Genomic DNA, 115343 nt, shown 5'->3' on the forward strand with positions numbered 1-115343 from the left:
CCCGAGGCCCCGCTGGAGGTGATGATCGAAATCGCCGAACGGATCCTGGTGGCGTTCGACCTGCCGTTTTTCATCAATGGCCATGAAGTTTTCTCGTCGTGCAGTATCGGTATTGTCAGTGCCGACAGTCAGTTCCACCACGAGCCCGCCGACTTGCTGCGCGATGCCGATGCGGCGATGTACCGGGTCAAGAGTGCCGGGCGCGACAGCTACGCGGTGTTCAACCAGGAAGTGCGCCGTGAAGTCTCGGACCAGGTCGAGCGAGAAGGGGCCTTGCGCAACGCGCTCAAGCGCACCGACGAGCTGGTGCCGTATTTCCAGCCGATCGTCAGCGTCGAAACCGGCGAGCTGTTGGCCCTCGAAGCGCTGATCCGCTGGCATCAGCCGGGGGGCCGGGTGATCGCGCCGGGCGAGTTCCTGCCGGATGTCGAGGGCTTGCGCCTGATCGGCCGACTGGACCTGTACATGCTCAACAGCATTGCCGCGATCCTCGCGCAGCCCGAACACGCCAATTGGCCCGCGGTGCACGTCAATTGCTCCAGCTACAGCATGACGCGCCCCGACTTCGCCAGTGAGGTGCTGGCACTGTTGGCGCAACATGGGGTCTCGCCGTCGCGTATCTGCCTGGAATTGACCGAAGGGGCGCTGGTCGCCGAGCCGGCGATTGCCCGCCAGACCATGCAGCAACTGGCTGACAACGGCATGTCGGTGGTGCTCGATGACTTCGGTGCAGGGTTTTCATCCCTGAGCTATGTGCATCAATACCGTTTCAGCGGATTGAAAATCGACAAGTCGTTCATCTTCGAACTGACCACCAGTGCCCGCAGTCGCGCGATCGTCCGGGCAATTGTGCGGATGGCCGAATCGCTGGACCTGAGTGTGGTGGCCGAAGGTGTCGAGGATCAAGCCACGCTGGACCTGCTGCGTGAAATGGGGGCAGGGCAGGCCCAGGGTTATCACTTTGCCAGGCCTATGGCGCTCAAAGCGCTGTTGGCGAGCTCACTGCTCGGTCGCCAGGATGGCTGATGTCTCCAGGCAGATCACCACGTGCCTGCTGGCGTTGCTTGCGCTTTGCCTGACGCTTGAAGCGCCGGCCCAGCCCAACGACTGCCCGGCCGGCGAGAAACAAGTGTGCCTGGACGGCTGTATCTGCCTGCCGGACCTGGTGCCTGATGACGTCTACCAGCTCGCGGCTCCCGCCCTGGCCCTGTGGCTGACCCAGGCCCGTGCCGAAGCCGCGAGCGCCGACCTCCAACCCATGCCGGCGCACATCCGCGAGCAACTGCTGCGCTGGTACGACCCTGGCGTCCTCGATACCGCACGCTACAAAATCAGCGACAACGGCCAGCTCACCGCCGCCAATGCCATGCTGCAAAACCCCGACGTCGGTGCCGTGACGCTGATCGATATCATCCTGTTCCGGGACGCTCAGTCCGCCGAACAGGACATCGCACTCTGGGCTCACGAGCTCAAACACGTACAGCAATATCAGGAGTGGGGAGTGCAGGGATTTGCCCAACGCTATACACAGGATTTCAATGCCGTGGAGGCACCGGCCTACGCCATACAGGCTGAGGTCAGGCGGTCGCTGCGCAAAGAGACGGACTGAAGCTGCAATGCCGTCATTCGAGCAGTGACACCAGCCGTGGTTCGATTGACTGCGCACGCACTTCAAGCAACGCCAGCGTGACAGGCAATTTGAAGCGTCGGCGTCCGGCGCTGCCAGGATTGAGGAACAGCCGCTCGGCGCGCCAGTCGATGCAAGGCTTGTGCGAATGACCGGTGATCACCAGGTCGATACGCTCATCCGGACCGATCGCAACATCGGCGATGTCATGCACCAGCAAAGCCGTCCAGCCGTTGAGGTCCAGGCGCAGGCAGTCGGGTAATCCGCGTGCCCAGGGCGCGTCCAGGTCATTGTTGCCACGCACCGCATGGACCGGTGCGATGGCGGCCAGTTGTTCGAGGATCTGCGCGCTGCCGATGTCACCCGCGTGAACGATGCAGTCACATCCCTGCAGAGCGCTGATGGCTTCGGGGCGGAGCAGACCGTGGGTGTCGGAGATGACGCCGACTTTCATCGCGGGTGGGTCGAGTGCCATTGTGACGGACCTGTTGATGAGGTTGGCTTGTGATGGCTGTCTGTTGTGACTACAGATCTTCGAAGAGATCTTTGTAGCGCCTTAGAAGGTCCCCGGATAGGCACCACCGTCCAGCAAGAGGTTCTGCCCGGTGAGATAGCCTGCGTGGCGGCTGCACATGAACGCACACAGCGCACCGAACTCGTCAGCAGTACCGAACCTGCCGGCAGGGATGGCCCCGCGCTTTTTCTCCAGCGCCTGGTCAAGCGCCTGGCCGGCCGCATTGGCAGAGGCCTGAGTCGATTCGCGCAGGCGATCGGTGTCAAACAGCCCCGGCAGCAAGTTGTTGATCGTGACGTTATTGGAAACCAGCTGCGGCTGGCGCGCCAATCCGGCAATGAAACCGGTCAAGCCGCTGCGAGCGCCGTTGGACAGCCCCAATATGCCGATCGGCGCTTTTACCGCGCCCGAGGTAATGTTCACAATGCGACCGAATCCGCGTTCAGCCATATTATCGACAGTGGCCTTGATCAGCTCGATAGGTGTGAGCATGTTGCCGTCAAGGGCGGCCATCCAGTCCTCGCGAGTCCAGTCGCGGAAGTCTCCCGGCGGCGGACCTCCGGCGTTGGTCACCAGAATATCGAGCACCGGACAGGCTTCCAATGCCGCTTCGCGCCCGGCGACGGTGGTGATGTCGCCGACCACGGTTTTAACCGTGACCTTGTTGTTCAGCAGACGCAGTTCAGCGGCTGTGTCTTCCAGTGCCATTGGATTGCGCGCAGTAATCACGACGTTCACGCCTTCCGCTACCAAGGCTTTGGCGCAACCTTTGCCAAGGCCTTTGCTCGCGCCACAGACCAGTGCCCAACGCCCTTCGATTCCAAGTTTCATGCTGACCTCTCTGAATGATTAAGTGATACGACTACCAGGTTCAATCGAGTTGCGGCCCGTCATACCCCTCGACAATGATCAGATCAATGATGGAAATGGGCTGACGAATCTTCGCCGCGTCCTGGTATTCCGGGGAGTTCCAGCAATCGATGGCAGCCTGATAACTGGGGAATTCAATGACCACGTTGCGCGCCCGGCTCTGACCCTCCAACGTTTCGAATCGCCCGGCGCGAATGACAAACCGTGCGCCATACTTTTTGTAAGCCACGGCGTTGGCCGTGGCGTAGCGCTGGTACTCTTGCAGATCACTGACGTCGACCCGGCCAATCCAATAACCCTTGGGCATAAATCCTCCAGTTCAATAGTGTTCGATCAATAGATAACGGTCAGTCGCCGACCGGCCCTTTGAGCAGCACCCAGTAGGCCAGTGCCGCGACCACTGCGACCACCGCGCTGACCATGAAGGCCGTGGCGAAGGAGCCCGAATGCTGAATGCTGAATCCGGTGACGATCGGCGCGATGGACCCGGCGATGTAACCGCCAAAATTCTGGATCGAGCCAAAGGAGGCGACCCGCCGTGTGGAGACAATGGTATTGGCGATCATCCAGGCCGTTGAACTGGCCAGGTTGATGCTGAACAACGCCAGACACAGCAGCACCACACTCAGGGTCAGACCGCTGCCAAACGACAACGGCAGGGTGAACATGGCCGCCAGCAACAGGCCGGAAATGGCCGTCACCTTGCGGCTGCCCAACACGCTCATGCCGCGCTTGACCATGCGGTCGCAAATGCGCCCGGCGGCAATGGTGCCAAAGGCCCCGAACAAGTAAGCCAGCGAGACCACCCAGGCGGTTTTGTACAGGCCCAGGCCATGTTCGCGCTCGAAGTAACCCGGTAACCAGGTGAGGTGCAACCAGAGCATATAGATGACGCCCATGAAACCCAGTACCGCGCCCCAGGTGCTGCGGTACTGGAACAGGCTCAACCAGTCGGCAAGCAGTGCCTTGCGCGGTGCCGGCTCAGCGTTTTTTTCGGCGACCTGGGCAACCTCCGGCGACGGTTGACCGCTGGCGGCCAGCTCGGCCAGGTACTGTTTTTTGCTCTTGTAGAACATCAGCCAGCACGTGGCCAGGACGATGCCGATCAGCCCGGTGATGACGAACATCCCGCGCCAGCCGAAATTGATCATGAACAGTGTCAACAATGGCGGAGCCAGGCACGGCCCGATGCATGTCGAGGACAGCACGATGCCGGTCGGCGTCCCGCGTTTCTCGGCCTCGAACCACTCCGACAAGGCCTTGGCCGCCGACGGGAACATCGGCGCCTCACCCACCCCCAGCAGGATCCGCAGGCCAATGAAGCCGGCAAAACTGTTCACCAGCCCGGATACCGATTGCGCAACGGACCAGGTCAGCAAGGCGGCGCCGAGAGAGATTTTACTGCCCAGTCGATCGATGATGATGCCCAGCGGCAGCTGGGCGAACGCGTAGGCCAAGGAGAACGCTGACAGCAAGATGCCCATCTGCGACGGGCTGATCAGCATGTCTTTCTGGATCGAGGTATTGGCTATCGAGAGCGCGCTGCGATCCAGATAGTTGACGATACCAATCAGCAACAACAAAACCACGGTGATGCTCTGGTACTTCTTCAGGGACGAGGTCCGGGCACGACTACGCTCGAGACCTGCAACTTCGGTTGCGGATTCAGGGATCATATCAACACTCTTTTTATTGTTGTTCAGGTGGGTCGCGCCGACCGGCGCGATGTCCCTCAGGTGTGCCTTACATCGATTGTTCCAGTAGCAGTTGGTAATCGCTCGAACCAGATCTGAGTGATGTAGTTGATAAGCGAAATACATTGCCTCGTTGGTATGACAATAAGCTTTACCCACTATTAACGGGTGCCCGAGAATCTTTGCCGATAGACTCGGAAGCAGTGTGCGCAGTATATGCATGCTAACTAACGGGGCGGTATTGACAACAATCCATACCGATATAACTAATATTCAAGTCCAATAAATAAGGTGTCAGTGGGCTCGAGCGGGTTGCATCGGCCTTGATGCGCAAGCATGGACTCCTGCAATGCAGGAGTCGCAAAGGTGAGTGCCGGGTCAACACCCCGATGGAGCGCTCATCAAGTCCGGGGGCAGGCAGTCCTGGTTGAGCCCCTCCCGCAGGCCCGCGTACTCGAAGTGAGCGATATCGTGATGCCCAGTGGCTAAAACAACGGAATGCTATAGCTCACGATCAATCGATTCTGATCCTGGTTGCGGGACGCTTCGCTGTTCGACTTGCCATTGCGCCAACTGAATCCAACCCCTTTGAGCGCACCGGACTGGAGTACGTAGTCCAGGCTGATATCTCGCTCCCATTCTTTCTGGTTATCACCGGATGTCGTCTTGATGTTATCCCCGCTGAGATACATGACCGACGCTTTCAAACCCGGCAGCCCCAAGGCTGCGAAGTCATACGCATACTGACCGAAGGCCGTGCGCTCGCCCGCGCGGGTGAAGGTCTGGATCAGGCGATCGGTATACAGGTAAAGACTGGCCCCACCGGCGCCTTTGTCCGGCAGATTGCCCTGATTGAGCTGAGTGAAATTACTACCGCTGGAAACGCTTTGGTAACCCGCCGTAATCGCATGGGCGCCCAAGGCGTAAATCAGCGCGGCACTCCAGGTTCGGTTGTCGATCTCGCCATCGCTGTCTTGGGTGTAGCCACTGATTCTGTAGCCCGGGGTGCCCGAGCTGTTTCTACCGGACGAGTCGGTCTTGAAGTAACGCAGGTCGGCTTTCAGGGATTGATTGTCCGAGATCGCCAGTGTGTGGATCAGGCCGAAAAACTGCTGGGTGTAATAGTCTTCCAGGTTGGCGTAGTAATACTGGACGGTCAGGTCCCTGGTGATTTTCCAGTCGCCGCCTGCGAAGTCGAACGCGTTGCTTTCACGGGTACCGCCTGTGGCGGCCAGGCCGGTTTGATCGCTTGAACCCCGCCCCGTGGCGTGTTCAATCCGGCCACCCGTCAGGGTCAGATCCTTGAACTCGCTCGAAGTGATTTGCCCACCCTCGAATGTCTGCGGCAGCAGGCGTCCGTCGTTGGCCACCAGGATCGGCAGCTTCGGCATCAGCGTGCCCAGGCGCAGCTCGGATTTCGAGACCTTGACCTTGCCGGTCAACCCCAACCGGCTCCACTCATCGACGGCGCTGTTGTCGCTGTCCGAAGGAATCATCGAGCTGCCGACATGCCGTCCTTTGCCGCTGTCCAGGGTAACGCCCATCAAACCCAGCGCATCGATGCCAAAACCCACCACGCCATCGGTGTAGCCCGACTTGTAGTCGAGCATGAATCCCTGTGCCCATTCTTCGGTTTTCGAGGGGGCGGCCGAGCCGTCGCGGTTGTCATTGTTGAAGTAGAAATTACGCATGCCCAGCGTGGCCTTGCTGTCACTCAGGAAGTCAGCCTGTGCCTGGGTGCTGAGTGCAATGGCACCCAGAGCCAGGGTTACAACGGTGTTCTTGTTGCTCATATGAAGCGCCCCTTGTTTTTGTAGTTGGAATTGAGAAGGGTGACTCCCGCCATCACAGATGCGCTGTCGGCGGGAGCCTGCTGTTGGAATCAGATACCCAGTACGTTGGCGCCGATGCACGGGTCAATCCCGCGTTCCAGACGACGCTGGTGCAAGATCACAGTGATCTCCATCGAACCGGTGGTGACTTCGAAATCCAGAATGTGGCCGCCATAGGCCTGGAACGTGGCGTCGCCGGCGACTCCGTGCATGTGGATCGAAGGCAGATCGTTCTTCCACGCCACCGAGCCGGTGATGCTGGCCATCTCGACGTTGCTGAAGGTCTTGGCGTCGAAGTCCTTTTTGTCCTTGTTCCAGAAACCGAACTTCACGTTGCCGAAACCGATCCCGCTGATCGAGGCACTGGGGATCTTCTCGGCTATCGCCAGTTTGGTCAGTTCCTTGAACGCGTTGTCACCCGTGCGCAACACCATGAGGTAACCGGTGGGGGTCTTGGTGTAGCGGGGTGTGGCTTCAGTGGCACATTGCATGGGCGCTGGCGTCGCGGTGGGTGTGGTGTCGGCAACGGCCAGTTGAGTGCCTGCGGTATTGATCATCACGGCGGCCGTTACGGCCAGCATCAGTCTGCAAAAGCGTTGTTTCGGGTGACGTTGAGCGTGCATGAGACTTCCTCTGTTTTTATTGTGGGTGCAGCGGTTTTCGGGACGAGCGAATCCGATGCCTGTTGTTCACAGGCACGGAAGTTGTTGCTATTAGTGGGCGTTAGTTGAAACCGGTGACTTACAGCGCTTCGCGGTGGCTGACGCCGTCAACCAGGCGGGCGATGCCCAGCGGGTTGGCGTTTTTCAGGGCATCTGGCAGCAGGTTGTCGGGGCAGTTCTGGTAGCACACGGGGCGCAGGAAGCGATCGATCGCCAGGGTGCCGACCGACGTTCCGCGCGCATCCGACGTCGCCGGGTACGGTCCGCCGTGGACCATCGCGTCGCAGACCTCCACGCCCGTGGGGTAACCGTTGAACAATACGCGCCCGACTTTCTGTTCCAGCAGGGCCAGCACGTCGCTGACACTGCCGGCTTCCGTGTCTTCAATCATCAAGGTGGCGGTCAACTGCCCGCGCAGGCCGTGCAAGGCCTGCATCAACTCGGCGTGGTCGGCGACTTCGACGACGATAGTGGTCGGGCCGAATACTTCTTCCTGGAGCAATTCATCTCCGTTGATCAACAGGCTGACGTCGGCCTTGAACACTTGTGGCTGTGCCTGATTACCCTGTTGATCGGCGCCAGCCAGGTGCGTTAGGCCGGGGTGGGCGCGCAGGTTGTCCAGGCCGTGGCAGTAGCTTTTCAGGGCACCGCTGTTGAGCATGGTGTGTGCGGGTTGTTCGTTCATCAATCCGGCAAAACGCTCAAGGAAAGCGGTGAATTGCGGCGAGCGAATGCCCAGTACCAAACCGGGATTGGTGCAGAACTGACCCGCACCCAGTACCACCGAAGCGCTCAGCTCGGTGGCGATTTTGTCGCCGCGTGCCTTCAACGCTTCGGGCAACAGCAACACCGGGTTGATGCTGCTCATCTCGGCGAACACCGGGATCGGTTGCGGACGTGCTGCTGCCATGTCACACAAGGCCCGACCGCCGCGCAACGAACCGGTGAAGCCGACCGCCTGAATCGCCGGGTGCTTGACCAGTGCTTCACCGACACTGCCGTAAAGCAGGCTGAAGACACCTTCAGGCATGCCGGTTTTTCGCGCGGCGCGAGTGATCGCATCGGCGACGTAATCGGCGGTCGCCATGTGCCCGCTGTGCGCTTTGAACACTACAGGGCAACCGGCGGCAAGGGCGGAGGCGGTATCGCCGCCCGCGGTAGAAAAGGCCAGCGGGAAGTTGCTGGCACCGAACACCGCGACCGGTCCGAGGCCGGTGCGATACTGGCGCAGGTCCGGGCGCGGCAGCGGTTGCCGGTCCGGCAGCGCACGGTCGATGCGCGCGCCGTAGAAATCGCCGCGCCGCAACATCGTGGCGAACAGGCGCATCTGGCCGCTGGTGCGGGCCCGCTCACCCTGGATGCGCGCGGCGGGCAGGGCGGTTTCCTGGCACACGAGGCTGATGAACACTTCATCGAGCGCCTCCAGTTCTGTGGCAATGGCGTCAAGAAAACCGGCGCGACGTGCAGCAGAAAGGTTGCGCAAGGTCGGGTAAGCCGTGGCGGCGGCTTGCGCGGCCGCGTTCACTTCGTCCGGTGTCGCTTGATGAAAGCGGTACGGCAGCGCTTCCCCGGTGCTGGCGTCGTAGCTATGCAGGGTGGTCGTACCGTTTGCCGAACGTGTGCCGGCGATGTAGTTGTGGCCTGAAACTTCAAACATGTTGGACTCCTGATGAGCGGTGCAAACGGGTTCAAGTGAGCCGGTAGATGCGTCGGGCGTTGTCATGAAACAGGGCCAGCCGTTCAGCGAGGGGGCGGTCGCGAACAATGGCTTTGAACCCGTCGAGGACTTCGCTGAGGCTGTTCACCACACCGTCGACCGGGTAATTGCTGGCGAACGCGCAACGGCTGACATCGACAATCGAAATCGCTTCGTTCACCACCATCCGGTTCGCTTCGACTGGCCATGCCTTGCCGGGGATGCAGATGCCGGAAATCTTCAAGGCAACGTTCGGCTCCCGCGCCAGCAGCGCCAGGTTGGTACGCCACCCGGCCAAACCTGCTTCGGACCGATCAGCCGGCAGTGCGGTGTGATTGACCACGATGGTCACGTCTGGAAAGTCCCGGGCCAGCTCGGCCGCTTCTGGCAGGTGCCACCACGGCGCCTGCAACTCGAAGTGCAGGCCGTTTTTCGCCAGTTGTGCGTAGCCCTCACGCCAGCGCGGGTCACGCATGGAGCCTGGTTCTGCAAAATCTGCACGCCAGGTCTCGCGGCTGGTCACCGTCGGTTTGTGGCGGATGCCGCGTACCAGCGGGTGATTTGCGTACAGGCGCAACAGGTCGAAGGCGTCTTCACGGTCCAGCCAGGCCTGTGCAACCATCGCCGCCACACTGGATTCGCTGTGCGCCAGTGATTCGACAAACGTCACTTCGTCCGCAGGGGTTGCCGGGTCCCATTCACCTTCTATGACAACGGTCTGCACTACGCGATGCTTGCCGGCGAGTCGGCGATAGTCGGCCGGCAGAAAGTTGCGGCAAATGGACGAGTAATCGCCATAGCGGAACGGTCGCAACGGGCGATCGTTCAGCCACGGGTAGTAATGGGCTTCGATGTCGAAATAGTGTTGATGCGCGTCGACGATGGGCAGGTCCGAGTCGTCGCCACTGGCCAGAAAGCGCGCCCGCCAGTCGATGGTGGATAGCTCATCCATGCAGATGCTCCAGGCGATAAAAGCGTTGAGCGTTGCCGGCGAACACCGCTTCCTGCACTGCTCGGCCCAACGGTGCAAGCATGTCGGCCACGCCATTGGCAATCGTGTCGTAGGAAGCGCGCAGCCCGGCCACCGGAAAATTGCTGGCGAACATGCAGCGTTCGGGGCCGAAAATCTCCAGCGCGGTCAGTACCACCACCCGGTTGTCGGCGTAGTTCCAGGGCGAATCCTTCAGGCCGAACTCCGACAACTTGATGTGCACGTTGGGCTGCAAGGCAAGTGCTTCCAGGCCTTTGCGCCAGCGTCCCATGCCTTGCGGGCTGCGATCCCAGGCGAAGCCGGTGTGATTGAGCGCAATGCGGATTTGCGGAAACATCGCCGCCACCTCGGCCGCCTCGACCAGGTGCCACGGCGGCACGCGCAAGTCCCACGACAGGTCGTGATCAGCCAGTCGCGCAAATCCTTCCAGCCATTTCGGGTCCTGCATGGTGCCCTTGGCCCCGGCAATCGACACGTCCGGCGACGCCGAGGTCAGCGGTTTCGAACGTATGCCTTTGACCAGTGGCCGCGCAGCCTGGGCGGCGAGAATCTCGGCGCTGTCTTCGCGATCGAACCAGGTGTGGGCGACGATGGCGCTCGGGAAGCCATAACGGGCGTTCACCTGTTCCAGCCACCGGGTTTCGGCGACTTGCTCATCGCGTGCGCGCTCGGCTTCGACATGTACGGTGCCGACCAACCGTTGCTTTTCGGTCAGGGCCAGAAAGGTGTCCGGCAGGAAGTCACGGCACAGGCTGTGATAGTCGCCCAGAAAAAAATCCTCGTGATAGTCGTCCTGCAGCCACGGATAACGACCGTTGCCCAGGTCCCACAAGTGATGGTGGGCATCGACTATCGGCAGCGCGTCTTCGGCGGCAAGGTTGGGCAAGCCGTTGCGTTCGTGCAGCGTGATCATGACGTCGTCCCTTGTTCAGCGTGCCGCAGTCAATGGGGAAGGGCCGAGCACGCTATCTTCGACATCGCCCGCAGCGGCTGCTTCGGCTTTGGCCAGGACGCGGCTGCGCAGTTTGGCGACGTTCACCACTACGCGGGTGTGCGCCGCCGTAGCCACCAGCTCAACGTCATCGCGCACTTCAACGTTGAAGGTGACACTGCGACCTTCGATGCGCGTCACCGTGGCAACGATGCTCACCGACATCCCCAGCAGCGTGGCGCCGACGTGACGAATATCGACCGCGGCCCCCACAGTGTTCTCGCCTTCATCGAGGAAGGTCAGCAGGTAATCAAGGCAGGTCTGCTCGATGTCATCGACCAGGCGCGGCGTGGCGTAGATGCGCAAGTCTTCGCCGAGAAACGAGATGGTGCGCTCCTTGTCGACGGTCAGACGGCGTTCGGTGGCGCAGCCTGCATGCATTGTGGAGAAATTCATGGAAAACCTCTTGGTCAAGTCAAAGGGCAATTCAGGCAGCAGGCAGGAAGCCGATGGAAACCCACGGCACGGCAATCAGCACCGCCAGTGCCACCACCAGCGCACCGAGGTACGGCCAGACCCTGCGCATGGCACCGCTGGGGTCGACCTTGGCAATGGCGCACGCGGCGTAGAACCCCACGCCAAATGGCGGGGCGAACAAGCCCAGGCCCATGGCGAAGATCGCGACCATGGCGTAGTGCACGTCGTTGATGCCCATGGCTTTGGCGATCGGGAACAGCAGCGGTCCAAACAGGACGATGGCCGGGATGCCTTCCAAAAAGCTGCCAAGCAGGATGAACGCCACCGCGGAGATAATCAGAAAGCCCAGTGCGCCGCCCGGCACCGTCGACATCACTTGCGCCAGCTGGTGGGAGAAGCCTGACTGGGTCAGTGCCCATGCCATGGCGGTGGCGCTGCCGATGATGATCAGAATCGCGCCGGACAACGACGCGGTGCTGACCAGGATCGGATACAAGCGGCGCCAATCGAAGCAGCGATAGCACAGCAGACCGACGATGAAGGTGTACGCCACGCCAATGGCGGCGACTTCGGTCGCGGTAGCGACACCTTCAACCACGGCGGTGCGGATCACGAAGGGCAGGGCCAGGGCCGGCAACGCGACCAGCAGCGAGTGGCCGATTTCCTTGCCCGTGGCGCGTTGACCGGTAGAAGCGTCTTTCTTGCGGTTTTTCCACCAGACCACCGCCGCCATGGCAATTGCGCCCACGACCGCCGGCATGAAGCCGCCAGTGAACAGTGCGGAAATCGACACACCGGTTACCGAACCGATGGTGATCAGCACCAGGCTTGGCGGAATGGTTTCCGACATCGCCCCGCAGGCGTTGAGCATTGCCACCAGTTCGTTTTCGTCTTCACCGCGTTTCTTCATTTCCGGAAACAGCGCCGGGGCGATGGCGGCCATATCGGCAGCCTTGGACCCGGAAATGCCGGAGATCAGGTAGATGGCACCGATCAGCACATACGACAGACCGCCGCGCACATGACCGATCAACGAGCACAGGAAGCGAATCATCGCCCGGGCCATGCCCATGGCTTCGATCAGCGCACCCAGGAACACGAACAGCGGGATGGCCAGCAGGATCAGGCTTGCCATGCCTTCGTCCATCCGCCCGACCACCAGGGTCAGCGGTGTGCTGGTCATGGTCGACAGGTACGCCACCGTTGCCAGGCCGAACGCGACCATGATCGGCACGCCGATGACGATCATCGCCATCACGCCGATCATGAAGAAGATCACCAGGTTCCAGTTACCTATCAGCAGCATCGTGCCTTGCGCCACCCACAACAGCGCGGCGAGAGAGGCAAGCATCGCCACTGACACCGAGAAGTCGATCAGCCGGGCGCTGGTCAACAGTCGCGCGACGCAGGTCATCAGCATCAGGCTCAGGCCGACCGCGATGGCTGACACGCGAAAGGCGTTGGGGATTTCCAGGGCCGCGGTGGTGATGATCCACTCGTCGCTGACGTACTCCCAGGCCGGAGTGAACAGCAGTCCGATGAACGTGATGACGATGACTGCGCCCAGGGTGTCGACGAATGCGCGTTTTTCCACCGGCAAGCGCCCGATGAACGAGGTCAGGCGCATGTGCTCGCCGCGACGCATCGCCACCACCGAACCGAGCATCGCCAGCCACAGGAACAGCAGCGACGCCAGTTCATCCCCCCAGACGATCGGCTGGTTGAGTACATAGCGCGAAAACACGTTGCAGAACAGCAACGTGACTTCGATCACCACCAGCAGCGCCGCACTGCCTTCAGTCAGCCAGCGCAGGCCGGTGTCCAGCGCGCGTCCCAGGCGAAACGTGGCGTGGTGTGGGCCGAGTCCTTCAGCGAGTGCGACATCCGTCATTGGAATTTGATTTTTCATGACTGTGTCTCCGGCTTAGGACAGTTGACCCGCGTACTGCTCGAGCAAGCTCCAGGCTTCAGGGCCGTACTTTTCCTTCCACTGGGTGTAGAAGCCTTTGGATTGCAGGTCAGCCCTGAACAAAGCACGGTCGACTTTGTTGAAGGTTATGCCGTGGGCGGTCAGGGATGGCTCCAGGCTGGAGTTGAGATCGATCACCTGTTGGCGCTGGACCAGAGCGGCGGCGTTGATCTGCCGCGAAACGATTTCCTGCACATCGGCGGGAAGCTTGGGAAAGGTCTTGCCCGACGCCACGATCCAGAAACCTCCCCAGATGTGGTCGGTCATCGAGCAGTATTTCTGCACCTCATAGAAACGCGCGGACTCGACCACCACCAGCGGGTTTTCCTGGCCATCGACGACCTTGGTCTGCAACGCAGAGTACGTTTCGTTGATGCTGATGCCGGTCGGCGAGGCGCCCAGGGCACTGAACATCGACGTCCACAGCGGGCTGACCAGGACGCGCAGCTTGAAGCCGGCGAGGTCTTGCGGGGTATTGATCGGCCGCGTCGAACTGGTGATCTGGCGGAAGCCGTTGTTCCAGACTTTTTCCATCGGGATCAGGCCGACTTTCTCGGTCTTGGCGCGTACGTGCTCGCCCAGCTTGCCGTCCAGCGCGGCCCAGACACTGTTGTAGTCCTTGAAAGCGAACGGCATGCTTTCGATCGACATGGCCGGCACCAGTGTCGAAAGAATCGCGCCGGGCAACGGAATGAAATCGATCGCCCCGGCACGCACCTGGGACAGCATGTCGGTGTCGCCGCCCATGGCGCCGTTGGCGTAGACCTGCAAGTCCACTGCGCCATTGGTTTCGACCTTGATGGCTTCTGAGGCGGCTTTCATTTGCTTGTTCAGCGGGTGGGTGTCGGGCAGGCTGCTGGTGTAGCGCAACACAATGGGCTTGGTCGCGGCGAAGGCGCCGGAAGGCAGCAGATTGGCGGCGACAGCACCACCCACGGTGACGCCGGCAGACACCAGGAAGGATCGGCGGCTAACGGACTCGGTCAAGATACGGCTCATGATGTTCACCTATTGTTTTTGTTGTAGTTGTTCTAAAAAACAGCGGATCCCTGTAGGAGCGAGCTTGGTCCGGGCGGCGTTCCGACGATGGACGTTAACGATGACGCGCTTTGCCTGGGTAAACGCGGCGCTCTCCAGTCCATCGCGAGCGAGCTCGCTCCTACAAAGGTTCAGGACGCCAGTGCCACCACGGCCTGGCTGCGGATCAGTTCGTCGATTTCGTTTTCCGCGTAACCGCTTTCCTTCAGCACTTCGCGGGTGTGTTCGCCGAGCAGTGGCGCAGGGCGGCTGGTCGCAGGTGCGGCGTTGTCCATGTCGGAGAAGTGAATCGGCAGGCCCATGCCGCGCACTCGGCCTTCAGTGGGGTGTTCAGTCTCGACGACCATGCCGCGCGCCTTGGTTTGCGGGTGGGCCAGGGCGGCGGCGATGTCGAGGACAGGTCCGGCAGGCAGTCCGAGGCTGTCGAACAACACCATCCATTGATCGGTGGTGCGCGCCACCAGCACTTCGTTGAGAATTTCCACCAACGCCAGGCGGTGCTCCATGCGCAACGCGTTACTGGCAAAACGCGGATCGGCCTTGAGTTGCGGGACGGCCAGCGCCTCGACCAGTCGCTCGTAGTTGGCCTGGTTGGCGGCGCCGATATTGATCCAGCCATCGGCGGTGCGGAACACCTGATACGGCGCACTGGTGGAGTTGGCTGAGCCCATTTTCGGCAGGATGGTGCCATCGGCGAAATACGCCGCTGCCGGCCAGTACATCTGTTGCAGGCCGGCTTCGAACAGCGAAGTATCGACCATCTGCCCCAGGCCGGTTTTCTGTTTGGCGGCGTAGGCGGCGCAGATACCGAGGGCGGCGAGGATGCCCGAGTTGATATCGGCTACTGGCGAACCGGCCTTGACTGGCTCGCGTCCGGCTTCACCGGTCATGCTCATCATGCCGCTCATGCCCTGGGCGATCAGGTCGAATCCGCCTTTCTCGCCGAACGGTCCGCTGCGACCGTAGCCGGAGATCGCGCAATAGATCAGGCCCGGATTGAGGATTTTCAGGGTTTCATAGCCCAGGCCGAATTTTTCCATGGTGCCGGCGCGGTAGTTTTCCGTGACCACGTCGGCGTCCATCAGAAGGCGCCGCAACACGTCACGGCCGCCGTCGGTTTTCAGGTTAAGGCCGATCCCGCGTTTGTTGCGGTTGACCACCATGAACGAGGCGGATTCACCGCTGGCCATGATCGGCGAAAAGCGGCGCGAGTCATCGCCATCCGGGACTTTCTCGACTTTCACCACGTCCGCGCCCATGTCGGCCAGCATCATGCCGCACACCGGTCCGGACATGATGTGAGCCAGTTCTACAACGCGCATGCCTGTCAGCGGTCCCATGTTATTTACCCTCGAAGTGTGGTTTGGCTTTCGCGATGAAAGCGTTCAGGCCGATCTGAAAGTCCTGGGTGTCGTAGCAGCAATAACTGCTGTCGATCTGCTCGTCGGTGGGTGCGACGCCGGCTTCCAGTTGTCGTGCAGCCTGGCGGTGCCAGCGAGCGACAAGCGGCGCACCGTTGGTGATGCGCTTAGCCGTTGCAAGGGTCTCCGACTCGACGTCGACATCGGCCACGACACGGGTCACGAGTTTTTTCACGTAGGCGTCGTTGGCGTCGAGAATGCGGCCCTCCAGGAGAATTTCCAGGGTGGTCGAGCGCCCGGCCAGCGCCACCAGACCGGCCATTTCGTCATAGGACATGACCAGCCCGAGCTTGCCGACCGGCGCGCCGAAGCGGCTGGAGGTGCCGCAGATGCGCAGGTCACAGAGCGCGGCGATTTCCAGGCCGCCGCCGACGCACACGCCATGGATCATCGCGATCACCGGGTGCGGACAGTCGGCGATCGCACGCATCGCCGCCGAAGTGACTTCGGCATACACCCGGGCTTGTGCCTGGTTGGCACGCACGCTTGGAAACTCGCCGACATCGGCGCCGGCGGCAAAGGCCTGTTCGCCAGCTCCGCGCAGCACCACGCAGCGCACGCTGGAGTCGGCGGACAGTTCGGTCATGACGTCGCCCAGGTCCTGCCACATGGACAGGGTCAGGGCATTCATTTTCCCCGGGTGGCTAAGCGTGACGATGGCAATGGCGTCTTGTCGTTCGATAAGGACGGTGGGCTTCATGATTGTTCCGCGGGCGTCGGCCGGGCCGAATACGCGGATGCCTCCTGATTTATTGTTGTTGGATAGCGTCTGCTTACAGCGATTGTTCGAGCATCGACAGGTAGTCCGCAGAGGACGCTTCGCGGGGGTTGGTCTTGTGGCTGTGATCGTGCAGCGCGCCTTCGACGATGCCGGCGAACAGGCTCTCGTCCACGCCGATCTCGCTCAGCCGGGTCGGCAGGCCCAGGCGCCGGGTCATGTCTTCGATGGCCGCGCCGATATTGGCGCCGGCGTCAAGGCCCATGGCATGGCGCAATCGTTCGAGTTTTCGCTCGTCACGCACGGTCGGGGCATCGGCGTTGAAGTGCACGACCGCAGGCAGGAAGATCGCGTTCAAGGTGCCGTGGTGCAGCTTCGGATTGATCCCGCCCAATGCGTGGGACAGGCTGTGCACACAGCCCAGGCCTTTTTGAAAGGCGAGGGCGCCCTGCATGGAGGCGCTCATCATGTTCATCCGCGCTTCGCGATCGCCGGGCTCGGCCGTTGCGCGCTCGATGTGTTCCCAGGCGCGCCACAGGCCATCGAGGGCGATGCCGTCGGCGGCGGGGTTGAAGGCCGGCGCCATGAAGGTTTCGATGCAATGTGCGATGGCGTCCATGCCGGTGGCGGCGGTGAGCATTGCCGGCAGGCCCAGGGTCAATTCCGGATCGCAGATCGCCACGCGGGGCACGACATACGGCGAGATCACGCCGACCTTGCGCCCGTCATCGAGGATCAGAATGGCGCCGCGACCCACTTCGCTACCGGTGCCGGCCGTGGTCGGAATCGCAATCAACGGCGCGGTGGCCGGGGTGATGCGGTTCAGTCCGCCTTCGATCACCGCAAAGCTTTGCAAAGGACCGTCGTGAGTGGCGCAGACCGCCACGCCCTTGGCCAGATCGATGGAGGAGCCACCGCCAACGGCGATGATGCCGTTGCATTCACCGAGGTGGTATTGCGCCACGGCTTCCCGCACGGCGTGTTCGTTCGGGTTGGGTGGGGTGGCGTCGAAAATCGTCGGAGCACGCTCAGCGCCGAGGGCTTTGATGACTTTGTCGACGATGCCGGCATTGCGTACGCCGAGGTCGGTAACGATCAGCGGCCGGGTGATGCCGGCGTGCTCGGCTTCGGCGGCCAGGTGCTGCAGGCTGTCGTAGCCGAACTGGATCTTGGTGACGTAATTGATCAGGGACATGATTCACCGCAAGTTATACAGGATTGTTATTGTTGCAACCGGTCTACGGCAGGCGGACTTTCGCTCTCTGGCCAAACCCATTGCATTGCCTGGCTGTGGGGTGGACTATAGGTCCGTCGTAGCAAGCCTCGATACTGACAACTTTCGATACCTCTATAACTTTAAGTTAACCCTGATGACGCCCTCACTGAACTCGATCATGTCCCGCCTGCACATCAAGCAGCTGCGTTTACTGATAGCCCTTGATGAGCACGGCTCCTTGCTGGGCGCGGCCAAACAGGTTGCGCTGACACAACCTGGTGCCAGCAAAGCGCTGCAGGAAATTGAAACCACCTTTGGCACTTCGCTATTCACTCGCACTAACCGCGGGCTTGAACCCACTGACGCCGGACGCTCTGTCATTCGCTACGCCCGGTTGATCCAGACCGATCTCGCGCACCTGCGCGAAGAGATCATCGGCATCAAGAGCGGCGAGGGCGGGCGCGTGTCGGTCGGCACTATCATGGGCGCCGTGCCGCTGTTGACCACGGCGATCAGCCGGGTGATTGCCGATCACCCGAAGTTGTCCATCGAGATCGTCGAAGACACCAGCGCCGCGCTGCTCAGCCAGGTTGACGCGGGGCGCCTGGATCTGGCGATCTGTCGTACTACCATCAGCACCACACCCTATCTGTATGAGAGCTCGACGTTCGTGGAGGAAACCCTGGCGGTGATCGCCAGCACCCAGCATCCGTTTGCCTATGCCCGGGAGTTATCGCTCAAGGACCTGGTGGATTACCGCTGGGTGGTCTATCGCGCCAACATGCCGATGCGTTTGCTGTTGGAACGAGAGTTTCACGAGGCCGACCTGCGTTTTCCGGTGCACCTGCTGGAGACGACATCGGCGTTCGCCACCTTGTCGCTGCTTCAGGAAAACCCGACCCTCGTCGCGCTGGTCTCGACCGACGTGGCGAAGTTCTGCTCCGCCTACGGTTTCACCACCACGCTGCCGCTACCCATCACCTCGCGCAGCGAACCGTATGAGTTGGTTTCGCGCAAAAACGTGCCGGACTCGCCCGCTGCCAGACTGCTACGCGAGGCGTTGTTGAACCTGGTGTGAGCCCAAGGCTACGTTTGTGATATTGACTGGCTTTGGAACCGCGCATTCGTGCAATTCAGGCAAAGCTCATAGAAAGGGTTGAGCCATTCGACTCCCTAACTCCGATTATGAAGCTGGATGGCATTGGCACCAGGTCTCCATGGCTGCCGCATTACGTGCCCAACTTTATGCCAATGATGGAAAGCGAGGCACGTCGACTATGACCTCAAGGCTGGAAGCGCACCGCTAGATCTAGCTGTGTCTCGGACGCTCAGACCACCTAGCAATTAGCTAGATAGCCTGAGCCGAGGGCAGGCCCGGGTTGGGTTACAGACCGGCCTCAGCCTGCTTGTTATTGCGATTTTGGAACAGGCGAGCGATATCTTGGGTGGATGGCGGGGCAGCCACCGTCATCAGTTTCAGCTTGGATTTAATGGGGGCACCCATGACGATATGATTGACGAACATTCGACGCTCATCGCAGGGCTCGTCACCTTTCGCCCATGCGTGTTGGAAGGCAGTTTGCACGATGTAGCTATAGCCAACTTTGCATGATGCTCTGTAGCTGCGCTCCTGCTCCTTCCAAAAATCCTTTTTCTGGAGACTGCGGACGTCCGAGGGTGTCCAACCTTCCTGGGTTGTCCGCTCAGCCCAGTATTCGCTGACGCAGTTTTGGATGTTGCCTTCGCTGGCCTGCATGGCCGACTGGAATGCTGACTGCCAGTCGGCATATGCCGGTGTAGGGCATGTCAGGTCTTCAGTATGTTTGGCCAGGCCTTCTTGGTAGTTTCGCGCCAGCAACGCATCCAGGGCGGCGCTGGGGGCCCTGGCTTGCTTGGTGGCCTCAGCCTGCAATTGGGATAGCGTGGTCTTTGCCAGGTCGACGGGCTGCAGCTCTAAGGACTTCAGTTTTTGTGCAATGGAGCTAGCTTCGTCTTCTTCGAAGACTTTCAAAGTGTAGGTACTTCCCGAGCGGTTCAGGATCTGGACGATGCTACTCGGCATTGCCAGGTCGCCCAGAAGACTCTGCAGCTTCAGCCCATAGTGCTGAGTTTGAAGCATGGAGAGGGTGGATTCAGCCGTTTTGGCCTCGGCAACTGCTTTCCCGGCTCGGCGCGTTGCATCTCGCGCGGACTTCTCTGCGTCGACTACCTTCTGGTTAAGCGTTGCAATTTGGCCTTCGATGGCAGATCGCTGATCAACCAGTTCTTTGTTTCTAGCTTCCCCCGCTGCCAAGGATTCGGTCTGCTTATCCATCTGCTGTTGAAGCTTACGTTGCTCGATCTGCAGGCGGGCGAGATCCTCTGAGACAACCTCCTTCTGGAAGACTGGCCGGACGGTATAAACGTATCCAAAAACTACTACCACCAGCATGAATACCTGGGAGACGTTGGCGATAACCCCTGAGTACGATAGCGTTTTCTCTAGCCGCGTTGAGCTGCCCGTTGGCTTTAGAGGCTGCGTCACGTTGGCGTTGGAGCGCTGTTTACCGAGAAATCGTACGTATCGATTACGAGCTGCCACTGGGTTTCCTAATAGGTGAACATGATTTGGGATAGGCGCGCGCACGCGGCGGAATGGTACGAAATTTCGAGGCCTTGAGCTGATTTTTTCGGCATGACACATGCGATGCCAATTCGCGCTCCATACCGCCTGGGCAGTCCGGCGGATCTGACGACCTGAATTGCCTAACGCTGAGGGCGACGGACTCTTGGTCAGGCAATGGTTCTGGCGTCGATGCAGCTCTAGTTTTTGGTGGGCTGCATCGGGCACCGGACTGGATCACCATGGGTTGATCGTTACTCCGTGGTTTCGCTTTCCCATTTCGGTAGGGAAACGAAGTGAATCGTTTTCTCCCCGTCCAACTCGATGTTTGCGCCGGCCCGGCGTGAAAACCAGAATGCCGATTGCGTCCGGACAGTCCTGGCAGCAGACTGCTGGGAATCCGCACTAATGCTTGGAGCATCTTCCTTGATCACCAGTGGGAACCAGAGCTGCGGCGGAAGCGGAAGCCGACTATGACGGCACGCCATCACCAAGACAGGCCAATGTCCTAGGCGAACAGCGGAAAGGCGCGTGTAGTCCCCATCCCCGGAACATTCCCTCTCCAGTATTCTTCTGGCTGCCATGCCGTCAGCAGTGATGGGTATGTCACACAGCGCAAGCCCATGCGAGGGATCACTGAGATACAAGAGAGCCTCGGTGTCAGGCCCGGGCATCCAGAGCTGCTGATTGCAATGTTTCATCTCGCTTCGTACGAATCGAGAGAATCGTTCTCTAGACCCCGTTTCGCCACCCAAAGTGGCCCAGAGCATCATGACCGGAATGAGAGCGCTGCCCTTCGTCTGCTGCGCCCGATACTCTTCAGTTCTGGCCTGAGGATGCCGTATCAGCTCCTGATAGCTGCCGTGGATGGTCGGGTACTGATGATGCCTGGTGAAATTGAAGTGGTAATAGGTCAGAAGCTCATCACAGTAATCCTGCGCATAGCTGCGCCACTCCCTCATCATCGACAGGAACATCAAGGCGCAAGTGATCTCGATGACTTGCTCGTCGGCTACAGGGGAAAACAGTGCACGATTGTTTTGGATGAGTTCGGCGATGTGGCGAGCGAGCTTGGAGGCATCCTCCGGTACCTCGGAGGCGTTAAGGACTCGTGGCTCATTACCGTCAAGGTGGGGCCAGAGAATCCACAGCCCCCTCAGGGCGATACGCCCCAGGGTCTCAAAAAGTTTGAGGTTGATGTCCACAGCACTATGGGAGTTTACGGAGCTAGCTAGTGCATCTCGCTTTGCTGTGAGCGGCAGCATTTTATCTCCCATCAGCTCTGCCCAGATCTTAGTGTGCAGATCCAGCAGCTCGCCGAAGGTCAGCCCAATATGCTTGTGTCCGATCGATGCCGCTTCGATGTCACCCTTGACCAGCTCCCATGCACGCAGAATGACCAGCTCACTGGCTCGGTAGGGGGCTTCAAGGTTCTCCTGCGCGCGTGCCCATACGAACAGCACTGAGAGACAGATGTACATTTGTCGTAGTGTCGCGAGCCGGTGCACAGCGTCGAGGTTGTCGGCCTTCACGAGCCCTTCGATGAGTGCGGTGAAATGCTGAACTGAAACGTCGGGCTCGTCGAGCATTGCAATGGACTTCTGGAACCGCGACTGCAGAGTCTTGCTCACATGCTGGTGCTGTAGCAATCCATCAGCGAGCAAGCCCGCCATGTAGTCACCATTCCACTCCTCAAAGGAAATCCGATCATTACTAAGCCTACTGATCAAGCCTGTTAGATTGTCTCTCACAGCCTCTTTCACACTGCCCCCAAAGCACAGGCAGATGACGATCTTCAATGACTCGTACTGAGTGGCAATCCGCTTGGGAATGTATACGTCGATGATATCGTTAATAGAGGTTCGTACACCTTGGGGCACTGCATCCCACTCGGCTCGCGTCAGGTCTCCCTGCTTGATTGTGAACAGGTAGAGCTTTTGCTCGTCGTTCACCATGGGGCTTACGGCGGCGACGTCGACGCCGAACTGGCGTGGCCCCGTCGATGGACGGGAGATCACGTTGTAGCCCAGTTCGCTCAACAAATCGGGTAGAACGACATCCAGCTCATTGCGCTCGCGGAGCGAGGCAAGGTACTCACGGAAGACGAGTTTCATTGCGAGCGCTTCTCGTGCAAGAAGTTGAGGATCTGGAGTTCAAGCGTGGAGGGCTCAAGCACCGAATGCCGAGGGAGCTGAAACGTATGTTTAATAGTCGCGAGTGACTGCTCCATGCGGCGCATTGGCCCCGTTTCGTTGCCATCCATGTGCTGTGGAGGTGGGAACTCGGGCACCCAACTGGCCATCCCTACGCCGTATAGCAGCACTTTTTCGCTGACCAGACTCGCTAAGATTGAAGACTTGCGAGCCTCCACCATCTCATTTTGCATTTGCTCATTGCGTCGATGATGCTCCAACTGACGCTCACGCTCCGAGGGCTGCAGCTCGCGGATGTGAGTATCTCCAAGGCCTTCCAGGTACTTACGCAGTTCCTGCAATGCTTGCTGGACTGCCTTCGAAGCCGGATCCGTGGGACTTGCTGCTATCTCGTCCAGGTAATCTGATCGAAGACCGGAGTAGTTGATCAGAACTGGGTCGAACAGCAGGCTCTCCAGCGCGCCTAAGGTCGCACCCGTGGCGTTACGCATCATGCTCACTAACAGGGAGGCAATAAAAAGGGGCTTTGAGAAAAAGGTGCCAAGCGCTTTGCGTGCGATGAGAAGGTAATCGCTTTCCGGTACGTCCAGCGCCTGACTGAAATCGAAAGTGAAAACCCGGCCTTCACTAGCTGCAAACAAGCCGCGCCTGAGCGCTAGAGATAAGCTCAGTGACTCAGACTGAAGCCAGCTCACCACCCACTTGTCCAGGACAGCAGCGTCTCCGTTCTCAAGCTCATGCAGAACGGAAGAGAAATGAGTAAATGGTACAGCGGGCTCACCGAGGATAAGTTTCTCAACCACATCCCGAGCCTCTGATACCTCACCTCTCGTGATAAGCCCGGCCAACACGATGTCCAGCAACTTGACGAACTCATCCTCTGGCTGGCCTGACGCCAGAAGAGCAAGGAGATCACGACGAACTTGGGCGCTATAAGCATTTGATGTGCCCATCAACGCAAAGGCGATCGCTTTCTTGGCCGCTAAAGTGACGGGGGAGGTGGAACTCTCGATCAGCCTGTACGTCGATCGTTCCAGTTCGACCGGAGCATCCTTTTGCCAGGCAAGTCCCAGGGCGAGGAGCGCTTCTTGTACCGAAGGGTCGGTCTCACGCTCGATCACGGCGAGGATGGTTTCGACAAGGTCAGCAGTCGTGGCCCGTACTTCAGCAGGCAAATTACAGAGGGCTCTAGCTACCTGGGAGCGCTGAAGGGCGTCACCGTTTTGGAGAAACTCGATAGCCTGGGCCAAGTAAAAATCTGCATCTACCTGCAGTCCGGCACTGATGCATGCCTGTATGCAATGAAATCGTTGAGAAAGCAGGGCACCCGACTTGATGAGTTGAAGTAGCTCGATGAGGCGCTCTGGTGAAGCTTGGCACCACTTCAATATCTCGGTGTACGGGGAGTGGCTGAGTATGGGGTCATCGTGAGGAATGGCCCCAGCCATCAGTTCAAGCAAATCCACGCAACTGGTTGCAATGTAGCCCAATGCCGGCAGGAGAACCTCCATACCCAGATGCATTTCGTTGCTCGAAAAGCGAGACGACTCAGGTAGAGGGAGGAGGGGGCGGAGATCAAGATGCTCTGATTGATGAGCATCGATCAAGGCTTGGGAAAAGAGCGCGCTATCGTGCCGCCAGCTGTCCTCAAAAATCAGATCAAGCAGTCTCCCTTCTGTAGCGGCCAGTACGATTTCATCTTGCGATGGGGTGGTCATCTCAGCTCCTTCCAAGCAATCCATTGCTCAGGCATTGCCGAGCTCGATAATGCACCAGATGTTACGACCTCTGCAGCAAACAGGCGAGTATTCAGGATCGACATCGTCGTCGAGGGGCCAACGATAAGAGTCTGGCCATCAGTGTGATGAAGATAAGGCTTCGTCGTCGGGGAGAGCAGGGTAGGCAATCCCGGTGCTATCATCGGCATCCGCAGGTATCAATCATGCTGTCGAACCTACTCCCTGCTTACTCAAACAGCTCCAACACGACGGGAACTCCACCCGTGACAGCTTTCTGTGCTTTCCAAGGTAGATTTATGGCTATTGAATTAAGTGAAGAAGAAATGCGTAAGGCACTCTTCGGAGCCAGTGTGGATCCATTGACGCCTAAGGTAACAGCACCAGTAGTTGATATAACAACGACCTCACTAGCTCCAAGCCCACCCACGCGTCCGAAGAAAACTACTGGTTACCATACGTCCAAGCTACGTGTGACCTTACATGTATCTAAGGTGTACGACGGTGAAGTCGAAGTCTTTGTTCACGACTCGAGCAGCCTGAGCAAGCTGGTAGCCGAGCAGGAGGCCAAGGCCGCCGCAAAGAATAAAAAATACAAGTACCTGGAGTTGATCTCTGTTGAGTCGACTTCAAAGTAACTCTCCAATCCGAAGGATTCTTAAGGATTGGAGGGGCCGCGGCGCCCGTAAATGCTTTTGTCGCGGTTTAGGACAGCTGCCTGCGAAGGGTGGTGAAGCAAAGACTTTGCGAGAATCGGGCCCTGATCTAGCCGTAACCGACGAATAACACATACTAAAATGCTATAACAAAAAACCCTACAATAACTAAACCCCAGCAACTAAGCAAGAAATCCCGACAATATATCCATATTGTTTTATAGTCTGAAAGTGAAAAATAAAACTACACATATTGTCAGATTGGCAATTAATTAAAAATAAAGAGCTAGAACTAACAGCCATCTTGCCGTTCATCCTATTGATTTTACTCTATTAGCCTTCCCCCTTAAAACATTTAATACAAATTGACAGCGCGCCGACTGAAACAAATCAACGGATGGGCGAAATCGACCCTGTTGCGCGTTGGAAAGGTAATTTACCTTTTTTGCACTTCTACTAGGCTCATAAAGTAAAGATTCTCGCCTTGACTCTTCGGGACAAAATCCTAGGCTAGTGATCTGGAGCGAAATATTTCAATTCGAACACTAGAGGAAAGTCAAATGAGTAATAAAAACAAAGTTACTTTTATAGGCGGTGGCATACACCTACATAAAATCCCGTACAAGCTCAATCAGCTCCCGTACAAGCCGACTATCACACTCGCGATCGATAAATTAACTCAAAGTACTATCAGCTTCACCATTCTGGAAACACCGACCGCACAAAACATTCAGATTCATACTTGTCCACTGAAAACCATGTTTATCAACTACATTCGGAATGCATTGGCACGCCAACTTACTGGCAACCCAGACTACTTCCGCGCTGACAGTTCGCCCCAGTTCACTAATGCCAGCTATGTTAAAGCTATGAAAGAGTTTGCTTTGCAACCAAAGCTAGCCGGGTCTAATAAAGTAGTTGGAACGATTCAAATCGATCACACAGTAGCAGACATATTTGTGAGCCTGTCACAGCCCCTCCACCGATATGCCCCACCATTGCCTAAAAATCCTCCGTTTGGTGAACTGTGGCGTCAGCGCGGCCACCGTTTCCCGCAGAGTCAGTAAATTTAGTATTGAAGGTGCTCATGTGCTCAGCATTCCAAGCAGTAAGGCTGAGCACGTTAAACTTACCCCAGGGGGTAATCGCCATGAATAAGTTTCTGATCCGTGCTCAAGTAGAGACAGCGGTGCTGAACTTCCCGTTGACTCACGAAATCACGCGGCTAGAATCTATCTAACATGGAGGAGTTAAGTCTTACTTCAAAACAAACACCTATCAAAATAGAATATTGCGCCTGACCGCTGAACCACAAATGTCGATGAGGCTTTGGTGCTATATTGATCGCTTTTTCGCCCACTCATACGAATGAAGCCCACCTCAAGAAGCGTGCTCATTCGCTTGACAATGGTTGATTTCAGCACCTTACGGCCGAGCAATACAGTGTGAACTTCGATGGCCACGGGCGTACTGAACTCATCGCCGAGGAACAGGAGCGGCAGACTTGAGTAGAGCGACTTGCTGACTAACCGCCCAAGAGCTTTTTCAATTAATTCTTTATGGTCAAATAGCAACGCTGTGCTTCGCGTTAATACGAGATCAATGGGTAAAAATCGTTGATTTGGTTTCAGCTCAGGCACATCAGCTACCACACCAAGGTAAAAGGTTGAAGACGACCAGCAGCGCGAATCTCGATGGGCATCTCCGACAGTACCTAATTGCTCAACGTGACTAAGTGGAAACCCTATCTGATCCGAATTAACCAAGCGATCGACCACACCCTTTAAAGTATTACGCTCATGGTTGAAATCGATAGGAGATCCCGGCAGTGCAAAATTAATATGGCCCTGTTGGCTGTCTGATTCACGCAAGAGTACTTCGATTACTCGCTTCAACCTGCAATAACGGAAGACAACGATATCTACCGTGTGTCGATAGTTAGGCTCACCGGTAGAGCATTTTTCTGCGTCGATCATGAGTAGAGACCTAGAGACTGGAGTGAATACTTCTTTATCGTAGCGTAGATGCCTCGGAGTCTAAAATCCAACTAAGTGAAGTCATAATTTAATCCCCAGGCAAGCAAGATAGGTGGAGAGCGATATTTTTCCAGTAATTTAACAATGCTCACGTCCTGAAAATGGGTCTTTTAGTCGAGAATGGTCGCTAGTTTTTTTTCCACTCACTCTCCGATCTTCGTATGAGGTCGTAGTTCGGAAGTTACTAAGTGTTTGATTGAAAAACGATTCCGGTTAATTTCGATGATTTCCACTCTAATATCAATTGCCACAACAGTGTGAGGATGGAGGCAGTCGTGTACTGATAGGCCATTTAACATAATATACATTATGCGTACTCATGGATATTCACTGCGAGCCTCTCTGCCAGGGTTTTAAAGCCATAGCAGCTCTCGGAAGTAATCTCTCTTCATTTCGAGAACTAAATTCCGTTCATAGCCGTTTAGCCGCCTGGAAAAGAATTTACCTCTACCTGCATATCTCACATTCTATCTGATGAGTTTACGGCCGGTACGGTCACCCGATCGCCTGCTCTGATGATCCATAAGTGCGCATTTTTGGTCTCCATTGGTCCTACTGGCCTCCGTTTAAAGAGCTCGCTTACCGAACCGGTGTGAGTCCTGGCGGGGTTCGGCGCGCCTGATTTTGCTTTGTGAGCAGCGAATCCACGGATGTCGTTCTTGATTGATGTAATCGTGCACCAGACCCGAGTTCACCGATTCGCTTAGTAATGGAAATGTTTTGGGGCTAGCCAGTTCATTGATGCCATCGCTGAAACCGCAGATCCGCCCCCAAGCACGTCGCTGTGTGAAATCTGCAATGTTCAGCGTGGAGTTGGTGCGCAGATTTCAAGGGCTGCCACACGTGGAAAATGCAAACGTCCATTGATTTGCTTGCAGACGCTGACGGTTTGGCGATGCACACGCTACGTTTGAAGGCCGTTGAACTCTCCGGCCACCAGATCCCCACGAAACTCGCAAAAACCTGGTTGGATGAAAAGCTCAGTGAAATGCTCGTCCGTTACCGTTGTTAACCAAAATTTTGACTTGTTAACCACCGTAGTTAACAACTCAAAAAACAGGTTTACAGCGTAATACTGAACCGAAATGTTAGCCTTGGTTTGCCTGGCACGCCCGGGATTTCAAAGCGCCGTAATGCTGTTCGAACTCTGGGGTTTGCCGGTTGGAATGTTTACCCTTACTATCACTCGCACTGCTCTGTCAGCCGCAACCTCCAATTTTTTGGCACCCTGCTAGATTAGTTTGGACCACGTCAGAGGGGCCTGACGCCACGTGTCTGGCGAGAGATGTGAATTCTTGAAGATGATCTACCGCCAATATTGGCTAGCTCAACTAAACGGCTATTTAGTTGAGTTAATTCCAAGTGTTCTATGAGCATGAGGGTCAGATTTCACGTGCGCCCTCCTTTTCCATTATTAATGACATCCCATCGCCCCGGGTGTTCCAGACACTCTCCAAGTTTGCCGTGTAGCGCTTTTCAAACTCTTTCGGTGACAGCTGATTGTTGAAACTATGACGTCGTTTTCGGTTGTAAAACTTCTCTCGTATCCAGCATTGCCAGCGCTTTGTAAATAGCAAAATGCCTCTACATGATGCATCCCTAAGTGCCTGATTACGCGCCCCCCAGCCTGGAAACTCGTAAAAAAGCTCCTACGCTCTAAGAGTCCAATAGTGGGCTTGGTACCAATGGAATGTTAACCGCGTAGGTAGAGGGCCTCACTATGCAACGGTCAGGGCATCCACGTTTCGGCTCCCATTTGCGTCCACAACGCCAAGCGCTTGCGCTGGAGCCAAGGATTCTTTTCGACGGTGCGGCCGCTTCGGCGGCGGCCGATCAGCAGCATACGGACCCGACCGCCACACCGGCACCGATTGACGCCCCTGCTCCTCACGCGACCCCGACCGAAGGCCGCGCCGCCACCGAGCAGGCGCCATCGGCGGCGCGCAGCCTGCTGGTGCTCGACAGTCGTATCGAAAACCGCGACCAACTGCTCGCGCAGTTGCCGGGCAACGTCACGGCCATTGTGGTCAACGCCGGTGAGGACGGCCTGGCGGCGATTTCCGCGGCGCTGGCGCAATTGGGCAAAGTCGATTCGATCCAGGTCATGTCCCACGGCGCCGCCGGGCAATTCACACTGGGCAACCGTACCATCACTTCCGATAACGTCGACCAACTCGGGCAGACCCTCGGACAGTGGCGCAACAACCTGACTCAGGGCGCGGATATCCAGCTCTATGGTTGCGACATCGGCGCGGGTGCGGCCGGCAAAACCCTGGTCACCGAACTGGCGCGCTGGACCGGCGCCGATGTGGCCGCTTCCAGCAACGACACCGGCAGCACCCGGGCCGGCGGTGACTGGACGCTGGAAACCAGGGTCGGCGATATCGACAAGAGCATTGCAATCAGCAGCGCCGCGATGGCCAGTTTCGACGGCTTGCTGGCCGATGCCGCACCAACCGCCACCCTGCCCGCCGGCGGCAGCGATGTTTTGCTGGGTGACAATTTCTCGTTCACCGTGAACTTCAGCAACACCTCCACCCAGACCGGGTTTGCCCCGTTCATCAACCTGGCGCTACCGACCACCGGCCGGGACGGTAATGACGGCGTGAACTTCATCTCCGCCAGTTACCTGGGGCAAAACCTGGTCAGCCACCAGGTGACGTTCGATGCGTCGGGCAACGCCACCCACCCTTTGGCGAAAGACGCCAACGGCAATTTCCTTGTCATCAACGCGTCGACCTATGGCATGCGCGCCGGCGACACACTGGTGGTCATTGAACTGCCCTTTGCCAGCGTCACCAATGGCCAACCCGTCATCCCGGTACAGATCAACGCCAGCCTGAGCAACCTGGCCGACACCAGTTTTTCCAATGGCACCCCGGACCTGACCATTCGCACCAGTGGCGGCTTCCAGTTCGGTAACGACGCCCTGGACAACCCGACCAACGATCCAAGCCTGATTCAGGCCGGTACAGCCGCATTTGTGGTGCATCCAACCGTCATCACCCTCGATGAAACCCTGAGCACTCCGGAGGGTGAAACCGCCACCGGCCCGAACTACGGTCGCACGCTGACCGTATCGGTGACTCCGGCCCCTGGCCAGGCGCTGACCAACGTCGTGGTGACCCAACCGCTGCCGGACAATGTTCAAGTCACTGCTATTACCCCCGGCCCCGGTGGCCGCGTGACGTCCATCACCCTGCACGATGGCACGGTGGTCACCGACGCGGCACAAATCGCCGTGCTGATTGCCGCCGACGACGTGTATATCAATTCGTTTTCCGTGACCTATGACAGCCTTACGGCCAGGACCGACACCGTGGTCGCGTTCTACGTGCCGGAAGTCGATGCCAATGGCCTGCCGATCATCAACCCGGTAACCGGCGACGCGGTGACCATCACCCTCGGCGCCCCCGCCGCTTCGGGCCAATGGGTTCCGCTGGATCCCCGGGACGTCACCGCGCCGAACACCTCCATCGACTTCAGCGGCACAGGTGTCCCCACGGAGTTCATCGCCAAATCGATCACGCTGCTCAAGACTGTCACCGTGCAGAACGATGTCGGCCATACCGGCATCACTCCCGGCGATACCTTGCAGTACACCCTGAACCTGGCCGTTTCCGACTACTTTGCGTTCGGCAAGGATATTTTCAACGATGGGCAGCTGATCATTCGCGACCAGCTCAGTGACGGCCAGGCATTGACCGGCACTGCGACCCTGACCGTTACCATCAACGGTGTTACGCAGGCCATTACCCTGGTGACCACCGTCGTCAACAACGCCGACGGCAGTACATCGATGGCGTTCGACATTGCCCAGTCGTTGCGTGATGCATTTGTTCTGCGGGGTTGGCTCAACGGCGACCTGGCGTTCGACAATCAGCTTCAAGGCGCAATGCTGGCGGTGCTCAGCTATTCGGCCATTGTCGGCCAGACCTACAAGCCGCCTTCAGGCAATCCGCAGCCCGAAATCAATGAAGGCGACGAACTGGGTAACAGTGCGGTGGTCGATGGCACCCTGTTGCAGGATCCCCTCAACCTCACCGGCCAGAGCGAAACCGATAACTCCACCACTACCAGCGTGATCCCGACCAGCGTGGTCGATATCAGCCTGGTCGAGGTCAATAACGGCACCCCGCCCGCCAACGGTGAACTGCGCCCCGGCGATGAAGTGACGTTCCAGCTCAGTTACGACCTGGTCACCGGTGATTACGAACAGTTCAAGCTCACGGCCTATCTGCCGTTGCCATTGTTCAACGTGAGCGGCGTGACCTGGGCCACGGGCAGCGATGTCGGCCAATGGCAGATCGGTCCGGGCAACACCAATGCCGGCGGCGTGGTCAGCGTCACCAGCGCCGCCGGCAACTCGGTGGTCTTCGATTTCGGCAGCTTCGCCACGGCCAGCACCACCGGCAGTCGCATTGTCATACGCTTTACCGTACGGGTCGGCGACCAGCCCTTTGCCGACCAGCGTGCGCTGGACGTGTTGGCGCAATCAAGCCAGCAAACCACCCTCACCGACCGTACGCTGATTTCCTCCGACGTCGCGGTGATTGTTTCCGTGGCCGAGCCGGTGCTGAGTATCAAGCACGGCGTGGTTTCCGGTACCAACGGCACCGTCAGCAACACTACCGGCAGCTGGAACCCGCCAGGCAGTACCGGTGTGCCATTCAATGGCAGTGTCACCGACCTGGCGGCGGTCGACGGCAATATCATCAATATCGATGGCGGCGACCGGTTGCGCCTGGTCACTGCCATTGAAAACAGCGGTGGTGGCGGTGCCTTCGATGTCAGCACCAGCATTACCCTGCCGACCGGTCTAAGCTTCGTCGGCGGCAGCCTGGGGGCGGCGAACCTGCAGATTTACCGGGGGGACGGCACCGCCCTGGTGCAGGGTGTCGATTACAGCGTGACGGGCAACCAGATCACCTTCCTGGATGCCGGCGGGCAAGCCACGCTCCTTGCCGGGCGCAGTGGTACCGCCGCCGACACCAGCGGCGCCAATCTGGTGGTGATCAGCTATGACGTGGTGGTCAGCAATACCATCGAGGCCAGCCGTACCCTGCAATCCACCGCGACCCTGAGCAATTACGCCAGCGTCAATGGCGGCACCGACTTCACCCCGACTGACCTCACCGACCTCGCCAACCAGCAAGTCGCCGCGCCGGTCATTCGTAAAGTGTTCGCCGACGGCACGCTGGACAATGGCGATTCCAGTGCCAGCCACACCAGTGGCAGCGATCTGGTCATCGGCGAAAGCATGCGCTACGACATCGTGATCACCCTGCCCGAGGGCAGCACGCAAAACCTGCGCATCGACGACCTGATCCCACCGGGCATGCGCCTGGACACCACATTCAATGGCGGCCTGGGTTACCAGATCATTACCACCCGCACCGGCAGTGGCGCCCTGGGTGCAGACTTCGCGGGCAGTGTGCTGGTCAGTGGCTTCGGCGGACAGGGCGGCACGCTGGGTGGCGATGGCGTGGATGCGCGCTGGACCTTCAGCGTGTCCAGCGTGTCGGCCGACAACCAGACTGGCAACAACACCTTCGTGATACGCCTGCAACTGGTGGCCAACAACGTCATCGCCAACCAGGCGAACATTTCCCGGCAAAACAACGCGCTATTGACCTACAGCGACCCGGATACGGACACGGCCAACGGCAATGTCGCGGTGGATCGCACGGTCAACGTCAGCGGCGGCCTACCCACCGTGACCGTGCGCGAGCCGACCTTGCAGGTGAACCAGGTGATTACTTCCACCTCCGGGCTTGGTGGCTACGATCAAGGCGATACCGTCACGTTCAGCATCACCCTCAGCAACGGTAGCGGTACCAACGACTTCAGTGCCTTCGACATCACTTTCCTCGATAACCTGCCAACCCAGCTCGACAACGTGACGCTGACCGGCGTCTTGTATCAAAACGGCGCCACCAACAATGGCGGCACAGGTTTCGAGATCGTCGGTGGCCAGTTACGCACCGCCAACGGCGCCAACATCGATATCGCCAAGGGCGGCAGCATCGTTCTGCAACTGAGCGGTGTGGTCAATGCCACAGCGGCTGCGCAGTCGAATATCACCAATATTGCGACAGTGCAATGGACCAGCCTGGATGGTACGCAAGGCGGTGAACGCACCGGAGTCGACGGTCTGATCAATGGCGGTACGCTCAACGACTACCGCAACAACTCCATTTTGCTGATACCCGTCGCCCAAGCGATCCAGATATCCCGGGTGGGCGGCCTGCCCGACACTTCCGCACCGTCCCCGACCACTGCTCCGGTGGAACAGGTGACCGTCGGCGAAGTCATCCGCTACCGGGTGGTGGTGCTGGTGCCCGAGGGCAATAACCCCAACTATCAGGTTCAGATCACCCTGGCCAACGGTCTGCAATTCATTTCACCCGACGCGCTGGTGAATGCATTGCGCATCGCGTTCATTTCCAATGGCGGGCTGTTCAGTGACGCCAACCTGATCGTCGGCGGCACGCTCGACGTAAACGGCAACGAGAACAGTCCCGAAGCCCTGCCGATCACCCCTGATCTCACGGGGCTGGCGCCGCAAGGCATTTTCGACCCGAGCCGCGTAACGGTCGTGACCAACGCCGACGGCAGCCAGGTCGTGACCTTCAACCTCGGCAATGTGGTCAACGGCAACGGCAATGACAACGATCTGGAAGGCATTTCCATCGAATTCAACGTGCGGGTGACCAACGTCGCTAGCAATATCAGCGGCGCACAACTGGCGATCTCGGCCCATGAATTCGTCAACGGTGCGGGCCGTGCCAACAGCGACACCATTTTCGAGCGCATCGTCGAACCGGGCTTCAGCGGCCTGGACAAACAGATCGTCACGTTCGACCCCAACCCGAGCGGCACCATCGGCAGCGCCACGGTGCAACTGAGTTTCACCCAGAACGGCGGCCTGCCAGCATTTGATACGCAAGTCAGCGACAGCTTTGCCGGTGGCAGCAACTACACCTTGCTCAGCGTCACCATCAATGGCACCCGTTTCGGCCCCGGCAACCTTCCGGCTGGCGTGAGCTTCAGCACCACCGGCGGTTTGAATGTGAATTTCGATCAACTGGACGTCGGTGCACAGGTTCAGGTGCTCTATCAGGTCACCCTGCCCAATGCCTCGATAGTCGCCAGCAGCAACGCCACCCTGACCTGGAGCAGCCTGCCGGAAGATTTCATCAGTTGGGGCGGCAACTTTGTCGGCATCGACGGCACGGTGAACGGAGAACGCACTGGCAGTACCGTTGGCCCGAACCAGTACATCCTGCGTGACAATGCCGGGCTCGGCGTCATAACCGGCACCCTGTGGAACGACACCGCATCGCCGACCGCCAGCGCCACGCCCGACGGCGCCGGCCTGGCCGGACAGACCGTGACCCTGACCTGGGCCGGTGTCGACGGTTTGCTCGACACCACCGCTGACAACCTGGTCTTCACCACCGTCACCGACGCCAACGGCCAGTTCCACTTTGGCGTGCTGCCGCTGGGCGTGTTTCGCATCGACGTACCGGCCGGGCTGATCAGCTATCCGCAGCCGCTCGGAGATTTGCGCGTGCGGGTCGACACCGATGCCGGAACGCTCGGGCAAATCACCATCAGTCTGGGCGATGCCGCCACACAAGCGGCTAATGCCGGTTACGTCGAACAGAACGACGCGCCGGTCAACACCCTGCCCGGCACCCAGAACGGCCTGGAGGATGTACCGCTGGGCATCGGCGGTATCAGCGTCGCCGACATCGACGCAAACCGCGACCCGAATGTCGCCGACCGCAACCTCAGTGTGACCTTGAGTGTACTCAATGGCACCTTGTCCCTCGGTGCAACCGTGCCCGGCGTAACGGTAATCGGGGCCAATACGGCCACCCTGACCCTGACCGGCACCCTCGCCAACCTCAACACGGCACTGGCCAGCCTGCGCTATCTGGGCAACCTGAATTTCAATGGCACCGATACCCTGACCGTGGTCAGCAATGATCAGGGCAACTATGGCGACGCCAACGGCGATGGCTTGCCCGGCACCGCAGGCGATGCCCTGAGCGATATCGACTCACTGCAAATCATCCTCGCCCCGGTCAACGATCCACCGGTGGCGGTCAATGACTCCGCCATCGCCGTGGAAGCGGGTGGCACCAACAACGCAGCTATCGGGGTCAACCCGCGGGGCAATCTGCTGGTCAACGATACCGATGTCGATATCGCCACCAATGCTGACCGGTTGCATGTGCTGTCGGTCGGTCCGGGCGGTGGCAATCAGACACCGATTCTCGGGGTGGCGGTGATTACCGGCCAATTCGGACAATTGATCGTCGGCAGCAATGGCGCCTACCAATACATCGTCGATAACAACAATGCCGCCGTACAGGCCCTGCGCCTGTCGGGCCAGACCCTGACCGATCGCTTCGATTACGTTGCCGCCGACCTGGCCCGCGCCACCTCGTTGGCCACATTGACCGTGACCATCCAGGGCGCCAACGACACGCCGGTGGGCGTGGATGACAATGGCGTTGCCATCGAAGCCGGCGGCGTGCTAAACGGCACCCCCGGCAGCGACGCGGTCGGCAACGTGTTGACCAATGACACCGATGTAGACAGCGCCGCCAATGGCGAAACCAGGACCGTGACGGGCATCCGTCCGATTCCGGAACTGACGGCTGCTCCTTTCACGCCGGTTACCGCAGCCACCAGCGTTGTCGGCCTGTACGGCACCCTGACCATCAACCCCGATGGCAGCTATCGCTACGTGGTCGATAACAACAACATCAGGGTCCAGCGCCTGAGCGCCGGTGAACAACTGGTTGATTTCTTCAGCTACCGGCTCACCGATACCGGGGGGCTCGACGATGTGGCGCAATTGCGCATCGTAGTGCAAGGCGCCAATGACAACCCGGTCGCCAGCGATGACCAGGCAGAGGCACAAGCGGCTTCCACCAACAACAATGCCAGCGAAAGCAATCCCAGTGGCAACGTTGTCCAGTTCCCGAGCCGCCCCGGGCTTGTCGACAATGGTATCGATCGCGACGTCGACGCAGTGGATCAGCCCAGCAGCCAGTTGTTGGTCAATAGGGTTATCAATAAAAGCGAGCTCGCCTACAACCCGGCCATCGATGTGCTGAGTGCTGTCGCCACCGGCACGACCTCGGCCGACGGCACGCTGGTGGTGGGCCTGTTTGGCACCTTGCGCATCGGCGCCGATGGGTCGTATTTCTACGATGTCGACAGTACCAACGCCAGCGTCCAGGCCCTCGCCGCGGGGCAGACCCTGACCGAGTTCTTCACCTACCGGATCACCGATACCCATGGGCTGACCGACACTGCACAACTGGTCATCACCGTACACGGCGTCAATGATCCACCCGTGTCGCAAAGCGTGATTGCCATTGCCACCGAACAGGGCGGCGTGAACAACGGCACCCCGGGGCGCGATCCTTCCGGCGATGCCACATTCAATGACTTCGACCCCGATGGCGACCCGTTGACAGTGATCTTGATCAAGGCCGGTGCAGAAGGTAGCGCGGGCACGCCAGTCGCCGTCAATGCGGGCGGTACGACAGTTGTTGGCCTGTACGGGACATTGACGATTTTCCCCAATGGCAGCTACAGCTACGCGCTCGACAATAACAATGCGGATGTCCAGGCGCTACGTCGTGGCAGCGATCTGTTGCTGGAGCGCTTTACCTATACCGTCAGCGACAACGTCGGCCCGGCGCCGGAAATCGACTCGGCGGAAATCATCGTGTTGATCCGTGGCCAGAATGACAACCCGGTCGCCACCGATGACACGTCCATCGCCATTGAAGCCGGTGGCACGAACAACAATCAGCCCGGCCTGGACCCCATTGGCAATGTGCTGGTCAACGATACCGATGTCGACGGTGGCGAGGTACCCGGCGACCTGCCCGCCCATGACTATGGCGAGACCCGCGCCGTGTCCTCGGTGCGCACCGGCAGCGAAACCGCGACAGGTACAGCCGGCGCACTGGGCAGCGAACTGCGCGGTACCTATGGCTGGCTGACCCTCAATGCCGATGGCAGCTACAGCTACCGGCTCGACAACAACATGGCCGAAGTCCAGGCGTTGCGGCTCGGTGACAGCCTGGTCGATGCCTTCAGCTACACGGTGATCGATGCCAGTGGTGCCGAAGATCGCGCAACGTTGACCATCGACATCCGGGGCCGCGATGACACGCCGACTCCACGCAACGACTTCGCCATCGCCTTCGAGGCCGGCGGATTGAACAATGGCACCGCGGGGTCCAACCCTTTCGGTAACGTGCTGGCCAATGACACCGACGTCGATGGCAATGGTGAAACACTCACTGTCACCGGGTTCAATGAAGGCGCGTCGGTCGGTGTGCTCGGCACCGGCCTGGTCGGTACGTTCGGCACCCTGACGCTGAACGCCGACGGCACCTTCTCCTACGTGCTGGACAACGATAACCCGAGGGTCCAGGCCCTGCGCACGCGTTTAGACCTGCTGACAGAAACCTTCACCTATCAAGTCCGCGATCTCTTTGGTGCCACCAACACGGCCACGCTGACCATCATCATCAGCGGTGCCAACGACAATCCGCGGGCGGCGGACGACAGCACGGTGGCCGTCGAGGCCGGCGGCACCGCCAATGGCGCTCCGGGGCTGAACCCTACCGGCAACGTGCTGGCCAATGACCGCGATGTCGACGCCAACGACAGCAAGACCGTCACCGATGTCCGCGGTGGCGGCAAAGCCGCTGCGGGTACGTTCACCGCGGTTGGCGCCACACAAACCCTCGATGGCCTGTACGGCACCCTGACCATCAACGCCGATGGCACCTACAGTTATGTGATCAACAACAACCTGGCAGCGGTCCAGGCACTGAAGGTGGGTGATTCGCTGGTCGAAACCTTCACCTACCGGATGCGCGACACCGCCGGCGCCACCGATGTCGCCCAACTGAACATCCGTATCGACGGTGCCTGGGATGCCCCCGTGGCAATCAACGATGTGGCTGTCGCCGTCGCTGATGACGGCAATGGCAACAGCGTCAATCCGACCCGCAACGTGTTGCCCAACGACAGCGATGTCGATCAGGGCGACAGCCTGCACATCACCGGTATCCGCTTTGGCACCGAGGCCGCGGGCGGCACCCTGGACGCGGTCGATCCAGGCACCGACAACACCAACGGCACCCTGATCAACGGGCTCTACGGGCAATTGATCATCGGTGCCGACGGCAATTACACCTACGTCGTCGACTCCAACAACCCCACGGTACTGGCACTGGGACCGCTGCAGTTTCTCCATGAGCGTTTCACCTATCAGGTCACCGACCTTGGCGGGCAAAACGATCTGGCGGAAATTCACATCATCATTCGCGGGCGCAACTCGGCACCGGTGGCCAACGGCGATGCAGCAACAGCTGTCGAAGCCGGTGGCCTCAACAACAGCCAGAGTGGCATCGACCCTTCGGGCAATGTGATCAGCAACGACACCGACGCGGAAAGCGACGCCCTCAATGTGTCGCAGATCCGTACCGGCGGGCTTGCCGATACCGGCACCGCGGGCACCGTGGGTACTGTGCTGCGCGGCCTGTATGGCAATCTGCTGATCAATGCCGACGGCAGCTACACCTACACCGTCGATAACAGCCTCGCGGTGGTCCAGGCCTTGCGTCAAAGCGGCCAGACCTTGACGGACGTCTTCAGCTACACCCTGTCCGACGTCTTCGGTGCCAGCAGCCAGGGCGAATTGCGCATCACCGTCGATGGCCGCAATGACACCCCGATTGCCCGTGACGACAACTCTATCGCCGTCGAAGCGGGCGGCGTGGCCAACGGCACACCGGGCAGCAACGCCACGGGCAACGTGCTGGCCAACGACAGCGATGTCGATGGCGTGGCCAATGGCGAAAGCAAGCAGGTGCTGAGCGTCACTGGCGAAAACGGCCAGTCCGCCAGCGCAGGGCAAGTGCTGACCGGGCGATACGGGCAACTGATCCTCAACGCGGACGGCAGCTACACCTACCTGATCGACAACAGCAATCCACAGGTGCAGGCCCTGCGCACGGCGGGTGAAACCCTCAGCGAGACGTTCACCTACCGCATGACCGATACCGCCGGGGCCACCTCGGATGCACGACTGACCGTGGTTATCCAGGGTGCCAACGACAATCCGGTGGCGCAAAACGACAGCGCCGTCGCCAGCGACCAGACGCCCGCACCGCAAGTTACAGGCAATGTGCTGCCCAACGACAGTGACGTGGACGGCAATGATCACCTGCAAGTGGTCGCGATACGCACCGGGGCCGAAACCGGCACGGGTACGACCGGGATCATCGGTCAACCGATCCGCGGTCTCTACGGCACACTGGTACTCAACGCCGATGGCAGCTACACCTACACCATCGACCAGAGCAATCCACAGGTTCTGGCGGCTGCGGGTCTGGGCCAGGTGCTTCGCGACGTCTTTACCTACACCATCAGCGACCTCAGCGGAGCCATCGACCAGGCCGAACTGGTGATCACGCTGGACATCGCCACACCGTTCATTCCGGCCCCGACGGGCGACTTCTTCGACCGTGACCCCAACCGGCAGAACGGCAGCCTGCGCATTCCCGATCCGTTACCGGCGATCTTTGTGACGCCGGTGGTCGAACGTGCCGCCCGGGCGAATGAACTGTCGACCTGGAACGCCGATGGCAGCAACTTGCGTATCAGCTCCAGTGGCGAGTTCGCCAGCGATTCGCTGGGCAGTGGCCTGGGGTTGGTACCGGGACAATTCGTTGCCCAGGCCGTACGCGACAGCCGGACAGACAGCGAGCTGGAAATGGCCTGGGTTCTTGGCCGACATGGCCGCATCGGCCTGAGTGCCGATGGCCTGTTGCCTGATCCATCGTTGTTTACCGTCGATCCTGCGGGCCTGACCCACGGTCCGGCCCAAGGCGATAAAGCCCAGGAGTCACGCCCGGCACGAGGATTCAGCGCACAGGTACGTCATGCAGCCCAACGCCTGCACCCGGCCAACCGGGGCAATTGATGTGACCGAACATAAAAAATTCAAAGAGCACAAAGGATTGAATATGCCGAAACATTCGACGAGGTTTATCAGTTCCGCCCTCGCTAGCGCACTGCTGCTCAGTGCCTGTTCGTCACTGGAGCCCAAGCCCTCCACCGACGAAGAGAACCGTCAGCGCATCCTCGCCGATCAGTCGCGCATGTATTCCGGACAGGAGCCGGTCACCGCGCCCATTACCTTTTATGAAGCAGCCGCCCGGGCGTTGAAGTACAACCTCGACTACCGCCTCAAGCTCATGGAAAGCGCCCTGGCGTCGGACCTGCGCGATGTTTCCAGCCATGAGATGTTGCCGCGCCTGGTGGCATCGGCCGGTTATGCCGGGCGAAACAACGATTCCGGCGGCACCTCCATCGGCATCGAAGACCGCCAGGTCAGCTTGCGGGCATCGACTTCCGAAGAGCGCTATCGCGAACTCTACGGCCTGGGCCTGAGCTGGAGCCTGCTGGATTTCGGCGTGGCCTATTACCGCACCCAGCAGAAATCCGATCAGATCCTCATGGCCGAGGAGCGTCGGCGCAAAGTCGCGCAGAACGTCTTGCAGGATGTGCGCAATGCCTACTGGCGTGCCCTCGGCGCGCAACGGCTGATGCCCGAAGTGGACAAGCTGCTGATGCGCACCCACACCGCGCTGACCTCCGCGCGCGAAGCCGAACAGCGTGGCCTGTTGCCGCGCCAGGAAATCCTCGCCTACCAACGCGCCCTGCTTGACTCCATCTACCTGCTGACCGTGCGCCGTCAGGACCTGGAATTCGCCCAGGCCGAGCTCGCGGCATTGATGTCGCTGCCGCCGGGGTCGAAAATGATCCTGGCTGACATGCCCGACCCACCGCTGCCGGAAGTGCGCCAAAGCATGGCGCAACTGGAGCAGTTGTCCCTGGAACACCGTCCGGAAATCATGGAGGAGTGGTATCGCAAACGGGTCAACCAGAAAGACCTGGACATTGCCAAGGCGCAATTGTGGCCGAACGTCACCGTGGATTACGGCTACCGGTACGACTCCAACAAATTCCTCTTCAACAACGACTGGAACGCCACCGGGCTGCAAGTCTCGATGAACCTGCTGCGCCTGCTGCAATTGCCATCGCTCAATGCAGCGCAAAAATCCCAGAGCGAAACCGATGACGCCCGCCGGGTGGCACTGTCCATGGCGATCCTGACCCAGGTGCGGGTCGGCACCCTGCGCTATCAACTGGCGCGCCAGGAGGTGGAATTCACCGAAGACAGCCTGCGGGTCGACCGCAGCCTGCTCGATTATGCCCAAGCGGCGAAAACCGGCGCCCTGGGCTCCGAACTCGAGGTGATCCGCTCCGAAGGTCGCTACCTGCTCTCGCGCTATCAGCGTGAAGCGGCGTTCTCCAGTGCCCAGGCGGCGTGGGGGCGCTTGTACAACTCCGTGGGGCTGGATGTCCTGCCGGAGGAAATCTCCAAACACGACATCAAGACCCTGGCCCGGGAAATCCAGCGCACATTGAACGAACAGGAACAGCAACGTCTGCTCATTACCCAGCAAGGAGCGCCGTATGCGCAAAACCGCCCTTGAGTCCTCCATAGGGACCCTGTTGTTGGCCTGTCTGGTCCTGCCCGTGAACGCCGATGACTCAGTGTCGGCCCCTGCCCTGGATAGCGCCAGTGCCATTCGCGTATTGCTGGCCGCTGAACTGGAAACCACCCTGTCGAGCCAGATGAGTGGCACCCTGGGCGAGATGAAAAGCGGTTTCGGCGAGCATGTCGCCAAAGCCGAGGTGCTCGCCCGCTTCAATTGCAACGAAGCCGAGGCCCGCAGCAAAGTGGCCGCCGCCGAGCTGGCCATGGCCAGGCAGAACCTGGAGGCGAAAAAACAGCTGCGCCAACTCAATGCCGTGGGCGACATCGAGGTCGCCATGGCCAACACCGAAGTGCAAAAAGCCGACGGCGCCCGAGCCATGGGCGTGGCCCAGAGCGGTTACTGCCAGGTACTGGCGCCGTTTTCCGGGCGTATCGCCAAGGTCTACGTCAAGCCGTTCCAGACCGTTACCGCGGGTACGCCACTGTTCGATCTGGTCAGTGACGGCGCCTTGAAAGTCCGGCTCAACGTACCTTCCAATCTGCTCAAGACCCTCAAGCCCGGCCTGCCGCTGCAAGTGAGCATCCATGAAACCGGCAAGGCCTACCCGGCCCATGTCAGCGCCATCAACTCGCGGGTCGATGCGGTGGCCCAGACAGTCGAGCTCGAAGCCCGGCTCGACCAGAAATACCCTGACCTGATGGCCGGCATGAGCGGCACGGCGCAGTTCAACCAGGACACTGCCCAGCAAAGCGATGTACTGCAAAACAGTGCCCAGCCATGACAATGAACGAGCCGCTGCCCCACCCTCATCTGCTGCTGGAACTTGACGCCCTGCGGGACAAGGCCATGGCCGCCGATTCGCTGAACGCCCTGGCGTTCAGCATGGCCAATGATCTGTACCCGCTGCTGCCGTTTCATCAGGCGCTGGTCTTTGCCCAACAGGAATCGTCGCTGGAACTGCTGAATGTTTCCGGGCTGTCACGCCCCAGCGAAGATTCGCCGTACCTCGTCTGGCTGCGCCGGGCCAGCCGCTGGATCGCCACTCAAGTGCCCGACAGCGAGCCGGTGTGGCTGACAGCGGACACCACCTCCCCACCGCCGGATATCGTCGAAGGCTGGAACGAATGGTGGCCTTGCGGCCTCTGGTGCATTGCGTTGAAGGATCGCGACGGACAACGCCTGGGCCTGCTGACGTTATTGCTCGAACAAGAGCCGCCAGCCATGTTGTGGCAACACCTCAAGGGGCTGGTCAACACTTGGGGCTACTGCTGGGCAGCACTGGCCCGGCATCGGCGCTTGAGCCGCTGGCGCCCCAATCGCAAGCAACTGCTGCTGGGCCTGGTCGTGTTCGGTGCCTTGTTGTTGCTGCCGGTACGGCAAACCGCACTGGCCCCGACGGAAATCGTCTCGCGCCAGGCGCAAATCATCAGTTCGCCCATCGACGGCGTGATCGAACAGATCCAGGTGCGTCCCAACCAACCGGTAGAGACCGGGACGCCGCTATTTTCCCTGGACGAAACCACCTTGCGCAGTCGCGCCGAAGTATTGGGCAAGGAAGTCGCCGTGGCCGATGCCGAGCTGCAGGCTGCCAGCCAGCGGGCGTTCGACAACCCGCAAAGCAAAAGCGAGCTGACCCTGCTCCAGGGCCGGGCCCAGCAACGCCGGGCCGAACTGGCGGCAGTGCAGGCCCAACTCAAGCGCACCAGGGTCCTTTCACCGCGCGCCGGCGTGGCAGTGTTCAGCGACCCTAATGACTGGCTGGGCAAACCGGTGGTCATCGGCGAACGGATCATGCAAGTGGCCGACCCTTCCCAACCGGCCATGCAGATCCAGCTGGCGGTGGCCGATGCCATCGCCCTGGAGCCCGGAGCTGAAGTCACGCTGTTTCTCACGGCGTACCCGCTGACCCCGCTCAAGGGCAGGATCCTCGAAACCAGTTATCAGGCCCGCCCCAGCGATGAAGGTGTGGTCGCCTATCGTCTGCTGGCAAGCATCGAAGGCGCGCCGGAGCATGCGCGCCTCGGCCTGCACGGTACCGCCAAACTGTACGGCGGCCGGGTGATGCTGGGTTACTACTTGCTGCGCCGGCCGCTGGCGACGCTGCGGGCGTGGAGTGGCTGGTAATGCTGGATCCTGCTGACTTGCCTCTGCCGCCATTGCGCGAAGACCTGCGCCTGAGCGAAGCCGCCAACGGCAGCAACGGCGAACCGGCCTGGGTGATCCAGGACACAGTGATCAACCGTTTTTACCGCATCGGTTGGCTGGAGTTCGAATGCCTGCTGCGCTGGGGTCAGTCGCCCCGGCAGATCAGCGAGCAGATTGCCGAAGGCACCGCGCTCAAACCGGATGTCGAACAGATCCTCGACTTCCACCAGTTCCTCGAGCAGCACCAACTGCTGCGGGCCGGTCCGGCTGCGCTTGAACGGCTCAAGGCCAGGGACGAGGCAGGCAGTTGGCTGAGCTGGCGCTGGTGGCTGCACCATTACCTGTTCTTCCGTATTCCGCTGCTGCGTCCGCAACAGCCGTTGCAACACCTGGCCCGCGCACTGGGCTGGCTGTTTCACCCGGTCACGGGCCTGCTGGTCTTTGCCCTGAGCCTGTGGGGGGTGATTCTGGTCCTGCAGCAATGGGATGTCTTTACCCACGCCGTGGTCGAATCATTTTCCACCGAAGGCCTGTTCAGTTTCGCTTTGGCGCTGATCGTCGCCAAAACCCTGCATGAACTGGGGCATGCATTGGTGGCGACGCGCCTGGGATTGCGGGTCGGCCACATGGGCATCGCTTTCGTGGTGTTGTGGCCGATGCTCTACACCGATACGGGCGAAAGCTGGAAACTCAGTCGCTCGCGCCAGCGCCTGGCGATTGCCTCGGCCGGCATCGTCACCGAATTGTCCCTGGCCGGGTTGTCGACCCTGGGCTGGGCACTGTGTGATCCGGGCCCGTTGCGCAATGCCCTGCTGTACCTGGCGACCACCAGCTGGCTGCTGTCACTGGCACTCAATGCCAGCCCGTTCATGCGTTTTGACGGCTACTTCATCCTCTCCGACCTGCTGGACTTTCCCAACCTGCATGAACGCGCCTCGGCCCTGGCGCGGGTCACCTTGCGGCGTAATCTGCTGGGCTTGCGGGAAGACTGGCCGGAATCGTTTCCGCCCACGCAACGCCGGCTACTGGTGACGTTCGCGATCATCACCTGGCTGTATCGGCTGATACTGTTTCTGGGGATTGCCCTGGCGGTCTACCTGTTCTTCTTCAAATTGCTGGGGATCATCCTGTTCATGGTCGAATTGTCCTGGTTTATCGCCATGCCGGTGGTGCGCGAATTGAATCATTGGTGGCAACACCGTGCCGGCATTCCAAGCCGACGCAAGTTGATGTTCTACGGCGTGCTGGCGCTGATTGTCGTCGGGCTGGCAATTCCCTGGCGCAGCCAGGTCGACGCGGTGGGCGTGGCCCGTGCCGAACATCAGTTGCGCGTCTATGCGCCCTACCCCGCACGCCTGCAATCCATACACGCCGATGGCCCTGTCAACGCTGGCGAAACCCTGATCGTGCTCGACGAGCCGGACATAGCCTCGCGCCTGCAAAGCAGCGAAGCCAACGCCCGCAGTTATGAAGCACGTCTGTCAGGGTTGCTGGCCGACCCCGGCGGATTGCAAGAGGACGCCGTCACCCGGCAACGCCTTAACGTGCAATTCGAAGAAGCCCGGGCCGCGCGCTCGGAGATCGCCCGGCTCAACCTGCAAACACCTTTCGCCGGACTCTGGCTGGACGTCAATCCGGACTGGAAATCCGGCCAGTGGGTGGGCCGCCAGGAACCCCTGGGCATGCTGATCGACCCGCGCAGCTGGCAGGTGGACGCCTATGTCGCCCAGGATCAGGTGCATCGCTTGGTCACTGGTGACCGCGTGCGCTTTTACCCGGACGGCCAGACCACCCCGCTCGGTGGCCACGTACTGGTGATCGGCAGCACCCGCGCCAGTCAACTGTCGCACCGCATGCTGTCTTCACGCTTCGGTGGCCCGGTGCCGACCACGTCAGCGGAACATGCGCTGATCCCGAGCGCGGCGTTGTTCCAGGTGCTGATTCAACTCGACGAACCCTTGCCGAGCCTGCGCGAGACCCGGGGGCATCTGAAAATCGAAGGTGAACGTCGCAGTTTGCTGGCTGATGGTGCGACGCACTTGATGGCGGTAATGATGAGGGAAAGTGGTTTCTGAGAAAACACTTCACCCCGCCACGACAAACACAATGATCGGCCCGCACACCGCCAGCAACACGTTGGAAATGGCGTAGCACACGGTAAAGCCGATCACCGGGGTGTTGCTGCCGGACTGCTCGATGATCTTGTTCATTGACGCGGCTTCGGTTTGCGCACCGGCCAGTGCACCGAACAGGATCATCGGGTGCAGGCGCAGTACGTAGCGCCCGAAGTACAGCGCCACCAGCGGCGGCACGATGGTGACCACGGCGCCGGACAGCAGCAACGCCAGGCCTTGTTCCTTCATCGCGGCAAAGGCTGCGGGACCTGCCAGCAGGCCGACCACCGCACCGAACGCGGTCAGGCCGAACTCGGAGAACGCCCATTGCGCGGCCGGTGGCAACGCGCCGATTTCCGGGTGGCGCGAGTTGTACCAGCCAATGACCAGTGCCGCGACCAACACCCCGCCACCTATTCCCAGCTCCACAGGGATCATCCCGACATGGGTCGACAACAACCCCAGCAGTGAGCCCAGCACCATGCCAAGGGTGTGCATGGCAATATCGCTCTTGTAATTGTGTTCGCGAATTCGCCCTAACCGCTTGGCCACCGCTTCGACACTGGCGGTGCGGCCGGTCAGGGTAATCACATCGCCTCGACGCAACACCGTATCGGGCAGCAAGGGCAACTCGTAGCCCTGACGGGTGATGGTGTTGATGAAGCAGCCCAGACGCCTCGCGCTTTCCAGCCGGCTCTTCGCCTGATGGATTGTCTTGCCCGCAAACTCTGGCGAGGTCAGGATGATGTCCGCCTCGCGGGTCGGGAAAGACAAGGATTCGGCATGGTCGATTTCCGGCCCGATCCACTGGGTGAGCGTACCCACCGCTTCGCGCAAGGCGTAGACCCCGACGATATCCCCGGCCATCAGCGTGAACACCTCGTCACGCTCGATGATCTTTGCGGCCCGCACCACTCGCTCGACGGTCAGCGACTCGTGCTGTTTCTCCACATCGGCGATCCGCTGCCCATTCGCCGAACTGTTGGCTGCCACCTGGTGCGCTCGCACGACAATGCGGGTGTACGGTACGGTGATCGCGTCTTCTTCCTTGGCGATGCCCAACTCCAGCTCAAGCTCACGCGCCGAGGCCTTGAGATCCACGCCCAGCAGCTTGGGCGCAATACTGCCGACGAAGACGATCAAGCCGATGGTGCCGAACAGGTAGGTGATCGCGTACGCAATCGCCATGTGGCTGTTGAGCTGGGCCCTGGCCGCGGTGTCGATCGTCAGTTGATTAAGGGCACTGGTGGCGGTGCCCATGATCGCCGTATCGGTCAGTGCACCGGCCCCGAGGCCTGCGGTGAAGCCGGCGTCGAAATCGAACAGCGCGTTCATCGCCAAAATCGCCGCCAGTGCCGTCCCGCACAGCACCACGCTCAACACCACCAGTTTCAGTGTGCCGCGATTGAGACTGCCGAAAAACTCCGGCCCGCTCTTGAAGCCGACGGCGTAGATGAACATCACGAAGAACACCGATTTCAATCCGGTCGGCACCTCCAGCCCGATCTGGCCGATCAGCAACCCCATCAGCAGCGCACCGGCCACCGAACCCAGGTGGAAACTGCCGATGTGGATGCGGCCGATGAAGACCCCCAGGGCAATGGCCAGGAACACCGCGATTTCCGGGTCAGTGCGCAGGGCGTGGAGAATGAACTCAAGCATGGTGCGGCCCCCCTATCAGGTAAACAATCACGGTTCCTTCGGCTCTTGTGCCGGGGCCGGGTACCACTTGTCCCTGGGTACCCATTTCTCTTGCTGCGGATCACCCAGGTAGTGCGGCGACATGATCTGTACGCCGTACTCGTTGAACACATCCTGGATGTTGGCGTGCAACATGCTCAGCAACACCGCTCGCGGCCGGGGCTGACTGGGAATGGCCTGGGCCACCAGCCGGTATTCCGGGTAGAAGTCCGACAAGGCCGTCTGAAACACCTGGGCCGGTGGCACTTCGAGAATCCCCGGCGTGCGTCTTGCGGCCTCCAGCAACATCGCTTCCACCTGCCGCCACGGCGTGTCGTAGCCGATGGTCACGACAGTGTCGACCACGTAACCAGGGCCTTGCACTACCCGTGAGTAGTTCTTGGTGACGGTGCCGGTGATCATCGAGTTGGGCAGGGTCAGCACCTCGCCCAGGCCGGTGCGGATGCTGGTGGTAAACATGCCCAGTTCGGTCACCGTGCCTTCGTAGTCGCCAATGCGCACGAATTCGCCGGGGCGCAGGGTTCGGGTGTAGGTCAGGATCAACCCTGCCGCCGCCTGTCCCACCACGCTGGTGGCACCGAGGGAAATCATCAGGCCGATCAATACCGACAAGCCTTTGAACGCATCGGTGCCGGCACCCGGCAGGTACGGATAGGCCATGGCCAGGGCAAACAGCCAGATCGCCAGCGACGTCAGGCGTTGGGTCGGTTGCAGGGTTTCATGGTTCAGCCAGCTGAGGGTTCCGGGTGCCGCCATGCGCCGCAGGATCCGCCGCATGAACGCGGTGGCGCCGCGGGCGATGAAGAAGATCGCCAGCGCCACGCCCAGCCCGGGAATGGCACCGATAATCCCTTGCAGCAGATAGCCACCGAGTTCCCACAGATAGTTGTTGAGGCTTTCGCCCCAGGGACGGGTATAGGGAAACCGTGACAGGACAAAGCCCAGCCATTCGTAGGTCAGCAGCAACACGACGATCCAGCGCACCAGCTCCAGCAGGCGGCTGACCAACGGATACAGATAATTGGCATCGACCAGTGGAACCCTTCCGACTTTCAGGGCCTGGGTGTGCCGATGCATCAGTTCGGGCAGTTTCTTCAGCGCTCTGCGTCGCACAAGCGACATGCCGAACAGCAGGCCGATGTAGACGCCGGTGGCCACCACCGCGGCGCCTGCGGAACGCAGGATCAAGCGCAGGCTGCGGGCTTCGCGGGTTTCGGCCACGACCTGGCGCAGCTTGCCAGCCGCGGCTTCGGCGGCCTGCTGGATCGAGTCGTATTCGGTCTCGTCGAAGTCCTTGGGCGACACGATAAAAGCCCGTCGGTTACCCAGCAGCACCATGTAGCTTTTCGAGATCGGGTCGAGGGTGACATTGAGGTCGTCCTCTTCATCCAGCGCCTCACCGATGACCGCTTTCGCCCGTTTAACCCGGTTGGCCGGTGCTTCGCCGAGGATGCTCGCGCGAAACACCATGATGCTGCGGTTGGCCACTTTCAATTCAGCGGGAGCATCGACCACTTTCGGCGCGTCCTCGGCCCACAGTTGCACCGACCAGAACATCCCGAAAACAGTAAACATTACCGCGAGCAGCCTGCTCCGCATGTGTCGGATCCTTACTTCACAAGATTCGAATCGAGGGTACGTCTCGCAGCGTAGTTCAGCGATGAATGGTTGTCAGATTTGCGAGTCGGGATCTTGCTGAACAGGTCAGCTTACGGAAAGCGCAAGAGCAAACGACAAATTGCATTTTGCAACCAACACCCGATTGGGGAGAAAAAGCCCAGGCAAGTGTGCCGAGCGTTGCCGGCCAAAGGGGGGAACATATTACGGACTCCAACTCTATTAACGTTCCCATTGAGCCCGATGACGGCAGACCTGTTCTAAACGGCAGAGAGTACAGCCGGATCTCCCGAACGCCAGACGTTGTCCACCGTGACGCTCTGGATGAGCCAGTCCCCATCCGCCTTCACCAGTTTTACGTCGTAGCGGTTTTTCATCAGGTAGTGCCGTGAGTGATCATTTTGCGGCACGTGTTGCGCTTCCACGAGCGCATCCAGCTGCGCCAGATCCCCATCGATACTGACGCGGGGATTACTGACCGAATGTGTCGTGTCGATTCGGGCAAGCGAACCGGACAACGCCGCTACGATGGTTTCTCGACCCGTCAGCACAGGGTATTCAAACCCGGCTTTTGCGGCGGCAGGCCTGAAGTCGGAAATCGCATCCTCGGTGAACACCGATGCAAGAACTGCGTTGTCGCGCAAGTCGATGCCGGCGGCGAATCGGTAAAGCGTTTCCACCACCGCGAGCTGGTCTGTGGTGTCTTGGGAGTATGTGGTCGACATGATTGACGCCTTGAGTGAAGTGAATCCGCAGGAAAGAAGCAGGCTCAAGCGCAACAGGTGGCTGGCCCGCTTGCGCTTCATAAATCGGTGATCGTTGTCCCGTCGACGGTCTCGGCAAATCCGCTTCCGAAGACCCGGCCTGGCGTTTCAAACCCCGGCCGTCGATCGCCGTCCAGCACTCGCCGCGCGGCTTCAACCGCCACCAACGGTGTGTAGGAATAGCCGTTGACGGTTTCAATCACCGAGCGCGCCACGCTGCCATCGGCATCTGTAACCTCTACCACCGCTCGGGCACGATGCGCTTCGCGTTGTTCAACGCTTGGACCATCAGGTAATAGCGATAGATCGCCCCCAGGGAACGCATCGCCGCTGACGTGCACGAACATCGCAATGTCGGGAATGCCGGTGGAGTGCCAGCCAGTCACCAGATCACCGAACGACAATGGTGCGCACAGCACCGGGCCGTCGCCGAAATCGAAGTGACGCGGTTGCGCATCCGGGGTTGCAACGAGTTGACCATTGAGACGCGCCAGCAGGCCGGCATCCATGATTTCGCTGACACTCAGCGCCGATCCCCGTGACATTGAGCCAGCAACCTGCAGTGCGATCCTCAGTGAATGCGGTTGCTGCACACGTCGAGCGACCTGCATTGCCAGGCAATCGGTGGGCACAACGTCCCAACCGACACCGGGCAATAACATCACGCCCGCCCTGGCGGCCTGAGCACCCAGTTGTTCCGCCTGCCGATAGACATTGATCTCCGCCGTGATGTCCAGGTAGTCGACCCCGGCCTCGATACAGGCCTGCATCAAGGCCTGCGCCGTCTGTGCAAACGGCCCGGCGAAATTCAGCAACACCGCGATGCCCTCCAGGGACTTCTCAGCGTGGGCACCCGGGCTGAACACGCGATAAGGAACATCCAGCTGCGTGGCAAGCGCTTGCAGTTTTTCGACATTGCGACCGGCAACGACAAGGTCCATCCCCTGCCCCTTGGCATGCTCGGCCGCCATGCGACCGGTGTATCCCGTCGCGCCGTAAATCATCAATGTGCTCATGAGCTGTGCTGCCAGTTCTTGTACACAAATTCGAGACTGTAGCCGTCCGGGTCGAAGACGTTGGCGGCGTAATAATTCGGGTCGTAGTGCAGACGTGCGCCCGGGGCGCCGTTATCGACAGCACCTCTTCGCAGGGCGGCCGCATAGGCTGCGTCGACTTCGGCCTTGCTGCTCGCCACAAAGCCGACATGCACCGCCCGCCCCTCCACCACGCCTTCGCGCAACCAGAAAAACATACGTCCATTGGCACCGAATCCCTTCAGATCCGGATGCCCTGGCGGTCCACCCTTGCCGTCGTAATCAAGCCTTGCGGTGATACCCAGCGGGGTCAGTGTCGCAGTGTAGAAATCAACGGAACGATCGATGTCACTGACCGACAGAAAAATATGATCAAGCATTGGCAAGCCTCGCGCTCGGATACAGATTCAAATGAAATAGCCGCCCGCGACTTCGACGGTCAGATTGACGATGCTGGCGCCGATGCCCCGGCTACCGCCGGTAATAACGATAACGCTCATGCGCTGCTCCAATGTCACAGGGGTGAGTCACCACAGTAGCCCTGTGTATCGTGGCGAGCGCAGCCGATCCTGCTGGAGACCTGCCTGTTTCTGCTTTTTGCTTGCGTGCCCGCATCTGCGTGAGTTCAGATGAACGCCATGAAAACTCAACTGACAGAACTTCGTGCCTTGGCCTGCCGTGCCGAAAACCGCCGCACGGATACGGGTATTCCGCGCGTCGCCATGGTTCAGGGTGAAATCCCCGAACATCTGCTGGCCGCCGTCTACGAACCGATGATCAACCTGATTCTGCAAGGCAGTAAATGCATGACCATCGCCGACCGGACGCTTCGATATGACCCGGCGACGTACTTCGTCATGTCCATCGACCTGCCAGCGGTCGGTCAGGTGCACCCCACTGCAGGTGGCGAGCCGTATCTGGCGGTCAGCCTGACCCTTGATCCGGTTGTCTTGACCACGCTACTGGCCGACTTGCCCAAACCGCTCGGAGAACATGAACAGGAAGCAGGTTTTTCCGTGGCCGCCGTCACGCCCGAGCTGATGGACGCCTGGGTGCGCCTGCTGCGCCTGATGGGCAAGCCCGAGGAAATCGCCGCCCTTGCGCCGGTCTACGAGCGAGAGATTCTGTACCGCGTCCTGCAAGGCCCCCATGGCTGGATGCTGCGCGATATCGCGGCACCCGACAGCGCCATGGCGCGGGTCAACCTGGCCATTGCGCACATTCGACAGGACTTTGCCGACCCCATCCGGGTCGATGCATTGGCACAGTTGGCGTCGATGAGCGTGTCGGCCTTCCACCGACACTTCAAGGCCGTCACGGCGCTCAGTCCATTGCAGTATCAAAAGCGGGTCCGCCTGCTACAGGCCCGGACCTTAATGGTCGCCCATGCCAAAAGCGTCACTGGTGCGGCGTTTGAAGTGGGTTATGAAAGCGCAACTCAATTCAGCCGTGACTACGCACGCGTGTTTGGCTTGCCCCCTTCGAAAGATGTGGCGCGGATGCTTGGGGAGATCCGAAGCAGTGGTGGTTGGGGTTGAGTCTGTTTGCGGCTTTTCATTGGCGTGCATTCCAGACACTATCTCGCAATGCCCGCTTTGGTTGAAAACCGCTGCAATTGACCCATTGCTGCCTTTCGCAAAGGGCAGAATTCGGCCATAAATGGACGCTCCCCCCCTTCCCGAAAACCTCAACTACACTGCTGCAAGCCCAATTTAGAGCTTCCATGCACGTCTGCCGCCTAAAAAATCCTGGCTTGTGCCTTTATATCTGGCTGCAACCTTCGCGGTCTACTGAATGTCTTGCTTGCCCTTCAGGAGTTTCCAATGAGAGCCGTAGATGGATTGATGACTCGAATGACCACTCGCCTGCTGCCTTGCCTACTGGCGACGGCGATCGCCACTTGTGTCATGGCCACCGCGCAGGCGGCAACCGAACCGCTGGGTGGTCAACCGCCAGCGGGGTCGGCCCCCTCGGTCAAAGACTTCGACTACCAGATCAAATACCAGCGTGCGTTCGAAGCCATCCTTTGGAACATGCCGGCAATCGCCATCTACTCATTCCGCCGTGCCGCCGAGAAGGACCTCGGCTACAAGGACAACGACATCATTGCCTATTCGGCAACGGCCACCCCTCAACTCGAAGCAATTACCGCAAACAGCACCACACCCTACATCGCCGCCTACACCGACCTGCGCAAAGGCCCTGTGGTCCTGGAAATCCCCACGGCAAGTGCTGAGGGAAGTCTTTACGGCCAGGTGGTGGATGCCTGGCAGCTGACTATCGCCGACGTCGGCCCGGCCGGGCTCGACAAAGGCAAAGGCGGCAAGTACCTGTTCACTGCACCGGACTACAAGGGGGCAATTCCCAAGGGCTACATCCACGTCAGCTCGCCGAACTACCGCATCGCCCTGGCCTTCCGCTCGGTGCCGCCAGCGGGCAAGACCGCCAAGGATGCCTACGCTTACGCCAAGCGACTGCGCATGTACTACCTGTCCGAAGCCAAGTCACCACCCCAACAGAAGTTCATCGACCCCGCGCATGAACGCTACCCGACGCTGCCGTTCTACGACGAACGCCACTTCGAGGACATGCACGCGATCATGAGCGTTGAGCCGGTACGCGAACACGACAAAGTCATGATGGGCATGTTGTCGTCGCTGGGCATCGTCAAAGGCAAACCTTTCGCACCGGACGAAACCGCGAAACGGGCCATGCACCAGGCGGCGATCGATGCCTGGTTCTACCTCCAGCAATGGTTCGACACCGAGATGTCCAAGCGTGTGTACTGGCCAGATCGGCACTACGTTTCGCTGTTGCAGGCAGACGCCAACCGCAAGTTCAATTTCATCTACGACGATCGCATCGACCTGCTCGAGCGCGCGGCGGAATACTTCTGGTGCACCTACATGCCCAAGGTGCTCAGCGACTCGCCAGCCACTTCCTACCAGATGGCGATGGCCGACAAGGACGGAAAACCACTGGAGGCCGGCCAGCTCTACAAGCTCGATGTGCCCAAGGACATGCCGGTCAAGCAGTTCTGGGCACTGACGGTCTATGACCGCGCCACCTTCTCGTTCATCTACAGCGACAGCAACCGCACCACGCTGTCGTCGTTCGATGTCGAGAAGATGAAGAAGAACCCCGATGGCGGCGTGACGATCTATGTCGGCCCGACGGCTCCGGCAGGCGAGGAAGCCAACTGGATTCCCACCTCGAGCAAGCGCCCCTTGCCGGCCATGCGTTTCTACGGCCCCACCGAAGCGTTCAACAACAAGACCTTCAAGCTGCCCGACTTCGAACGGGTCAACCCCTGAGTACTGTCTGCCACCTTCGATAACCAAACGACAGGGCTGGCCCGCCAGTCCAAAGGAGTCTCGATGAAACCGATGTTGCTTGGAGCAGCCCTGCTTTCCCTGGCCGTGCCGGCCTTTGCGCAAATCCCGGACAAGCTGGCCGAAGATGCCTATATCTACGGCTATTCCATTGATGAAGCCTACAAGTTCTTCTATGAGACGGCGGTCAAGACCCACACCCCGCTCAACCGCTTCCAGAACATCCGCCACCTGGCCGACGACACCTACGTCGATCACCCCACTATCAACAACGACACCCTGCACTTGCAGGGTTGGCTGGATGTGGCCGCAGAACCTGTGATCATCAGCGTCCCGGATATGGACAAGGGCCGATACTGGATCCTGCACACCATGGACATGGGCCACTACACGACGTCCATGATCGGCTCGCGCACTCGTGAAACCAAAGGCGGCCACTTCATGTTTGCCTCACAGGACTGGAAGGGCGAAGTACCGGGTAGCGTCACCGAGGTGATCCGTGTCGACTCCAACCTGGTGAAATTGATGGGCCGGATCATGGCCACGGACCCCGAGGACCAGAAAGCCGCGCTCAACTACATGGACGACTGGAACGTCAGAACGCTCTCCGCCTACCTCGGCGAGCCCGGCCCCAAAGCCAAGGAACGTACCTACCTGGACCCGGCGAAAACCAACTGGCTGCAACGGGTCGATTTCGTCCTGTGCGACGGCAGCATGGGCAAGGCAGACAAGAAATGGCTGGATCAATACAAAGCGGTCGGGCTGGAACCCTGCAAGAAAGATTTCACCAAGGAGCAACTGGCTGCCGCCAAGAAAGGTGAAGCACTGGGCCTCAAGCACATCAAGGACCTGGCGCCCAACCTGTTGACGTCCGCCAAGTCCCTGGGCACCCGCGAGCAATTGGGTGACGGGCAGCGTGACTTGTTTGCCGTAGGCACCTATGTGGGGCAATGGGGCCTGCCACCGGACGAAAGTGTCTATCTCAAGGAAGGCACCGCCAGTGATGGGAAAAACATCAACGGTGCCAATGGCAAGTCATACCGCATCACCTTCAAGGCTCCGGATGTCAGCCAGTTCTGGTCCTTCACGGTGTACGCGTCGGACAACCGCTTCATGGCCCACAACGCGATCAACCGCCACAGCCGTGGTGACCGAACGCTGAAGCCCGATGCCGATGGCAACTACACCATCGAATTGAGCGCCAAGGGTGACGAGAGCAACCCCAACTACCTGCCCATTCCGGAAAAGGATGCGTACATCGTGATGCGTCTGTATGGCCCGAGCAAGGCGGTGCAGGAAGGCAGCTACAAGTTCCCGCCCATTGAAGTGACCTCACACTGACGTTTCAGGCTTTTGCCCTCCCATTTGGGAGGGCACTTTAACCCACTTATTCCGCTTCAGAATTGCATGTCTGCTATGGGTCGATTGGTCATGGTTGGCGGATATCGGCCAGAAGTCAGTGACGAGAACGCATCTTGAAGGAATGCTCATCGACTACGCTTACGCCCATTCATCAGAACGATCATGCAATGGCTCGGATAGAGAGGAGAGACGGCGATGCTGACGACTGTGCTGAAGAAGACGCTCGCATTGATGGCGCTGTTAATGAGCATGCCTTTCGCCATTGCCCGTGACGATTTGATTGCCATCGATGTTCTCATCCAGCCAGACGCGAAAATGGTCGAAGAGGCAGGAAAATGGAATGGCATGATGCGCGAACAAATCCACGACGGTTTCGAACTGGATGCGGAGCACGCCCCGCACATCACCTTGCTCCAGTTGTACATTGCGCAAGCCGACCTGTCGAAGGTCATGGCGGCGGTTAACAACGTGAAGTCAACGTTCGATCTCGCTAGTCTCGAATTGACGGCAACCGGGTTGTATCACATTCCGAATGGCAAGATAGGTCTGGCTGGTATCGTTATCAAACCAACCGAACGATTGCACGCATTACAACAGGCAATGCTCGATGCCGCAGGCCGGTATGCGGTCAAAGGCGGTGATGCGTCCGCCTTCGTTCCCGACAAGTCCGGTGCCACCTTTCCTCCTGCCCTGTTCGAGTACGTCGACACGTTCATCCCCAGTCAGACCGGTGACAAATACAACCCGCACGTGACGATCGGCGTTGCGCCGCTCGATTGGCTCAAGGCACTGGAGGCAAAGCCATTCGAGACGTTCAACTTTGGTGCCAGGAACATCGCGATCTATCAGCTCGGCAATTACGGAACGGCCTCAAAACGTCTGGATAGTGGTCAATGAATTGTCGTCGCCGAACGGCCGCTTCACGCCCTGAGGAAGTCAGTCAACCTGAATCAATGCTCTTTGACTTTCCTGATGCGAAGCACAATCAACGCGAGAATGCCGATTGCAAGCGGCGTCATTGCCAGCATGGCCTCTCGCGGGGCTACCGCAACACCAAGCAGGTGCAGCCCCGAGTAGCCAAGTTTGAGCAGGTTAAGCAGGTAGTAGGTAATAGCAATAATCGACAGCCCCTCCACTGCGCGCTGGATCTTGATCTGTGCATCGGCGCGAGCATTCAGGCTTTTCAGGATTTCCGAGTTCTGCTCCTCCATTTCTACCTGAACCCGTGCTTGTAACAAATCGCCCAGGTTGGCCACGCTTTCGGCCAGGTGCTCCAGGCGCTGTTCGGTGGCGGTGCAGTACCTGACGGTAGGTTTGAAGCGGCGCTCGATAAATACGCCCAGGCGTTGGCAATCACCTACATGACTTTCTCGCAGCTCCCCCAAACGTTCGAACACCAATTGCGCATAGGCTTGCGTGGCACTGAAGCGGTGCCGGGTTTTCGCAGAGCTGCTGACCACTTGGGCAGAAAGGTTGGAAATATCCGCAAGCAGGGCTTTCGCATTACTGCCGTCGGGGTCGGCGTTCCGCTCGGAAAGGGCGACCAAGGTCTTGTCAAAAACATCGAGCTGAGCGCTCAGGTCTTTGGCCATGGTCAACGATAACGAGGCCATCATCCTATAGGTCTCGATTTCCAGCAGGCGGCGTATCATCCGGCCCTGGCGGTAGGCATTCAGGCGCCGGTTGACGAACAATATGTGGTTGTTGCCCTCCTCGCTGAGACGAAAATCGCTCCAGACCATTGCATCGCCACCACCCACGCAAGAACCGCTAGGATCCTTGAAGCCGTAACGGGTCAGATCCAGGTTGTTTTCACCACGCACGACAATCTGCACCGAGTTGATCAAGGCCGGCAAATGCGCTTCGACCTTTGACGCCAGCACCTCGGGCAGCATCGTCCAGGACAGGTCATCACAGGATGAAGTGACCACCAGGGTCAGGGTGAAAAACTCGGCATGGCGCTCCCATTTCAGTGCATGGCCATCGAGCCGGGTAATTCCTTGCGCGGCAGTCAGGTCGAGGGAACCGGGGCAGCAGTTTTCAAGGAATGCGTTGCACTCCTGATCGCTGCCGAGGAAGGCCAGATGAAACACATGGGCCGGCTCATCGAAGTACAGTGACGGGCGCGCGTGCAGTTCGTTGTGCAGGCTTTGTCGTAACGGGTGCATGTTGTAGGGCCATGTTGGAGTTGTTTTTGCCGCTTGCGATTAATACCCGCCCGAGCCGGGCGCCAGGTTTTTCGGGGCATTATCGACTGCTATTGTTGGTGGGACAGTTTGTCGAGCCCACAAGTCACTGTCGCACTTCCCCGACGCACACCACACGCATGACCATTGAGTGCATGGGAGGTGTACGGCTCTGTGGCCAATATGCGATGTGTGACTCAGAGGGTAGGTAATCGCCAACGCGTCAGGACAACGAGAGGTGAGCACCCCCGTTTTTTTTATTGTTGCGTCAAACTTCGATAACGATTTTGCCGATTTGGGTGTTGGATTCCATGTACTGATGAGCCTCAACAATCTGCGCTAGCGGGAACGTCTTGCCGATCAGCGGATGCAGCGCACCAGCCTCAAGCCCCCTGGTGATGAAGGTTTTGGCCCGACTCAGGCGCTCAGGCTCTTGGGTGACCTCAAATAGCTGATATCCGCGAATAGTCAGGCACTTGCCGAGTACTTCCCATACAGGAATGCTCATATCACCGGTTTCGAGAGCGCCATACTGGAAGAAAATACCCCGGGTAGACAGCGAGCGAAGAATGTTTGCAACCTCAGCTCCTCCGACCGGGTCGAACGCCATACGAGCGCCCTTTCCGTCAGTAATGCGGTTGATCTCAGTGACCAGATCCTGCTCTTCAGTTGCGATCACGCAGGCAGCCCCGGCATCCAGAAGAGCTTGTCGTTTCTCGCTTGTACGGGTGAGCGCAACAGGCACCGCACCCACCAGATTTACGATCTGGATGGCAGCTAAACCGACGCTACTGGAGGCTGCGCGAATCAGTACAGTTTCGCCTTTTTGGAGTTTTCCAATGTCGATTAGGGCGCCGTATGCAGTAACAAACTGCATCCAGGTTGCTGCTCCCTCCACTGCCGTCATACCACCAGGCTGCATTACAACGGCGTGTAGCGGAGCGACGACCAGTTCGCCATACATGCCGTAATCAGCGAAGGAAAACGCAGGGATGACGTTGACCTCATCGCCTACAGCGTACTCTGTCACACCGTCACCGATGCTTTCGATGGTGCCAGCGGCTTCATAACCCAAGACGGCAGGCATTTCAGGAACGAACCCGTATTGACCGGAACGGTACATTGCCTCGGCGCGGTTCAGCCCCAAAGCTTTCACCTTGATTCGAACCTCGAAGGCGTCGGGTTCACGTACATCGACTTCATCGATCTGCAGCACTTCTGGGCCGCCTATGCGGTGGAAACGGACGACTTTTGACATGGATAAACTCCCGGTATCTGGAAAGCGTCAAAGGTAATCCGTCACTGCGCCGCCCAGAAGACCGGCCAGAGACACAGACTGTTATCCAAAAAATAACAATCCGGTCTAGATCAGATTATGTGTGGCCATCAAAGCCTTCAGCCATTGCACAAAGGCCTCGATCTTTGGCGGCAATAGGTCTCGGTGGGGGTAGAGAATAGAAATCCGCTTGGAAGGTACCGGGTAACCGTCCAGTACTCGAACAAGCGAACCGTCTTTCAGATGCTCTCGCACTGTTAACTCAAGCCCTTGAACCAGTCCAAACCCGGCCAGTGCCGACGCAACGAACGCGTCGCTATCATTCACGTTGATTCCCGAATCAAGGCGCATAGTCTCCACCTGCCCGTCCACGACGAAGATCCATTCGATTGGCCGTGGATTGGTACCGGAGAAATAATTGACTGCTTGATGGGTGTCCAGGTCGGCTAATGTGCGGGGCTCTCCAAAGCGCTCAAGGTAGGCCGGCGCAGCACATGTCACCATCGGTAGAAAACCTATGCCGGTAGCGATCATGCTCGAGTCTTCGAGGGCCCCCAACCGCACTACACAATCCACTCCCTCTGCGATCATGTCGATAGGCTTGTCACTCGCGCCAAGGGTCAATTCGATACCTGGATATTGGCTTTGGAACTCCATCAGGGACGGGATGATAAGCAGCTTCCCCAAGGCTACAGGCAGATCTACGCGCAGCTTTCCAGTGAGGCGTGCTGGACGATTACCGAATGACGCCATGGTCTCATCGACCTCGGCCAAGATGGCTTTGCACCGTTTGTAGAACACCTCACCCTCAGGGGTGAAGCTCACCTGGCGAGTTGTTCGATTAAGCAATCGCCCACCCAGTTGCAGCTCCAAAAGCTGAATCGTTTTGGAAACAGCAGGCCGGTGAAGGTGTAAGGCCTGAGCTGCCTTGGTAAAACTGCCGGTTTCCATGACGCTGACGAAAACCTGCATCGAGTGAACGATGTCCATTAAAGCGCACCTGACGAAGGATCATCACAGCTTACTCCCCTCGTCTGTGCCAAGAACGGGTTCATTAGATCACTACACAAACGCAGTCGCTGACGACACGCTCGCGAAAAGCGCCGCAGCGATGGTCTCGTTAGCTTGTGCTATGCGGTGTTTTCGACATTACTTTTCGTACAGTGCCTAAGCAGCCCGCTCCAGGGCATCCAGCAAACCAAAAAACTCCCGCGATAGTTTATGCCTCGGGGCCAAATGGACAATGGGTACTGAAACTTCGTGAGATTCACGCATCTTGATGGAGCTGCTCAGGTAAACCGGCAGCACTGGCAAACCTTCTGCCAACAGTTCATCAACGAGGTTTTGATGCAAGCCGGTATACCCGATGAACTGGTTGACCACCACCCCTTCGACTCTCAGCGATTCATTGTGATCCAGGCGTAGCTCCTCTACCTGCGCGATGACGCGATAGAGCGCCTGGCGGGAAAAACTGTCGCAATCGAACGGGATCAGCAGACTGTCCGCCGCCACCAGCGCACTGAAGGTATAGAAGTTGAGTGACGGAGGCGTATCGATATAGATGCGCTCATAATCCTCGGACAGTTCAACCAGTAGCTTGCGCAGCTTGTTGATCTTGTATCTGGACTCGAGTTTTGACTGCAGGTCAGCCAGTTCGGAGCTGGCGGTCACCAGGTGCAGGTTGTCGTAGGAGGTCTCGGTGATGACCACTCGATTCTTCCTGCCTTCGAAACCGCCGGACAGTGTTTGTTTGAAAAAATCGGCGATGCCCGCCGGGATGCTTTCATTGAGCAGCCCTGTCAGGTAGTGAGTCGAATTTGCCTGAGGGTCGAGATCAACCAGCAGCGTCCGGTAGCCTTCGGCAGCGCTCGCTGCGGCAAGGTTGCAGGCAATGCTGGATTTTCCGACACCGCCTTTCTGATTGAACACAACACGACGCATAAGGCTTGCTCATCCATGAAAAAGGCCAAAGGCCGACTGAAGGAAAATGTAAGGACTCGTGTCAATTCTATGACCGATATATTTCAGTTTTACGACAGCATAGTACGCAAACGTTGATCTAGAGGGGTTGCCTGCCAATTCAGCCCGCTTGCAACGCAATAGGTGCAGCCGAAAACGTCCGGCACTTCAAACTGGCGACGGCTGGATTCTGTCGCGCCCCCCCCGAAAGTAACGCTCTTCGGTCAGCTACACTGATCCGGTACATTTATGCACCGAGACTTCGACCATGGCGACCAATACCGCAATCGTATTCGCTGGCGGCGGCAGTCTGGGTGCGGTGCAGGTCGGCATGTTGCGGGCCCTGGTCGAGGCCAATGTTCGATTCGACATGGTGGTTGGTGCTTCGGTAGGCGCCATCAATGGTGCCTACTTTGCCGCAAGGCCCGATTCCGATGGTGTCGAGGCGCTCGCCGGTTTCTGGCGCGGGCTGAGTAAAACCGACATCTTTCCCCTCTCCTGGCTCGATACCTGTCGAGGACTGATCAAACGGCGCGGCTATCTGTTGCAGCCGGCGGCCTTGAACCGATTGCTGGGTCAGGCACTGCCCATACATCGCATCGAGGAGGCCGCGCTACCCCTGCACATCGTCACCACCGACCTGCTCAGCGGTGCCGAGGCCGTACTGTCCAGTGGCGAACTCGAACAAGCCTTACTGGCCAGTGCGGCCATCCCGCTGGTGTTCCCCTGCGTACAAATCGCCGACCGGTTCCTGGTTGACGGCGGCGTGGCAAGCAATACACCCATTTCGACAGCTGTCGCCCTGGGCGCCACCAACGTCGTGGTCATCCCCACCGGCATCAGTTGCGCCCTGACACAACCGCCCCGTGGCCTGGTCGCCCTGGCCCTGCACACCGCCAACCTGATGAGCATGCGCCAACTGGTGAGCGACATCGAACACTTCCGCACGCTCACCAGCCTGCACATCGTCCCGCCCTTGTGCCCCGTGGATGTCTCGGTATTCAACTTTGACCAGACCGAATCCTTGCTGCAGCGCGCCTATGAACAGACCCTCAGGTGGCTGTCCCGTGGAGGGCTTGAACGCACCAAGGTACCGGGGGCGCTGACCATCCATTCACACGCCCATGAGCATTGATAACCGGCCGGTCACTGCGAAGGAGGTCAACCGTTTATGCACTGTGTCCTTTTCGAAATCCGATGAACCAACGGTCTGGGGCGCGCCCCAGGCACTTTTGTCTGCCACCCTGAATCGGAGAAACCAGCATGAGCACCTTGAAACTTCACCCTGCCCTGGACAACGGCATCCAGCCCGCCGCCGCCAATTTCACCGGCGGCACCCTGCAATGCCTGTGCGCGACCGACAAGGTCGAGGTCAGGATCGACGCACAAACCCTGCATAACCACGCCTGCGGCTGCAGTAAATGCTGGAAACCACAAAACGCGATATTCGCCGTCATCGCCGTGGTGCCTCGGGACAAGGTCAGCGTCATTGCGCACGGCGAAAAACTGGCGATTGTCGACGAAAGCGCCACCATCCAGCGCCACGCCTGCAAGCAGTGTCACACCCATCTCTTCGGGCGCATCGAGAACAGCAACCATGCCTTTTATGGCCTGGACTTCGTCCACACCGAGCTTTCGCCACAGCGCGGATGGGCTGCACCGGGATTCGCGGCGTTCGTGTCCTCGATCATCGAAACCGGCACACCGCCAGCGCAAATGAAGGCTATCCGCGAGCGCCTGCGCGAGATCGGCCTGGAACCCTATGACTGCCTGTCACCGGACTTGATGGACGCGCTGGCAACCCATGTCGCCAGACAGAAAGGCCTGCTCCCCGCCGCCTGATCGATCGGTCGCCGCGGTTGCCTTGCCGGACCGCGGCTCCGATTCACCTTCGATGCAGGGCATCACTCCCCCCTCAGTCTCAGCTAAGTTTCGCTGCGTATCGTCTCCCTTGCGCAAGTTTGGCGCTGCACAGGAGAGGCAACCCGCCCATGAAACCCGATACAGCCGGATGGCTCAACAAAGTACCCGAGGTGACCCTGTCATTCTGGGTGATCAAGATCCTGTCCACGACGGTGGGTGAAACCGGCGCGGACTTTCTCGCGGTCGATGCCGGTCTCGGCCTGGGCTGGACCAGCGTCGGCATGGCGGCATTACTGGCCATCGCGCTGTTCATCCAGATGCGCAAGACCGCCTGTTCGCCCTGGATCTACTGGCTGACCGTGGTGCTGGTGAGCATCGTCGGGACGCAGCTCACCGACATCCTGACCGACGTTCTCGACGTCAGCCTGTACACCAGCACAGCCGTGTTTTCCGTGCTGCTGGCACTGAACTTTCTCGTCTGGTACCGGATGGAGCATAACCTGTCGATCCGCGAGATCGTCACACCACGACGGGAATGGTTCTACTGGACGACCGTGCTCTGCACCTTTGCCCTCGGGACCGCGGCCGGTGACCTGGCGACCGAAGCACTGGGCCTGGGCTTCACCCTCGGCGCGGTGATTTTCGGCGCGCTGATCGCCGCGACCCTGGTGGCCTGGCGCCTGGGCGCCAATGTGGTACTGACCTTCTGGGTCGCCTACATCCTGACCCGACCGTTCGGTGCCTCGCTCGGCGACTTGCTGACCCAGTCCAAGACTTACGGCGGCCTCGGCATGGGTGCCACTTGGACCAGCGCGATCTTCCTGTGCGTCATCGTCCTGCTGGTTGCGGTCGCGCAGATCAGCGTCGGCAACCGTAAAACCGTCACTCAGTAACGCTAAACAGTCCATCAAGGAAACGTCATGCGCCCTTTTCAAAACATCATTCGCCACGTCGCCATTGTCTCGTCGATCTTTTTGCTCAGCATCGCCGCCGGTTGCTCGAAACCTGCCGACAAACCTGCTGCGGGCGCCACATCCGGTGCGATGAGTGCACAAACCCAATCCGGTTCAAAACTGGGTGACCTGTCCGAGTTCCGCAACATCGCCGCCGACGTTGCCGCGATCGTCGATAAAAACGACCTGCCGGGTGCGAAAGCCCGCATCAAGGACCTGGAAAGCGCCTGGGACTCGGCCGAGGCCGGGATCAAGCCTCGCGCCGCCAGCGACTGGCATGTAGTGGACAAGGCCATTGACCGCGCGCTCGACGCCTTGCGCGCCAGCAATCCGCAACAGAACGATTGCAAGGCCCGCATGGACGAGCTGATGAAGGCCTTCGATTCGATGAAAGGCGCGTAATAACCGGGCGGACAAACGCCGGTACAGGTGCTTCAATACAGGCGCGACGGTCAAGACCGCCGCGCCTTTTTTTGTTCGGAGCGAACATGCGCATATTGCTGGTCGAAGATGACCCGATGATCGGAGACGCCATCCAGGGCGCACTGACGGATGCAAGCTACGCGACCGACTGGGTGAAAAACGGCCTGACCGCACTTTCGGCGCTGCAGACCCAGCCCTATGACCTGGTGCTGCTCGACCTCGGGTTGCCAGGCAAGGACGGGCTCGATGTGCTCGACAGCATTCGCGGCCGCAACAACCCGGTGCCTCTGCTGATCATCACCGCACGGGACAGCCTCGACGATCGCCTGCGTGGCCTCGACGGTGGCGCCGACGATTACCTGCTCAAACCCTTCGACATGGCCGAATTGCTGGCCCGCATGCGTGCCGTGCTGCGCCGCAAAGGCGGGAGCGCCCAGTCATTGCTGGACAACGGCGTGGTGGCGCTGGACCTGGTGTCGAAACAGGCAAGCACTGCCGAAAACCCCGGCGTGCAACTGTCCAGCCGTGAATTCGCCCTGTTACAGGCCTTGCTGATACGCCCGGGGGCGATCCTCTCGCGCAGCGAACTCGAAGACCGCCTCTACGGCTGGGGCAACGAAGTGGAAAGCAACGCCGTGGAGTTTCTGATTCATTCGCTGCGACGCAAGTTGGGCAACCAGGTCATCAAGAACGTCAGGGGTATGGGATGGATGGTTTCAAAAAGCGCCTGAGCGAGTCGATCCAGGTACGGCTGTCAGTCGCCTTGTCGCTGGCCATCCTGCTCGTGGCGGCGCTGGCCGGGGTGTTTGCGTTCGTCTCGGCCCTCGGCGAGGCCCACGAAATGCAGGACGAAACCTTGCGCCAGGTGGCCGTCCTGTTCGATCGGCAGCAGATGACCCTGCACTACCCCGCTGCCGGGAAAACCGCCGGCGACGATGAAGAGTCCAGGGTCATCGTGCAATACCTGGCCGACAGCAGCAAAGCCATCGCCACCACCGACGATAACGTCCTGCCGCTGCCCTTCCCCACGACGCTGGCCGATGGCCTGTCGACCTTGAACATCGCGGGCGAAGACTTTCGCGCGCTGGTCAGGACCACCGCCCGTGGCGAGCGCATCGTCGTCGCCCAGGAAACCGGGGTTCGCGACAAGGAGGCGCGCGAAAGCGCCTTGCGCAGCCTGTTGCCGTTTCTCATCCTGTTTCCGGTGCTGTTGCTGGTGGTGGGTGATCTGGTGCGCAAGCTGTTTCGCCCGATCGCGACCCTGTCCGAGGAAATTGATCGACGGGACAAACAGGCCCTGCACCCGGTCGACGAACGCCATTTGCCAACCGAGATCCGCCCTTTTGTCGTGGCCATCAATCGCTTGCTCGCGCGGGTTGCGCAGTCCATGGAAACCCAGCGCCGCTTCATCGCCGATGCCGCCCACGAACTGCGCTCGCCCATGACCGCCCTGTCCCTGCAAGCCGAACGACTGCAGGCCACACCCATGCCGACGCAAGCCGCCGAGCGCCTGCTGCCGCTGTCGCGTGGCATTGAACGCAGCAGGAAGCTGATCGATCAGTTGCTGGCCCTGGCCGCCGCGCAATCGAACGCCGAGCGACCGCAGACCAGGGTTTCGGTGCATGAGGTCTATCGACGGGTACTGGAGGACCTGTTGCCCCTGGCCGAACGCAAGAACATCGACATCGGCGTTGAAAGCACCGAAGACGTGCAGCTCGTCATCAACGAAATGGACCTGCTGATCCTGGTCAAGAATCTGGTGGACAACGCGATCCGCTACACCCCTTGCGGCGGACGCGTCGACCTGTCGGTGGAGGCAGCGCAGGAAACCGTGATCCTTCAGGTCAAGGACTCGGGCCCGGGCATCACCACCGATGAACAAATGCGCGTGTTCGACCCGTTCTATCGCAGCGTGGGCACCGAAGAGTCGGGCTCGGGGCTGGGCTTGTCCATCGTCAGGGCCATCGCCGAGCGTACCGGAGCTCGCCTGCATCTGGGATTTGCCAATGAGACGGCCAAAAGCGGGTTATGTGTCTCGGTCGGGTTACCAAGAGGCTCAGGCTAAGCTCGTATGTATCACAGTGTGTCAGTACCTCTACCCGATACACTGACTTTCATCCGGCCTGCGATTCGACACAGGCCGGATACGTTGGCGCGTTTCAATGCAAGCAAGGTTTGAAGGGGTTCAGACGGGACCCCGACCCATGGCTCGTATGGAGGCATCCCATGAAGAAGGCACTGCGCAACAACCCTGGCAACACTCGCTGCCGCCTGGTCGGCCCTTCGATCCTCGCGCTTGCACTGTTCGGCGTGCTCGGCGCGGCCCATGCACAAACGGCCACCACCGAGCAGCCAGCGGCGACCCCAGCCACACAGGCGGCGTCCTTGCCTTTCGGTCCGCTCAAGCATATCAACGCCGGACTGCTGGACGTTGCGTACGCCGAAACCGGCCCGGCCAACGGGCCGGTGGTGATCCTGCTGCACGGCTGGCCGTACGACATACACAGTTATGACGAAGTCGCGCCGTTGCTGGCGGCCAAGGGTTATCGGGTGTTGATGCCCTATGCGCGCGGCTATGGTGATACGCGTTTCCTGTCCGAAAAAACCCTGCGCAACGGCCAGCCAGCGGCGCTTGCCAGTGATGTCATCGACTTCATGGACGCGTTGAAGATCCAAAAAGCGGTGCTCGGTGGTTATGACTGGGGTGCGCGCTCGGCCGACATTGTCTCGGCGCTGTGGCCGGAGCGTGTCAAGGCACTGGTCTCGGTCAGCGGTTACCTGATCGGCAACCAGGCGGCCGGCAAGAACCCGCTGCCACCCAAGGCGGAATTGCAGTGGTGGTATCAGTTCTACTTCGCCACTGACCGCGGCCAGGCCGGTTACGAGAGAAACACCCACGACTTCGCCAAGCTGATCTGGCAACTGGCTTCGCCGAAATGGGCCTTCGATGACGCCACCTTCGACCGCAGCGCCAAGGCCCTGGACAACCCGGACCATGTCGACATCACCGTGTTCAACTATCGCTGGCGCCTGGGCCTGGTCGAGGGCGAAAGCCGATACGATGCTCTGGAGCAGAAACTGGCCACGGCACCGTCCATCAGCGTGCCGACCATTACCCTGGAAGGCGATGCCAATGGCGCACCGCACCCTGCGCCCGAAGACTATGCCAAGCGCTTCACCGGCAAATACGAGTTCCGGTTGATCAACGGCGGCATCGGCCACAACCTGCCGCAGGAAGCTCCGCAGGCGTTCGCCAAGGCTGTGATCGACGCAGATCATCTTTGAGGGCTGATGCGGTTTACGCGCGTCTCCTCCACACAACAACCTCCCCCTTGCGGCTCGTTTGCGAAAACGAGCCGTTTTTTTTGCGGCCGACGGGGAGCCTCCCTTCCCCCATCGCCACGGCAAACGTGAGCTATCTTTTCAGCAACCCGCCTGCATCAGGTGACGGCTATCAGGTAAGGACGCTTTATGATTCGTCTGCCCCGCCGACATGCCTTCTTTGCCCTGGCTTTCGCCAGTGCGCTCGCCGCCACCCCCTTGATGGGCGCGCAGAAGCGTGCCGTCGAAACCGCCGTCGCCAGCCCGGTCCCGGGCCCCGTCGCCGGCACCAAAGTGACTGAGCCGTACGTACGCATGTTGGCGCGCGAGGCGTATTTCTGGGGCTGGCCGATGGCCAATATTTTCAATCGTCGCCAGGCGTTCAAGGACCTGCCCGCGCCCGGCTTGATGGGTGGCATTGTGCCCGTGGCCCCGATCAACCGGTTATCGATGCTCAGTGACTACATCGATCCGGCCCAGCGACTGGTGGCCTGTCCGAACCAGGACGTGGTGTACGGCGCCGGCAGCATCGCCCTGGACATTGAGCCGGTGGTGCTGCAAGTGCCAGACTTCGACGGCCGCTTCTGGGTGTATCAGGTGGTGGACCTGCGTTCGGACAGCTTCGCCGAGCTGGGCAAAATGTATAACACCCAGCCAGGTTTCTACCTGTTGGTCGGCCCGGACTGGAACGGCAAGGTGCCGCCCGGCATCACCCGGGTGTACCGCTCACGCACCAACACCGGGTTCGTGATTCCGCGGGTCTTCCAGGACGACACCGGCACCGACCGCCTGGCCATACAACCGGCGCTGTCGGGCATCGACATGTACCCGCTGTCGCAATACGACGGCAAGGCCAAGCGACGCGACTGGAGCAAACAACCGAAATTCCCGGCCCCGACTGCCAATGGCAACGCAGAAACCCGATGGGTTGAACCGGAGAAATTCTTCGACGAACTGCCGGCCCTGCTCAAGGACGCCAAGCCATTGCCGGGCGAAGAAACCCGCTACGCGCAAATGGCTGCCCTTGCGGCTGTCGCCAAGGCCGACCCGCTACTTCGGGCAGCGATGATCGACGAGGCGAAAAAGGCCGACAGCGAAGTGATCGACCCGCTGCTGCAGTTCCGTAACTTTGGCCTGCAATTGCCCAATCACTGGAGCACGGTGAGCAATGGCGCAGCGTTCGGCACCGATTATTTCAGCCGTACCGCCGTGGCGCGTTCGAACATATTCGTGAACCGGCAGAAAGAGACCAAGTACTTCTACCAGGACCTGGACGAGAACGGCCTGCGCCTCAACGGCCGGTACAGCTACAGCGTGACATTCGCCAAGCGCGATATGCCGCCGGTCAGGGGCTTCTGGTCGCTGACGCTGTACAACGAACAACACTTCTTTGCCCCCAATGCCCTCAAGCGCTATTCCATCGGCACCAAGAACAAGTCCCTGCAAACCAATCCTGATGGCTCGCTGACCCTTTATGTGCAAAGTGAATCACCGGGCAAGGACAAGGAGAGCAACTGGCTGCCCTCACCGAAGGACGCCAACTTTTCGCTGTACATCCGCGCCTACTGGCCGGAATCCGACGCACTCGATGGCCAATGGACCCCACCGGCCGTGGCCAAAATGAACTGATCCGGCTCGCTCCCTGCACGCGTCGTTCAAAGACAGCACACCGATTCAATATCCCCGGCCCGATCTGCGTAACCATCATGTCCTCACTGCTCCCCAGGATTGCTGCAGGAGCGCGCTCGCTCGCGATGGTCGTTAACGATAACGCCTGTTTACTGGTTAAACGCGGCGCGTTTGAGACCATCGCGAGCGAGCTCGCTCCTACGGTGCATCGTCTCCCGCATTGAGGTAAACGATTGATGAAGTGTGACTTGCAAGACCTCATGGCCGGATTACCGCTCTGGCTATCGGTGCTGCTCGCCGGTACGGCCGGGATCGCGGTCGCGGATGAACCGGCGCAGGGCTTTGTCGAGGGCGCGAAGCTTGATGTGCTGAGCCGAAACTTCTATCTGAACAGCGACTATCGATCCCCCTCGCCGACCGGCAAGAACTATAAAGCCGAGTGGGCTCAGGGCTTTATCGGTGCTTTTGAATCCGGTTTCACACCAGGCACGCTCGGCTTCGGCCTGGATGCCCATGCCTTTCTGGGCTTGAAACTCGATGGCGGCAAGGGCCATTCCGGCACCGGTTTGCTGCCGGTGGGCAGTGATGGCCGCAGTGAAAGCGACTACTCCAGCGGTGGCGGCGCGATCAAGCTCAAGGCCTCGAAAACCACCCTGGCGTTTGGCGAAATGATGGTCGAGTCCCCGGTATTCGACACCGCGGACAAACGCCTGCAACCGGAGTACGCCACCGGCTTTCTGCTCAACAGCCGCGAAATCGAAGGCATGAACCTGCAAGCCGGCCACTTCACGGCGTTCAAGAATCAGGACAGTGCTTCAGGCAAGGGCGATTTTTTTGGCTATGGCGCCAACACCGAGGCCGGTGGCATTTCGTTTGTCGGCGCCGATCTGTTTACCCGAAGTCCGGTCGGCGGCGCGCTGTACGCCTCGGAGTTGACCGACACCTGGCACCAGTACTACGGCAACCTGCATTTCAAGCAGTCCGATGTGTTCCTCGACGCCAACCTCTATCACACCCGGGACACCGGCCAGGCGCTGGCCGGCGCCATCGACAACACCGCGTACAGCCTGTTGGGTCAATACACGCTGGGTGCCCATGGGTTCACCCTGGCCTATCAGAAAATCGACGGTGATACGCCGTTCGATTTTGTCGGTGGCGACTCCATCTACCTGGCCAACTCGATCAAGTTCGCCGACTTCAATGGCGCACACGAACGCTCCTGGCAGGTTCGTTACGACCTGGACCTGGCCACCTTCGGGATACCCGGCCTGAAGTTCATGACCCGCTACGTCACCGGCGACCAGATCGACGGCACCCATGCGCCACAAGGCGGCGCGTACAACCCGTTCGACCCGGCGACCGGTACCTTCGTACCGCAACAAGGTGCCGGGGGCAGGCACTGGGAGCGCGACATCGACCTGCACTACGTTGTGCAGTCCGGGTCGGCCAAGGGTTTGTCGCTGCAACTGTCCCACGTGTCGCACCGGGCGAACGCGGCCCAGGCCGGCGATGACATCGACCGGGTGTATGTAGTGATTCAGTACCCGCTGGGGTTCTGAGGAAAGCACGCGGAAATGATACCGCACCAATAGTATGATAATTTGCACACAGTCACCCATCTCCGTGGAGGCCCAATCATGGGAACCGTAAGAAAAACCATCACCGTGACTGATCAGCAAGACAACTGGATCAAAGCGCAGATAGAAGCGGGCCATTACACCAACGACAGCGAATATATTCGCGATCTGATCCGTCGTGAACAGGAGCGCAGCGCTGAACTTGAAACGATCCGTGCCGCCCTTCTCGAAGGTGAATCCAGCGGAAAACCTCGCCCATTCGATCCAGCTGCATTTAAACAGAGAATGTTAACCGCGCATGGCTGAATATCGTCTAACGCCTGCCGCAGAGGGTGACCTTGAGGCAATCTGAAGTTACACCGCTCGCCAATGGGGCCTGGATCAGGCCAATCGTTACATTGACATCCTTACCTCAGCATTTTCGCAATTGGCCGAGCGCCCGAAAAAGGCGCCGGCCTGCGACACTATCCGTCCTGGTTATCGGCGCTGCAGAGTGGAGCGGCACATGATCTATTTTCGCATCACAGCGTACGGAATTGCGATCATCAGGGTTCTTCATGATCGGATGGAAGCGCAGCGCAATCTCTGACGATCCATTTCACAACCCCGTGTAAAAACTGGACGAATGCGTTGCTTCGACCAACCGCCATCGCGAGCAGGCTCGCTCCCACAGGGGACTCGGTTGAGTCAGTAAGTTTAGGGGTTGATTGGCGGAAGGCAGCCGGAGTCGAACCTGCCCGGGAACGGATGCCGTCCCCAACCGGGTTTGAAGCCCGGCCGCGCCACCGGGCGCGATTGCCTTCCTTGATCAGAGCTCTGTGCGCTGGGCCAACGCATTGTCCGGGCGAATCTGACGACGATCGCCAAAGCGCCGGGTCAGGCCGATACGGTCGAAGTACTCCAGTATCTGGATGCTGCGCTTGCGCCCAAGGCCCACCGCATCACGAAACGCCGCCACCTGGATCACCGGGTCGGCGTCCGCCAGTTGCAACAGCATAGCCGCCAATCGGCGAATCATGCTGTCGGTGTAAAACAGGTCCCGCACTACTTGGTGCATCAGGCCCAGGCGCGCCATTTTGCGTAGCAACCCACGCACAGCCGCTTCGTCATGCCCCAGGTCGCGCACCCACGGTGGGGCGAAACCCGCCTGTTCGAACAATGGCTGCAATTGCAGCCACAGGGCTTCGTCCTCTTCGCTCAAACGCACCTGATGCCCGGGCAGGTGCAACCACGGGCCGCTGCTGGCGATGTCGCCGCTGGCCAGCAATTCGTCGAGCAGGCTGATAAACGTCGAACGCTCCATCTCGCTACCGGTGAATCGGCGCAGGCGATCGCGGTCCGGCCCCATCTGATCAGGTTCGAGCTGATGGAAACGCTCGAGGTGCTCGAGCACTGCAAGCTTCAAGGCTTTCCAGCGGCTGGCACTGAACAGCAACGCGCCCTGGCGGGTATCGATCAAACGCACGTCAGCGGGCAATGCCCAACTGCTGCGCGGTCGGTTGAACTGCCGCTCCAGGCGCTGGGGATCGAGCCCGCTGTCGCTGTGGGCCAGCAATGCCGGCAACACATCTTCAGGCCTTGCGCTGTTCGCCAGCGCCTGCAGTTGCGCCAATCGTTCGGCGCTGCGACGTTGCCGGGTGGGTGCAAACGGATCGAGCACCCGGCCGCCACCCAGGGTGCGTTGGGCGCTTTGATCGCGCAGGATCAGCGGGTCGCCTTTCACCGCGTGTACCGGTGCATTGAGCAGCAGTTGCGCAAACATCCGCCCACCGGGGGGCAGGCTGGCGCCTTCAAGCAAGGCGACTCGACCGGTGACGTCCTGGGTGCCGAGGTGCACGTGCACCGGTTGAAAATGCTCGAAGGCCCGGGGTTCGCCGGGGAGCAGGCGCATGTCGATGTCCAGGCGCTGGGTCGGTGCGTACAAGCCGGCCGCCAGCAACCAGTGACCACGATGGATGTGCTCCAGGGCCAGTCGTTCGGCACTCAGGTTCAATGCCACGCGCTGGCCGGCGACGGCGTGGTCGGCGGCCTGGTTTTGCGCGTGCAGGCCGCGAATGCGCACGGGTTTGCCTTGTGGCCCCAGCAGCAAGGTGTCGCCCACCGCGACCTGGCCGGACAACGCCGTACCGGTCACCACGATACCGGCCCCGGCCACACTGAACGCCCGATCGATCGCCAGGCGAAAACCACCTTCGGTGCTGCGTTGCGCCACTTCACGCTGGGCATCGAGCAACGCCTTGCGCAAGGACTCGATGCCTTCGCCGGTCACACTCGACAACGCAATCAACGGCGCCTCGGCATACGGCCCGGGCGCGAGCAAGGTGCGGAGCTGATCGCGCACGACCTGCACCCTGGCGCTGTCGACCCGGTCGTACTTGGTGATCGCCACCAGCGCCCGCGGGATGCCCAGCAATTCGACAATCGCCAGGTGCTCGCGGGTTTGCGGCATCACCCCGTCATCGGCGGCCACGACCAGCAACACCAGGTCGATGCCCTGTGCCCCGGCAAGCATGTTGTGGGTGAAACGCTCATGCCCGGGAACGTCGATGAAACCGGTCAAGCCCGCTCCCGGTTCCAGTTCCGCGTACAGGTAGCCGAGGTCGATGGTCATGCCGCGCTCACGCTCTTCCCGGCGCCGGTCGCCCGCCTGCCCGGTCAGTGCCTGGAGCAGTGCCGTCTTGCCATGGTCGATGTGCCCTGCGGTGCCGACAATCACCCTGCCCGGCCCTCCACCTGCAATTGATCGAGCTGGGCCAGCCATGCCGGCTCATCGTCCAGTTGCCGCAGGTCCAGCCACAGGGCGTCATCGTCAATGCGCCCGAGTACCGCAATCGGCAAGGCGCGAAAGGCGGCTTCCAGTGTCAACAATAACCGCCCGCGCAAGCGCTTGGACGTCAACGGACGCAGGCACAACGCCGCGCTGGCCAGCCGCGCCACCGGTTGGCTGCCGCTGCCGATCATGCCCAGTGCCGGCATGGCGCGCACGCTCCAGCCCTCTCCCAACACTTGGGCCAAGGCTGGCTGCAAGCGCTCGGCCTGGGCGAGGATATCGGCCTGCGGCCGGGTCAACAGGCGCAGGCTGGGCAAGCGCTCGGCCAGTCGGTCCGGGTTGCGGTACAAACCCAACACCGCTTCCAGGGCAGCCAGGGTCATTTTGTCGACCCGCAGCGCGCGCTTGAGCGGGTTTTTCTTGATCCTGGCGATCAGTTCCTGGCGGCCGACGATCAGCCCGGCTTGCGGCCCGCCGAGCAGTTTGTCGCCACTGAAGGTGACGATGTCCGCGCCATCGAGCAGCGCCTGGCGCACTGTCGGTTCAGCGGGCAGCCCCCAACGGGTCAAGTCCAGCAGGCTGCCGCTGCCGAGGTCTTCGAGCAGCGGCAAGCCGTGCCCATGCGCCAGTTGCGCCAGTTCGGCGGTCGGCACGCTCGTGGTGAAGCCCTGAATGCTGTAGTTGCTCGCATGCACGCGCATGATCAAGCCGCTGCGCGGGCCGATGGCGGCCTCGTAGTCGCGGGCATGGGTGCGGTTGGTGGTGCCGACCTCGACCAGCTTCACCCCGGCACGGGCCATGATGTCGGGAATGCGGAAGGCGCCGCCTATTTCAATCAGTTCGCCACGGGAAATGATCCCTTCCTTGCGCGCCCCCAGGCTGTTGAGTGTCAGCAGGACCGCTGCAGCATTGTTGTTGACCACGGTCACCGCTTCGGCACCGGTCAATTCGCGGATCAAGCCTTCGATCAGGTCGTCGCGGTCACCGCGCTTGCCACTGCGCAGGTCAAACTCCAGGTTGAGCGGATAGCGGGCAGCCATTTGCACCGCCTCGATCGCTTCCTCGGGCAACAACGCCCGCCCGAGGTTGGTGTGCAGCACCGTGCCGGTGAGGTTGAACACCCGCCGCACATGGCTGCGATGCACGATGGCCAGTCGTTCGCCGACCCTGCCCGCCAGCACTTCAGCGCTGATTTCTACAGGATCGAGCAAACCTTGCTGCACCCCTTCGCGCAACTCGTCCAGCAAATGCCGCAAGGCCGTCAGCAGGACGTCGCGCCCGTAGCGCTCGGCCAACGGCTGGCACGCCGGGTGGCGCAACAAACTGTCGATGGAAGGTAGACGCAAGGGTTGGCTGGCACCCTGTGCAGACATCTGGCGCTCCTGAAAACGAATGACCGTCGCGCCAGAGTGTAGACGCTGCGGTTACTCGTCTCCCGGCGCCAGCAACAGATTCGGTGCCAAACGCTGATAACCGTCCTGGGCCAGGCGCATGTCGAGCATCAGGCTGCACAAGTCTGCCGACAGCGCTTCGGCGTCCGCATCGTTCTCCAGATAGAGCAACTTCAGATAGCTGTTGCAACCGGGGCAGACTTCGGCACGCAACGGCGCCTGGTTGGCGGCATGGCGATCGTCGTCAAGGCTGAGGTATTCCAGGCCCTTGCTCTGCTCGCAATACACGCACTTGACCCGCACCACATGCCACTCGCAGGCGCACAACGAACAGACCAGGTAACGCAAGCCGTTGTGCCTGCCGCGATGGCGGATGACCCCGGCCATGGCCGGCGAGCCACAGGCCGGGCACTGGCTGAGGCCGTCGCCGGGAGTCAGCGCCAGGTTCGGCGTACTCAACAGCCAGTGGCTCCACGCCGTTTGCAGCGCCGCACCGAGGAACGGCACCAGCGCCGCCGGCACCAGCGAATACTGGCCGCTGAGCAACGCCACCGCCCAGGCGCGGTGTTGCCCGGCAGCGGCCAGGCGCAAGGATTGCACGGCGTCGGCCACAGCAGAGGGTGCCGGTGCGCCATAGCGCTGCAGCAAGGCATCGAGGTAAAGCTGCCAATCGTCTTCGCGCGCCAGGCTGTCGGCTGCGAACGGCGCCAAGCCGTGTTGCTGGCACAACTCGATGCGTTGCCGGTCGAGGGGCTCACCGAGTGGCGGGTCGTCCAGCACCTGTTGCTGCACCCGGCACAATCCGGCAATCAGGTGCAGGTAATCGGCCAGCGGGTGCCCCACGGCCAGCGTTTCCAGGCGCTGGGCGCGCAGGCTGAACAGGTTGGGCGGGGGCATGTACAGAAACGGCGGCGAACTGGCCGCCGCTTCGATTTCTCCGGGTTCGAGGATGGTTGGCAAAGGTCAGCCCTTTTTGGTGATCGGTCGCGCGGGAGCTTCGTCACGGCTCTCATCTTGAGTCACTTGGCGATACCAGAGTTCGTGGTGCTTCTTCGCCCAGCCGCGGCTGACCCGGCCGTGCAACATGGCGCTGACCGAGCCTTTGATCCAGATCCCGGCGTAGATGTGCACGATGATGCTCAGGATCAGCACAAAAGCGGCCAACGCATGCAGCAACATCGCCCAGCGGATCGTGGTGATGCCGAACCAGTCGCTGAAGTACGCACGCCAGATCACCAGGCCGCTCAACAGCAGCACCAGCATGCACAGCAGTAAAGTCCAGAACAGCAGCTTCTGCCCGGGGTTGTATTTGCCTATGGGCGGCACGCCCTCCTCCTTGTTCAGCATCACCCGGTCGATGCGCTTGAGCCACAGGCGGTCATTGGCGATGAATTGGTTGGCGCGCCAGAAGCGCAACACCAGGCCGAGGAACAGCACGAACATCAGCACGCCCATGAACGGGTGGAGGATGCGTGTCCAGGGTCCGCCGCCGAACAGGTTGCTCAGCCAGAACAGTGCCGGGTGGAACAGCGCCAGCCCGGACAACCCGGCCATGAAGAACAGGATCGCCACCAGCCAGTGATTGGTGCGCTGGTTGCTGGTGTAGCGCAGGATCGTCTTGTTGCTCATGGCCTGCCCTCCCCACGGGGATCGAAGGTGTGCACCGACGGATCGACTTCGTGCACGGCGTTGTCCGGCGGCGCTGGATGTTCATCCTCTTCGACGATTTGCGGGCCGACGCGCACGTAGTGGAAGAACCCGGCCAGCACCGCTACGCCCATGGCCAGCAGCGCCAACGGCTTGCTCATGCCTTTCCACAGCCCTACCAGCGGACTGATCGCCGGGTGATCGGGCAAACCGGCGTACAACCGTGGCGTATCGGCATGGTGCAACACGTACATCACGTGGGTGCCGCCGACGCCTTCGGGGTCATACAGGCCGGCGTTTTCAAAGCCGCGGCTCTTGAGGTCGACGATACGCTCGGCCGCGTGTTCCTTCATGTCGTCCTTGGAGCCGAACACGATGGCACCGGTCGGGCAGGTTTTCACGCAGGCCGGTTCCAGCCCCACCGCCACCCGGTCCGAGCACAAGGTGCATTTGTAGGCCTTGTGATCCTTCTGCGAGATCCGTGGAATGTTGAACGGGCAGCCGGTGATGCAGTAGCCGCAGCCGATGCAATGGTCCTGGTTGAAATCGACGATGCCGTTGGCGTGCTTGATGATCGCGCCGGGGCTGGGGCACGCCGCCAGGCAACCGGGCTCGGCGCAGTGCATGCAGCCATCCTTGCGGATCAGCCATTCCAGGTTGCCGGCGTCGGTCTCGTGCTCGGTGAAGCGCATCAGCGTCCAGGTTTCTGCGGTGAGGTCCTGCGGGTTGTCGTAGGTGCCATGGTTGTGGCCGACTTCGTCGCGCAACTCGTTCCATTCCGAGCAGGCGACCTGGCAAGCCTTGCAGCCGATGCATTTGGTGGTGTCGATCAGCTTGGCGACTTCCTCCAGCTGGCGTACCGAGGACGGGACGGTGGTGGTGGCCGAACGGGCGATGATGTCTTGGCTGGCCATTTAGACTTTCTCCACGTTGACCAGGAATGACTTGGATTCCGGGGTCTGGGTGTTGCCATCGCCGAGGAACGGCACCAGGGTGTTGGTCAGGTAACCGTGCCGCGTGAGCCCGGTGAACCCCCAGTGCAGCGGAATGCCGATCTGGTGCACCACCTGATTGTTGACCTGCAGCGGACGTATCCGCTTGGTCACCACGGCCACCGCTTCAATGAAGCCGCGCTTGCTGCTGACCCGCACCCGGTCGCCGGCGACGATGCCTTTTTCCTTGGCCAGCACTTCGCCGATTTCCACGAACTGCTCGGGCTGGGCAATCGCGTTGAGCTTGCAATGCTTGCTCCAGAAGTGGAAATGCTCGGTCAGCCGGTAACTGGTGGCGGCGTACGGGTAATCCTTGGCCACGCCGAGGGAATCCCAGACCGAATCGAAGATCCGCGCCGCCGGGTTGCTGGTGGCTTTCTTGTTTTGCGGGTGCAGAGGGTTGATGCCGATCGGTGTCTCGAACGGCTCGTAGTGCTCGGGGAACGGGCCTTCGTTCATCTTGTCGACGGCGAAGAATCGCGCCACGCCCTCAGGGTTCATGATGAACGGGTTCATCCCCGCTTCCGGCGGCACGTCGGCCTTGTAGTCCGGCACATCGGTGCCGGCCCAGGCCTTGCCGTTCCACCACACCAAGCGCTTTTTCGGATCCCACGGCTTGCCTTGCAAATCCGCCGAGGCACGGTTGTAGAGAATCCGCCGGTTGGCCGGCCAGGCCCAGGCCCAGCCCTGATGCTGGTGCATGCCGTACGGGTCGCTGTTGTCGCGGCGGGCCATCTGGTTGCCCAGTTCGGTCCAGCTGCCACAGAAAATCCAGCAGCCGGACGCGGTGCTGCCGTCATCCTTGAGCTGGCCAAACCCGGCCAGTTGCGAATTGCCCTTGATCGCCGCGCCCGTGGCGTCGGTGAAGTCCGTGGTGGCGTAGCCGTTGATTTCCTTCGCCAGCTCCTCGGGCGAAGGTTCATCCGGGATCTTGTACGGCCACGACAGTTTGAGCAGCGGATCGGGGTACTTGCCGCCTTGTGCCTGATAGCGCTGGCGCAGGCGCACGAACAGCTCGCTCATAATGCGGATGTCGGTCTGCGCTTGCCCCGGCCCGTCGGCGCCCTTCCAGTGCCATTGCAGCCAGCGACTGCTGTTGACCAGCGAGCCGTCCTCCTCGGCAAAGCAGGTGGTGGGCAGGCGAATGACTTCGGTCTGGATGTCGGCACTCTTGACATCGTTGTACGGCCCGACATTGCGCCAGAATTCCGAAGTTTCGGTGGCCAGCGGGTCCATCACCACCAGCCACTTCAGTTTGGCCAGTGCCGCGGTCACGCGGTTTTTGTCCGGCAACGCGGCAATCGGGTTGAAGCCCTGGCACATGTAGCCGTTGACCTTGCCCTGGCCCATCAGGTCGAACACCTTGAGGATGTCGTATTGGGGAATGTCCAGTTTCGGCAGGTAGTCGTAGGCCCAGTTGTTTTCGGCCGTGGCGTTGGCGCCATACCAGGCTTTCATCAGGCTGACGTGGAACTTGCCGTAGTTCTGCCAGTAGGACAGTTGCCCCGGGCGCAAGGGTTTCTGCGTGCGCTTGACGATATAGGCGTTGTAATCCTGCTCGGCATCGCCGGGTAGCGTGAGGTATCCCGGCAGTGAGTTGGACAACAGCCCCAGGTCCGTCAGCCCCTGGATGTTGGAATGCCCGCGCAAGGCATTCACGCCCCCGCCCGGCATGCCGACGTTGCCCAGCAGCAATTGCACCATCGCCGCGCTGCGGATCATCTGCGCGCCAATCGAGTGTTGGGTCCAGCCCAGCGCATAGAGGATGGTCATGGTCTTGCCCGGTTGCGAGCAAGTGGCGATTTCCTCCCATATCTTCTGCATGGCGTCGACCGGCATGCCACAGATCTGGCTCGCCAGCTCTTTGCTGTAGCGGCTGTAATGCTGCTTCATCAACTGATAGACACAGCGTGGGTCCTGCAGGGTCGGATCGACCTTGGCAAAGCCATCCTCGCCCAGTTCATAACCCCAGCCGGACTTGTCGGTGTACAGGCGCTTGGCCGCGTCGTAGCCGCTGAAGATCCCGTCCTCGAAGCCATAGCCGGTCTTGACGATGAACGACACGTCGGTGTAGTTGCGCACGTACTCGTGCTGGATCTTGTCCTCGGTCAACAGGTAATTGATCAGCCCGCCCATGAAGGCGATGTCGGTGCCGGTACGGATCGGCGCGTAGTAGTCGGCCACCGAGGCGGTCCGGGTAAAACGCGGATCGACCACGATCAGCCGCGCCTTGTTGTGCGCCTTGGCTTCGGTCACCCATTTGAAGCCGCAGGGGTGCGCTTCCGCTGCGTTGCCGCCCATCACCAGAACCAGATTCGCGTTGGCGATATCGGTCCAGGTATTGGTCATGGCACCACGGCCGTACGTCGGGGCAAGACTTGCCACCGTCGGGCCGTGTCAGACACGCGCCTGGTTATCGAACCCGAGCATGCCGAGACTGCGCACCACCTTGTGGGTGATATAGCCGGCTTCATTGGAGGCCGCCGATGCGGCGAGGAAACCGGTGGTCAGCCAGCGGTTCACCGTTTGGCCCTGGGCGTTCTTCTCGATGAAGTTGGCGTCGCGGTCGGCCTTCATCAGGTCGGCGACGCGATCGAGCGCTTCATCCCAGGAGATGCGGGTCCACTCGCTGCTGCCCGGCTTGCGCACCTGCGGGTATTGCAGGCGGCCTGGGCTGTGTATGAAGTCCAGCAGGCCTGCGCCTTTGGGGCAAAGGGTGCCGCGGTTGACCGGGTGATCGGCGTCGCCTTCGATATGAATGATGTTTTGCGCGACATTCTTCGCCGTATCGCCCTGGCTGTACATGATCAAGCCGCACCCGACCGAGCAATACGGGCAGGTGTTGCGGGTTTCATGGGTGTGGGCGAGCTTGAAATGACGCACCTGTTCGGCAAAGGCTGGCGTCGGGGCCATGCCCAACGCGCCCAGGCTAGAGCCTGCAAGGCCGATACCGGCGACCTTGAAGAACTGACGACGGCTGAGATCCATCGTGCACTCCTGATCAGGTGGCGCCCGGTACATGGCCGGGCTTTTTCGAACAAACACGGTCGCGGCAGACTGGCTGCCGACACTACAAACTGTAGCCAATGCTGTCGAATTCACCATGACAGCCGACCGTCGGGCCCCAATCCTGCAGCACACACAAAACCTGTGGGAGCGGGCTTGCCCGCGAAAGCGTAGTGTCAGCCAACACTCGTGCTGGATCTGCCGACCTCTTCGCGGGCAAGCCCGCTCCCACAGGGAAAGTGTTTACCGCCATCGCGAGCAAGCTCGCTCCTACAGGGGGTTGGCGATTATCATGGCGCCATAACCAACCTGCCGTTACGAGACCCCGCATGACTTTCGATTTTGATCAGGTGTTCGACCGCCACGACACCGGCAGTACCAAGTGGAGCCGCTACCCGGCCGACGTCTTGCCGATGTGGGTCGCCGACATGGATTTCGCCGCGCCACCGGTGATCATCCAGGCCCTGCAAAAGCGCCTGGAACACCCTATGGTCGGTTACAGCGTGGCCCAGGACAACCTGCGCGAGGCGATCGTCGCCGACCTCTGGAACAAATACGCCTGGCGCGTCGAGCCCCAGGAGCTGATCTTCCTGCCGGGCGTCGAGTCGGGTTTCAACATGGCCTTGAAGGCCCTGGTGCAGCCGCAGCAGAACGTCGTCGTGCAGGTTCCGAACTACCCGCCGCTGCGCCACGCACCCGGGCATTGGGGCCTGAACAAGGTCGAGCTGAGTTTCGATGCGCAGGCCGATGGCACCTACACCACGCCGCTGGACGCCTTGAGCCAGTCACTGCAAGGCGGTGGCGCCCTGTTGCTGAGCAATCCGCACAACCCGTTGGGCAAGGCCTTCCCGCGTGCGGAACTGCAGGCCATTGCCGAGATTTGCCTTGAGCACGATGCCTGGATCATTTCCGACGAGATCCACGCCGAGTTGTGCTTCGATGGCCGCACGCACATTCCGATGGCCACCCTGAGCCCGCAGATCGCGCAGCGCACCATCACGCTGATGTCGGCGAGCAAGGCCTACAACATCGCCGGCCTGAAAACTTCGTTCATGATCATCCAGGACCGCCACCTGCGCGAGAAGGTCAACCACGCCCGGTGCGGCATGGTCGACAGCGTCAACCCGCTGGGCATGGAAGCCACCCGTGTCGCCTACAGCGAAGCGGCGCCATGGCTGGCCGCGCTGAAGGTCTACCTGCAGGGCAATCGCGATTTCCTCGCCGAAGCCGTGCGCACCCGTCTGCCGGGCATCACCATGAACCTGCCGCAAAGCACCTACCTGGCATGGCTCGACTGCACGGCGCTGGGGCTGGACGACCCGCAGCAGTTCTTCCTGGAACAGGCCCGAGTCGGCTTGAGCGCCGGCCTGGACTTCGGCGATGACTGCAAGCAGTTCGTGCGCCTGAATTTCGGCTGCCCGCGGTCGCTGCTGGAAGAAGGCATTGCACGGATGGAGCGCAGTTTGCGCCAACTGTAGGAGCGAGCTTGCTCCGGGCGGCGTTCCGACGATGGTGTGTCAGCGGAGAGAGTGTCGACTGACACTCCATCGCGAGCGAGCTCGCTCCTACAAACACCGGGTAATCAGGTCCACCGCGTCACTTCATCGCCAGGGCAATGATTTCCACCAGATTGAGCTGGGTAAAGGGTTTCGACAAACGCGGCAGGTGGGTGGCAAAGCCTTCCAGCCGCTCGGCATAACCGGTGGCGAGGATGATCGGCACGTTCGGTCGGATGCCCCTCAGGGCATTGGCCAGTTGCGCGCCATTCATCTGCGGCATGGCCATGTCGGTGATGACCAGGTCGATATCCGGTTCACTTGCAAACAACTCCAGCGCCGTCGCACCGCTGGCCGCACTGATTACCCGGTGGCCAAGGTCCTCGAGCAACAGGCTGGTGCTGGTCAACACCAGGCTGTCATCGTCCACCACCAGCACGCACAGGCGAGGCACCGTTACGGCCAGCGCCTTGGCGACCGGCTGGACGGCCGAACCGCTGGCGGCGACCGGCAACCAGAGTTCGGCGGTCGTGCCCTGGCCCTTGCGGCTCTTGAGGATGAAGCGCCCACCCAATTGCTCGATAAAGCCGTGGACCATCGACAACCCCAGGCCCGTGCCTTTGCCCACGCCCTTGGTGGTAAAGAACGGGTCCATCGCCGAGGCCAGCGTGGTTTCGTCCATGCCCTCGCCCGTATCGGCAACACTCAGGCAGACATAACGCCCCGCCGCCAGGGATGAGCTGGTGCTGTCCGTCACTTCATTGGTTCTGGCACTGAAGATGATGGTCCCGCCGCCGGGCATGGCATCACGGGCATTGGTCGCCAGGTTCAGGACCGCCAGCTCCAGCTGGTTGAGGTCGGCCATCACGGGTTCGAGCCCCTCGGGAAAACACGTTTCGATTTTCACCGAAGGCCCCAGGGAGCTGCGCAACAGCCCGGAAATGCCCTCCACCAATGCCGGTATCCGCACCGGTTCCGACTTGAGTTCCTGGCGTCGGGCAAACGCCAGCATGCGCTGGGTCAGGGACACGCCGCGCAAGGCACCCTGGGTGGCATTGTCGATCAAACGGGTTACTTTGGGATCGTCCGTCACCCGCTTGCGCAGGATTTCCAGATTGCCGAGGATCACCGTCAGCAGGTTGTTGAAGTCGTGAGCAATGCCGCCACTGAGCTGACCGATGGCCTGCATTTTCTGCGCCTGGAACAAGGCCTCCCGGGTTTGCTCCAGCGCCTGCTGCGCTTGCGTGACTTCGGTGATATCGCGGGTAATCTTGGCGAAACCGAGCAAGGTGCCGGTATCGCCCCGGATCGGGTCGACAATGACGTGGGCAAGGAACCGCGTACCGTCCTTGCGCATCCGCCAGCCCTTGTTTTCAAAGCGTCCTTCACGAACGGCGATGTCCAGCGTCCGTTGTGGCTCGCGGGCTTCGCGATCCTCCGGGGTATAGAACATCGAAAAATGCTGGCCAATCACTTCTTCGGGCAAGTAACCCTTGATGCGCTGGGCGCCAGGGTTCCAGTTGCTCACGCGGCCGTCCGGCGAAAGCATATAGATCGCATAGTCCGTGACGCTCTGCACCAGCAGGCGGAACTGCTGCTCGCTTTGCTTGAGGGTTTCCTCGGCCATTTTGCGATCGGTCAGGTCCCGGGTGATCTTGGCGAAACCCAGCAACGTACCCGACGGGTCGAGGATCGGGTCGATGACCACATGGGACCAGAAATGCGTACCGTCCTTGCGTACTCGCCAGCCTTCGCCTTCAAAGCGCCCTTCGCGAATCGCCGTGTCCAGTGCCCGCTGGGGCAAGCCGGCACGGCGATCTTCATCGGTATAGAAACGCGAGAAATGCTGGCCGAGAATCTCCGCTTCCTCATAGCCCTTGAAGCGCCTGGCGCCGGCATTCCAGCTGGTGATGATGCCGTCGGGATCAATCATGTAGATCGCATAGTCGATCACCGCATCGATCAATAGCCGAAAGCGACCGTCTTCGATGGCACTGACCCTGGTTCGATCTTCGCTCATTGATCCCACCGCCTCATTGACTCTCTGGAGTATGCGTCATAACGGGATTTTGGAAAGTCCACCAACGCGGCAGCAACTGCTTGACCTTGCTCTCGGCAAAACGGTCGTCGATCAGCATCACCACCCCTTGATCCTGTTGCGTGCGGATGACCCGCCCAGCGGCCTGCACCACTTTCTGTACGCCGGGAAACAGATAGGTGTAGTCGTAACCGGCGCCAAAAATCGCGGCCATGCGCCGCTTCAGTTGCTCGTTCACCGGATTGAGCTGCGCCAGCCCCAGTGTGGCGATGAATGCACCGATCAACCGGGCACCGGGCAAATCGATGCCTTCGCCAAAGGCTCCGCCCAGAACCGCGAAGCCGACACCCTGGCCGTCGGCGTGGAATTGATCGAGAAACTGCTGACGCTGCGCTTCGCCCATGCCTCGGGACTGCGACCACAGACTGATGTGCGGATGTTTCTCGGCGAGTAACTGCGCCACTTGCTGCAAGTAATCGAAACTGCTGAAAAACGCCAGGTAATTGCCGGGGCGCGTGCCGAACTGTCTGGCGATCAAATCCACAATAGGTTCGAGGGAGGACTGGCGATGTACGAACCGCGTGGAGATCTGGCTGACGATGTGCACTTGCAATTGATCGGCATGGAACGGCGACTCGACGTCGATGCACACCGTGTCCGCCGGTGTACCCAGCAAATCGGCGTAATAGTGCCGGGGGTTGAGGGTCGCGGAAAACAGCACCGTGCTGCGCGCAGCCGTCAGGCGCGGGCGGATGAACCCGGCGGGCACCACATTGCGCAGGCACAACTGCGAGAGATTGCGCTTGCGCTCAAGGTCGCGCTTGCTGATGTCGAACAGGAAATTTTCGTCGAAAAGCTCGGCCACCCGGCCAAAATGCAACATATCGAAGTAAAAGCCCTGCAGCGTGCTGTCCAGACCTTGCGGGTGATCGTTCAGGTAGTCACCGATGCTGGCGCTGCACGATGACAGTGCCTGAAGGAGCTTTTCCGGCGCCTTGTCGTAAGCCTGGTAGGCGCCGGTTTGCGCGTTATGCAGGGCGTTCCACTCGCGGTTGACTCTCTGCATCGGTTTTTTCAGCACGTCGGGTGCGGTTTTGCGCACACCGTTGAAGGTCGCCTGGTCTAGGCTGGCGCTGTACATCTGCCGGCCGCGTTCCACCAGGTTATGGGCTTCGTCGACCAGTACCGCGACCTTCCAGTTGTTGGCCTGGGCCAGACCGAACAGCAGCGCGCTGAAATCGAAGTAATAGTTGTAGTCGGCAACCACCACGTCGGCCCAGCGCGCCATTTCCTGGCTCAGGTAATACGGACAGACATCGTGGGCCAGGGCAACCTCGCGCAAGGCGCTCTGGTTCAACAGGCTCAGTTGACTGGCCGCCTGCCGTGCAGCAGGCAGGCGATCGTAGAAGCCCCGGGCCAGTGGGCAGGACTCACCGTGGCAGGCTTTGTCCGGGTGTTCGCAGGCCTTGTCCCGGGCGATCATCTCCAGCACCCGCAACGGCGGCGCATCGGTGCTGGCCAGAATCACCTGCGCGGCGTCCAGGGCCAGCTTGCGTCCCGGGGTTTTCGCCGTGAGGAAGAACACTTTGTCCAGTTGCTGCGGCGCCAGCGCCTTGAGCATGGGAAACAGGGTGCCCAGGGTCTTGCCAATGCCAGTGGGCGCCTGGGCCATCAGGCAGCGCCCCGTACTGACAGCCTTGAACACCGACTCGGCGAGGTGGCGCTGCCCCGGCCGAAAACCGGCGTGGGGAAACGCCAGATGCTGCGCCGCGAGATTGCGCCCGTCGCGATGGGCGACTTCCTGCTGCGCCCATTGGAGGAAACGCGCGCAGTGCTGCTCGAAGAACTGTTGCAGCTGCGCAGCCTCGAAGGGCTCGACCAGGCAGGTTTCCTTTTCGCTGACGATGTCGAAATACACCAGCGCCAGGTTGATCCGGGGCAGATCCAGTTTGCGGCACATCAACCAGCCGTAGATTTTCGCCTGGGCCCAATGCAATTGACGGTGGTTGGCCGGTTGCTTGCTCAGGTCACCGCGGTAGGTCTTGACCTCTTCCAGGCAGTTTTGCCCTGGGTCATAGCCATCCGCCCTGCCCTTGACCGTCAATGATTGATACTGGCCTTCAAGGGCGACTTCGCTTTGATAGCCTTCGCTGCGCCGCGATGCCACCGTACGGTGCCCGACGATGCCTTCCAGCGCCGTGGGCGACGGTGTAAAGCGCAGATCGAGGTCGCCGGCCTTGGCGGTGAACTCACACAGCGCCCGCACCGCAATGCTGTAGCTCAAGCGCCCTGCTCCGCCCATTGCACGTAGCACACGGCAATCGGCATCTGGTGCTCATGACAGAATTCCAGCCAGCGCAACTGGTTGTCCTGCAGGCGATCGCCCGGGCCTTTGACTTCGATCATGCGGTAGGTCTTTTGCTGCGGCCAGAACTGGATCAGGTCCGGCATGCCGGCGCGATTGGCCTTGATGTCCAGCAGCAGGCGGTTGAACCAGTGCCTGAGGTGCTCGGCCGGCAGGCAATCCAGGGCCTGCTCCAGCAGCTCTTCGTCGAGCACGCTCCAGAATACGAACGGCGACTGCACGCCCCACTTGGCGGCATAACGTTCGCGGATGGTCTGCTTATAGCGCCCGTCGTCGAGTTCGGCCAGGCAGGCCTGAAACAGTTCGGCCCGGCGTTCATGGAAGTCTTCGCTGAGCAAGTCCACCGGCCCGCGCTGGAACGGGTGAAAAAAAGCACCCGGCAAAGGCGCGAAAATCGCCGGCCAACACAGCAGGCCAAACAGCGAATTGACCAGGCTGTTTTCGACGTAGTGCACCGGTGCCGACGCTTGGGTCAAATGCGCCTGAACGTGAAATTCCACTGCTAACGCCGGGTCTGTCCTGGGCAATTGCAGGTCCAGACGCTGCATTTGCCGAGGCGCTGCCCGTTTGATCGGCGGCCCGCCGAGCTTGCGCCGCAGGCGTGGCAGCACACGGAGCAACTGCTGGTGTTCGGCGGCACTTTCCGGAGCCTGTTCGGCCTGTGTGGCCAGATCCAGCGCCAACGCAAACTCGCCACTGCGCTCCAGCACACGAATCAGCCGCGAGCGCGCGCCCGGATAAGCACATTCGCGATAGAGGTCCAGGGCCATGGCGAAATCCGCGATGCGTTCGCAATGCTGGCCTATCTGGAACAGCAGCTTGCCGCGCCGCCGTTGCAACCACGGATTGTCCAGCACCAGCTCCTTGATACGCTCGACCACCTCTTCCAGCCCTTGCCCGGCCTCGAATTGTTGCTGGTACCCGTGCAGCAGGACACAGGCATCCACGTCTTCCCGGTTGCGCAAGCCGCGGGACTCGGCACAGAACTCGACTTTTTCGTAGGTATAAATGCCGAGGTCGGCCAACACGAATTCCGACCAGTCCTGGTACAGGTTGCCGAAGAACATCAGGCGCAGGCGGTCGCACAGCGCCATGATGGTCAGGCTGAACAGACGCTCATCCAGCCACGGGCACCAGTCGTTCAAGCTTTGCGCCTGAGGAAACTGCTCGCTCAGCGTCGGCAGCCAATCGACTTTCTTGCCTTTGGGTTGATCGATGACAGTGGCGAAGGTCTGGAGGACTTCCGCCTTGAGCAGCACCTCGAACAATTCGTCGATGGTGATGGGCATATGCTCGTCGGCCCAACCCAGTTCGAGCAGCGGGCCGGCGGCTGTGCCGATATCGCCGATTTCGTCGTAATGCAGCTTGCTCGCCCTGAAATGCACGCCTTTGCGCATCACCATCCTGACCAGCAGTGCCTGCGACTCGCGGGGCAAGCGCTTAAACTCATCAATGAAGCACTGCTCTTCGACGCTCAGCACATCGCTGAAGCGCTGCTCAAGCCAATCAAGCACTTGCATGAAGTTGTTCAAGTAATAGAACGGATCGTCGAGGGGATTTGCAGTCACGGGGAAATGGGCCATGGCGAGCGAGTACTGGTTATGCGTACAGATACCAGTTCCCCCCTGCCCGGTGCAATCGGAAAAGGATAGATGGCGGCGCTGTACGGAATATTTCCCGGGCGGCAGAACTTTCTGCCCCCCAGGCGGCACCAACTGCCATGGAGGTGCAGTGGCAGCCTTGAGCGGATGGCGCTGCTTCGAAACGTACGGGAGGTGATCATGAACATCAAGACTTTGGGCTTGCCCCTGGCGGCAGCGGCCCTGCTGATGCTGGCCGGCTGCTCGACGCCAACGGTGGTGACGCTGCAGAACGGCACCCAGTACCTGACCAAGGACATGCCGAAGACCAGAACCCGGGACGGGTTCTTCGAGTTCGAGGACATTTCGGGAAAGATGGTGAAAGTCAGGGCCGATGAAGTGGCAACGATTCGTGAGCAAGACTGACGTTTCTCCCGGCACGATGTGGCAGGTTTCGAGCACTGCTTTACACTCGATAGACCCCGTGCGACCGAATGACTGTGCAACGCTTGGATACCGGCGTTGCAATACGGGCATCACGCAAAGACTCAGGTGACGCCGAAATGAAAATGGTCATGCCACTTCTGGTCTCTGTGCTCGCCGTCAGCGCGTGCGTGACGGCGAGCCTGTGTGACGCCGCCACAAAGGCCAAGGCCAAGCCAAAGCCCTTGCCAACGTACAAAACCAGTTTCGATTGCGCCAACCCCCAGGCATCCGCCGAAAAACTTGTCTGTCACGACGCCCAACTGGCGCGCATGGACCTGGAACTCAATCGTCTTTATCTCCTGGCGCTCACCGACGAGCATTCAGTGCCGCGCCCGAATAAAGTCGAGATCGATCAGCGGTTCTGGATTGAGTCCCGTAACCAGTGTGATGGCGGGACTCAAGCCAAGGCGTGCGTCATCCGAAGTTATGCCGAGCGTGCGTTCCAGTTGCGCCAGGGCTCGGCCATTGCCAGAACCAAAGACCCAAGCAGGCTCACGGAGGGCCCGGTGGCCTATCGTTGCGCAGGGTTTAACGCCTTGGTTGCCGCGACCTTCTTTACCGTTGAACCTGGCGTCGTGTTCCTGAAATGGGCCAACACCTCCATCACCCTGAACCAGGTGCCGAGTCATTCAGGAACCCAGTACACGGGCAGGGATTACAAAGGCAACTACAGCTTCTGGCAAATCGACAACGACGTGTTTTTGCAGATACCCGGCTCAGGCCAGATGAGTTGCGCAGCCGAGCCGGTCGGCTGAGGAAGATGGCATCGGGACGTCCTGTCCCGATGGCCGCTCAATGCTTCAACTGCCGGTGCGGATCTTGTTCCAGACCCGGGTACGCACCCGGTCGATGTTCAGTGGCATGGCTTCCAGCGCAAACAGCTTGCCCATCATTTCAGGACTTGGGTAAACCTTGGTGTCGTTCTTGATCGCCGGGTCGATCAGGCTGTCGGCCTGCTCGTTGCCATTGGCGTAGTGCACGTAGTTGCTGACGCTGGCCATGACGTCCGGGCGCAGCAGGTAGTCCATGAAGGCGTAGCCGGCCTTGTCGTCCGGAGCGTCGGCCGGCATCGCGACCATATCGAACCAGATCGCAGCGCCTTCCTTGGGAATCGAGTAGCCGATGTCGATGCCATTGTTGGCTTCCCTGGCACGGTTCTCCGCTTGCAGGATGTCGCCGGAGAAACCGACCGCGACGCAGATATCGCCATTGGCCAGGTCACTGGTGTACTTGGACGAGTGGAAATAGCTGACATAGGGCCGCACTTTCATCAGCAGGGCTTCGGCCTTCTTGTAGTCTTCCGGGTTCTTGCTGTGATGCGGCAACCCGAGGTAGTTCAACGCGGCCGGCAGCAGTTCAGGGCCGTTGTCGAGGATGGCCACGCCGCACTTCTGCAACTTCTGCATGTTCTCGGGCTTGAAGATCAGGTCCCAGGAATCCACCGGGGCGTTGTCGCCCAGCACCGCCTTGACCTTGGCAATGTTGTAGCCGATGCCGGTGCTGCCCCACAGGTACGGGAAGCCGTGCTCGTTGCCCGGATCGTTGGTCTGCAACGCCTTGAGCAATACCGGGTTGAGGTTCTTCCAGTTCGGCAACTGACTCTTGTCGAGCTTCTTCAGTGCGCCGCCTTCAATCTGCCGGGCCATGAAGTGGTTGGACGGAAACACCACGTCGTAACCGGATTTGCCGGTCATCAGCTTGCCATCGAGGGTTTCGTTGCTGTCGTAGACGTCGTAGGTGAAGCCGATGCCGGTTTCTTTCTGGAAGTTTTTCGTGGTGTCTGGCGCGATGTAATCCGACCAGTTATAGATTTTGACGGTTTCGGCGGCCTGGCCGATTGATGCGACCAGCATCAGCGGGGCCAGCGTCAGGGTCTTTCGGATCATGAGTCGATTCCTGTAGGGGTTGTTGTTATTGGCAGGCAATCAAAAGATCAGCTTTCAAACTTCAAAAGCATTCAAAAAATCAAAACGTAGGTCTTGCGCACGGTTTCCTGGATGTCCCAGATACCGAGGCTGTTGGCCGGCAACATCAGTGCGTCGCCAGCTTCAATGTGCAGCGGTTCACCGCCGTCCGGGGTGAAGGTGCAGCGGCCCTGAATGAAGTGGCAGAACTCCTGGGCGACGATCTGCCGCCGCCAGCGCCCGGGCGTGCACTCCCAGACACCGGTCTCGACACCGTCGTCGCGTTCGACGCTGGTGGTCGACGCCACAGCCACGGGAGTGCCCAGGGGCACGGCGACCGGATTGGACTCTTGCAGTTTCAGGGTTGCGGTGTTCTTGAATTGCGTGATGCTCATGGGAATACCTGTCGATGTAGCCTGTAGATGAAGAGCGTGCCGTTCAGTGCATGAAACCTTCCATGAAACCGGCAACCCCGCTGGCCAGCTTGCGCCGCCAGGGCGCGGTAGCCGGGTTGGCCAGGGTCTGGTCCTCATGGACAAAGCTGCGGATGATTGCGTTGTAGCCGAGCCAGCGGATGGGCTCCGGCTCCCAGGCCCTGAGCGCATCGAGGCCTCGCTGGGGGATGACCCATGGCTGGCGGACCAGATCGGTGTCGCGGCCCAGGATCAGGTCGGCCAGCGTCCGCCCGCCCAGGTTGCTGGCGCCGACGCCCTCGCCGCCATAGCCGCCCGACAAGGCAATGCCGTTGGCCCGGTCGCAGAGCATGTGTGGCTGGAAGTGCCGGGACATGCCCAGGTTGCCGCCCCAGGAATGGGTGATCTGTACGTTCTTCAACTGCGGGAACAACTCGCCGAACAGATAGCGCCGCAGCTCCTTTTCGTCCGTGGTCAGGTCGAAGTCGTGGCGTAGCTTGCCAGCAAACTGATAGCCGCCCCGGGCGCCAAAGATCAAACGGTTGTCGGCGGTACGCTGCCCGTAGGTGACCTGACGACTGGCCTCGCTGAACGCCTGGCCGCGGCTCAGGCCGATTTCGTCCCAGGTGGCCGCCGACAATGGCTCGGTCGCGACAATCAGGCTCTGCACCGGCATCTGATAACGCCCCAATGGCGGCAAGGTGACGGAGTAGCCTTCTACCGCCGGCACAATCCACCGGCTGCGCACCGAGGCTTTCGCCGTGCGCAGGCTGCCGGACTGCCAATGGGTGACCGGGCTGTTTTCGTAGATGTTCACCCCCAGGCGCTCCACCGCCCGGGCCAACCCGCGTACCAGCCTGGCCGGGTGGATGGTCGCAACATGCGGCGCGTAGATACCGCCGTAGGGTTTGGCGACGCGGATCTGTTGTGCCAGTTGTTCCGGACTCAGCCAGCGATAGTGGCTGTCGTCGAGGCCCTGGCGGTGGAGATCGTCCAGGTAGCGGCGAAGGCTGGCCTCTTGCTCCGGATAGCGCGCCGCGCAATACAGCACCCCGCCTTTACGGTAGTCGCAGTCGATCCCCTCGCGTTCGAGGACAACCTCCACTTCATCCGGAATGCTGTGCAACAAAGCGTAGGAAGCGCGGCGCTCTTCGGCCGGCAGACCGGCGAGCAGGCGATCTTCACCCAGCAAATTGCCCATCAGCCAGCCGCCATTGCGCCCCGACGCGCCGAAACCGGCGGTTTGCGCTTCGACAATCGCAATGTTCAGGTCGGGTTTCTGCCGCTTGAGGTAGTAGGCGGTCCAGAGACCGGTGTAGCCCGCGCCGATGATCGCCACGTCCACATCCAGGTCCCGCTCCAGCGCCGGACGCGCCAATAGCGGCTCGTCGAGCTGGTCCATCCACAAACTGATAGTGCGCCACGCCGGCATGCAAGACTCCGCCACTCAAACTTCGATGGCGTCGATCCTAGTGCGTGGTCTCAGGCGCTGTCTTGCGCGCGTGCACGCAAAGAAATTTGTTTGACGTAGGCCTTGGGCGACAGGCCGGTGTGCTGGCGGAAACAGCTGTAGAACGCCGACAGCGAATTGAAACCGGCAGCGAAGGCCAGTTCATCGATTCGCAGTGGCGGTGTGGCGGCATCCAGCGCTGCGAGCAGATGTTGCAGGCGCGCCTGGTTGACGTAGCGGTAGAAGCTCTGGCCGAGCACCTGATTGAGCAGATAGGAAATCTGATTGCGGCTGTACCCGCACTCTTTCGCCACCCGTTGCAGGTCGAGCTCCGGGTCGAGGTACGGCTGTTGGCGCTGGAAATACTGCTGCAGGTCATCGGCCATGAAGCTCAACTGGCGAGGCGACAGGCCGAGTCGGCTGACCGCCGGGCGCTGATTGCCGGAAGTCTTGCTGCCAGGTTGTTCGTGCACCAGCGAAGCATATTCATTGACCCGCCAGATCAACCCGTCCCTGACGGTGATCGCCTCGCTGGCGCGGAACGACACCAGCCCTTCACCACCGCGCAAGGTGATGCGGTACTGAATGAACGCGGTGTTGCCGTCCAGGCGAATGCGGTCGGAATGCTCCAGGGCTTCATCCGGGTCCCGGGGCATGCTGCTGCGCACGTATTCGCGCAATTCGGCCAGGCCCATGACCCGGTTCTGGAAAAAGTCGTTGTACTGGACGTCGGGGTGATAGAGCGCCATGACGCCATCCAGATCCCGGTGCTTCCAGCGCAAGTGATAGCGCATGACCGTCTCGCCCGTGGCCTGGGTCTGCAACGGGCCATCATCCTCGGCGTGCATTGAAAATCTCGACGGGAAAAAACCGAGCTTGCCCAACTTCCGCTTTGTCTTCAACGACTAAACCGATTATGGCGGGTACCCGGAAGTTGCCGATAAGAATGACCTGAATCAAAACAATGGCAGCAATCGCCAAACGACCTGAAAAATCCACATTTTTTTCACATCCGGGTGCTACTTTTAAGAACTGTCACTGGTTGAACCAATGAAGGTTCATCCCTCCTACCATGAGCTAAGGGAAGCGCTCGAAAATGAAGGCGGGCAACACATGAATAGTGGGTTCAGTAAAGTCACGTTTCCAAACGCCTGCCAGCTGATGCGCTGGCATTTTCATCCCATGGGTTTCGAGGCGAGCATGGACGCGCCGGGCAGCATGATTGCCCGTCTTTTTGACCGTGCCACTGGCGAGACCATGATCGCCATTGCCGGTATTCCTTGCGCCACCGTCATGAATGCCGCGGATGTTGAACGAATAATCGAAGCTGTAGAGGATGAGCTTGAAACCTTCACCCCGCCGCAGGCCCTCAGGAGTTATGCCTGAAGGCTGAACGCCCACAAAAAACCCACATCAGGTGGGTTTTTTTGTGGGCAACCGTTCAGGCAGAGGCCTTGCCTTGTCGATGGTCGACAAAAAACGCCTTGCCCTTGCCGATCCGGTCGGATGCCTTGGGCAGGTTCGCGGCCTGGGTGTCCTGCGTATCGACGTACCAGTAGCAATGGCTGACAGCGCGGGTGATACCCACGTACGCCAGCCGCAGGATCTCGTCCTTCTGGGCATTGTCGTAGGGTTCGCTGTCGCCGGCCTTGCCCAGGCCCGCCATCCGGTAGACCTGATTCTTGTACGGTGAACTGGTCAAGTGCTGGCAGTCGCCGAGCAAAAACACTGCATCGGCCTGGAGGCCCTTGGCGCTGTGATACGTCAGCTGCTTGAGCCTGCGCGCCTCATACGGCAAGCTCGAATCAACATTAACTACAGACTGAATATGCTCTTCTATCAATGACTTATCGCTACCTTTTCGATAAAGCATCAAGATCGAATCACCCTTTCGGTAATGCTCCATCAAGCGTTGGGCCATGCCTTGGTCATCACGATCGAGCACGTTCACCGGCAACAATGCCTTGGGTTCACCGCTGGCCTTGGCTTTCTTGCCGGCAATCGCCGGTGCCGCGCGCACGATGTGCTCGGCGGCATCGATGATGTGCTGGTGGCTGCGGTAGTTGTCGCTGAGCATGACCTTGGTGGTGCTCGGCGACGGGAATTCCTTGTTGAACTCCATGAAGTAAGTCGGCGAACTGCCGCGCCAGCCATAGATGGACTGCCAGTCATCGCCCACACAGAGCAGCGAGGAACGCTGGGCAGCGCGCCCGACGTGCATGGCCGGTCCGCGGCTACGGATCTCTGCCAGGCTGGCCCTGATCCAGGAGACGATCTGCGGCGAGACATCCTGAAATTCGTCGATCATCAGGTGCGACAACGGTCGCAGCAGCTCATCGCCGAGCAGTTTGAGATTCTCCGGCGAATGCTCGCTGAACAGGGCAAACATGCGGTTGTAGGTCATGATCGGCGGCTTCTGATCGAGCAGATGGTCTTCCAGCGCGCGCCAGTAAAGGCTCAGGGCCTCGAAGAAGAACCGGTCGGGATCGTCCTTGGCGAAGCTCATCCGGGCCACGGCGTCCAGCACATCCAGCCCGAGGTTCTCGATGAACCCGGCGGCGGCGACAAAACAATCGAGCAGCGGCGCAGAGGCGAGTTCACCCTTGACCTTGTAGTCGAAGCCCGGCCCGGCGCTGGCATCGCCGGCGAGCGAAGCCAAAACACGTTTTGATGACTCGTAACTATCTAGCCATATCAATGGCTTACGACAGAAAGCTTGAAACAGAGTGCGCTTTACTGCCCACTCTGCGCGCACCGACAACTTGGCGTTTGGCCGCGTGACCTGCGGGTTTTCCCGAGGATCGAACCCCAGCACCACCCACGCATCCAGCGTCGGGATGTAGCCGTGGCAATGGAATTTCGAACCGTTGATGTCGAACGACTGGCGAGTCGGCTCGATGCCCTTGATCGGCCAGGCTCCGGCGCGAAACCACAGGTCTTCAATCGCGTCGCACAGTTCTTCATCGCGCTTGGCCGCCAGTTCGGTAACGCCCACGCGTTTCTGCACATCCGGGTGATCGCGCTCCAGTTCCCTGAGCTGCAAGGCATGCCGGGACAAGGGCTTGATCAGCTCGCGAAAACGCTCATCGTCACTGTGCAAACGGTGGTAGCAGGCGTTCAGCTGCTGGCGTTGAGCATCGTTGATGCGCAGATCGAACGGATTGCTGTCGATCTCCTCGTCCCCCTGTGCAGCTCGCAGGCTGAGGTTCTCGAACGCCTGTAAACGCTCGAACCCCGGAAGACTGCGCACCATTGGCAGGATCCGCGAGTGAAAGGTGCGCACCAGATCCCGCGCCTCCTTGAAACCGATCGCGCGCCCCCAGAGCGCAAACAGTTCGATCAGTTTGTTGATGAAGTCCTTGCGCGACTCGCGGGTAAAGGTCACCACTGTCATCGAACCCAATTCGAAGCCCAGGTAGTGGCTCAGCAGCAGGATACGCAGCACCAGCGTGGTCGATTTGCCTGCACCGGCGCCCGCGATCACCGAGGTGGACGGCGTGTCGCTGAAGATCATTTTCCACTGGGCGGTGCTGGGTTGGGCATGGGCTGGCAACAACCGCGCAACATCCGCCTTCATGCGTTTCTTCAGCTCGGCGCTCAACGGCAGGCGCCAATCGTCGAACAGCAGGTCGTCGACATTCGGTGGCCGGTGTTCAGTGGAGCGCGAGTCGCGGATCAGCAGGACCTGTCGTCCCTCCTCCAGCCCTTCGAGCTTGCCTTCCTTGTAGCCGTAATCGACCCCGGCGCTGTGACCGCTGCGAAAACCGTCGGCCTGACCATGCAACCACGACGCGCGATGCTGTGCGTGCAGGCGGGTCAGGCTGTAACCGAAAAATCGGGCGAGCAATCGCTTGATCAGCGGCATCTCGGCCAGGGGGCGAAGTTCGGGCGGAAGATCGGGGGTGTGTTGCGGCACGCGGATTGACTCCAGGGTGTGAGGCTGTTGAGCGCTATGGTGTCTGCATTTGCCGTCGAGTTCTAGTGAATTGCTTATGACTCATTGGCTTATGCGATAAAGCGAAGGTTGGGTGAGAACCTTTCGAGGTCATTTCATATCAAACCATTCGATGGGAATGCTGCATTTTTTACGCTTTTTATCGATTGTTGCCTGTTGGATGATGGCCGTCATCACTCACCGGTCTCGCTTCGTGGCTCAGGCACCTTGCCCCATGACGAACCTTTTCTGGAGACGATCATGCTTGAACTCAGACCTTTCAACTCGCTCGGCGGCGCTCACCACGGCTGGTTGGATGCTCACCACCATTTTTCGTTCGCCGAATACTACGACCCCAAGCGCATGAACTGGGGCAACCTGCGGGTCTGGAATGACGACGTGATCGCGCCCGGCACCGGTTTCCCGCAGCACCCGCACCGCGACATGGAAATCATCACCTATGTCCGCGAAGGCGCAATCACCCACCAGGACAACCTGGGCAACAAGGGCCGCACCGAAGCGGGTGACGTCCAGGTCATGAGCGCCGGCACCGGGATCGCCCACAGCGAGTACAACCTGGAAGCGACGCCGACCCGGATTTTCCAGATCTGGATTATCCCGAACGAGTCCGGCCTGGCACCGTCCTGGGGCGCCAAGCCGTTCCCGAAAGGCAACCGTGAAGGTTTTGTCACCCTGGCCAGCGGCAAGGAAGGCGACGATCAGAGCCTGCGCATCCGTGCCGACGCCCGGCTGGTAGCGGCCAACCTGAAGGCCGGCGAGTCCGCCGAGTACCCTTTGGACAACGGGCGTCGTGCGTACCTGGTACCGGCCACGGGGGTCATTGAGGTCAATGGCTTGCGTGCACAAGCTCGAGACGGTGTAGCCGTCGCCGATGAACAGGTGCTGCGGGTGACTGCCATCGAGGACAGCGAGATCGTTCTGGTGGATTTGGCTTGACCCGCTGAACGCGATCCAAAAAAAGGGGCGACCGTGATGGTCGCCCCTTTTTACCGCCTCACTGTGGCGAGGGGGCTTGCCCCCGTTGGGTTGCGAAGCGACCCTGAAACCAGCAAACGCGGTTTTCCTGAAGCACCGTATCGTCTGGATTTACGACTGCTTCGCAGTCGAACGGGGGCAAGCCCCCTCGCCACAGAACCCCTCACCACAGGGGGCGTTGACACCCGGTCATTTCGCGGAAATGGCACCATCGACCAGCGTTTGCGCCTCTGCCACCAGTTGCTTGAGGTGGTCGTCGCTGACAAAGCTTTCGGCGTAGATCTTGTAGATGTCTTCGGTACCCGACGGACGCGCCGCGAACCAGCCGTTTTCGGTCATGACCTTGAGGCCGCCAATGGCCTGGTCATTGCCCGGTGCATGGCTGAGGATGCTCTGGATCGGTTCGCCGGCCAGTCGGGTCGAGGTGACCTGTTGCGGCGACAGCTTGCCGAGCAGCGCTTTTTGCTCCGGGTTGGCCTTGGCGTCGACCCGTACCGAGAACGGCTCGCCCAGCTCATCGGTCAAGGCACGATACGCCTGGCTCGGGTCGCGACCGGTCCGGGCAGTCATCTCGGCTGCCAGCAGGGCCGGGATCAAACCGTCCTTGTCGGTGCACCAGACGCCACCGTCCTTGCGCAGGAACGAGGCACCGGCGCTTTCTTCGCCGCCAAAACCCAGGGAACCATCGAACAGACCATCGGCAAACCATTTGAAGCCAACCGGCACTTCGTACAGACGGCGACCCAGGCGCTTGGCCACGCGATCGATCAGGCCGCTGCTGACCACGGTTTTACCCACGGCAGCATCGGCGCGCCACTGCGGACGGTTCTGGAACAGATAGTCGATGGCAACGGCGAGGTAGTTGTTCGGCGCCAGCAACCCACCGGATGGCGTGACGATGCCATGGCGGTCGTGGTCCGGGTCGCAGGCAAACGCCACGTCGAAGCGTTCCTTGAGGCCGATCAGGCCTTGCATGGCGTGGCTGGACGATGGGTCCATGCGGATCTGGCCGTCCCAGTCGACGGTCATGAAGCGAAAGGTCGAATCGACCTCTTTGTTCACCACATCCAGGTCCAGGCGGTAATGCTCGGCAATCGCCGACCAGTAGCGCACCCCTGCTCCACCCAACGGATCGACACCCAGGCGCAGCTTGGCATCGCGGATGATGTCGAAGTCGATCACGTTGACCAGATCGGCGACGTAGGTGTTGAGGTAATCATGGCGATGGGTCGTGCTGGCCTTCAGTGCCTGCTCGTAGCTGATGCGTTTGACGCCAGCGAGCTTGTTGGCCAGCAGTTCGTTGGCCTTGGCTTCGATCCACTTGGTGATGTGGGTATCGGCCGGGCCGCCGTTGGTCGGGTTGTACTTGTAGCCACCGCTTTGCGGCGGGTTGTGGGACGGCGTGATGACAATGCCATCCGCCAGGCCAGTGGTACGGCCGCGGTTGTAGCAGAGAATCGCATGGGAAACGGCAGGTGTCGGCGTGTACTCGTCGCCAGCGGCGATCATCACGGTCACGCCGTTGGCCGCCAGTACTTCGAGGGCGCTGGCGCCGGCCGGCGTGGACAGCGCGTGGGTGTCGATACCGACAAACAGCGGGCCATCGATGCCTTGGGCTTCGCGATACAGGCAGATTGCCTGGCTGATCGCCAGCACGTGCCATTCATTGAAACTCAAATCGAACGAGCTGCCGCGGTGCCCGGACGTGCCGAAGGCAACGCGCTGGGTGGAAATCGCGGCATCCGGCTGACCGGTGTAATAGGCCGTTACCAGTCGCGGGATGTCGACCAACAATTCTGCCGGTGCCGGTTTACCCGCAAAAGGACTGAGTGTCATGCAAAACCTCTGGAATCGAGTGGTTCAGGAATTGGCTCGCAGTTTACTGGCAGTTTGACCGCAACGCGATGGGATCTATCCAACAGAGTGCAGGACGTTATTTTTTGTCTTGCTCACTCGACTGATTCCAGGCGCAGCGCATCCCCCAGCACGCCCAGTGCGACAGCCAGGTTGTGATCGCCGCCGAACGTATGGCTCAAGCGCAAATGCTGCCCGTGCAGGCCGTGGAGGCTGAACAGTTCGCCCGGTGCGATCACCACCTGATGCGCCAGCAGGCGCTGGAACACCCGACGCACATTGACCCGACGCAACGGGCGCAGCCAGATCGTTGCACCGCCTTGCGGCTCGACGAAATGCAAGGCATCGGCCAATCGCTCCTGCAACATCAGGGTCATTTGACTCTTGCGCTCCTTGAGTATCCGTCGCAGCACCAGCAAGTGCTGATCGATGCGACCACTGCTGTACAAACGGGCGATGGCCTTCTGACGAATCGGCGAGAGACGAAAGGAACGCAGCAGGAAGTGCCGTTGCAGCTCAACGCTCAAATGCCTTGAAAGCAGGTAACCGTAGGGCGCTTCCGCACCGATGGTCTTCTCGAACGTGGAAAACACCATCAACCGCTCAGGGTCCAGCCAGTCGCGAAAGCGTGCGCCGCCCAGGTCGAATCCGAGTTCGCCATAACAGTCGTTTTCCAGCACCCAACTGTCATGCGCGGCCAAAAGCCGGGCAATGACCTGTCGGTTTTCGTCCGGTGCCAGGCTGCCACGGGGCATGTTCAGTGCCGATGACAGCATCACCAATCGCACAGGTTCGGTCGCCAGCAGCATTTTCAGCCGCTGCGGATCGAGGCAGCCATCGGCTTGCACGGGCAGTTCGATCACCCGCACGCTGGCGGCCTGGAACAAACGCAGGATCGTCCAGTCACACGGCGATTCGACCACTACAGTCGCATCTTTCAAGCCCAGCACCGCGATCAGGATTTCCAGTACACCGCGAAGGTCGGCGCCGATGTAGACATCATCGGCGTGCCAGTAACGCATGGGCGACGTGGTGTAGCGCGCTGCCAGGGCGGTGCGCAATTCCAGCTCGCCGCAAGGTTGCGAGGGCGACTGCGGCTGTCGGGGATACTGGCGCAGCAACTCTCGCTCCAGCAGCAGCAAGGGGCTGTCCAGCGGCTGCAACAATGCCGGTTCATCGGCGCTCAGCACCAGCATCCCCGGGCGCCTGGCGTTGACGTAGACCGCTTCGAGCAGGTCGCTGCCGCTGTCCTGCAGGTTGATTGAAGACACCGGCAACGCGTAGTAACCGGACTTGGCCACCGAATAGACGCGCCCTTCTTTCTCCAGCAGCGAATACGCATACTGAATGGTCGAGATCGACACATTGAGGCGCTCCGCCAGGTGCCGCAGCGACGGCAGGCGGATGGGTGTATCCCCTTCTGACTCGTTGATCAGGCTGGCAAGGTATCGATAGACCGCCTGATAGGCGAAATCCGTTTCTCGTGGACTTTTCATGGTTCAAGGCCGACCGCACTGGCTGAAAATCCGCCCACGCTCAGTGACCCGCAGACCATTCATCCTCCAACGTGATATCAGCGTCAGGATCGCCCACTGCGTTGTGCAATCCGGCCCTGCTGCCGAGTGCTTCATGCGCCCCGCCATCGCTTGCGGGCGCCCCTTCCATTCGATAAAGCTGGCCGATCAGGCTGACAGGCAATCCGCTGACATCAATCATCCATTGAATGATCTGTTCGGCGACCGGATGCCCCTGCATGGCCCGGTGCAGCTCGGGCATGGCCACCAGCATCCCCGGGTGGCACTGGCGCAGGAAGCACTCAAGCCCCGCACCTTTCCCGGTAAAAGGCGCAAACAGCAGACACACCAGCTGGGCTTCGCTCAGGCCCAGGTTCTTTTGCGCCTCGGCCGCCGCCCGAGCGCGCCGTTCGCTTACTGTCGCCGGATTGCCGAACACCTCGATGGCCTGTTCGCACAGCCGTTCGGGCAAGCGCTTGCGGCGCATCATCACCAAGGCATGTTGCAGGTATTGCGCAACACCGGACTCGTAGCTGCGCCCCTGCATGAAGCACGCTTGCAACCCCCGCACGTGCGCCGAAATCGACGGGCTGACGAATTCGTTGTCGCTGATCTGCGCGAACATTTCATCAGGCTGGAAGCCGAGAAACTCAGTGAGCAATGGCCAGCGCTCTTCCAGGTTACTGACCAGCAGGTCGTGAATATCGATGCAGGCGGCACGACGACAGGTCTCAAAGCGCTCTTGCGGACGCCATCGGGCCTGGCCGTAATTGGCGTAGAACGCCTGATAACAGTCGCTGCCCAGTTCATCGAGCAATGCAAACAACCCCGCATAGCCGGCCTCCCCCGCATTTGACGGCGCCAGCCCTGCCTTGGTGGCGGCGCGCTTCAAACCGTCGATGAACTGCTTCTGCTGACGCGGCGTGTCACTGATGAGCAATGCGTCGACCCCCCCATCCCAGCGGGCGATTTGTCCGTAGAACTCTCCCGTGGCCAGATAGCCGTCATCCCACAGCTCGAAACCGCCGCGCCATTCCCGGCGATGGCCGATCAGCAGCAGGTTCAGGCGGCTGGACTCGCGACCGGCGTCGGAGATCGCTGCAAGATGGTTGAATGGCAAGACCTCGCGATCATCGACCATCAACACCTCGACCCGCGGATCGTCATGGACAAACAACGCGCTGTTGGTCCGGTGCATGCTTTCCAGGGCTGCGCAGCTTGTCCCGTTCAACCGCAACGAAGCGATGCGCAACTGAAAGGTCGCCGGCGCCCTTGTGGCAATGGTCAACTGCGCAGCACGCAACAGTGCCAGGGTGTAGCAGTTGTCACGAGCCCCGGACTGGATCGCCAACACCTTGTAGTTGCCAATATGCTCCATGCCCCCCGCCGCTACCGCCAGGCGCTGAATCAACAATTGCAACGCGGTGCGTTCGGCACGCGAGAAATAACCCAGCAATCGCTGCAGCACTTGTTGATAGACATAGTTCATCGCTTGGTCATGGATGCTGGTCATCTTTATTTACCTGATACTCGTAAGTTCAATATCGCGCAGACAGCAAATCCCGTTGGGCGGTCTGTGCGAATGGAGTCATGGACTTTATTGCCAAATGCTAGCACTTGAATTTGCCGACAATCATTTGAACTGATTGCAGCGCGCCCTGGGTTTGACGACGCAGGCAAGGCTGTAGCGCCCGGCTGGCAGGGGGTTTCTCGATTGTTGTTGTGGTCCTAGGAAACGTCCGACAAAGTCCCACAGACACTTAACACAAGAAATAAAGAAGAAAGTTGTCGTTGTCTGTTTGGCAACTACACAACAGCGAACTAATTTGCAGATTTGCACCAACGGCACACGTTGAAAAGTTACAGCCTGAGACCCAGCCATGACTCATTCCTTGAGATGAAAGTAATCATTCAATTATCAGGGCTTAGTGGCTGATTAGAAGCTACAGATTACGAGCAAAAACCAGTTCAGTTGCTGGACCGGGCTGCGGATCGACGGGGTTTTGGGGGTACAAACGAAAGAGTCCGTGTTGGGCACGGACTCTTGGGTGGACTTTCTGCAGGGCGCTACGCAGGCTCGACCTGCAGCGCAACCCTTTCGCGACATGGGCATTCGTCCATGTAGCGGTGTGCTTCGACAAACTCGGCAAACGGGAAGACCCGAGTCTTGAGCGGCAGCAGAACGCGGTCGGCGGTCAGCTGATTGATGTCGCGCAAGGCACGTTGCAGTGCGACCTGGTCCTGGGTGATGCCCAGTTCCGGCTTGCCCGTGAAGTTGCCGATGCAGTGTACGAAGAACTGAATGTTCTTCTGGAACGCTGCGCAAGCCGGGAAAGGCGTCTGGTTGCCACCTTGCAGGCCGTACAGCACCAGGCTGCCGCGTGGCGCCAGCACATCGCCAAGCAACGACATCTGCGGGCCGCCCAAACCATCGAACACCACATCCACGCCGCGGTTATCGGTGATTTTGTTGATCCGCATCAGCAGATCTTCTTCCTCGGTGACGATGACTTTCTCGGCACCCAGCGACAGCAGGTATTCACGCTCCTGCGCGCTCTTGGTCGCAGCGATCACTCGAACACCCAAGGCCTTGCCCAGTTGTACGAACGAGGGTCCGGCGCAATGGCTGGCATCGGTCACCAGGGCAAACTGCCCGGGTTTGACCCGTGCCAGGTCGGTATAGCCGAAATAGGCAACCAGCAACGGCGTGTAGTGCACGCTGGCTTCGATCGGGCTGAGCACATCCGGGTAGCGGGTCACCGACGAACGCGGCAGTACAATCAGTTCGCCGTAGACCGGATAATCGTTCGGGCTCTGGGCCGGAAAACTGGCGACCTTGTCACCAACGGCCAGGTCATCCACCCCATCACCGACTGCGGTAACGATGCCAGCCATTTCCTGACCAAGGCCTGAAGGCAGTCGGGCATGGGACGAGGCCAGGTTCTGGCGCCACAGAGTGTCATACCAACTGATGCCGATCGCTTCGACGCGCACCTGCACTTCGCCCGGTGCAGGCAGAGCCGCCGCATGCTCTTCGCATTTGAGCACCTCGGCTGGACCAAACTTGTGAAAACGGATCGTGCGGGACATCGCAAACCTCGCCAAATGAACCTCTAATGCCTTGAACTCTAGCTGGGCTTTCAACCCAACACTATCAGTGGCTATTAATAGTCGACATGCCTGTCATTGATTCCACAGCATCGTCAAATACCGCAGGAAACTGGCCTCCTTGGCAGGAAATCGGAATTACCCGGTGCAGAGTACCAGCCTTTCCCCGTAATATTCCCGCTGGCCATTGTTCTCATATGGCCGCTCACGTCAAGTTTGCTGACTCTGCCAGGACTCCAGATGAATCGTAATGACCTGCGTCGTGTCGACCTGAACCTGTTGATCGTTTTCGAAACATTGATGCACGAACGCAGCGTGACCCGTGCTGCGGAAAAACTGTTCCTCGGCCAGCCAGCGATCAGTGCGGCGCTCTCGCGCCTGCGCGGGTTGTTCGATGATCCTTTGTTCGTGCGTACCGGCCGCAGCATGGAGCCGTCCGCCCGGGCGATCGAGATCTTCGCCCTGCTGTCGCCGGCTCTGGACTCGATTTCCACGGCCGTCAGCCGTGCCGCCGAGTTCGATCCTGCCACAAGTACCGCGGTGTTCCGCATCGGCCTGTCGGACGATGTCGAGTTCGCCTTGCTGCCCATGCTGCTCAAGCGCCTGCGTGCAGAATCGCCGGGGATCGTGCTGGTGGTGCGCCGGGTCAACTACATCCTGATGCCGGGGTTGCTGGCATCCGGAGAGATCTCCATCGGCGTCAGCTACACCACCGACCTGCCGGCCAACGCCAAGCGCAAGGTCCTGCGCCGCAGCAAACCGAAGCTGTTGCGCGCCGACACTGTGCCGGGGGCGTTGAGCCTGGATGACTACTGCGCTCGCCCCCATGCACTGGTGTCGTTTGCTGGCGACCTCAGCGGCTTCATCGATGAAGAACTGGAAAAGCTCGGGCGCAAACGTCATGTAGTGCTCGCGGTACCGCAATTCAACGGGCTGAGCACCCTGCTCTCCGGCACCGACATTGTGGCTACGGTGCCGGATTACACGGCTGATGCGCTGACTGCCGCGGGTGGCGTGCGTGCGGAAGATCCGCCGTTGCCGGTGCGCAGCTTCGAACTGCACATGGCCTGGCGCGGATCGCAGGACAATGATCCGGGGGAGCGCTGGCTGCGTTCGCGGATTCAGATGTTCTTCGGGGATCCTGACAGCCTTCAATAGTGCATCACTGTCTGGTAATACAAGGACCAGGCCCTGCCTGTGCGACGCTTGTACGCGTCACGGGCAACTGCCGGCGATGAAGCGACAGATGCGACTACGCCATAAATGATCGAAATATGTCGAAACACCTATAAAGTTACGGCCGCTTGGCCGATAATAGTGATGGCATATCGCAACTATGTTAGGGAAAACGATGGCAATGGTCTTTTGTCGTGCTTGCGCCAAGGAAATCCATGAAACAGCACCTGTGTGCCCCCAATGCGGAGCACGGCAACAGGTTGCGTCACTGGAAGCAACAGATGCCGGTTCGCCGTGGCTCGCCATCCTGTCGTTGATCTTCGGAATCATCTGCGTGTTATGCCTGTTCGATGATTCCGAATGGGATAGAGACACCCTTTTCGGACTGGGCACCCTGTCAATCGCCGGTCTCATTTGCGGCATCATCAGTATCAACCAACGAAGAAACGGAAATAACCTTGCGATTGCCGGCGTTGTCTTGTCGGGTATTGCGGCGCTGGTGTTCGCTGGGCTGTCGATCAATTAATTTTAGGGAAAAAATATGAGCATGGTTTTCTGTCGCGGTTGCGCCAAGGAAATTCACAACACTGCGGTGGCATGCCCACAATGCGGTGCACCTCAAGGGGTTCAGCAGTCATACGCCACCTCGGGTTCGCCAGCCCCGGCGACGGGCAATCCATACATTGAAGCGCTGAAGAAATATGCCGTATTCACGGGCCGTGCGAGCCGCAGGGAATACTGGATGTTCATTCTCATCAGCTTCCTGATTGCACTTGCCATCGGCTTTGTCGAAGGTCTGCTCGGCATGAAAGGCTACGCGTCGAACCTGTACAGCCTGGCGATGCTTGTCCCGAACATTTCCGTGGCCATTCGCCGGATGCATGACACTGACCGCAGTGGCTGGTGGATCTGGCTGCCGATCGTGAACATCATCTTCCTGGTCCAGGACAGTCAGCGCGGTGACAACCGCTTTGGCCCGAACCCTAAAGGCATTGCCTGAGTTCAGTCCTGCTGGATGATCACGGAGACGGCCAAAATGGCCGTCTCTTTGTTTGAGCCGCCGGTTCAGGTTTCGCAGGCTGCGGCTCCGGCCCTGGGTCATCGAGCGGAGGATCCGATGGCTTCTTCGCGAGCAGGCTCGCTCCCACAGTTGACTTGTGTGCGCCCTGTGGGAGCGAGCCTGCTCGCGAAGGCCGCCACTCGGTCTCAAGCCGGACCGTTGCAAATATGGAAACACACAATTTCCATCAACCGGGTTGATTGCCCCCTGACGCAAGGCGCAGTCTAGAGGGCTGGCTTGGGTCTCATATCATTCCGAATGATAGTTACCTTTGCCCCATTCGATTCGTGAGATACAAACCCGCCGCGCATCATTCGCCAATCTCAACACATTGGCGGATGCATCCATGGAACAGTCACTCAAACATTTGCGCTTCCCGTTGGCTTTATTGGCCGTAGTGGTGCTCAGCGCTTGCGGCAAGGCCCCGGAAACTGCTGCCAGCATGCCCGCAGCCAAGGTCAGCGTGGCCAAGGTGCTGGAGCAACCGGTCAACGAATGGGACGAGTTCACCGGTCGTCTCGAAGCGCCGGAAACCGTGCAGATTCGTCCTCGGGTCTCCGGCCAGATCGATGAAGTGGCCTTCACTGAAGGTGCCCTGGTCAAGAAAGGCGACCTGCTGTTCCAGATCGACCCGCGTCCGTTCCAGGCTGAGGTCCGCCGCCTCGAAGCACTGGTTGCTCAATCGCGTGCCAATGCCACCCGCAGCGAAAACGAAGCCCAGCGTGGTGAGCGCCTGCGCACCAGCAACGCCATTTCCGCCGAGCTGGCCGATTCGCGCACCAGCGCCGCCCAGGAAGCCCGCGCCGCCGTCGGCGCCCTGCAAGCGCAGCTTGACCTGGCTAAATTGAACCTGAGCTTCACCCGCGTCACGGCACCGATCAGCGGCCGCGTCAGCCGCGCGGAAATCACCGCCGGCAACCTGGTGACCGCTGACACCACTGCGCTGACCAGCGTGGTTTCCACCGACAAGGTGTACGCCTACTTCGACGCGGACGAACGTGTGTTCCTCAAGTACACGGAGCTCGCACGCCAGGGCAAGCGCGGCGCCACCACCCCGGTCTACATGGGCCTGTCCAACGAGGACGGCAACCCGCACCAGGGCGTGATGAACTTCGTCGACAACCAGGTCAACCCGAAAACCGGCACCATCCGTGGTCGCGCGGTGTTCGACAACAGCGATGGCAGCTACACCCCGGGCCTTTATGCACGCCTGAAACTGGTGGGCAGCGGCACCTACAGCGCCATGCTGATCAACGATGAAGCAGTCGGCACCGACCTGGGCAAGAAGTTCGTGATCGTGATGGATGGCGACAACAAGACTGCCTACCGTGCGGTGGAACTGGGTCCGAAGATCGAAGGCCTGCGCATCGTGCGCAACGGCCTGAACAAGGACGACACCATTATCGTCAAGGGTCTGCAACGGGTACGTCCTGGCTCACCGGTCACCCCTGAAGTGATTCCGATGGCCAGCGAGCAAACCCTGGCGGCACTCGCACAACAACGCCAAGCGCTGGAAGCCAGCAACCTGCCCCAAGTCGCGCCTGTCAGGGTTGCACCGGGTACGGCTGTGAAACTGGCTGCCACGACCCCACGCGGTTAAGGGATTTCCAAGATGAATTTTTCCCAATTCTTCATTTCGCGACCGATCTTCGCAGCGGTGCTGTCGCTGCTGATCCTGATCGCCGGTGCGATCTCGCTGTTCCAGTTGCCGATCAGCGAATACCCGGAAGTCGTGCCGCCCACCGTGGTGGTACGCGCCAACTTCCCGGGTGCCAACCCCAAAGTCATCGGTGAAACCGTGGCCGCTCCGCTGGAGCAAGCCATCACCGGCGTCGAGAACATGCTGTACATGTCCTCGCAATCCACCGCTGACGGCAAGATCACCCTGACCATCACCTTTGCCCTGGGTACTGACCTGGACAATGCGCAGGTGCAGGTGCAGAACCGCGTGACCCGCACCGAGCCGAAACTTCCCGAGGAAGTGACGCGCATCGGTATCACCGTGGACAAGGCGTCGCCCGACCTGACGATGGTGGTGCACTTGACCTCGCCGGACAAACGCTACGACATGCTGTACCTGTCCAACTACGCGATCCTCAACATCAAGGATGAGCTGGCGCGCCTGGGCGGTGTCGGTGACGTGCAACTGTTCGGCATGGGCGACTACTCGCTGCGAGTCTGGCTCGACCCGAACAAAACCGCTTCGCGCAACCTGACCGCCACTGACGTTGTAACGGCCATTCGTGAACAGAACCGCCAGGTGGCTGCCGGTGCATTGGGTGCTCCCCCTGCCCCGAATGCCCAAAGCTTCCAGCTGTCGGTCAACACCCAGGGCCGTCTGGTCAGCGAGGAAGAGTTCGAGAACATCATCATTCGCTCCGGCGAAAACGGTGAAATCACTCGCCTCAAGGACATCGCACGCGTCGAACTGGGCTCCAGCCAGTACGCCCTGCGTTCGCTGCTGAACAATCAGCCGGCGGTGGCGATCCCGATCTTCCAGCGTCCTGGCTCCAACGCCATCGAAATCTCCAATGAAGTGCGGGCCAAAATGGCCGAACTGAAGAAGAGCTTCCCCGAAGGCATGGACTTCAGCATCGTCTATGACCCGACGATCTTCGTGCGCGGCTCCATCGAGGCAGTGGTCCACACCCTCTTCGAAGCGCTGATCCTCGTGGTGCTGGTGGTGATCCTGTTCCTGCAAACCTGGCGCGCCTCGATCATTCCGTTGGTGGCTGTGCCGGTCTCGCTGATCGGTACCTTTGCCGTGATGCACCTGTTTGGATTCTCGCTCAACGCCTTGTCGCTGTTCGGCCTGGTCTTGGCGATCGGTATCGTGGTGGACGACGCCATCGTGGTGGTGGAGAACGTCGAGCGCAACATCGAGCTCGGACTGACCCCGGTGGAAGCCACCAAACGGGCCATGCGTGAAGTGACCGGTCCCATCATTGCCACGGCGCTGGTGCTGTGTGCAGTGTTTGTTCCGGCGGCGTTCATCTCCGGCCTGACCGGCCAGTTCTACAAGCAGTTCGCCCTGACCATTGCGATTTCCACGGTGATCTCGGCCTTCAACTCCTTGACCCTGTCGCCGGCGCTGGCCGCGGTATTGCTCAAGGGCCACGACGCACCGAAAGACCGCTTCTCCAAGGTACTGGACAAGATTTTTGGTGGCTGGCTGTTCCGTCCGTTCAACCGTTTCTTTGAAAAGGCCAGCCAGGGTTATGTCGGCACCGTTGCCCGAGTGATCCGCTCGAGCGGCATCGCCCTGCTGCTGTACGCCGGCCTGATGGTCCTGACCTTCTTCGGTTTTTCCAGCACCCCGACCGGTTTCGTACCCGGCCAGGACAAGCAATACCTGGTGGCCTTCGCGCAATTGCCGGATGCCTCGAGCCTGGACCGTACCGAAGACGTGATCAAGCGCATGTCCGAGCTGGCGCTGAAACAGCCTGGCGTGGAAAGTGCGGTGGCCTTCCCTGGCCTGTCGATCAACGGGTTCACCAACAGCCCGAACGCCGGCATCGTGTTCGTGACCCTCAAGCCGTTCGACGAACGCAAAGACCCGAGCATGTCCGCAGGGGCCATTGCCGGTGCCTTGAACGGCCAGTACGCGAACATCCAGGAAGCCTACATGGCGATCTTCCCGCCACCACCGGTACAAGGCCTGGGCACCATCGGCGGTTTCCGCCTGCAGATCGAAGACCGGGGCAACCTGGGCTACGAAGAGCTGTACAAGGAAACCATGAACATCATTGCCAAGAGCCACAGCGTTCCGGAACTGGCCGGCCTGTTCACCAGCTACACGGTGAACGTGCCCCAGGTCGATGCGGCTATCGACCGGGAAAAAGCCAAGACCCACGGCGTTGCCGTCAGCGACATCTTCGACACCCTGCAGATCTACCTGGGCTCGCTGTATGCCAACGACTTCAACCGCTTCGGTCGCACCTATCAGGTCAACGTCCAGGCCGAACAGCAGTTCCGCCTCGAATCCGACCAGATCGGCCAGCTGAAAGTGCGTAACAACAAGGGCGAGATGATCCCGCTGGCGACCTTCATCAAGGTCAGCGACACCTCGGGTCCGGATCGCGTGATGCATTACAACGGCTTCATCACCGCTGAAATCAACGGTGCCGCGGCCCCTGGCTACAGCTCCGGCCAGGCCGAAAAAGCCATCGAGAAACTGCTCAAGGACGAACTGCCCAACGGCATGACCTACGAGTGGACCGACCTGACCTACCAGCAGATCCTGTCCGGCAACACCGCGCTGTTCGTGTTCCCGCTCTGCGTGCTGCTGGCGTTCCTGGTACTGGCGGCTCAATACGAAAGCTGGAGCCTGCCACTGGCGGTGATCCTGATCGTACCGATGACCCTGCTGTCGGCCATCACCGGTGTGATTGCCTCGGGCGGTGACAACAACATCTTCACCCAGATCGGCCTGATCGTACTGGTGGGCCTGGCGTGCAAGAACGCGATCCTGATCGTCGAGTTCGCCAAGGATAAACAGCTCGAAGGCCTCAACCCGCTGGCAGCGGTCCTGGAAGCGTGCCGCCTGCGTCTGCGGCCGATCCTGATGACCTCCTTCGCGTTCATCATGGGTGTCGTGCCTTTGGTGTTCTCCAGCGGTGCCGGTGCCGAAATGCGTCATGCCATGGGTGTGGCGGTGTTCTCCGGGATGCTCGGGGTGACCTTCTTCGGCCTGTTGCTGACGCCAGTGTTCTACGTATTGATTCGTAACTTTGTCGAGCGCGGCCAGACACGCAAAGCTGCCAAGGCCAACCTGAAGCTGGAGTCGCACTGATGAGTTTGAAAGCGTTCCTGCCGAGCCTGCTGGCACTGGCCTTGAGTGCCTGTGCCGTGGGCCCCGACTACAAGACTCCAACCACCGAGGCGGCCAACATCACGGCCGCCACCGATGGCGCCGCCGGCCAGAAGAACTTTGACCGTTCGCATTTCGAAGGCATCTGGTGGCAACAGTTCGAAGACCCGACCCTCAACCAGCTGGTGACGCAATCACTGCAAGGCAACCGCGATCTGCGCGTCGCCTTCGCCCGCTGGAAAGCCGCGCGGGCGATCCGCGATGACGTCAGCAATGACGCCATGCCGACCATCACCAGCCGCGCCAGCAGCGACCTGGGCAAAGGCCAGATCCCGGGCCAGACCACCCAGCGGGTCAACAGCGAACGTTATGACCTGGGCCTGGACATGGCGTGGGAGATTGATCTGTTCGGTCGCATCCAGCGCAACCTGGAATCGGCCAACGCCGAGCAACAGGCATTCGAGGCCGACCTGTACCAGCTGCAAGTCACCATGATTGCCGAACTGGTGGATTCCTACGGTCAACTGCGCGGCGCGCAGCTGCGGGAGAAAATCGCCCTGGCCAACCTGGAAAACCAGCGCGAGTCACGCAAGATCACGGTCAGCCTGCGCGATGCCGGCGTCGGCGACCAGCTCGATGTGGAGCGTGCCGATGCGCGACTGGCGTCGGTTGAAGCCAGCGTGCCGCAACTGCAGGCCGAACAGGTGCGGCAGAAAAACCGTATCGCCACCCTGCTGGGTGAACGTCCGGACAAGCTGACCGTGGACTTGAGCCCCAAGGACCTGCCGGCGATTGCCAAGGCCTTGCCGATCGGTGATCCGGGCGAACTGCTGCAACGCCGTCCGGACATCCTCAGTGCCGAACGCCAACTGGCTTCGGCCACCGCGCGTATCGGCGTGGCCAAGGCGGACCTGTTTCCGCGCGTCAGCCTCAGCGGCTTCCTTGGCTGGACCGCCGGTCGTGGTTCGCAGATCGGCTCTTCGGCGGCCAACGCCTGGGCGCTGGGCCCGAGCATTACCTGGGCGGCGTTTGACCTGGGTAGCGTAAAAGCCCGCATACATGGCGCCGACGCCGATGCCGAGGGCGCCCTGGCGACCTACGAGCAGCACGTGTTGCTGGCCCTGGAAGAATCGGAAAACGCCTTCAGCGACTACGGCAAACGCCAACAGCGCCTGATCTCGCTGATTCGTCAGAGCGAGTCCAGCCGCTCGGCTGCCGACCTGGCTGAAATCCGCTACCGCGAAGGCACCGCCGATTTCCTCGTGCTGCTCGATGCCCAGCGTGAACGCCTGGCGGCCGAAGACACCCAGGCCCTGGCCGAAGTGGACCTGTATCGCGGCATCGTCGCGATCTACAAGGCCCTCGGAGGCGGCTGGCAGCCGGAGACGGTCGCAAGCCGGTAAACCTTTTTCAACGAGCTCCTTTGGTTGGCCGCAACCAACCAATTTCCTTGCCCTGCGTCTCATTCGGTCGCAGGGCTTTTTTTTGCCTTTTTTCAGGCAACGCATCCCCCTTGTAGGAGCGAGCATGCTCGCGATGGACTCAAGAGCGCCGCGTATAGTCAGTTAACACGCGACATCGTTAACGACCATCGCGAGCATGCTCGCTCCTACAAGGGATCAGGGGTGTTCCTGGACGGTCACCGTCGCGGTGGTCCCGGCGCGCAATTTGTCCTTGCCGGCATAGTCGGCATCGATCTCGATCCGCACCGGCACCCGCTGCGCCAGTTTGACCCAGGTGTAGCTGGGGTTGATGTTGGCCAGCAGGCGACCGCCCGGCAGGTTTTCCCGGTCGGCGATGGCGAAGGCAATGCTCTGCACTTTGCCGCCGAAGGTTTCGCCGCTCATCAACTCGATCTTCACCCGGTCACCCTCCCCGATCCGCGGCAGCTTGGTTTCCTCAAAGTAACCACTGACGTAGAACGAATCGCTGTCCACCAGCGCCAGCAACGGGCCGCCGGCCGAAGCGTAGTCGCCTTCCCGGGTCAGCAGATTGGTGACGTAGCCGGTCACCGGCGAGACCACATGGGTACGCTGCAAGTCGAGCTCGGACTGGGTCAACGCGGCGATGGCCAGCTGCACGTTGGCCTGGGCCAGTACCAGGTTGGCCTGGTTGCGCAGCAAGTCAGCCTGGGCGACCGATACATCGGTGCTGGCCTTTTCCCACTCTTCGCCGGAAATTGCCGAACGATCCTTGAGCGTGCGCCGTCGTTGCTCCTCGCTCTGACGTTGCTTGAGCAAGGCTTCGCTGGCGGTAATGTTCGCCTGGGCCTGGCCGAGCGAGGCTTTCGACACCTCAACGGCACGTTTGGCATGCTCCACCGCCAGTGTGTAACGCGCCGGATCGATCTCCAGCAGCGCCTGGCCTTTGTTCACATGCTGGTTGTCTTGCACGGCGAGGCTGACGATTCGCCCGGAAACGTCAGCGGACAAGGTCACCACATCGGCACGCACCCGGGCATCCCGGGTCCAGGGCGCGCGAGTGTAATGCTCCCAGGCGAACCAGCCGAGGATCAGCGCCAGCAACACCACCGCCACTGTCGAGAGTCGGGAAAGGATGTTCTTCAAGGCTTCACGCTCCCATCACCAGTATCAATGTGGCGCAGACGCAGACGTACAACGCGCCTTCGAACAACGCCTCATGCCAGACGAACTGCAGCACACCGAGGCGCCGCAACGTCCAGTCGAGCAACAGGAAAATCGGCAAGCCCAGCAGCAGCGCCTGAGCAATCGGGGGCAGATAGGCGCCACCCACTTCCAGATCAATGGGCAAGGACAGGGTCTCCTTCAAGGCCAACGGGTTGAAAGTAGCTGCGATAACGCTCGACGAACGACACCACGATCAGCAGCGCGACGCGCATGCGGAACACCGACCACAAGCGCTCATGAACATCGGTATGCAGGGCATCCAGTTCGTCGCCCAGGGTGCGCAGGCTATCGAGCACCTGCGCCACTTCGACCCCGGGCCGGCCGGCCACCAGCCTTCCCGTGTCCCGGACGGTCGAAAACAGCCGACTTTGCAGATCCGCACTCAACAGTGCGTTGTTCTGCCCCTGTTGCCGCAGCTGATTCAAGGCAATACCCAGTGCCATGCAGCCCAGGCTGACTTGAAACCGTTCACGCGATTGTGGCTCCCGGGTCGCCGGCAGCAACCCCAGCATCATCGTCAGGCGATCAACCATTCGACTCTCGAAAGCAAACTGCTGTTCATCGGTCGCCGAAGTTTTCAGCAAGGCGTATACCTGCTCGCAGTTCTCTTTATGCAGCCGGCGCATGCGCAAGTCCGGCATGAACGGAAAGACCAGCGCATACACACTCAACGCGAGCACGGTCGCGCAGGTATAAGCCCCGGCAAATTCGAACCACTGGGTCGCGGTGTTTTGACCGATCCCCACGTTCAACGGGCCGAGCAACAGGAAAGTCGTGAGCCCCAGGCCAATGCCGGTACCGGTGGTGGGTGGGCTGGCCAGCCCCACCGCAACGGCGTAAAGCAACGGCACCAGCAGCAAGGCAAGCATCTCGAAATTGCTGATCATCGGCACAAACATGAACTGCAGGAGCGCCGAGGCCACCAGCGCCAGGCCGAATCCCCGCGCATAGCTTTGAACCGCGAGCAGCGGCCGGGGAAACGTCGACATCAGCGAGCACAGGATACCCAGCAGCACCATGCCGGCTCGCGCACCGTCCCAGCCGGTTTCGATCCAGATCAGGCCGGCGATCAGCAGCGCGGAAAAGGCCCGGATGGCGTTCATGGTCGCCAGGGTCCAATCCAGGTGCAGCGGGTTTTCGCGCCCGCGAAACATGCTGCTGGCGGGGCGCCCGCTCTGGATCGCATCGCTCAACTCGAGAATCTGCTCAAGCTGCTGCAGCAGGCGCGCCTGCTCCCAGCGCAGCGACCAGGCCAGCGAGCGCAAGGTGGCCGGCAGCGGCTCAGTCAACTGCTCAGCCCTGTAGGCCAGCTCATCAAAGCGTTGTTGCAGCGACGTGAAGTGATAGCGCTGCTCACTGGACAGCGATCGCCCCTCACGCGCCAGCTCATCGAGAAAGGCCAGTTCTTCGGCGCGCAGCCGTTGAATTTCTTCAGGCAACTCGCCCTCCCAGCGCTCGGTCAACAGTAGCCGCTGGTGGCGCAGGGCGGTCAGCCGTGCGGTCAACAACACCAACTGGTTGCCCAACAGTTGCACCAGGCCGTTGGCACTGCGCAGGCGCGGGGCATCGTAATACATGTGCCGGCGCACGCCCTCCAGGCCGCTGATCTGGCCCAGCAGCTGCATTTGCCGCTGCTGAAAGTCGGCTTCGCTCTCTTCGGTGCGGATGACGGCACTGGCATGGGTGGCCAGCAACCGGGTGATCTGATCGATCCTGGCGAAGTAATCCCGGGCCACGGTTTCCGGCCTGGCGGTAAGCAGGCTGACCACGCACACGCAGGCAACCGCCAGCAAGGTTTCGGTGAGGCGGGTCACCGCCAGCAAAAAGGTACCGTCCTGATCGGGAATCGCCAGCAAGGCGATGACCACGGCGGTGTAGCCACTGAGCACGAATGCCCCGGAACTGGTGTAGCGCAACAACGTGCCACCGGCAGTGCACAGCGCCAGCCACAGGGCCAGGGTGGTGATGAACGGCAACGGCGCCTGGGGAAAA

At 60.2% G+C, this 115343-nt stretch carries 84 protein-coding genes, 1 tRNA gene and 1 pseudogene (2 of these 86 cut by a window edge); 36 read left to right on the forward strand and 50 right to left on the reverse strand.

All coding sequences use genetic code 11. The features are described from left to right. Together ACLD1X_RS14260 and ACLD1X_RS14265 are read left to right on the forward strand one after the other, a co-directional pair. Nucleotides 1-1026: the 3' portion of a sensor domain-containing phosphodiesterase gene (locus ACLD1X_RS14260; protein ID WP_429368592.1), read on the forward strand. 1881 nt of this gene lie to the left of the window's left edge; 1026 of the gene's 2907 nt are visible here — the last part of the coding sequence; its start codon lies beyond the left edge, outside the window; the stop codon is at nucleotides 1024-1026. Then, the gene (locus tag ACLD1X_RS14265) at nucleotides 1019-1609 is read left to right on the forward strand and encodes an eCIS core domain-containing protein (protein ID WP_429368595.1); all 591 of its coding nucleotides are present in this window, start codon (nucleotides 1019-1021) and stop codon (nucleotides 1607-1609) included. Before ACLD1X_RS14260 ends, ACLD1X_RS14265 begins: the two co-directional genes overlap by 8 nt. Before the next feature lie 13 nt (nucleotides 1610-1622). Here ACLD1X_RS14265 and ACLD1X_RS14270 read toward each other — a convergent pair whose 3' ends face one another. From ACLD1X_RS14270 to ACLD1X_RS14340, 15 genes are all read right to left on the reverse strand, one after another. After that, nucleotides 1623-2081, reverse strand: a complete 459-nt coding sequence (locus ACLD1X_RS14270; protein WP_429368804.1) for a metallophosphoesterase family protein — start codon at nucleotides 2079-2081, stop codon at nucleotides 1623-1625. 102 nt (nucleotides 2082-2183) lie between these two features. Further along, the gene (locus ACLD1X_RS14275) at nucleotides 2184-2972 is read right to left on the reverse strand and encodes an SDR family oxidoreductase (RefSeq protein WP_429368597.1); all 789 of its coding nucleotides are present in this window, start codon (nucleotides 2970-2972) and stop codon (nucleotides 2184-2186) included. Nucleotides 2973-3012: 40 nt separating this feature from the next. Further along, nucleotides 3013-3318, reverse strand: a complete 306-nt coding sequence (locus ACLD1X_RS14280; protein ID WP_429368599.1) for a DUF1330 domain-containing protein — start codon at nucleotides 3316-3318, stop codon at nucleotides 3013-3015. A 40-nt stretch (nucleotides 3319-3358) separates the two neighbouring features. Next, nucleotides 3359-4624, reverse strand: a complete 1266-nt coding sequence (locus ACLD1X_RS14285; RefSeq protein ID WP_429368806.1) for an MFS transporter — start codon at nucleotides 4622-4624, stop codon at nucleotides 3359-3361. 566 nt (nucleotides 4625-5190) lie between these two features. Next, nucleotides 5191-6498: an OprD family porin gene (locus ACLD1X_RS14290; protein ID WP_429368601.1), complete on the reverse strand. Its 1308-nt coding sequence runs from the start codon at nucleotides 6496-6498 to the stop codon at nucleotides 5191-5193. Between the two features lie 89 nt (nucleotides 6499-6587). After that, on the reverse strand, nucleotides 6588-7160 hold the full coding sequence (locus ACLD1X_RS14295) for a PPC domain-containing DNA-binding protein (RefSeq protein WP_429368603.1): 573 nt from the start codon (nucleotides 7158-7160) through the stop codon (nucleotides 6588-6590). A 118-nt stretch (nucleotides 7161-7278) separates the two neighbouring features. Continuing rightward, nucleotides 7279-8856 carry an aldehyde dehydrogenase (NADP(+)) gene (locus tag ACLD1X_RS14300; RefSeq protein WP_429368605.1) on the reverse strand — a complete coding sequence of 526 codons (1578 nt, stop codon included), beginning with the start codon at nucleotides 8854-8856 and terminating at the stop codon, nucleotides 7279-7281. Between the two features lie 31 nt (nucleotides 8857-8887). After that, nucleotides 8888-9847, reverse strand: coding sequence for an amidohydrolase family protein (locus tag ACLD1X_RS14305; protein WP_429368607.1), 960 nt, complete (start codon nucleotides 9845-9847; stop codon nucleotides 8888-8890). Then, complete coding sequence (locus ACLD1X_RS14310) at nucleotides 9840-10799, reverse strand: amidohydrolase family protein (RefSeq protein WP_429368609.1); 960 nt, start codon at nucleotides 10797-10799, stop codon at nucleotides 9840-9842. The genes ACLD1X_RS14305 and ACLD1X_RS14310 overlap by 8 nt, the downstream gene beginning before the upstream one ends. Nucleotides 10800-10814: 15 nt before the next feature. After that, nucleotides 10815-11273, reverse strand: a complete 459-nt coding sequence (locus tag ACLD1X_RS14315) for a thioesterase family protein (protein ID WP_429368611.1) — start codon at nucleotides 11271-11273, stop codon at nucleotides 10815-10817. A 31-nt stretch (nucleotides 11274-11304) separates the two neighbouring features. Further along, on the reverse strand, nucleotides 11305-13203 hold the full coding sequence (locus ACLD1X_RS14320) for a TRAP transporter large permease subunit (protein WP_429368613.1): 1899 nt from the start codon (nucleotides 13201-13203) through the stop codon (nucleotides 11305-11307). 15 nt (nucleotides 13204-13218) lie between these two features. Next, nucleotides 13219-14262 carry a TRAP transporter substrate-binding protein gene (locus tag ACLD1X_RS14325; protein ID WP_429368615.1) on the reverse strand — a complete coding sequence of 348 codons (1044 nt, stop codon included), beginning with the start codon at nucleotides 14260-14262 and terminating at the stop codon, nucleotides 13219-13221. Between the two features lie 170 nt (nucleotides 14263-14432). Further along, nucleotides 14433-15641 carry a CaiB/BaiF CoA transferase family protein gene (locus tag ACLD1X_RS14330; protein WP_429368617.1) on the reverse strand — a complete coding sequence of 403 codons (1209 nt, stop codon included), beginning with the start codon at nucleotides 15639-15641 and terminating at the stop codon, nucleotides 14433-14435. A gap of 1 nt (nucleotide 15642) precedes the next feature. Continuing rightward, on the reverse strand, nucleotides 15643-16422 hold the full coding sequence (locus tag ACLD1X_RS14335) for an enoyl-CoA hydratase-related protein (protein ID WP_429368619.1): 780 nt from the start codon (nucleotides 16420-16422) through the stop codon (nucleotides 15643-15645). Between the two features lie 73 nt (nucleotides 16423-16495). Further along, nucleotides 16496-17635, reverse strand: a complete 1140-nt coding sequence (locus ACLD1X_RS14340) for an iron-containing alcohol dehydrogenase (RefSeq protein ID WP_429368621.1) — start codon at nucleotides 17633-17635, stop codon at nucleotides 16496-16498. Between the two features lie 175 nt (nucleotides 17636-17810). Here ACLD1X_RS14340 and ACLD1X_RS14345 point away from each other — a divergent pair, with 175 nt between their 5' ends. Continuing rightward, complete coding sequence (locus tag ACLD1X_RS14345) at nucleotides 17811-18734, forward strand: LysR family transcriptional regulator (RefSeq protein WP_429368623.1); 924 nt, start codon at nucleotides 17811-17813, stop codon at nucleotides 18732-18734. Between the two features lie 306 nt (nucleotides 18735-19040). Here ACLD1X_RS14345 and ACLD1X_RS14350 read toward each other — a convergent pair whose 3' ends face one another. From ACLD1X_RS14350 to ACLD1X_RS14360, 3 genes are all read right to left on the reverse strand, one after another. Continuing rightward, nucleotides 19041-20237 (reverse strand): hypothetical protein, encoded by a 1197-nt coding sequence (locus ACLD1X_RS14350; RefSeq protein ID WP_429368625.1) that lies wholly within the window; start codon nucleotides 20235-20237, stop codon nucleotides 19041-19043. A gap of 275 nt (nucleotides 20238-20512) precedes the next feature. Then, the gene (locus ACLD1X_RS14355) at nucleotides 20513-22372 is read right to left on the reverse strand and encodes a chemotaxis protein (RefSeq protein ID WP_429368627.1); all 1860 of its coding nucleotides are present in this window, start codon (nucleotides 22370-22372) and stop codon (nucleotides 20513-20515) included. Continuing rightward, nucleotides 22369-24129 carry a hypothetical protein gene (locus ACLD1X_RS14360; protein WP_429368629.1) on the reverse strand — a complete coding sequence of 587 codons (1761 nt, stop codon included), beginning with the start codon at nucleotides 24127-24129 and terminating at the stop codon, nucleotides 22369-22371. Before ACLD1X_RS14360 ends, ACLD1X_RS14355 begins: the two co-directional genes overlap by 4 nt. A gap of 317 nt (nucleotides 24130-24446) precedes the next feature. On the opposite strand from ACLD1X_RS14360, the gene ACLD1X_RS14365 reads away from it, so the two are divergent. Further along, nucleotides 24447-24785 (forward strand): hypothetical protein, encoded by a 339-nt coding sequence (locus tag ACLD1X_RS14365; RefSeq protein ID WP_429368631.1) that lies wholly within the window; start codon nucleotides 24447-24449, stop codon nucleotides 24783-24785. A gap of 578 nt (nucleotides 24786-25363) precedes the next feature. Further along, entirely contained in the window at nucleotides 25364-25870 is a 507-nt protein-coding gene (locus ACLD1X_RS14370; RefSeq protein WP_429368633.1) for a hypothetical protein, read from the forward strand. A 195-nt stretch (nucleotides 25871-26065) separates the two neighbouring features. Here ACLD1X_RS14370 and ACLD1X_RS14375 read toward each other — a convergent pair whose 3' ends face one another. After that, nucleotides 26066-26779 carry an NUDIX hydrolase gene (locus tag ACLD1X_RS14375; RefSeq protein ID WP_429368635.1) on the reverse strand — a complete coding sequence of 238 codons (714 nt, stop codon included), beginning with the start codon at nucleotides 26777-26779 and terminating at the stop codon, nucleotides 26066-26068. 1780 nt (nucleotides 26780-28559) lie between these two features. Between ACLD1X_RS14375 and ACLD1X_RS14380 the strand changes: the two genes are divergently transcribed. From ACLD1X_RS14380 to ACLD1X_RS14400, 5 genes are read left to right on the forward strand one after another with little or no spacing between them, the layout of a single operon-like run. After that, nucleotides 28560-39872, forward strand: a complete 11313-nt coding sequence (locus tag ACLD1X_RS14380; RefSeq protein ID WP_429368637.1) for a VCBS domain-containing protein — start codon at nucleotides 28560-28562, stop codon at nucleotides 39870-39872. A gap of 43 nt (nucleotides 39873-39915) precedes the next feature. Beyond that, nucleotides 39916-41451 carry a TolC family protein gene (locus ACLD1X_RS14385; RefSeq protein WP_429368639.1) on the forward strand — a complete coding sequence of 512 codons (1536 nt, stop codon included), beginning with the start codon at nucleotides 39916-39918 and terminating at the stop codon, nucleotides 41449-41451. Continuing rightward, nucleotides 41432-42238 (forward strand): efflux RND transporter periplasmic adaptor subunit, encoded by an 807-nt coding sequence (locus ACLD1X_RS14390; protein ID WP_429368641.1) that lies wholly within the window; start codon nucleotides 41432-41434, stop codon nucleotides 42236-42238. Before ACLD1X_RS14385 ends, ACLD1X_RS14390 begins: the two co-directional genes overlap by 20 nt. Then, complete coding sequence (locus ACLD1X_RS14395) at nucleotides 42235-43581, forward strand: efflux RND transporter periplasmic adaptor subunit (protein ID WP_429368643.1); 1347 nt, start codon at nucleotides 42235-42237, stop codon at nucleotides 43579-43581. Before ACLD1X_RS14390 ends, ACLD1X_RS14395 begins: the two co-directional genes overlap by 4 nt. Further along, nucleotides 43581-45677, forward strand: a complete 2097-nt coding sequence (locus ACLD1X_RS14400) for a site-2 protease family protein (RefSeq protein WP_429368645.1) — start codon at nucleotides 43581-43583, stop codon at nucleotides 45675-45677. The genes ACLD1X_RS14395 and ACLD1X_RS14400 overlap by 1 nt, the downstream gene beginning before the upstream one ends. A 9-nt stretch (nucleotides 45678-45686) precedes the next feature. On the opposite strand, the gene aspT is transcribed toward ACLD1X_RS14400, so the two are convergent. From aspT to ACLD1X_RS14425, 5 genes are all read right to left on the reverse strand, one after another. Beyond that, nucleotides 45687-47378: an aspartate-alanine antiporter gene (gene aspT, locus ACLD1X_RS14405; protein WP_429368647.1), complete on the reverse strand. Its 1692-nt coding sequence runs from the start codon at nucleotides 47376-47378 to the stop codon at nucleotides 45687-45689. A gap of 27 nt (nucleotides 47379-47405) precedes the next feature. Continuing rightward, a complete protein-coding gene (locus ACLD1X_RS14410) occupies nucleotides 47406-49016 on the reverse strand; it encodes a mechanosensitive ion channel family protein (protein ID WP_429368649.1) in 1611 nt (536 codons plus the stop codon). Nucleotides 49017-49294: 278 nt separating this feature from the next. After that, nucleotides 49295-49759, reverse strand: a complete 465-nt coding sequence (locus ACLD1X_RS14415; RefSeq protein ID WP_429368808.1) for a nuclear transport factor 2 family protein — start codon at nucleotides 49757-49759, stop codon at nucleotides 49295-49297. 77 nt (nucleotides 49760-49836) lie between these two features. Beyond that, nucleotides 49837-50814, reverse strand: a complete 978-nt coding sequence (locus tag ACLD1X_RS14420) for a saccharopine dehydrogenase family protein (protein ID WP_429368651.1) — start codon at nucleotides 50812-50814, stop codon at nucleotides 49837-49839. Continuing rightward, on the reverse strand, nucleotides 50811-51212 hold the full coding sequence (locus tag ACLD1X_RS14425) for a VOC family protein (protein ID WP_429368653.1): 402 nt from the start codon (nucleotides 51210-51212) through the stop codon (nucleotides 50811-50813). The genes ACLD1X_RS14420 and ACLD1X_RS14425 overlap by 4 nt, the downstream gene beginning before the upstream one ends. A gap of 258 nt (nucleotides 51213-51470) precedes the next feature. Here ACLD1X_RS14425 and ACLD1X_RS14430 point away from each other — a divergent pair, with 258 nt between their 5' ends. The 4 genes from ACLD1X_RS14430 (at nucleotide 51471) to ACLD1X_RS14445 (ending at nucleotide 56423) form a co-directional block, all read left to right on the forward strand. Next, on the forward strand, nucleotides 51471-52370 hold the full coding sequence (locus tag ACLD1X_RS14430; RefSeq protein WP_429368655.1) for an AraC family transcriptional regulator: 900 nt from the start codon (nucleotides 51471-51473) through the stop codon (nucleotides 52368-52370). A 285-nt stretch (nucleotides 52371-52655) separates the two neighbouring features. Further along, the gene (locus tag ACLD1X_RS14435; RefSeq protein ID WP_429368657.1) at nucleotides 52656-54146 is read left to right on the forward strand and encodes a DUF1254 domain-containing protein; all 1491 of its coding nucleotides are present in this window, start codon (nucleotides 52656-52658) and stop codon (nucleotides 54144-54146) included. A 63-nt stretch (nucleotides 54147-54209) separates the two neighbouring features. Beyond that, complete coding sequence (locus ACLD1X_RS14440) at nucleotides 54210-55505, forward strand: DUF1254 domain-containing protein (protein ID WP_429368659.1); 1296 nt, start codon at nucleotides 54210-54212, stop codon at nucleotides 55503-55505. A gap of 216 nt (nucleotides 55506-55721) precedes the next feature. Next, nucleotides 55722-56423: a 2'-5' RNA ligase family protein gene (locus tag ACLD1X_RS14445; RefSeq protein WP_429368661.1), complete on the forward strand. Its 702-nt coding sequence runs from the start codon at nucleotides 55722-55724 to the stop codon at nucleotides 56421-56423. A 53-nt stretch (nucleotides 56424-56476) separates the two neighbouring features. On the opposite strand, the gene ACLD1X_RS14450 is transcribed toward ACLD1X_RS14445, so the two are convergent. From ACLD1X_RS14450 to ACLD1X_RS14465, 4 genes are all read right to left on the reverse strand, one after another. Continuing rightward, on the reverse strand, nucleotides 56477-57694 hold the full coding sequence (locus tag ACLD1X_RS14450) for a DUF3422 domain-containing protein (RefSeq protein ID WP_429368663.1): 1218 nt from the start codon (nucleotides 57692-57694) through the stop codon (nucleotides 56477-56479). A 286-nt stretch (nucleotides 57695-57980) separates the two neighbouring features. Next, entirely contained in the window at nucleotides 57981-58970 is a 990-nt protein-coding gene (locus tag ACLD1X_RS14455) for a zinc-dependent alcohol dehydrogenase family protein (RefSeq protein WP_429368665.1), read from the reverse strand. A 105-nt stretch (nucleotides 58971-59075) separates the two neighbouring features. Further along, the gene (locus ACLD1X_RS14460; protein ID WP_429368667.1) at nucleotides 59076-59978 is read right to left on the reverse strand and encodes a LysR substrate-binding domain-containing protein; all 903 of its coding nucleotides are present in this window, start codon (nucleotides 59976-59978) and stop codon (nucleotides 59076-59078) included. Nucleotides 59979-60155: 177 nt separating this feature from the next. Then, nucleotides 60156-60929: a ParA family protein gene (locus ACLD1X_RS14465; RefSeq protein WP_429368669.1), complete on the reverse strand. Its 774-nt coding sequence runs from the start codon at nucleotides 60927-60929 to the stop codon at nucleotides 60156-60158. A 286-nt stretch (nucleotides 60930-61215) separates the two neighbouring features. Between ACLD1X_RS14465 and ACLD1X_RS14470 the strand changes: the two genes are divergently transcribed. The 11 genes and pseudogenes from ACLD1X_RS14470 (at nucleotide 61216) to ACLD1X_RS14520 (ending at nucleotide 71302) form a co-directional block, all read left to right on the forward strand. Then, nucleotides 61216-62082 (forward strand): patatin-like phospholipase family protein, encoded by an 867-nt coding sequence (locus tag ACLD1X_RS14470; protein WP_429368671.1) that lies wholly within the window; start codon nucleotides 61216-61218, stop codon nucleotides 62080-62082. A 128-nt stretch (nucleotides 62083-62210) separates the two neighbouring features. Further along, nucleotides 62211-62789, forward strand: coding sequence for an S-(hydroxymethyl)glutathione synthase (gfa, locus tag ACLD1X_RS14475; protein WP_429368673.1), 579 nt, complete (start codon nucleotides 62211-62213; stop codon nucleotides 62787-62789). Nucleotides 62790-62938: 149 nt separating this feature from the next. After that, on the forward strand, nucleotides 62939-63703 hold the full coding sequence (locus ACLD1X_RS14480) for a COG4705 family protein (RefSeq protein ID WP_429368675.1): 765 nt from the start codon (nucleotides 62939-62941) through the stop codon (nucleotides 63701-63703). A gap of 27 nt (nucleotides 63704-63730) precedes the next feature. Then, the gene (locus tag ACLD1X_RS14485) at nucleotides 63731-64165 is read left to right on the forward strand and encodes a hypothetical protein (protein ID WP_429368677.1); all 435 of its coding nucleotides are present in this window, start codon (nucleotides 63731-63733) and stop codon (nucleotides 64163-64165) included. Nucleotides 64166-64251: 86 nt separating this feature from the next. Continuing rightward, a complete protein-coding gene (locus tag ACLD1X_RS14490) occupies nucleotides 64252-64917 on the forward strand; it encodes a response regulator (RefSeq protein ID WP_429368679.1) in 666 nt (221 codons plus the stop codon). Further along, nucleotides 64893-66251: an ATP-binding protein gene (locus tag ACLD1X_RS14495; RefSeq protein WP_429368681.1), complete on the forward strand. Its 1359-nt coding sequence runs from the start codon at nucleotides 64893-64895 to the stop codon at nucleotides 66249-66251. Before ACLD1X_RS14490 ends, ACLD1X_RS14495 begins: the two co-directional genes overlap by 25 nt. A 161-nt stretch (nucleotides 66252-66412) precedes the next feature. After that, entirely contained in the window at nucleotides 66413-67471 is a 1059-nt protein-coding gene (locus ACLD1X_RS14500) for an alpha/beta fold hydrolase (protein ID WP_429368683.1), read from the forward strand. A gap of 186 nt (nucleotides 67472-67657) precedes the next feature. Then, nucleotides 67658-69136, forward strand: coding sequence for a DUF1254 domain-containing protein (locus ACLD1X_RS14505; RefSeq protein WP_429368685.1), 1479 nt, complete (start codon nucleotides 67658-67660; stop codon nucleotides 69134-69136). A 236-nt stretch (nucleotides 69137-69372) separates the two neighbouring features. Beyond that, nucleotides 69373-70695, forward strand: coding sequence for an OprD family porin (locus ACLD1X_RS14510; protein WP_429368687.1), 1323 nt, complete (start codon nucleotides 69373-69375; stop codon nucleotides 70693-70695). 78 nt (nucleotides 70696-70773) lie between these two features. Beyond that, nucleotides 70774-71019 carry a type II toxin-antitoxin system ParD family antitoxin gene (locus ACLD1X_RS14515; RefSeq protein ID WP_429368689.1) on the forward strand — a complete coding sequence of 82 codons (246 nt, stop codon included), beginning with the start codon at nucleotides 70774-70776 and terminating at the stop codon, nucleotides 71017-71019. Beyond that, nucleotides 71012-71302, forward strand: a pseudogene (locus ACLD1X_RS14520) (type II toxin-antitoxin system RelE/ParE family toxin). Before ACLD1X_RS14515 ends, ACLD1X_RS14520 begins: the two are co-directional and overlap by 8 nt. A gap of 119 nt (nucleotides 71303-71421) precedes the next feature. Here ACLD1X_RS14520 and ACLD1X_RS14525 read toward each other — a convergent pair. From ACLD1X_RS14525 to fdnG, 7 genes are all read right to left on the reverse strand, one after another. Further along, nucleotides 71422-71517, reverse strand: a tRNA-Sec gene (locus tag ACLD1X_RS14525). Between the two features lie 4 nt (nucleotides 71518-71521). Beyond that, nucleotides 71522-73429: a selenocysteine-specific translation elongation factor gene (gene selB / locus ACLD1X_RS14530; protein WP_429368691.1), complete on the reverse strand. Its 1908-nt coding sequence runs from the start codon at nucleotides 73427-73429 to the stop codon at nucleotides 71522-71524. Further along, entirely contained in the window at nucleotides 73426-74856 is a 1431-nt protein-coding gene (gene selA, locus ACLD1X_RS14535; protein WP_429368693.1) for an L-seryl-tRNA(Sec) selenium transferase, read from the reverse strand. Before selA ends, selB begins: the two co-directional genes overlap by 4 nt. Before the next feature lie 51 nt (nucleotides 74857-74907). Continuing rightward, the gene (fdhE, locus tag ACLD1X_RS14540) at nucleotides 74908-75834 is read right to left on the reverse strand and encodes a formate dehydrogenase accessory protein FdhE (protein WP_429368695.1); all 927 of its coding nucleotides are present in this window, start codon (nucleotides 75832-75834) and stop codon (nucleotides 74908-74910) included. Between the two features lie 3 nt (nucleotides 75835-75837). Beyond that, the gene (locus ACLD1X_RS14545) at nucleotides 75838-76503 is read right to left on the reverse strand and encodes a formate dehydrogenase subunit gamma (RefSeq protein ID WP_429368697.1); all 666 of its coding nucleotides are present in this window, start codon (nucleotides 76501-76503) and stop codon (nucleotides 75838-75840) included. Then, complete coding sequence (gene fdxH / locus ACLD1X_RS14550; protein ID WP_429368699.1) at nucleotides 76500-77435, reverse strand: formate dehydrogenase subunit beta; 936 nt, start codon at nucleotides 77433-77435, stop codon at nucleotides 76500-76502. The genes ACLD1X_RS14545 and fdxH overlap by 4 nt, the downstream gene beginning before the upstream one ends. Continuing rightward, nucleotides 77436-80501, reverse strand: coding sequence for a formate dehydrogenase-N subunit alpha (gene fdnG, locus ACLD1X_RS14555; protein ID WP_429368701.1), 3066 nt, complete (start codon nucleotides 80499-80501; stop codon nucleotides 77436-77438). It lies immediately after the preceding gene. Between the two features lie 347 nt (nucleotides 80502-80848). Between fdnG and ACLD1X_RS14560 the strand changes: the two genes are divergently transcribed. Continuing rightward, a complete protein-coding gene (locus tag ACLD1X_RS14560; protein ID WP_429368703.1) occupies nucleotides 80849-81997 on the forward strand; it encodes a MalY/PatB family protein in 1149 nt (382 codons plus the stop codon). A gap of 118 nt (nucleotides 81998-82115) precedes the next feature. Here ACLD1X_RS14560 and ACLD1X_RS14565 read toward each other — a convergent pair whose 3' ends face one another. The 3 genes from ACLD1X_RS14565 to ACLD1X_RS14575 are packed head-to-tail and all read right to left on the reverse strand — an operon-like array spanning nucleotide 82116 to nucleotide 88001. Next, nucleotides 82116-84035, reverse strand: a complete 1920-nt coding sequence (locus ACLD1X_RS14565; RefSeq protein ID WP_429368705.1) for a PAS domain S-box protein — start codon at nucleotides 84033-84035, stop codon at nucleotides 82116-82118. A gap of 13 nt (nucleotides 84036-84048) precedes the next feature. After that, nucleotides 84049-86337 (reverse strand): ATP-dependent DNA helicase, encoded by a 2289-nt coding sequence (locus ACLD1X_RS14570; protein ID WP_429368707.1) that lies wholly within the window; start codon nucleotides 86335-86337, stop codon nucleotides 84049-84051. Further along, the gene (locus tag ACLD1X_RS14575) at nucleotides 86334-88001 is read right to left on the reverse strand and encodes a VRR-NUC domain-containing protein (RefSeq protein ID WP_429368709.1); all 1668 of its coding nucleotides are present in this window, start codon (nucleotides 87999-88001) and stop codon (nucleotides 86334-86336) included. The genes ACLD1X_RS14570 and ACLD1X_RS14575 overlap by 4 nt, the downstream gene beginning before the upstream one ends. Before the next feature lie 198 nt (nucleotides 88002-88199). Here ACLD1X_RS14575 and ACLD1X_RS14580 point away from each other — a divergent pair, with 198 nt between their 5' ends. Together ACLD1X_RS14580 and ACLD1X_RS14585 are read left to right on the forward strand one after the other, a co-directional pair. Continuing rightward, on the forward strand, nucleotides 88200-88424 hold the full coding sequence (locus ACLD1X_RS14580; protein WP_429368711.1) for a YgdI/YgdR family lipoprotein: 225 nt from the start codon (nucleotides 88200-88202) through the stop codon (nucleotides 88422-88424). Nucleotides 88425-88561: 137 nt separating this feature from the next. Then, nucleotides 88562-89239 carry an MliC family protein gene (locus tag ACLD1X_RS14585; protein ID WP_429368810.1) on the forward strand — a complete coding sequence of 226 codons (678 nt, stop codon included), beginning with the start codon at nucleotides 88562-88564 and terminating at the stop codon, nucleotides 89237-89239. A 45-nt stretch (nucleotides 89240-89284) separates the two neighbouring features. Here ACLD1X_RS14585 and ACLD1X_RS14590 read toward each other — a convergent pair whose 3' ends face one another. The 4 genes from ACLD1X_RS14590 to ACLD1X_RS14605 all read right to left on the reverse strand — a co-directional run bounded on the left by ACLD1X_RS14590 (nucleotide 89285) and on the right by ACLD1X_RS14605 (nucleotide 93099). Beyond that, a complete protein-coding gene (locus ACLD1X_RS14590) occupies nucleotides 89285-90370 on the reverse strand; it encodes a polyamine ABC transporter substrate-binding protein (protein ID WP_429368713.1) in 1086 nt (361 codons plus the stop codon). Nucleotides 90371-90441: 71 nt separating this feature from the next. Beyond that, nucleotides 90442-90783: a cupin domain-containing protein gene (locus ACLD1X_RS14595; RefSeq protein ID WP_429368715.1), complete on the reverse strand. Its 342-nt coding sequence runs from the start codon at nucleotides 90781-90783 to the stop codon at nucleotides 90442-90444. A gap of 43 nt (nucleotides 90784-90826) precedes the next feature. Continuing rightward, complete coding sequence (locus ACLD1X_RS14600; protein WP_429368717.1) at nucleotides 90827-92233, reverse strand: NAD(P)/FAD-dependent oxidoreductase; 1407 nt, start codon at nucleotides 92231-92233, stop codon at nucleotides 90827-90829. A 50-nt stretch (nucleotides 92234-92283) separates the two neighbouring features. Further along, nucleotides 92284-93099 (reverse strand): helix-turn-helix domain-containing protein, encoded by an 816-nt coding sequence (locus tag ACLD1X_RS14605; RefSeq protein WP_429368719.1) that lies wholly within the window; start codon nucleotides 93097-93099, stop codon nucleotides 92284-92286. A 265-nt stretch (nucleotides 93100-93364) separates the two neighbouring features. Between ACLD1X_RS14605 and ACLD1X_RS14610 the strand changes: the two genes are divergently transcribed. Next, entirely contained in the window at nucleotides 93365-93637 is a 273-nt protein-coding gene (locus tag ACLD1X_RS14610; RefSeq protein WP_429368812.1) for a DUF1652 domain-containing protein, read from the forward strand. A 55-nt stretch (nucleotides 93638-93692) separates the two neighbouring features. Here the strand turns inward: ACLD1X_RS14610 and ACLD1X_RS14615 are convergent, their stop codons facing one another. After that, nucleotides 93693-96167, reverse strand: coding sequence for a UvrD-helicase domain-containing protein (locus ACLD1X_RS14615; RefSeq protein ID WP_429368721.1), 2475 nt, complete (start codon nucleotides 96165-96167; stop codon nucleotides 93693-93695). A 279-nt stretch (nucleotides 96168-96446) separates the two neighbouring features. Here ACLD1X_RS14615 and ACLD1X_RS14620 point away from each other — a divergent pair, with 279 nt between their 5' ends. Then, entirely contained in the window at nucleotides 96447-97142 is a 696-nt protein-coding gene (locus ACLD1X_RS14620; RefSeq protein WP_429368723.1) for a pirin family protein, read from the forward strand. 228 nt (nucleotides 97143-97370) lie between these two features. Here the strand turns inward: ACLD1X_RS14620 and pgm are convergent, their stop codons facing one another. From pgm to ACLD1X_RS14640, 4 genes are all read right to left on the reverse strand, one after another. Then, nucleotides 97371-99017: a phosphoglucomutase (alpha-D-glucose-1,6-bisphosphate-dependent) gene (pgm, locus tag ACLD1X_RS14625; RefSeq protein WP_429368725.1), complete on the reverse strand. Its 1647-nt coding sequence runs from the start codon at nucleotides 99015-99017 to the stop codon at nucleotides 97371-97373. 113 nt (nucleotides 99018-99130) lie between these two features. Then, nucleotides 99131-100531 (reverse strand): PLP-dependent aminotransferase family protein, encoded by a 1401-nt coding sequence (locus ACLD1X_RS14630; protein ID WP_429368727.1) that lies wholly within the window; start codon nucleotides 100529-100531, stop codon nucleotides 99131-99133. A 40-nt stretch (nucleotides 100532-100571) separates the two neighbouring features. After that, a complete protein-coding gene (locus tag ACLD1X_RS14635) occupies nucleotides 100572-102062 on the reverse strand; it encodes a hypothetical protein (RefSeq protein WP_429368729.1) in 1491 nt (496 codons plus the stop codon). 554 nt (nucleotides 102063-102616) lie between these two features. Further along, on the reverse strand, nucleotides 102617-103639 hold the full coding sequence (locus ACLD1X_RS14640) for a zinc-dependent alcohol dehydrogenase family protein (RefSeq protein WP_429368731.1): 1023 nt from the start codon (nucleotides 103637-103639) through the stop codon (nucleotides 102617-102619). 258 nt (nucleotides 103640-103897) lie between these two features. Between ACLD1X_RS14640 and ACLD1X_RS14645 the strand changes: the two genes are divergently transcribed. The 6 genes from ACLD1X_RS14645 (at nucleotide 103898) to ACLD1X_RS14670 (ending at nucleotide 112106) form a co-directional block, all read left to right on the forward strand. Continuing rightward, nucleotides 103898-104815 carry a LysR family transcriptional regulator gene (locus ACLD1X_RS14645; RefSeq protein ID WP_429368733.1) on the forward strand — a complete coding sequence of 306 codons (918 nt, stop codon included), beginning with the start codon at nucleotides 103898-103900 and terminating at the stop codon, nucleotides 104813-104815. 193 nt (nucleotides 104816-105008) lie between these two features. Beyond that, nucleotides 105009-105359, forward strand: a complete 351-nt coding sequence (locus ACLD1X_RS14650; protein ID WP_429368735.1) for a DUF4190 domain-containing protein — start codon at nucleotides 105009-105011, stop codon at nucleotides 105357-105359. A 15-nt stretch (nucleotides 105360-105374) separates the two neighbouring features. Then, nucleotides 105375-105833: a DUF805 domain-containing protein gene (locus tag ACLD1X_RS14655; RefSeq protein WP_429368737.1), complete on the forward strand. Its 459-nt coding sequence runs from the start codon at nucleotides 105375-105377 to the stop codon at nucleotides 105831-105833. A gap of 406 nt (nucleotides 105834-106239) precedes the next feature. After that, a complete protein-coding gene (mexE, locus tag ACLD1X_RS14660; protein ID WP_429368739.1) occupies nucleotides 106240-107493 on the forward strand; it encodes a multidrug efflux RND transporter periplasmic adaptor subunit MexE in 1254 nt (417 codons plus the stop codon). A gap of 12 nt (nucleotides 107494-107505) precedes the next feature. Next, entirely contained in the window at nucleotides 107506-110685 is a 3180-nt protein-coding gene (locus ACLD1X_RS14665; RefSeq protein WP_429368741.1) for an efflux RND transporter permease subunit, read from the forward strand. Continuing rightward, nucleotides 110685-112106, forward strand: coding sequence for an efflux transporter outer membrane subunit (locus tag ACLD1X_RS14670; protein ID WP_429368743.1), 1422 nt, complete (start codon nucleotides 110685-110687; stop codon nucleotides 112104-112106). The genes ACLD1X_RS14665 and ACLD1X_RS14670 overlap by 1 nt, the downstream gene beginning before the upstream one ends. 216 nt (nucleotides 112107-112322) lie before the next feature. On the opposite strand, the gene ACLD1X_RS14675 is transcribed toward ACLD1X_RS14670, so the two are convergent. The 3 genes in view from ACLD1X_RS14675 to ACLD1X_RS14685 are tightly spaced (at most 4 nt apart) and all read right to left on the reverse strand, a layout consistent with a single transcriptional unit that may run on beyond the window. Further along, nucleotides 112323-113270, reverse strand: coding sequence for an HlyD family secretion protein (locus ACLD1X_RS14675; protein WP_429368745.1), 948 nt, complete (start codon nucleotides 113268-113270; stop codon nucleotides 112323-112325). A gap of 4 nt (nucleotides 113271-113274) precedes the next feature. Continuing rightward, complete coding sequence (locus ACLD1X_RS14680) at nucleotides 113275-113475, reverse strand: DUF1656 domain-containing protein (protein ID WP_008001544.1); 201 nt, start codon at nucleotides 113473-113475, stop codon at nucleotides 113275-113277. Then, nucleotides 113465-115343 carry the 3' portion of an FUSC family protein gene (locus ACLD1X_RS14685; protein WP_429368748.1) on the reverse strand. The gene runs 257 nt beyond the window's last position, so only the last 1879 of its 2136 coding nucleotides appear in the window; the start codon falls outside the window, past its right edge; its stop codon occupies nucleotides 113465-113467. The genes ACLD1X_RS14680 and ACLD1X_RS14685 overlap by 11 nt, the downstream gene beginning before the upstream one ends.

This window comes from Pseudomonas sp. 18173 (assembly GCF_050432945.1).
Lineage (GTDB): Bacteria > Pseudomonadota > Gammaproteobacteria > Pseudomonadales > Pseudomonadaceae > Aquipseudomonas.

Excerpts from the sequence above, each read along its gene's own strand:
- ACLD1X_RS14265 (WP_429368595.1), top strand. The coding sequence starts at position 1,019 with ATGGCTGATGTCTCCAGGCAGATCACCACGTGCCTGCTGGCGTTGCTT.
- ACLD1X_RS14270 (WP_429368804.1), bottom strand. The coding sequence starts at position 2,081 with ATGAAAGTCGGCGTCATCTCCGACACCCACGGTCTGCTCCGCCCCGAA.
- ACLD1X_RS14275 (WP_429368597.1), bottom strand. The coding sequence starts at position 2,972 with ATGAAACTTGGAATCGAAGGGCGTTGGGCACTGGTCTGTGGCGCGAGC.
- ACLD1X_RS14280 (WP_429368599.1), bottom strand. The coding sequence starts at position 3,318 with ATGCCCAAGGGTTATTGGATTGGCCGGGTCGACGTCAGTGATCTGCAA.
- ACLD1X_RS14290 (WP_429368601.1), bottom strand. The coding sequence starts at position 6,498 with ATGAGCAACAAGAACACCGTTGTAACCCTGGCTCTGGGTGCCATTGCA.
- ACLD1X_RS14295 (WP_429368603.1), bottom strand. The coding sequence starts at position 7,160 with ATGCACGCTCAACGTCACCCGAAACAACGCTTTTGCAGACTGATGCTG.
- ACLD1X_RS14300 (WP_429368605.1), bottom strand. The coding sequence starts at position 8,856 with ATGTTTGAAGTTTCAGGCCACAACTACATCGCCGGCACACGTTCGGCA.
- ACLD1X_RS14305 (WP_429368607.1), bottom strand. The coding sequence starts at position 9,847 with ATGGATGAGCTATCCACCATCGACTGGCGGGCGCGCTTTCTGGCCAGT.
- ACLD1X_RS14310 (WP_429368609.1), bottom strand. The coding sequence starts at position 10,799 with ATGATCACGCTGCACGAACGCAACGGCTTGCCCAACCTTGCCGCCGAA.
- ACLD1X_RS14315 (WP_429368611.1), bottom strand. The coding sequence starts at position 11,273 with ATGAATTTCTCCACAATGCATGCAGGCTGCGCCACCGAACGCCGTCTG.
- ACLD1X_RS14320 (WP_429368613.1), bottom strand. The coding sequence starts at position 13,203 with ATGAAAAATCAAATTCCAATGACGGATGTCGCACTCGCTGAAGGACTC.
- ACLD1X_RS14325 (WP_429368615.1), bottom strand. The coding sequence starts at position 14,262 with ATGAGCCGTATCTTGACCGAGTCCGTTAGCCGCCGATCCTTCCTGGTG.
- ACLD1X_RS14330 (WP_429368617.1), bottom strand. The coding sequence starts at position 15,641 with ATGGGACCGCTGACAGGCATGCGCGTTGTAGAACTGGCTCACATCATG.
- ACLD1X_RS14335 (WP_429368619.1), bottom strand. The coding sequence starts at position 16,422 with ATGAAGCCCACCGTCCTTATCGAACGACAAGACGCCATTGCCATCGTC.
- ACLD1X_RS14340 (WP_429368621.1), bottom strand. The coding sequence starts at position 17,635 with ATGTCCCTGATCAATTACGTCACCAAGATCCAGTTCGGCTACGACAGC.
- ACLD1X_RS14345 (WP_429368623.1), top strand. The coding sequence starts at position 17,811 with ATGACGCCCTCACTGAACTCGATCATGTCCCGCCTGCACATCAAGCAG.
- ACLD1X_RS14355 (WP_429368627.1), bottom strand. The coding sequence starts at position 22,372 with ATGAAACTCGTCTTCCGTGAGTACCTTGCCTCGCTCCGCGAGCGCAAT.
- ACLD1X_RS14360 (WP_429368629.1), bottom strand. The coding sequence starts at position 24,129 with ATGACCACCCCATCGCAAGATGAAATCGTACTGGCCGCTACAGAAGGG.
- ACLD1X_RS14365 (WP_429368631.1), top strand. The coding sequence starts at position 24,447 with ATGGCTATTGAATTAAGTGAAGAAGAAATGCGTAAGGCACTCTTCGGA.
- ACLD1X_RS14370 (WP_429368633.1), top strand. The coding sequence starts at position 25,364 with ATGAGTAATAAAAACAAAGTTACTTTTATAGGCGGTGGCATACACCTA.
- ACLD1X_RS14375 (WP_429368635.1), bottom strand. The coding sequence starts at position 26,779 with ATGATCGACGCAGAAAAATGCTCTACCGGTGAGCCTAACTATCGACAC.
- ACLD1X_RS14380 (WP_429368637.1), top strand. The coding sequence starts at position 28,560 with ATGCAACGGTCAGGGCATCCACGTTTCGGCTCCCATTTGCGTCCACAA.
- ACLD1X_RS14385 (WP_429368639.1), top strand. The coding sequence starts at position 39,916 with ATGCCGAAACATTCGACGAGGTTTATCAGTTCCGCCCTCGCTAGCGCA.
- ACLD1X_RS14390 (WP_429368641.1), top strand. The coding sequence starts at position 41,432 with ATGCGCAAAACCGCCCTTGAGTCCTCCATAGGGACCCTGTTGTTGGCC.
- ACLD1X_RS14395 (WP_429368643.1), top strand. The coding sequence starts at position 42,235 with ATGACAATGAACGAGCCGCTGCCCCACCCTCATCTGCTGCTGGAACTT.
- ACLD1X_RS14400 (WP_429368645.1), top strand. The coding sequence starts at position 43,581 with ATGCTGGATCCTGCTGACTTGCCTCTGCCGCCATTGCGCGAAGACCTG.
- aspT (WP_429368647.1), bottom strand. The coding sequence starts at position 47,378 with ATGCTTGAGTTCATTCTCCACGCCCTGCGCACTGACCCGGAAATCGCG.
- ACLD1X_RS14410 (WP_429368649.1), bottom strand. The coding sequence starts at position 49,016 with ATGCGGAGCAGGCTGCTCGCGGTAATGTTTACTGTTTTCGGGATGTTC.
- ACLD1X_RS14415 (WP_429368808.1), bottom strand. The coding sequence starts at position 49,759 with ATGTCGACCACATACTCCCAAGACACCACAGACCAGCTCGCGGTGGTG.
- ACLD1X_RS14420 (WP_429368651.1), bottom strand. The coding sequence starts at position 50,814 with ATGAGCACATTGATGATTTACGGCGCGACGGGATACACCGGTCGCATG.
- ACLD1X_RS14425 (WP_429368653.1), bottom strand. The coding sequence starts at position 51,212 with ATGCTTGATCATATTTTTCTGTCGGTCAGTGACATCGATCGTTCCGTT.
- ACLD1X_RS14430 (WP_429368655.1), top strand. The coding sequence starts at position 51,471 with ATGAAAACTCAACTGACAGAACTTCGTGCCTTGGCCTGCCGTGCCGAA.
- ACLD1X_RS14435 (WP_429368657.1), top strand. The coding sequence starts at position 52,656 with ATGAGAGCCGTAGATGGATTGATGACTCGAATGACCACTCGCCTGCTG.
- ACLD1X_RS14440 (WP_429368659.1), top strand. The coding sequence starts at position 54,210 with ATGAAACCGATGTTGCTTGGAGCAGCCCTGCTTTCCCTGGCCGTGCCG.
- ACLD1X_RS14445 (WP_429368661.1), top strand. The coding sequence starts at position 55,722 with ATGCTGACGACTGTGCTGAAGAAGACGCTCGCATTGATGGCGCTGTTA.
- ACLD1X_RS14450 (WP_429368663.1), bottom strand. The coding sequence starts at position 57,694 with ATGCACCCGTTACGACAAAGCCTGCACAACGAACTGCACGCGCGCCCG.
- ACLD1X_RS14455 (WP_429368665.1), bottom strand. The coding sequence starts at position 58,970 with ATGTCAAAAGTCGTCCGTTTCCACCGCATAGGCGGCCCAGAAGTGCTG.
- ACLD1X_RS14460 (WP_429368667.1), bottom strand. The coding sequence starts at position 59,978 with ATGGACATCGTTCACTCGATGCAGGTTTTCGTCAGCGTCATGGAAACC.
- ACLD1X_RS14465 (WP_429368669.1), bottom strand. The coding sequence starts at position 60,929 with ATGCGTCGTGTTGTGTTCAATCAGAAAGGCGGTGTCGGAAAATCCAGC.
- ACLD1X_RS14470 (WP_429368671.1), top strand. The coding sequence starts at position 61,216 with ATGGCGACCAATACCGCAATCGTATTCGCTGGCGGCGGCAGTCTGGGT.
- gfa (WP_429368673.1), top strand. The coding sequence starts at position 62,211 with ATGAGCACCTTGAAACTTCACCCTGCCCTGGACAACGGCATCCAGCCC.
- ACLD1X_RS14480 (WP_429368675.1), top strand. The coding sequence starts at position 62,939 with ATGAAACCCGATACAGCCGGATGGCTCAACAAAGTACCCGAGGTGACC.
- ACLD1X_RS14485 (WP_429368677.1), top strand. The coding sequence starts at position 63,731 with ATGCGCCCTTTTCAAAACATCATTCGCCACGTCGCCATTGTCTCGTCG.
- ACLD1X_RS14490 (WP_429368679.1), top strand. The coding sequence starts at position 64,252 with ATGCGCATATTGCTGGTCGAAGATGACCCGATGATCGGAGACGCCATC.
- ACLD1X_RS14495 (WP_429368681.1), top strand. The coding sequence starts at position 64,893 with ATGGATGGTTTCAAAAAGCGCCTGAGCGAGTCGATCCAGGTACGGCTG.
- ACLD1X_RS14500 (WP_429368683.1), top strand. The coding sequence starts at position 66,413 with ATGAAGAAGGCACTGCGCAACAACCCTGGCAACACTCGCTGCCGCCTG.
- ACLD1X_RS14505 (WP_429368685.1), top strand. The coding sequence starts at position 67,658 with ATGATTCGTCTGCCCCGCCGACATGCCTTCTTTGCCCTGGCTTTCGCC.
- ACLD1X_RS14510 (WP_429368687.1), top strand. The coding sequence starts at position 69,373 with ATGAAGTGTGACTTGCAAGACCTCATGGCCGGATTACCGCTCTGGCTA.
- ACLD1X_RS14515 (WP_429368689.1), top strand. The coding sequence starts at position 70,774 with ATGGGAACCGTAAGAAAAACCATCACCGTGACTGATCAGCAAGACAAC.
- selA (WP_429368693.1), bottom strand. The coding sequence starts at position 74,856 with ATGTCTGCACAGGGTGCCAGCCAACCCTTGCGTCTACCTTCCATCGAC.
- ACLD1X_RS14545 (WP_429368697.1), bottom strand. The coding sequence starts at position 76,503 with ATGAGCAACAAGACGATCCTGCGCTACACCAGCAACCAGCGCACCAAT.
- fdxH (WP_429368699.1), bottom strand. The coding sequence starts at position 77,435 with ATGGCCAGCCAAGACATCATCGCCCGTTCGGCCACCACCACCGTCCCG.
- ACLD1X_RS14560 (WP_429368703.1), top strand. The coding sequence starts at position 80,849 with ATGACTTTCGATTTTGATCAGGTGTTCGACCGCCACGACACCGGCAGT.
- ACLD1X_RS14565 (WP_429368705.1), bottom strand. The coding sequence starts at position 84,035 with ATGAGCGAAGATCGAACCAGGGTCAGTGCCATCGAAGACGGTCGCTTT.
- ACLD1X_RS14575 (WP_429368709.1), bottom strand. The coding sequence starts at position 88,001 with ATGGCCCATTTCCCCGTGACTGCAAATCCCCTCGACGATCCGTTCTAT.
- ACLD1X_RS14580 (WP_429368711.1), top strand. The coding sequence starts at position 88,200 with ATGAACATCAAGACTTTGGGCTTGCCCCTGGCGGCAGCGGCCCTGCTG.
- ACLD1X_RS14585 (WP_429368810.1), top strand. The coding sequence starts at position 88,562 with ATGAAAATGGTCATGCCACTTCTGGTCTCTGTGCTCGCCGTCAGCGCG.
- ACLD1X_RS14590 (WP_429368713.1), bottom strand. The coding sequence starts at position 90,370 with ATGATCCGAAAGACCCTGACGCTGGCCCCGCTGATGCTGGTCGCATCA.
- ACLD1X_RS14595 (WP_429368715.1), bottom strand. The coding sequence starts at position 90,783 with ATGAGCATCACGCAATTCAAGAACACCGCAACCCTGAAACTGCAAGAG.
- ACLD1X_RS14600 (WP_429368717.1), bottom strand. The coding sequence starts at position 92,233 with ATGCCGGCGTGGCGCACTATCAGTTTGTGGATGGACCAGCTCGACGAG.
- ACLD1X_RS14605 (WP_429368719.1), bottom strand. The coding sequence starts at position 93,099 with ATGCACGCCGAGGATGATGGCCCGTTGCAGACCCAGGCCACGGGCGAG.
- ACLD1X_RS14610 (WP_429368812.1), top strand. The coding sequence starts at position 93,365 with ATGAATAGTGGGTTCAGTAAAGTCACGTTTCCAAACGCCTGCCAGCTG.
- ACLD1X_RS14620 (WP_429368723.1), top strand. The coding sequence starts at position 96,447 with ATGCTTGAACTCAGACCTTTCAACTCGCTCGGCGGCGCTCACCACGGC.
- pgm (WP_429368725.1), bottom strand. The coding sequence starts at position 99,017 with ATGACACTCAGTCCTTTTGCGGGTAAACCGGCACCGGCAGAATTGTTG.
- ACLD1X_RS14630 (WP_429368727.1), bottom strand. The coding sequence starts at position 100,531 with ATGAAAAGTCCACGAGAAACGGATTTCGCCTATCAGGCGGTCTATCGA.
- ACLD1X_RS14635 (WP_429368729.1), bottom strand. The coding sequence starts at position 102,062 with ATGACCAGCATCCATGACCAAGCGATGAACTATGTCTATCAACAAGTG.
- ACLD1X_RS14640 (WP_429368731.1), bottom strand. The coding sequence starts at position 103,639 with ATGTCCCGCACGATCCGTTTTCACAAGTTTGGTCCAGCCGAGGTGCTC.
- ACLD1X_RS14645 (WP_429368733.1), top strand. The coding sequence starts at position 103,898 with ATGAATCGTAATGACCTGCGTCGTGTCGACCTGAACCTGTTGATCGTT.
- ACLD1X_RS14650 (WP_429368735.1), top strand. The coding sequence starts at position 105,009 with ATGGCAATGGTCTTTTGTCGTGCTTGCGCCAAGGAAATCCATGAAACA.
- ACLD1X_RS14655 (WP_429368737.1), top strand. The coding sequence starts at position 105,375 with ATGAGCATGGTTTTCTGTCGCGGTTGCGCCAAGGAAATTCACAACACT.
- mexE (WP_429368739.1), top strand. The coding sequence starts at position 106,240 with ATGGAACAGTCACTCAAACATTTGCGCTTCCCGTTGGCTTTATTGGCC.
- ACLD1X_RS14665 (WP_429368741.1), top strand. The coding sequence starts at position 107,506 with ATGAATTTTTCCCAATTCTTCATTTCGCGACCGATCTTCGCAGCGGTG.
- ACLD1X_RS14670 (WP_429368743.1), top strand. The coding sequence starts at position 110,685 with ATGAGTTTGAAAGCGTTCCTGCCGAGCCTGCTGGCACTGGCCTTGAGT.